Genomic DNA, 115,343 nt, shown 5'->3' with positions numbered 1-115,343 from the left:
ATATCCCGGCGGGCAAACCCGGCACCGAAATGGTCGGGCTCAGCGAAGTCATGCGACAGTTGAAGAGAGAGATCGAAATGGTGGCAGGTTCCGACCTGAACGTCTTGATCACTGGAGAAACCGGAGTCGGCAAAGAACTGGTCGCCAAGGCCATACATGAAGGTTCATCGCGCGCCGGTCAGTCTGTGGTTTATCTGAACTGCGCTGCGCTACCGGAATCAGTGGCTGAAAGTGAGTTGTTCGGCCATGTCAAAGGGGCTTTTACCGGTGCAATCCATCATCGCACCGGCAAGTTCGAAATGGCTGATAACGGCACACTGTTTCTCGACGAAATCGGTGAACTGTCATTGAATCTGCAAGCAAAACTGTTGCGGGTACTGCAATACGGCGACCTGCAACGGGTTGGTGACGATAACGTCTTGCGGGTCAACGTACGGGTGCTTGCCGCGACCAATCGTGATCTGAAGCAGGAGGTGTTGAACAATCGGTTCCGTGCAGACCTGTTCCACCGTTTAAGCGTATTCCCTGTGCATGTACCACCACTGCGTGAGCGTGATCAGGACATCACGTTGCTAGCGGGTTTTTTCTGCGAGCAGAGCCGGGAACGCATGGGATTGAAACGGGTGGCTTTGGCTGCCAACTGTCTGTCGTTGCTCAAGCAGTACACGTGGCCAGGAAACGTTCGCGAACTGGAGCACGCTGTTTATCGGGCGACGATCATTGCTCGCGCGACCCAGCAAAGTGACGAGCTGCTGCTTGAAGCACAGCATTTCAATCAAGTACCCGAGCAGATGGTAGCGCCGCCTGTTGCTCTGGATGTATCTTTCCTCGGCGTTGAACAGGGCCTGCGGGATGCGACGGATGACTTCCAGCGTCAGCTGATTGATAACACGCTGAATAATTGCGCAAGGAAATGGTCTGCCTGTGCTCGAATGCTGGATATGGACGTAGCTAACCTGCACCGACTGGCGAAGCGGCTTGGTTTGAAATAACACTCACGGCCGATCAGGGCTCAATTCAACCAGAACCAAGCATTGATCGACTGGCCGATTGCAGTCAGTCAAGGCCGTCGGTCCCGCCGCCAAGCCATCCAGCATTAAAGGACTGTCTGGAGATCATGGGATCTCGGGGGGCAGGCAGGCTCCCAAAGCTTGGGAAGACGGTTTTTGAATCCGCAGGGGTAGAGAAGAAAACCCGCTAGCAGGGAAAAACGCGTTCACTGGTTCCTTATCCATCGCTAGTGCAATCCGACTGGTGCGGCCCAGCAGCTCTTCCATCACGATCCGTAGTTCCAGTCTTGCAAGCGGTGCACCGGGGCAGACATGAATGCCGGCACCATAGAGCAGGTTCAGCTCGGGATCGCGATCGAGGCGCATTTCATCGGGATCTCCAAAAACCGCTTCGTCCCGATTGGCCGACGCCCAGTTGAGGGCGATACGCGCCCCCTTTGCCTGCGTGCGCCCGCCCAGCATGACCTGTTTCGTAGTCACCCGACGGTTCATAATCAGCGGTGCATGAATACGCAGTATTTCATCGATGGCGGCAGGTAGCAGAGCGGGTTGTTCGCGTAATTGCTGCTGCCATTCGGAGTTGATGGCCAAATAATGCGCGAGAATGCCGACTGAAGCGGAAATGGTTCCGAGTTCGCCGACCGTCCAGTTGCGTAAAATGCTGACGATTTCATCGTCTGTCAGAGTCCTTCCCAAGGACTGATCGCGTAGCAAGATGGTCGTGATGTCATTCGGCGCAGCAGCGCCGGCCGTACGGCGCACCTCCAGCAAATCCTTGATATAACCGTCAAACTCGAGGGCCACGGCGGCCAGGTCAGCGTCGTCTCTGGCCAGCGTGGCCGCGTGATTCTTCAGTGTCCACAGGCGCAGCGGTTCATGAAGATCAGCCGGCCAGCCCAGCCAGGCACACTGGATCCGCAACGCAAAGATTTGAGCAAATTCCCCTATCAGTTCCGAAGGGCCTTCATCCGGTAACGCCCGCACCAAACGAACAGCTATATCCCGGCACACCGGGGCAAAAGCATCCATATGCTCCGGGCTGAAATAAGGCTCGATGAGGTTCCGGTACACCGTATGCTCGGGCGGATCCATGCCATTGGGAACAGAGGGAAAACGCGAGACCGCATTACTGAAGGATTCATGATCCTTAAGTACGCGCAGCACATCCTCATGCCTGAACAAGGACGTATAGCCATATTGACTGTATGCGACCGGGCAACGGCGGCGCATGTCGTCGTAGGCTGTCGTCTGATCCTTTAACACAGCTTCTGACCTCGGATCCCAATCAGGTAGTGATTTCTCGTCCATCGTTTACTCCATAAACCCGTCCAAGTGAATCTGGAAAAGGTAGCAAGGTTAGTCGAGCTAGCCGCACTCGGTCGGGACATGTCCGAAAAGCCCGCTAGACTGAAACCATGCACGACGTCCATTACGTCGGCATCATCCGGGTGAAGTCTGCACGGGCTTGTAGGGAAAATCGGGTCACTAGCTGGCCAGGGAGACGTGATGAGTAAGCTTCAGCACAGGTTAAACTCGCAGGGTAGCACTGCGTTGTGGGTGGTGTTCTGGCTCTACGGCGTAGTGCTCAGCAATGTACTATTTGGCCTGATCCTGGTCGCCTTCAACAAGGTTGCCCCCTCCCTGTTTGGTCTGATGCTGCTGGGTTTCGTGGCCTACGCCGCTTGCATGCTCAATGCTGTATGGCGCAATGCGGATAATGTCCGTGACCCCCTCTACGGTCAGATCGCTCGTTTCCTCACAGTGGCGTGGTCGATCAACGCGGTATTGGTTTCGGGTTTTCTCTTCCTAGGTCATCTTAATGCCATTGCCTACCCCCTGCTGCTCCCTTTTTAACCCCAAATGACCAGGGCCCTCAATCCTACGGGAGGAATAGGGTGGCAGGTGGGTGGTGATACGATTGACTCCGAGCTCCTCATCGTCAGAACATCAATCATTTCAGCAAAGCCATACCTCAATGATGTTTTCTTTCTTTCGAGAAGCTATTTTAATTCAATCACCGCGGATATAGTGCCGAGCGTACACAGGGCTTTGCTGACGTCCAGCATACCCTCCACGCCCTATTTTAATTCAATATATTTTAGCGACTTACACAACACAACTTAAAGGAAGAGCCATGAAGATAAATAATCAGCGCTCAACCCCGGGAGTTGCGAACACGACACACTTAGCAAGCATCAGTTAATTATCCACGGGCGGCAATTAACCACACGGGACCGGCCAACGACCACCCTTCGGTCGGCCTTGACCCCTTTGTATTTGGCATCGAAGGCATGAAGCTTTTCCACGGGAATGCCGATCAGCAAAATCGGCTCATGGTGCTCCAGCACGTAGGCATCCTGGATGACGCCGTGGGTATCGAGGATGACCTGCATGTTGATCGGTTGCCCGAGTAAGCCGGAATATCTACCACGTTCTGACTCTGAAACACGTAACCGAGCACCTCTTTGCCGGTGCGCATGGTGCGAACCTTAAACTCGCCGTCAGGCTCGGAAAGTCCATCGCTACCGGGAAATATGGTTTCTACACGCTGCTGCTCGAACCCGCCATAGTCCTTCGCCTGTAATCCGAAAAAACCATCGAACACCAAGCACAACAAAATAATCAGCCCATAGTGAAATGGCCGCCGGACACCGGGCATTGGGAGTTTGGAAGCACGCATGGGTTCGCTGAGCGATCGACCTCTGAAAAAACACCCGTCGAGTAACGGTTATGCTCAATCGCTCTTAACTGAATTATGTGATCAACACTCCCCCTTACTCACGAAAATAGCAATCATATTCTATAAACGGGTCAAGCCAATTATCAGCACCCGTGGTTCAATATTTATTTAAGAGATTATCCAGTAGATAAATAGTCATCTTCCAACAGGTCGATATATTTTTCGTCATTGCACGAAAACCTCTCCTGACAGGTATTCATGCCTGATTTTATCGCCTTTCGTCTAAAATACAGATTTGAATAAATTATTTATTGACCATGACCGAAATTTCCGCGCCAACCCCCCGATGTTCATTGTCATAGTTAGCACTTTTGGTATTGTTGGACCGAGGCAATATTCAAGTTGCAGCAACTTACATATCCGAACCGCGCCCACACTAATGGACTCTGGATCAGATAACGTTTTCATAACTATGGCGACCATGCATCGTCCGAAGAATTTGAACAGGCTTTTTTGCGTTTGCAAGAACTCAGTCAGGACCAGCGATGCGATCCTATGTGGGAGGCCGTCTGGTGGCGTTGTCATCGCAGAATCGTAGCGGACTACCCTCTCTTTGATTACTAGCTTTTTCCAAGGCAAGAGCTCGGCTTTGAAGGCAGACTGATTCGGCACCCGACAACTCTGGAATCTCGGTAGCCGCCATGATTGCAGTTCTACTGCTGCTCCCTTGTTGCCCGCGCCGATGCGTCGCACCTTCTCAGGAGGTGGATTGTCTATTAGCGGCGCTTCACCGTCTGTCCCGTAAGCTGGCGCCGAATAAGCCACCAGTCGAGAAGTCATATTGACTATTGTTTTGTCATTATGACCCTTTCCGGACTAGGTCGTAATGACCATTCAAATACTTAACTAATTGATATTGTTGAATAAAATTCTTGGCCCGTTTTGTGTATTGAGTATTGAACTTAACGCAAACCCCAAAGGGACAATGTCATGACTCGTTCAATCGCGCTCAGTTTTACCCTGTGTACTCTACTGTCTCCGCTATGCCTGGCAGACCAGATAATCCGTGAAGTCCCCGACACAACTGCCGGCAAGGGTTTCGGCGCCTTGACCGGAATGATGGTTGGCGCGGTAGGGGGGCCGATTGGTGCATTAGTCGGCGCAGCTGGCGGTTTTTTCGCAGGCAGTGCGGTGCAAACAGGGATTGGTAAATCTGAAACCGCTTATCAAGTAAAAAACACACAAGGTGAGACTAGTACAGTGCGCTCACCCAATGCCAGATTTGAAGTCGGGCAGCAGGTCACGCGTAAAGGTGCGCGACTGGTGGCAGTTGAGGAGTAAGAAGCCGGAACAGTTTCATGCGACTAATAGCCCCCCCTTTTTAGGCCCGCTTGTGGGCCTTTTTAAGTCGTTTTTGATATCTATCATTAACGATTCGATGTTTGATCAGATTCCTAAATGGATTCCCACCGTTCGGACTTTTTCGAGCTGCGCCGCCCTTGATTACTCGATCGACTCTATCTAGATCGGAAATTTGAATCCCGGATCATGAAAAGAGACGAAATACCGATCTCAAAATATCATGAAGCCATCGAGCTTACGGTTGACCATGACTGAATGCCATGCGCCTCCGCCCTCAATAGAGATATGCTGATCATTTGCTTCACCTGATTATTTCAATTTCTTCTATGTATCCGTCACTACGACTTGTTAAAATTTCATAGAATTTCTTGACAGCCATGCAAAGCCTACTACCCTCAAGATCATTCATTCTCACAACTTGAACCACCACACTCAAATATGCAGCGCTTGGTATCGTTAATAATACCCAACCGGCAGAGCGCTTTTCCAAGAACTTTCCAACTGCACTTTCTACTCGGGATGCAGCCGTGCAAAAAGCTTTGAAGATAGTCAGCTATGCCGTGCTCGTGCTGATGGCCAGCGCGGTCGTTTATGCCAGCGTTATCGGCATCACCTATTGGACGGGTATCGGCGTCTAGGGAGTTCGCAATGAACAAACGCCAGACACGCTCGTTCGCGCTGATATCGACGGCCATCGCCGCCATTGTGTTTCTTGGCATGACGGTTGATAGTCACCGGCAGTTTCCAAAATTGACCAACGCTCAACAGATCACGCCAGAAGTCACTCGCGGCAAGGATGTATGGCATGAATACAATTGCATCAATTGCCATACGTTGTTTGGTGAAGGCGCGTATTACGCTCCGGACCTTACGAAAATCACCCAGCAGCGCGGCACCCCCTATCTCACCGCGTTCCTCAAAGACCCCTCAAAGTTTTATGACGAGCAACGTCATCGCCGGTTGATGCCGAACCTAAAACTCAACGACGAAGAAATCGCGGCGTTGATCGCCTTTATGGATTGGGTGAGCAAGGTCGACAATCAAGGCTGGCCGCCGCGGCCGATCCTGGTGACCGGCACGTCGATTCCCGGCATGGACCTCACCGTTGCGCAACAGAATGTCGCCGGTGGCAACCAGCCACCCGCCGCACGCCCGGTGTCCGACAAGGAAGACCCGATCGCCCTGGGCGAGGCGCTGTTTCGAACCACGGCCACACCGGTGTGCAGCGCTTGTCATTCGATTGCACCGGGAGTCAATCTCGCCGGACCGACACTGGCCGGGTTGGCTGCTCGGGCCAAACAGGTCATTGCCTCGCCTGACTACAAGGGCAAGGCCAAGGACGTCGAAGGCTTCATCCGCGAATCCATCGTCACGCCAAGCGCGTACCTGCATCCGGGCGACATGTATTCCGCCAATGGCATGTCTTTCATGCCGGACACCTTCGCCAAATCGCTAACGCCCGAACAGATCGATCAACTGGTCGCCTATCTGGCGTCGTTCCAGTAATCAAAGGGGATGACCATGCGTTACAGATCTCAATCCGTCGCTTACTGGTACTTCGCCGTCGCCATGGCGCTATTCGGTCTGCAACTGGTATTCGGCTTGCTCTCGGCGGCTAAATACCTCGGACCGGATCCCCTGCTGGACGTGTTGCCCTTTGATGTCACCAAGGCGATACACACCAATCTGTTGATCGTCTGGGTGCTGACCGGGTTCATGGGGGCAACCTACTGGATGGTGCCGGACGAGTCCCGTGGCGAGTTGCACAGCACCAAACTGGCGTATATCCAGCTCGGGTTGTGGACGGCCATGGGCGTCACCGCCGTGCTGGGCTATCTGTTCGGTTATGGCACCGGGAACAAATTGCTCGAACAACCGCTGCCGCACAAGATCGTGATCGTGATCTGCATGCTGATGTTTCTCTACAACATCGGCATGACCATCAAGAAAGCCGGGCGCTTCACTGCCACCGAAGGCGTTCTTTTGTTGGGGCTGGCCAGTGCCGCCGTGCTTTATCTGCCGGCGCTGCTGCACTATGAAAACTACGTGGTATCGATCTACTACCGCTGGTGGACGATTCACCTGTGGGTCGAAGGTGTCTGGGAAATGATCCAGGGCGGCTTTCTGGCCTATCTGCTGATCAGACTGTCCGGTGCTGATCGCGAGGTCATGGAGAAGTGGCTGTACGTGATTGTCGGCCTGGTGTTCATTGCCGGTATCCTTGGCACCGCCCACCATTATTACTGGATCGGCGTCCCCCATTACTGGCTTCCATTGGGCGGTTTCTTCAGTGCACTTGAGCCTATGGCGCTGGTCGGTATGGCGATCTACGCTTACAACGCAATGCGCCGCTCCGGCCTCTCTCATCCCAATAAACTGGCCTTGCACTGGACCATGGGCAGCGCCCTGTTCACCATGTTTGGCGCTGGCCTCCTCGGTCTGGCTCATACCTTCCCCGACGTCAACAAATGGACCCATGGCACCCTGATTACCGCAATGCACGGCCATGCGGCCTTCTATGGGGCCTATGCCATGATAGTCCTGGCGATGATCACCTACGCACTTCCAGGCATGACCCGTCGTCCCGTGGAAGAAAGCAGTATCGGTTATTGGGCATTTTGGCTGCAGTTGGGAGGGATGTTCGGCATGACCCTGTCATTTGCCACTGCGGGCATTGCTCAGGTGTACCTGGAACGCATTCTTGGCATGGGCTATCTGGATGTGCAGTTGAAGATTCAGGTGCATTTCCTGATGCTGGTGGCGACGGCGTCGATGTTCAGCCTGGGTGTCGGGCTGTTTATCTTCGATTTTTTCCGCCATGCGCCGCAATTCAATGTCGATGAATCCGATCCGGTTCTGGTGCCTCGTGCGTCGGGCGCAGCGTTGTGATTGATCGTTCACGAATGCAGCAGAACCTGTCGGCCGCAGAACCCGCATCGCCGCAAGCTGAACCCTATTACCAGCCCAGCGGCGACGAGGTGGCGATCTTCGATCAATGCCATGCACAGCAGCTGGCTGTCATGCTCAAAGGACCCACCGGGTGTGGCAAGACCCGTTTTGTCGAACACATGGCCTGGCGTCTCAAGCGCCCGCTGATCACTATTTCCTGCCATGACGACTTGAGTGCCAGCGACCTGGTCGGGCGTTTCCTGATCGGTCACCAAGGTACCCATTGGACGGAAGGCCCGCTGACCCGGGCGGTGCGCGAAGGCGCTATCTGTTACTTGGATGAGGTGGTCGAAGCGCGGCAAGACACCATTGTCGTCCTGCACCCGCTGACCGACCACCGACGCATTCTGCCCCTGGACAAAATTGGCGAAATCGTTGAAGCCTCGCCACACTTTCAATTGGTGGTGTCCTACAACCCCGGCTACCAACGAATACTCAAGGATTTGAAGCCGAGCACTCGACAGCGCTTTGTGGCGCTGGATTTCGATTTCCCGCCGGCCGAGCGCGAAATCGCCATTGTCATCCATGAAGGTGGAACCGACTACGCCATCGCCCACGCGCTGGTCACCCTCGCCCAGCGACTACGCGCCCTGCAGGACCGGGGCCTGGCGGAAGTCCCCAGTACCCGTCTGTTGATTGCCACTGCGCGACTGATTACCAGCGGCATTGCTGCGCCCATCGCCTGTCGGGTCGCATTGATCTCGCCGCTGTCCGACGACGCGGTACTGGTCGCTGCCATGCGCGACCTCGTCGACCTGACATTTATCTAAATGGCCGAAGCCGAGGACCTCATTACCGATGTTGCACGCCACGCGACGGTGTATGCACAGGCGTTGTGGCGTCGTCACCGCCCCCCCTCGGAAACTGAAAAAATCGTCACCCTCGGGGATGTCGCACAACACCTCGACTTGCTGATCAAGGCAGTGTTCAACACCCACTATTCGCTGCGCGTCGCGCAACCGCCCTCGCCCCCTACGCTGCTGAAGAAGCTTTTTGTGCGTCACGAAAAGCCGTGTCAGCAAAGCGCCGTCCCAGCGACCGATGGCGTGACTATATGGCTACCGCAGGATTTGGGAAGCAGCGAGAATCCGCTCACCCTGGAGTGCTATAGAGCCCTGGCCTTGCAACAGGCGATGCGCGCCCAACGAGGCAGCGCCAATGCCCTGTCAGCCCTCGACAACCCGATGCAGCGCAGCGTCTATCTACTTCTCGAAGCTTGGGCGGCTGATGCGGATTTGATACGCCTGTTGCCGGGATTGGCGCCCTCGATCCATGACTTGCGCCAGCATGCCCTGGCGACCCGCCCACCGCTTCACGCCTTTCCCAGCCAGCGACACCCCCTGGAAAACTTCCTGCGTTTACTGCTGAACAGTGAATGCGGCGCGCCTCTGGAAGAGTTGGCGCCCCCCACCCACACCGCCGATTCGCTGCAACTGTCAGAAGCACTCGCGCAACGTCTCCTCCTCTGCGAAGAATCTCACGGGCTCGGCGCAGACAGGCTTCTCCTTGATGCCTGGACCGGCGACCTGCGCGAACCGTCGGCCGGTGAGGAAGTGTCGCCCTCGCCCGGTGAAATCGACACCGACGATGCCCTGCCACGCAGTGCCCGCCTCACACGTCAGCCCACTGCGCGCGAGGCCTGTGCCGATGAGGACGATCAGGAACAAGGCCTATGGATGGTGCAACCCGCCGAACCGCTGGAAAAAGCCGAAGACCCCATGGGCATGCAGCGCCCGACCGACCGGGATACCGATACCCCTGCGGCTGATTTCGCTGAGTCTTTGTCCGAACTCAACGAAGCCCGGCTGGTGGTGACGGCAGGTCGCCCGAAAGAAGTGCTGCTGTCCCTCGACCCGCCACGGACCCGATTTCAGCACCGTGCACAGGACCTCGCAACCCACACGATCAGCTATCCCGAGTGGGATTATCACCACCAGGTGTACCGTGATCCGGGGGCGACCCTGCAACTGAGTCCTGTTCGGGAAGGTCCGCAGCAATGGGTTGAGCGAACCCTTGATGCTCATCGTCCGGTGCTGGATGCCATCCGTCGGCAATTCGAAAGTCTGCGGGCCCAACGCGTCAGGCTACGCAAACAATGGGACGGCGACGAAATCGATCTGGAAGCGTATATCGACGCTTGCGCCGAGGCCCGCGCTGGCCTGAGCATGCCGCAAGCGGTGTATCTGACCCAGCGTCGTGGCCGTCGCAACATGGCGATCATGTTGCTGATCGACGTCAGCGGCTCCACCGACAGCTGGCTGTCCTGCCATCGTCGGGTCATTGATGTCGAGCGCGAAGCGTTGCTGCTGGTCTGCCTGGCGCTAGAGAGCCTGGGCGAGCCCTATAGTGTGATGGCGTTTTCCGGCGAAGGGCCGCAGCGGGTCACGATCCGAACTCTGAAAACCTTCGATGAGCGTTACAGCCTTGAAGTCGGTCGGCGCATCGCGGCTCTCGAACCGGAACGCTACACCCGGGCCGGCGCCGCCCTGCGCCACGCCAGCACGTTGCTGATGCGCGAAGCTGCCACGCACCGTCTCTTATTGCTGATCTCCGATGGCAAGCCCAACGATGTTGACCAGTATGAAGGCCGCTACGGCGTCGAAGACATGCGTCAGGCCGTAACCGAAGCCAAGCTCCAAGGCATCTATCCCTTCTGTTTGACTATCGATCGCCAGGCGGCGAACTACCTGCCAGCGGTATTCGGCTCGCGGCAATATGCCTTGTTGCACAGACCCGAGTTGCTACCCAGGGTGCTGCTGGACTGGATCAAACGACTGGTATCAGCGTGAACGAGAGACGCCCGCCAAGGTTTTTCATGGCAGGCGGTTTTCGGCTCATGACTGAGTTTCCCGTCAGTGGGGAGATGACTTCATGACTGCGCCTTTCCTGATTCCATTGGTGACGCACACAATAACTTCTAAACCTAATCTTTGAATGCAGGGCAAGCTTTGTCGCGCAGGCCAGGCCGCTCAGTGCTCATATTTCCGACAGCTTTCGAAATCTCACTGCACGGTCGACGCTGTTGACCATTTGGGATGCGGCATGAATCGTCAAAGGGTGCTGGGTAAAACCCGGTCTAGGCCTAATGTAGCCAGCCATTTCCCGGGCGACCGTAAGCTGTTGATCCGTCCCTTGGGCGAGCAACGCGATAACCAGATTTTCCAGAGCAATCACACGAACACGAAGGTGAACCAACTCGGTATTTGATAATTCGGGAAGCTCATGAGTGCCTTGGGTGGGAAAAGCTTTTGATGTGTCTTCAGCGTCCCATCTCGAAAGCGTCATCTGAAGTTGTTGTGCAACAACCGACGATGGGGTCTTGTCTCTAGGCATAAAAGGATTCTCCAAAGAGAAGGCGAATTGTGGAAGCTCAAGCCATCACCAGCCTTTTGATCCACTTCAGCAACACGCCGGGCAACAACTCGGGTCTGGGCAATAAGGCGTATTGACGCGCCAAATACCGCAGGCGGATAGTTTGCTGCTTGCCTGTCGATAGTCAAACAGAAGGAATAGATGCCTTGCAAATCAGCTTCGGTGACTGCCTGGCGCATGTCTTCTACACCATAACGACCCTCATATCGATCGATATCATAGGTTTGCCATCGGAAATCAACAATAGCAGACTATTCCTGCTGGCTTCGCGCATCAGTAAGGTGCTGGCGTGGCGTATGGCGGCCCCTGCCGTCTTCGACCATGATAGTCGGTCCGCCATCCAGCACCCAGGAAAACCAGCGTGGCAATCACCAGATCGGCTTCGAAAAATAACAATAGATCATCTCGGCTAATTGAGCCTAGCGTATACCACCGCCATGCATTTCTCCTTCAGTTAATTCAGATGGCGTGAAAAAAAAAACAGTTGGGTTCAATGGGAGAACTCCTATCAGCAATTGATCACTCCTGTCATTACACCAGCCATTGAATTCAACACCCTGCGCTCGCCTGGATTTTAGCTCCTTAAATAAAAAACAGCTGCAAAATTGGAATTTATACCATACGCCATTGATTACAACCTTTTGAACAACTCCGAACTTTCAGCGCAAAATTCGAAGCGAAATTCGAGTTACGCTAGCATCCAAGCCACTGAATTATAAGCATATTTTTCTGAAAAAGCCCAGATCCTGGATGGTGAATTTGGGCGGCATTTACAATACTAACAAATCGTACCGAACATCGAGTTTCGCTAAAATGTCACATATCTGAACGACCAATTGCAGCGATCACACCATAAATACTTCAGTGAATGCCGCAGTCGATATCTCAGAAAATCCCGACAGAAGTTTTTGAAAATCTCGGAACCTCAACTACACTTTCCACTGCATCCGAAGCTTACCGGCGCGAATGCTGTATTGATTGATAAAAAACGGAACAGATTACTGACAAGCGGTACTAGCAAAGCACACCCAGATGAGGAAATAAAAAATGAAGAAAAAACTTATGCATCTTTTTATCTTCGGCACTTTGCTGAACCTTCAACCAGCCCAAGCCGTTGATGGTGAAGCACTGTTCAAGAGCAAACCCTGCGTAGGCTGCCACATGATCGAAGCGAGACTAGTCGGGCCTAGTTATAAGGAGATCGCAGCTAAATATGCCGGACAAGCTGATGCCTCGGCCACCCTGGTAAAAAGCATCAAGGAAGGTAGCTCCGGAAAATGGGGCGCCGCGCCAATGCCGGCCAACCAAGTAACAGACGAAGAAGCGAAAACGTTGGCGGACTGGATCTTGACGCTCAAATAATTTTTGCTAAAGCAAGGTACCGCAATCCGACCGCCAATAAAATCGCAGAAGTGGGTCCAGCTCTCTTCTGCGAGTCGGTTCGGTAAGTTCCTCAGACAGCCCTACTCAGGGAAGCGGCTCAGTTACAGCGCAGGCGTTTGCTGTAAAAGCGTTAAATCGATGTCTTCAAATCGCAATACTCTGCCGCCCTGCTCGCTGGCCAGCTTGCGCGCGGCGGCCTCCTCGGAAAATGACGCAAGGACCACGCCCATGGAACCTTTGAGCCGGGTCCCGACGACGTAGTAGGCTTGGGTGGCATCAATCAAGTAATGGTCGTCGGGTTTCTCCCAGGCACTTTTACCCATGTCGTGCACATACAGTTTCGCCTCAGTGAGGTGATTCTCTGGCTGAAGCCACCATCCAAGCATTTCTGCGGTGGAACAGAACTTCTTGACTGAACCTTTTGCCACGACTTCACCCTTGGGGCCCGGGAAGTCGGCGATCACCATGCCGCAGACATGACACTCGTCGCTCTGATGGAAAGCCACCGGCGCAAGGGTTTGCTTTTCTTCTGCGCGATCATTACAAGCCGCCAACCCCAAACAGATAATGATGACCAGGGCACGGGTTCCGATCAGGTACAGAGTGTTCATCGCAATAGCCTCGAGCGTAATGAATCAAGTCAGCCGACGGCGAAACATCCAATAAGCCAGCAACAGCAAAGCGCCGACCCAGAGCAACAAGCAGAGCCAGAGCACCGAAATCGACACCGGTAAATCACTGCTCAATGCCATGAGACCGATGGCATTACCGCTGCCCTCGAAACCAGAGAGATTGATCAGGCGATAGATATCGGTGGGGTTGAGCAGCAGAAGCCACGGTAAGAGGTCCGGGTTGAACCGGCCCTTGCTGAGCACGAGCAACGCCAACAGTGCCAGGTCGAATACCAATACGAAGAGAAACCACACGCCCAATGCCATCCCGGCGGCGCTGGATTTCTCGCTGGCCTTGCTGCTCAAGACATAAGCCAGCGCCACGAAGACCCAACCCAGTAGCGTGGAAGACACCATGAAGCGACCGAACGCCCAGAGCAGCAGCCCCAACTCGACGTCATCGACCAGCAAGGCGATGGCCACTGCGGCGCAACCAAATCCAATCAGGGTGGCCAAGGCCAGAATCAGGCCATGACCGACAAACTTGCCCAACAGGATCTGGCCACGACCCAGCGGGTAGGTCAGCAGCAGCATCAGCGTGCCACCCTCCTCCTCCCCGACAATGGCATCGTAGGCCAGCAGCAGCGCAATCAATGGCATCAGGAACGTCGCCAGGCTGGCGAGGCTGGCAATGGTTGCCGGAATCGAGGTAAAGCCCACTTGCCCGGAGGCCGCCGCGCCAAGCCAGGCGATCCCCACCGCCAGAACGGCGAACAACAGACTGATTGCCAGCAGCCAGCGGTTACGCAGGCCGTCGCTGAACTCCTTGGCGGCGATATTCCAAATCTGCGTCATGAATGAGTGCCTTCAGTGGCGGCGCTTGCATGGCTCATGTAATAGCCGTAAAGGTCCTCAAGGGACGGTTGCAGTATCTCGATGTCCTGCGGTTGATCCTCGTGGAACAACTGGCGCAGTAGATCAACTTTGTAGCCATTGACGGCCATCACCTCGATCCCGTTGCCGCCCACCGCTGTGGCGGTGTGCCCGGCGGCATTCCAGCGCTGCAACCATTGCTCGCGTCGGCAAAGACCACTGGCCCGGATTCGCGCCGGCAAGTCGGCGTCTTCTCGCAGTCTGGACAGACTCCCGATCGCCTGTAAGCAGCCATTGGCCAGGATGGCCGCACGGTTGATATGCACTTCGACACCTGCCAACACATGGGAACAGAGGATGATGCTCGCGCCCTGTTGGCGCAGACGGTCGATCAACAGGTAAAGTTCTTGGGTGGCGATAGGGTCAAGACCCACCGTGGGTTCGTCCAACAGCAACAGGCGAGGTTCACCGAGAACCGCCTGGGCCAGCCCTAGACGCTGGCGCATGCCTTTGGAGTAGGTTTTCACCCGACGGTCTGCGGCGCCGGCAAGACCGACCTGCTCCAGTAGCTCGTCCACTTGTGTCAACGCGGCGCCCTTGAGGCGGGCGAAATAGCGCAGGGTCTCGCGACCACTGAGTTGTGGGTAGAACGTCACGTTTTCCGGCAGGTAACCGAGTTGGCGACGCACGTCGGCTTGTGCGGGTCGGCAGCCCAGTACGTGCACCTGGCCGGCGCTGGCCTTGAGCAGGCCAAGGATCAATTTCATCACCGTGGTCTTGCCCGCACCGTTGTGGCCAAACAAGCCCAGCACCTCGCCTTCGCCCAGACTCAGGGTCAGATCGTGCAGCACGGTCATGCTGCCGTAGCGCTGGCTAACCCCTTCAATGTCGACTGCGTTCATAAGTTCGGCTGCTGTGTCTGGGGCATGGTCGGAAGATTCATCAACGGATAGCTGTCCTTGACCCCTGGCGACTTGGTCACCGGGAAACTTTGCTGCACCCAGCGCAGCAGTTGAATGCTCGGGCTATTCATCAGCAGACGGACCTGCGGGTACAACCAGAGCAGGCGGTCCACATTGTCATTGGGCTCATAGATCACGTCGCCAATCGCATCGTTATTGCGATCCCAGCCCAGGTAATCACTCCAGTAATTGCCGTGACCGTCGGCCGACCACTCCTGCAAGCGGGTGGCAACGTATTTGACCTGCTGCTGGTTGTCGACGAAGGCGTTGTCGGCGATACGGTTGTCTTCGGAGCCTGCGGTGAGGTGAATGCCCACGGCACTGCGCTCGAAGTGGTTGTGTTCGATGACATTGAACAGCGAGTTGTAGATGAACAGCGCCTTGCCTTCGGCACCGCTGACCATACCGCCATCGGCGGAACCACTGCGCACGTCGCTGACGAAGTTGTCGCGCAGCTCGGAATAGGTGATGTAGTTCATGAGGATGCCATAGCCTTCGTCCTGCTCGGAGCGATTGCCAATCACCGTCAGCTTGCGGCTCTGCATCAAGGCATAACCGGTGCGTGTGCGGCGGGTGGTATTGCCCAGCAACTGGTTGTCGTTGGCGTACATGTAGTGCACGCCATAGCGCAGGTCTTCCAAAGTATTGCCCTGCAGCAGGTTGCCATTCGAGGTATCGATGTAGATCCCGTCCCGGGTCTGTCGCACGTGATTACCGATAACCTTGGCGCCGTGCACGGCATACAGATGAATCCCATTGCCGCGGTCTTGGGAGCGAATGCTCGGGTCGCCTTCAATATCGTTGTCAATCAGGCTAACGTCATGCGCCCTATCCACCCATATACCAAATCCCGGCCCGTTCATTGTATTGTTGCGTATCATCGCGCCTGTCGCTTGAGGGCCGATGAAAATCGCAGCGTTCATCGCTGTCATATCGCGCCCCCAGTTAAGCAAAGTACAGCCTTCGACGCGCACATCGGGCGCACTGATAAAAAGCGCGTTCCCAGCACCTTCAGCGTCAAAGACCGCACCTTTATCACAAACTATCTGCATAGATTGCTCAATAGTAAATTGGCCTTTGTATTCTCCTAAAGGAAGTCTCCAGCGGTTGGCGCCCTCTGCATGCATTAACAATTCAGTGATGGGCCGAGGCGACGAATATGCGAGGGACGTTAACATCAATGAAAATAGAGTTAACGCCCATCGCATCTTGAACAAGAGATGCCTAGACACTGCATTTTCCTTCTTGGCAGCGCGGGGGGCCGTTAAACTCGCTCGACTTTCATACGCCCAACCATTTCCATGTGCAGTGCATGACAGAACCAACTGCAGTAGTACCAATGCAGACCGGGCTTGTCAGCAATGAAAGTTATCGACGATGTTTGTTGCGGGCTAATCTCCATACTTACACCATGATTAGTCATGACAAAGCCGTGAGAGACATCCTCAATCTTATCGATATTAGTTATCGTCACAGTAACCTCATCGCCTTGTTTTACGGTAAATTCTTGCATTCCATAGGCAGGGGCCATAGAAGTCATATAGACACGAACTTTCGTGCCCTCTCGGACAACCTTGTTATCAGTCTCCAGTTTAATTCCGTCCTTCGCAGCGATAGCCACGGTTTCTGCAAAAAACGGATCGTTGCGGTCCCAGATCTTTTTAGTCTTGATCTGATCTCGACGGGCCATGACGCAGTCATGTGGTTCAGCGAAGGCCGGGCCGTCGTGCACCAGCTTCATCTCGTCACCGGAAATATCGATCAACTGGTCGTTTTCCGGGTGCAGCGGACCGGTCGACAGAAAGCGATCCTTGGAAAACTTGCTGAGTACCACCAGCCACTGGCCGTCGGCCTCACGGGTTTCGGTCAGCGACGCGTGGTTATGTCCGGGTTGGTACTGCACGTCGAGTTTTTGCTTAATGTAGTTGACCTTCTCTCCCTTGTAGGCGCGGATCGCCTCTTCCATGTTCCATTTCACTACCTGGCTATCGATAAACAAGGTGGTATAGGCGTTACCGCGGCCGTCGAAGGTGGTGTGCAACGGCCCCAGTCCCAGTTCAGGCTCACCGACTACCACGTCCCGTGGGTCTTTGAGCTTGTCATCAAATAAATCGTCGAGCTTGGCAGTTGCAATGATTGTGCATGTAGGCGAGAGCTTGCCGTTGGCGATGAAATATTTGCCGTCAGGCGAGGTATTGAGCCCATGAGGATTTTTCGGCACAGGGATATAGCGGGTAAATTCAGAATCCTTGCCGTCGCTTTTGCGCCCATCCACCACAGGGACCTTAGAACCGTCCAGGGTGATGAACTTGCCGGCCTTGATCGCCGCTTCGATGCGAGGGATGTTGAACACCACCACCCAGTCGCGCTCGTTGCGCATCATACCGCCCAGGTCGTAGGCCTTCTCGGAGTTGTAGCAGGTGCTGGCGGCGTATTTGCCGGTGTAGTCAGCGTCGGTGTTGTCCAGGTTGCCGTCGACGATCACCTGGAAGGCCATCTCCATTTTCTCGGCATCGACAGCGTTGAACATTGTGAAGCTGTTCTTATCCTGCAAGTCGAAGGTGCTACCGTCGTTGGGATGCGGAATAACGAACTCAGCGTTGGCGAACACATACTGAGTATGGGGCACCTTTTGCAGCCGTAGGCCATGGATCGCCTGTACGTTGGGCACAGTAAGCATCTTGTCGCACTTCATAATGTCTAGGCGAATGCGCGCGATCCGGGAGTTGGCCTTGTCATTGATGAACAGGTACTTGCCGTCGTACTTACCGTCAGTCATGGACAAGTGTGGATGGTGGCAATCGCCATTCATGAATCTTGCGCTATCACCCAGTATCCGCTTGCTTTCGTTGGTCAGCCCCCAACCGGTGGCAGAGTCGACGTTGAATACCGGTATGCGTAACAACTCGCGCATCGATGGAACCCCCATGATCCGCACTTCGCCCTGATGGCCGCCGCTCCAGAAACCGTAATACTGGTCCAGTTCACCCGGCGCCACGTGAATTTTCGACTGCGCATCCTTAGCCGCAGCCGCCCAGGATTCGCGGGTGAAGACCACGCTGCCAAGTGCCGATGCACCGGCTAGCGAAGCGCTGGCAAGCGCACTGGTACCGAGAAAACCGCGACGGCTAAGGCCGGGCGATTTAAATTCCTGCGTTGCCTCCTTAGGTTCATGATCAGCATTCGTTTTGTTGTCAGTCATGGTTGCTGCTCCATTGGATGCGGGTGAAAAAACAAGAATCGCAATGTTTCGTCCAGCTTAGATATTCATGGCTTGAATACCTGCACCACCGGAATCAACTCAGTGTGTTCTGGCACCGGCGCCGGTTTGTCCCGCGTCTTGCGCTTATTCTTGAGCACCAACGGCGGGCATTTGTTTTCGTTGTGGTAAGTCATCTGGCAATCCAGACAGTAATGACACTCGTTGACGTTGATATGACCGTCCGGGTGAATCGCCTGGATTTCACATTCCTTGGCGCATAGTTGGCAGGGCGAGCCGCATTCCTTGCGTCGTTTAAGCCAGTCGAACAGACGCAGCTTGCTAGGAATGGCCAATGCAGCGCCCAACGGGCAGACGTAGCGGCAATAGATCTTGCGGGTAAAAATGTTGATGATCAGCAGCCCCCCTGCGTAAGCCACAAACCACCATTGGCGGTCGAACTTTAGGGTGATGGCGGTCTTGAACGGCTCCACCTCAGCAAATTGCTCGGCGGTAGTCATCGACTCAAGCGAGATGCCGAACAGCACTAACAAAACGATGTACTTCACCGCCCATAGGCGCTCATGTAATGCAAAAGGCAGCTCATATTGGGGAATCTTCAGCTTGCGGGAGGCTTCGTTGATCAACTCTTGCAACGCGCCGAAGGGACACAACCAACCACAGAAAACTCCTCTTCCCCACAGCAGAATACTGGCGGCGGTGAACGTCCAAAGAATGAACACAATCGGGTCGGTAAGAAACAATTCCCAACGGAAGTTATCGAACAGAGCATGGGCGAAGGTCAGTACATTAACCACAGAAATCTGCCCCAGTGCATACCAGCCGATGAACACGACGGTGAACATCAGGTAAGCCCGACGCAACCAGTGGAGAAAACGCGGGTACTTGGTGAAGGTATCTTGCAGGAACAAGATAATCATCAATACAGCCAGAGCCGTGCAAAGAACCCCGATCTGAAAGGCTTTCTGATACCAGATATTGACCCATGTCGGTCTATTGGCAACCTCGATAGCCTCCAGCTCTTGAGCGGTGGGTGGCGGACGCAAAAGGTATTGTTCTGGCAATTGGTAAGGCAGTTCGAAGCTGCTGAAGGTACCACCGACAGCGCCGGTCTGGCGACGCACCAGCAATTCCAAGGTCCAGGGCGATCCTGGATCGAACCGGACGGGCTCACGAACAATGAAAATGGACATTTCATTGAACTCGGGCATGCCCGTTGCGAACACGTCGGACAAACGTTGATGGTCCATGTCGCGAAAGCTGATGATGTTGCCGAACTGACGCAATTGCACCCTATCGAAAATTCCTCCTCGCACATAACCGGAGCCCTTGTAGGAATAGAGGCCACGACCTAGCACTACGATGGCGTGCTCACCTGGCTTGAGGTCTTGCATCAAGAAGCGATATTGATTATCGCCCAGCAGGTTTCGACCAATGGCGGGTGGGTTCAGATCGGCGGTGTATAGTTCTATGAAAGTATCGTCTTCCTGTCCGGGCGGAGCATTGTCAACCCCCTCGGCCTCAGTACCCTTGAATGCAGCGTCGACTTGACCGCGGGTTAGGCTTAACCGGCGGATTGCGCCGTTGCCGGTCAGTTGCTCCCAGGTGGCAGGCTTAAAAAAATCTTCACGCACGGCAGCAGGTTTCTGCTTAACGCCGCTGTTGTCCTCGATCAGTTGCAACGACACCGCCACTTTATGTGCCGCACGCATGATGATTTCATTCACCACCATGGCGGTTACTGTGGCTCCGGCGATCCCGTCAACTGTCACCGTCTCTGGATCGCTGGAACGACCCACGACTACCCGTCGATCAGCTTTGATGCCCTTGTATTTATCGTCAAATGCGTGGAGCTTCGCCACTGGAATTCCGATTAACAGAATTGGTTCATGGTGCTCCAATACATATGCATCCAGTATTACGCCTTGAGTGTCAAGAATGACCTGCATATTAATGGGTTTACCCGAATATGCGGGTATATCTACGACATCTTGGCTTTGGAATACGTAACCTTTGATTTTTCCTTCAGACTTTACGACGCGCACCTTAAACTCATCCACCGGCGCGGAAATATCTACATTACCTGCAAACACTTCGCTGATGCGCTGCTGCTCCATCCCACCGTAATCCTTAGCTTGCAAGGTAACAAAACTAATGCATAGCAATATGCACATAAGCACGGCAAAACGACTGAAAAGCAAGACGAATTTGGAGACGAATTTTTTATAATTATCCATGCGACAACGGCGCCATCCAATTTGCATTAAGTATAAAACACGCTTTTCCACCGCACTATTCTACTCTAGTTTTTCTTGACCTTAGACTAGAGACATGAACATTTCAAGTTTGTTGCTTAATAAACAACGCATTATCAGCGCTCCCCTAAAAATATAAAAAAAATATTTACAAAACAATAGGTTACCCACGCAAGATGCGTCATCCGTCAAAGAAGCACCTATAGCCCCCGCGACAGTCACTTTCGTACGACAACACGCGAGTACTCAAAAGCACTAATTCGAACATTTTTTATCGCATTTTTGACTAAGGCGGTAAATAAACCCTTCTTGCGGTTCGTTCCTACAAGCTATTAGCCGCTCAATTGCAGTGCGCAAGAAATTCGTAGATGGACACTATGCCGAAAATAGCGAATCAGACCGATATTCAGACGATTAGGAAATAACTCATTGCCAGTCAAAGCTGACGGATCAAAACCGATGATGTTCGTGGCGAAACCAAACCTGCCCCATGCACGCTAAGCATTTTGTGGCATGGAAGCTAACGACACGCTCACATTCCCGGCGTTTTTCAAGGTAGTTGTCGCGTCACCGTCTAATTATGCAGCTCTTTTCTCAGCTGGCTGCTCCCGGTCTGGGTTCAGCAGCACCGTGCCTATCGGCTCCCAGTTGCGTGTCTGGCCAGGCCAGCGCTCCGGATTTTTCTCCCTCGCCTGCTTGTACACTACATGACGCCGCGCCAGGATCTTTCGGTCCAACCCTTGGTGGCGTTCGGCCGGGGTCACGAATCGGATTCGGCTAAGCCGGCGGTTGTGGCTGGCTAACCTGGACGGCAGAATGCACCTCTCCGGCCCTCCACTCATCCCGATGCATAGATAGGGTTAAGGGAGCACGCGGTGCCATCGGTCAGTGCAATGGCGTAGAGGTGTGAGTCTATGGGCACAAAGTTAGCATTCAGATGTGTTACGGGCGATCGTTCTCAAGCCCGGCGACGGTAGACCGACGGTGTTGGCATAACCCGATTCAGCATTGCTTGAACCCCAGCGCACGACGGCAACATCTTCGGGTGGTGCCGCGCCCCTCTCCCAAGGGCCGAGGATCTGCAGCACATCAACGCTATTACGACGCTCAGGAGGTGTTTTGCGGTTCAACAGCTTGGCATTGCGCTCAAGGCACCGCTGATCGCGGGGATCGATACCCTTCGCGACCAGCGCCCTTGCTATATCACGCAGAGCGCGAGCATCGCCTACCGCTCGCTTATTCAACCGCACTTTGTTTCCACCCCTTCCGCTGCTACGCTCTTGAGTCCTCGATTGGAGCCAAAACGATGCCCAGCGAATATTCACTTTCTGATGTTCTTGAGCGGCTATATCAAAATAAGCTAGCCCTGGAGGCTGCGGTGATGGAACTGACCTTGAAGGTAGAAAACCAAAGTACAACAGATATTGGCGCCAACGTCCGAGGGGCACTTCACACGATCGGCGAGAACGCCGGACACATCAAACAGGCTTGGCTAAGCTGAGAGCCCAGGCACTGATTAGCGGACCCAACGCACCGGCGAGCTTGGCGGTTATCCTGCTCAGCAGGAAGGCTGGACTTGCCGAAGTGTCAGACTTCCCGCGTGTTGCACGGCGACATCGTGAAGATACGGGCCCTCTCAATCTTTCGTTATCAAAAGCGGCGCACCTTGATAATCCTGCCCGAAGCTATCTTATGCTTGGGCTTGGCCACTCGAATAACCTTGTGCTGACCATCGGCCGTTGTATCAACGAGCACGCCATTCATGACTTCCATCACACTGAGTCCGGCCGCCAGCGTATTGATATAGGCCGCATTAATCGTGCCTTTCGCCATCGCTGGAATTTTCTCCTCCAGCCGGCTCACCAGTTCATCACACAACGGTTGGTTGTCATTTATAATGAGAACCACATCCAAGGCCAGCAAGGAGCCAGCCATCGTGTCATTTCTGCGTTCCGGGACAAGTGCCGCCCTTCCTTGGGATGCACGCAAGGCGTTTGGCCGTCGACGCCGCATAAACCTTCTACGGAACCACCGACACCCCACAGAAGCCCGCCCTCCTCAGCAAGTCCTAATGAATGGCGATTTAAGCCATAGAGAGCGGATTCCAGGGACCACTGTTCTGGCATCGACTGTACGTCTTTGAAGCAGGCCTGGCGCTGTGCAGTCTCGCCGCCGTCGTCGTTCTCAAACTGCCTCCGGGAGAGCGGATCAAAATCTTTGAATCGCTGGACTTCGTAACCTTCGCGCTACTTGCTCCGGGGCTGGCATTGATAGCTGCGGTGCTGGCCCAGGGCCGCGTGCAATGGTGGAACAGCCAGCTATGGATGGGGTATGCGCTGCTCGCATCGGTCATTTTGCTGACCGCTGCCTTCATCATCGAGTACAACCGCAAGAACCCATTGCTGCAAACTCGCTGGCTGGGATCATTGGAGACTTTGCGTTTCGCCATGGGCGCAATGATGTTGCGCTTCATCCTCTCAGAACAGAACTTCGGCGCCGTCGGACTACTACAGACACTTGGTATGGGCGCAGACCAACTGCATTCGTTGTATGCAGTCATGCTTGCAGGTTTGCTGGGAGGTATGTGCACCAGCGCTCTGACGTTCAGTCAGAAGGCGGTGATTCCGCAGATCCTGACGTCCATCGTCCTGATAGGCCTGGGTAGCTTCATGGACGCCGACGCAACCAATCTGACGCGTCCACACGATATGTTCCTCAGCCAGGGACTGCTCTCGTTTGCAGCCGGGATGTTCATGGGGCCGCTGATGCTGATTGGCGTAATGAGCGCCTTGAAAAACGGGCCGCAGTACATGGTCAGTTTTGCCGTGCTGTTCTCTCTCACCCAAAGCATAGGTGGGTTGGCGGGCCCCGCTGCTTTCGGCTCTTTCCAGGTGATGCGCGAAAAATTCCATTCGAGCCAGATCAATGGCCATCTCGACCCGACCAATCCTGTGGTGGCTCAGCGGTTGCAGATCCAGAACCAGATCTACAGCGCGACCCAGACCGACCCTGTTCTACGTCAGGCCCAGGGCATCTCGCAACTGAGCCAGGCAGCCAGCCGTGAAGCCAATGTGCTGGCATTCAATGACGTCTTTCGTGTTATCGGCTTGCTGACCATCAGCTTCTTGAGTTGGTCGCTATTCCACACCGTGCGTGCCGCACGGGCGGCAAAGAAGGCCGAACAGCCCAAGCCCGACATTACCCATCCTGTGACTGTGTGACCCTCTTATGACCCGAAATGACAAAGCCGGAAACGGACAGCACAACCCGCAGAATCCAGCGACGCAAGACTCCATCTCGGTGGCAGATACTGGCAGTGCGGCCCAGGACCCGCCAAAAATCATAAAGCCCCGACGGGGTACGGTTTTCATAATGATTGGTGTGGCTTTGGCGGGTATTCTGGCGATTCTTTACGCTTGGCAATTCTGGCCTTTCAACAGCGCCATCACCACCACTGAAAACGCCTATGTCCCGGGACAGATAACGGTCATGGCACCTCAGGTCAACGGTTATGTCGCAAAGGTATTGGTGCGCGACTTCGAGGCTGTGCGTCGAGGCCAGACCCTGTTGCAAATCGATGATCGGATTTATCGCCAGCGAGTCGAGCAAGCACAGGCCGACCTTGACGCCCGGAAGGCAGAACTGGACAACTCTGTGCAAACCCAGGCGTCAGACCAGGCGACACTCACCTCTCGAGGGGCGGAACTCTATTCGGCGCAAGCAGAATATGCCCGTGCGCAGGCCGACGAACTGCGGGTCAACGAGTTGGCCTCTCGTGGGTCGGTCTCTGTACGTGAACGCGACCAGATTCGCGCGACCGCTCGGGCCGCCAGTGCGAACGTCAAAAAAGCGCGAGCCGCCATCAACATTGCAGAAGAGACCGTCAAGTCCACCCGTGTTTCACGAGGGGTGCTCCAGGCGCAGGTCAGAACCGCACAAGCGGCTCTTCATCTGGCTGAGATCGATTTGGACAATACACAGATCAGGGCGCCGCGCGACGGCGTTCTCAGCGAGGTATCGGTGCGTCTTGGCCAATATGTATCGGCGGGCTCGCAACTGCTCTACCTGGTGCCGGAACAACTGTGGGTGATCGCCAATTATAAGGAAACCCAGATTCACCATATGCTAGTGGGCCAACCTGTCAGCCTTGATGTGGACGCACTGGACGGCGCACGTCTGACGGGGCGACTCGAACGTTTGGCCCCAGCCACCGGCTCGGAATTCAGCGTCCTGCGTCCGGACAACGCAACAGGCAACTTTACTAAAGTCGCACAACGTATTCCCGTTCGAATAGTCCTGGATCCAGAGCAACCCTTGTTGCACCGGCTGCGTCCAGGCATGTCGGTGATCACCCATGTCGATACCAGCGACACCTCGAAGCGGAGTTCGGCGCCATGAATATCAAAGCGTATGGTGCCCTGCAGTGGATGTCGTTAGGCGCCGCATTCGGCTTGATTGCTTGCGCCCCGGTCAAAACAGCCTCACCCCAGGAGGCCAAAGTATTTGCCCCGGCGGCCTGGCGCGCACCCATCGGAGTCCCCGCACCGATATCCGGCACGTGGTGGCAAACGTTCGATGAACCAGCGATTAATGACCTGGTTGAGGCTGCTCTGGCCCATAACACTGACATTCTAGAGGCCATATCCAGAGTTGAAGAAGCCCGACAGCAGATCAGGCTGTCCCACTCAGCGCTGTTGCCGACTCTGGACGGTTCGGTCGGCGGACAAACCAATCGCAGTTTGGGGACTACCGGCATCACCCATACGCGGTCCATACAACCGGAGCTGCAGGCGTCTTATGAACTGGACCTCTGGGGCCGCCTGCGCACCTTGGAAAACGCGGCGCAGATGAGTTATCAGGCAAGCCAGTCTGACAGGGATAACATTCGCCTGTCTGTGGCCAGTACCACCGTGCGGGCCTACATTTCACTGGTGTCCCTGGACACCCAGCTAAAGGTTACCCGAGATACCGCACAATCACGCCGTGACGCATTGCGTGTCGCTGAGGATCGAGCAAACGAAGGCTACACCTCGCAACTGGAACTTACCCAGGCGCAGTCTGAGTACGAATCTGCCGCACAGATGATCCCCGAACTTGAGCAGGCTATCCGTCAGCAAGAGAACGCCATTCGTTTATTAACCGGCACGCTGCCGGGCGATCTACACCGGGGACGAGAGCTTCAAACCCTTACACCGCCCACGGTGCCAGGACTCTTGCCCGCGCAATTGCTGCGCAGGCGCCCTGATATACAGCAGGCCGAACAGTTGGTCGCCGCTGCTGACCTGAAGCTGGATGCACGGCGTGACGAATTCCTCCCCCAAGTGCAACTGTCGAGTGGCATAGGACGGCTTTATGTAAATGCCTTGGATTTCGATCCAGTCAAAGTTTGGGATCTGGGGGCGAGCGTCTTGGCACCGATCTATAGCGCTGGTCGACTCGAAGCCCAAGTCGGGGTCGCCACCGCCCAACGCAATCAAGCGGCTTATTCGTACAGGGCCACTGCGCTCAAAGCTTTTGGTGAAGTTGAAAATTCATTATCTGGCGTCAAACGCCTCGAGGAGCAGATAACGCGAGTGCATGCTCGCCGGGTTACCTTGGCTCGCTCACTGGAAATCGCCAGGGATCGTTACCAAGGGGGCTACTCTTCGTACCTTGAAGTACTGGACGCTCAGCGCAATCTGTTTAACACCGAATTGTCAGCCATTCAGATTCGGGAGAACCAGCTTAAGAACGTGATTTCTCTGTATCAGGCGCTTGGAGGGGGATGGGTGCCGGAAAAATGAACAGGGTCCCAGCAATGAACCCCGCGGTCGAACAGGTCCCATCACCATGAAGCAAATCCCCCTCACCTCTTGTCTCATTCTGATACTGACACCCTTCGCCCTAGCAGAACTGACAGTTGTTGAGGGTCTGCCCGGCGACTTCGCTCAAGCCGATCTTCGAGTATTCGATGCTCAGATGAATGGAGGGACACCTAACGGACTTTTCCGTGCCGAGGTCTCCCTGCTATCTGATGAGGCCTGGATGCTACCCATCAGCAGTTCTCGGTTGAGCCCAGGCAAGATCACACCTCGAACCCTGGACATGCCTGGCCTGCCGCCCTTCTTTCTGGTGGGGGACGATCCCAAGTCACTGGCTTGGCTTCAGGAGCGGGGCACAGTCCTGCGCGAGCTGGGTACAGTTGGCCTGGCTGTCGAAGTGGCTGATTTAAAAGCTCTGGCTCGGATTCGCGCAGCCGCTCCCGGGATCACCATTCTCCCGCTCAATGGCAACAGCATCGCAACACGCTTGCAGATCAAGCATTACCCAGTCCTGGTCACTGCCACCTCGCTGGAACAGTGAATCGAGGAAATGGCCTTCGAAACAGAACACCCTGCGAAAGTTTAGATTTTACAGGGGTGACTATCTCATCAAGCGCCCTGCTTTTCTATTGCCTCAAGGTATGCAACCAAGGCGCGTGGCGCCTCGTTTAGAATAAGCAAACTTTTAAAATTATCATTTTCAAATGCTGCGCGACAAAGACCAGCAGGTAACGCCAACATTGCAACCGCATACACTTCACACATTTCGGTACTGACATTAGGAATGCGTAACATAACAACATGACTATAAATTTCTTTGAGCTGTACCTGTAAATCAGAAGCCTGAAGCTGGCCAGCAGAGAAATTCGGGCTGATCATATGCAGAAAATCAGGATTTTTCTCAACATACTCCAGCAATGGAAGCACTAAATGTTTAACTGTATCCGCCGTACTAAATCCAATCCAGGTGGCGGGTTCAATAAGAAGAAGCTCACTGGCAATTTTGCCTAGCGCATCAATATGGCGACGGCCCAATGCGCTCAGGACCTCCTCCTTATCCCTAAAAAAATGATAAAGCGACCCAATGGAAGTACCCGCTTCCTTGGCAATACCATGCATGGTCAGACTGAGCACACCTTTCCCCACCATGAGGCGTGCACAAGCATCCAGAATCATCTCGACACGCTCATGGCCACGCATCTGTTGTGGACGACGTTTGTATCTCGGGGAGGCGGGTGCCTGTGAGTCTGTCATGATCTTCAAAATCGAGAGGGCTTTCCATTATGGCATGGCGTCCAGTCGATCACATCGTCGGCCAGGCAGGCCGCGAACAGGAAGCCTGTGGATCGCTGCGCTCTCAGAGCGTCGAAGGGCTTACTTGCGCATCAGTCATGTCAAACAGAGGGACGCCATTAAGCAAGCCGTATCAATCGCGTATGCGGCCCTTCCGCCAACATAGGCAGAGCGCCACTAGAAACCCGCCTGCTGACATCAGTGCAGCACAGAGAAATATCGCAGCATAGCCAAAACCTGAGGCAACCAGGCCCATCACCGGGCCGGCGATCCCCACTGCAATATCAAAAAATATTGAAAGGGCACTGAGCGCCGAGTTACGGTTCGCGGCCGGAGTGCTCGCCAATGTCTCCACGCCTAGCCCCGGATAGACCCATGACACCCCTATCCCGGTCAACGCCCCGCCGGCAATGGCCAGCGCAGGAGACGGCGCGAGCCATATCAGCAGCATGCCCAAGGTCTGTACAAGCAGGCACCCACCCACCACCTTGTACCCTCTGAATCGCTGCAGTATTCCCGGCGACGACAATCGGGCAACGATAAAACCTGCCCCGAAGCCACTTAGACAGTAGGCGGCGTGATCCCAGCCCAGACTGTCGAAGAACAGTGCGACGAACGCCGTCAGCCCGCCAAACCCCACCGAACTGCAAACCAGGACCAGGCCATTTGGCATGACGGCGAACAGGACTCGATAAAATGCCAGACGGGCGCCTGTCACTAATGGAGCTGACCGCTTGCCCAGAGCCAAAAGCAGGAACATCAGGCCAAGCAACACGGTGCTCAACCCCACACTGGCGATACCCAACGAATTGTGCAGCAGCACACCCAGTGGCGCGCCAACAGCCGTGCCGCCGTAAGCCGCTATTCCGTTCCACGACATGACCTGTGCTGCCCGAGGGGCACCGCATAACCCGATGGCCCAGGTGCAGCAGGGCGTGGAAATCATGGCTGTGGACGCCCCCAACACCAACCTCCCCAGCAGTAATAGTGTCAGGGTCAACCAGGGTTGGGTGTGCAGGAAAATGGCGAGCGCAGTCAGGGTGCCGCTCAACATCAAGCCACTGAACCCACACACCACCGCGTATTTGGCACCCAGGCGATCGGCCACGCCACCAGCCAAGGGGCGGGTCAGGAGCGTCGCCAGGTACTGCGAGCTGATCACCACACCCGCGAAAACCGAGGGCAGGCCCAGGTCATTGAGGACGTAGCCCGGCAACACAGCAAGCGGCAAGCCACTGCATACGTACGAGATAAAGTTGAAGCTGATAATGGACAGAATCATCCAATGGCTACGGGTCGCCTTGTCGCTGCCATGGCTCAAAACACCGATATCACCCATCATTGATCACTTGATTGCATAGCAGCCCACGGCGACGATGTACCCGTTCACCCGCTGCAGAAAAGTCCTCTTGTATTCGTTCTGCCCGGTCATAGGGTTGCGCCACAGATAGGCGATCTCCCCTGTTTCATGGGCGCTCATCTGCTTGAGAATATCCTCGCCAATAGGCTTGCCGTCGGTTGAGCGCAATGACTTGAAGTCGGTGCCGATCAACCGGGGCGAAAAACCGTGAGCGACAAACCGCTGGGTTTTCAGGTCCACCACAAAGGCATAAAGATCATCCCGGGTGAGCTGCTTATCGTGCTGATTAATGAGGCTGAAGGTGGTTTTAGCGTCGTTGGCAACTTGCCCCGAGATTTGGCGCAGCAGTTGTTGTGCCTGTTCCGGGCTCGACCGTGGCATGTAGTAACCCACGGAGATCACCCGATCCTGCACACGCTGATAGAACACCCGTTTGCGCTCGACCTTGGCGTGTTGCCAGTTCCACCAGCGGTATTCGGCGCTATGCACAACGCCGTCATCTGGCTGTGAAATGGCTTGCTGGAATACAGCTTTGAGGTCGTCGTCCAGGAAGCTGACCACCGGTTTGCCGACCAGTGAAACTGAAGGCCCGCCGCTCGCAAGCATTACACCGGAGGTATCTACCACGTAGATGTACAGCTCACCATCGACATAGGCCCCCTGCCGGCTGAACTCGGCTAACGCTGTGTCGCCCTTGGCTTTGTACTCGGCGACAGCTTTTGCCAGCAAGGCTTTGGCACGCTGGGTGTCGGCACCATAGGCATCCGCTGGGGCTTGCTGAGCAACGCCGACTAGAGAGACAAAACACAGGCAAAGCGCAGCGAATGCTCGATAAAGGCCCACTGTCGTTTCCTTTGGTGATCTTTCTGTTTTCACGATGGACTGAGGCCCCCCTTGGGACTGTGTGGTGATGCATTCCGTGATGGTTAATTCAGTCACCCAGGCGAAGATCCACCGTCAAATTATCGATGAGTCGCGTTTTACCGATGCGCGCCGCCACCAGGATCACAAAATGAGTATCAGTGCTTGTCACAGGATTTAAATTCTGGGCATTCCTGACCTCAAAGTACTCCAGCTGAAAACCGGCGTCGCTTATACGTCGACGACATTCCATCAACTGGCCCTCAGCCACCCGACCCTCAACCTGGATAGACGCCGCCATTTGTTGCAGGCATGCATAAAGCACTGGAGCAATGGCACGCTCTCTATCGGTCAGATAACCGTTGCGGGAAGATAACGCCAACCCATCCGGGGCTCGAATGGTCGGAGCAGCGACAATGTCGACTGTCATATTGAGATCCCTGGCCATTGAACGAATGACCGCCAACTGCTGATAGTCCTTCTCCCCGAAAACCGCGACGCTCGGCTGAACGATATTCAGCAATTTGACAACGACCGTAGCCATGCCATCGAAGTGTCCTGGGCGCGCTGCACCGCACAAACCTTCGGAGACGTTCGGCACACTAACAATGGCCTGGTTAAGCATTCCTTCGGGATAGATCTGTTCGACAGCCGGGACAAATAGCGCATCACAGCCAGCGTCGACCAGTTTCTCTCGATCCGCCTCCGGCGTCCGAGGATAGCCGGCCAGATCCTCACTCGCCCCGAACTGGAGTGGATTGACGAAGATACTCGCGACCACATAATCAGCCCGCTGCCTGGCCCAATGAACCAGGGCTATATGACCCTCATGTAAATTGCCCATGGTTGCCACCAGAGCGACTTTCTTGTTTTCACTGCGCGCGCGGGTTACCAACGCGCGAAGTGCACTCACTGTGTCGACCGTCTGCACGCCTAAGCCTCTTTGGCCAACTGTGTATTTATCGCGTCAAGCAACCGAGGGTCATCCGCCGTAACGTCCGGAGCGAAACGCGCAACCACCGCGCCGTGGCGGTCGATCAAAAATTTCTCGAAATTCCACAGCACGTCCGTGGTGTTGGCCGACTCGATGCCATATCCCTTCAACCGCTCACGGAACGGACCGTCACCGATGGCTTCAGGTTGCGAGCCAGTCAGTTGAGTGTAGAGAGGGTGCTGATCCGCGCCGACCACCGAGATTTTCGAGAACAACGGAAAGTGGACGTCATAGTTGACCGAACAGAACTCGACGATTTCCGCGTCGCTCCCCGGCTCCTGTTCCCTGAAGTTATTGGCCGGGAAACCCAACACCTCAAACCCCTGGTCTTTTTTACTTTGGTACAGCTTTTCCAACCCCTCGTATTGCGGGGTCAGGCCGCATTTTGAAGCGACGTTGACCACCAGCAGAACTTTGCCCTGGTAGTCGCCCAGGCGGCTGGCACTGCCATCGTTTTTTTTCAAAGGAATGTCATAAAGGGAGTTATTCATCTGATTGCCTCCTGCGGCAGTACTTCAAAGGGTACGGCCGATAATTTCTTTCATGATTTCCGAGGTGCCGCCGTAGATCCGAGCAACGCGAGCATCTACCCAGGCACGGCTGATCTTGTATTCGCTCATGAAGCCATAACCACCGTGCAATTGCAGGAACTCGTCGAGCAGCTTGCCCTGCATTTCCGACCCCAGTAGCTTGGCCATCGCGGCGATTTCAGGCGTCAACTCACCGCGCATCACCTTGGTCAGGCAGTCGTCAACGAACACCCGCAACATGGTGGCCTGGGCCTTGGCTTCAGCGAGTTTGAAACGGGTGTTCTGGAAGTCGAGCACCGGTTTGCCGAAGACCTTGCGCTCACGGGTATAACCAATGGTTTCCTCCAGCAGCGTGTCGATCGATTGCGCGGCACGGATCGCGATAATCAGGCGCTCCCAGGCCAGTTGATGGGTCAGGTATTTGAACCCCATGCCCTCCTCGCCCAAACGATTGCCGACAGGCACCCGGACTTCATCAAAAAACAGTTCGGCGGTGTCTTGCCCTTTCAGGCCGATCTTTTCCAGCAGGCGTCCCTTGGCGAAGCCGGCACGGTCTTCTTCGACGCAGATCAAGGTCAACTCTTTGGCCGCGGGGTCAATCTTGGTGGCAGTGACCACCAGGCCAGCATTCCCACCGTTGGTGATAAAGGTCTTCTGGCCACTGACAATGTAGTCGTCACCGTCGCGCCGCGCCGAGGTGCGCATGGCCCTCAGGTCACTGCCGATCCCCGGTTCGCTCATGGCGATCACGCCAATCAATTCACCACTGACCATACGCGGCAGCCATTGCTGCTTCTGCTCTTCGCTGCCGTAGGCCACGATATAAGGCGTTACGATTTCCGAGTGGGTGGTGAAACCCACGGCAGTGGCGTTGGCTCGCGCCAGCTCTTCGATCATCACCGCCGAATGACCGAAGTCACCTCCGGGGCCGCCATATTCTTCTGGCACCGTGGAGCACAGCAATCCGTTCTCGCCGGCCTTGAGCCAAACCTCCTTGGGAACGATGCCGTTCTTTTCCCACTCATGCAGGTAAGGCACGATTTCGCGGTCGACGAAGCGGCGGGCCTGATCACGGAACATGTTGTGGTCTTCTCGAAATACGCCACGCATTTTGCTTACTCCAGATCGATTCTTGTTGTGGGCAATGGGTGATCAGCGGTCCTGATAATCGGGATCGCGCTTGTCGACAAAAGCCGCCACCGCCTCTTGATGGTCTTCGGTGTGATGCGCCAGCGCCTGATACGCCGCGGACAATTCCAGCAGCGAATCCAGGCGCATATGTTGGCCTTCACGCAGCAGGCGCTTGCACAGGCGCAACGCATGCCCCGGATTACTGGCGATTCGTCGCGCCAGCGCCTGAGCTTCCGTCTGGAGCGTTTCGTGCGTGCAGACTTGCTCCACCAGGCCCCATTCCAGCGCCTTTGCGGCATCGATGGCATCGCCGGTAAACGCCATGAGACTGGCTTTGGGAATGCCGATGATGCGCGGCAACAGCCAGGCACCGCCGTCCCCGGGAACAATGCCCAGGCGCACGAAACTCTCGGCGAAGATCGCCTTGGGCGCCGCCAGGCGGATGTCGCACATGCACGCCAGATCGAGACCCGCGCCAATCGCCGGGCCGTTTACCGCCGCGATGACTGGAATATCCAGCTCGTAAATCGCCAGGGGAATGCGTTGAATGCCATCGCGGTAGGTATTGCGCAACTCATAGGGCGAACCGGCGAAGATACCGCCACGCTCGTGCATATCCTTGACGTTACCGCCGGCACAGAACGCGCTGCCATTGCCCGTGAGCACCATCACCCGCGCCGACTTGTCGCGCCGCAGTTCCGCACACAGGTCGACAAACTCCTGAATCTGCTCGGGCGTCGTCAGCGCATTGCGGGTATCGGGATGGTTCATGCGCACAGTGACGATGCCGTCCTCGCGCTCGATCTGAAGAAAGTTGCTCATGCCGGGTTACTCGCAGGGCAGATTAAGGATTGCTGGCCGTGGCTGGTCAGCAACGGCCAGTATCCATCGCTGCCTCCCTGGCATATTTGAGCGCCGAAACGTTGACTCCAAACGCTGGCCGATCCGAATTCGCTGCGCCACGCCCACAACCGCCGCGTGAGCAAATGCAGGGGGTACTCCTCGGTAAACCCGATAGCCCCATGCACGGAATGCGCAATGCCGGCGCCAACACTGGCCGCTTCTGCCGTGCTGATTTTCGCGGCAGCAATGGTCAGCGCGGCCAGGCCCCAACGGGACTCTGCAAAGGCGGCCTCGGCGGCAATGCCGGCGGCAGCAGCCTGTTCGGCGAATACCGCCAATTGCTGTTGAATGGCCTGGAACGAACCAATGGCCTTCCCGAACTGTTTGCGTTCGCCGGCGTAGTTGGCGGTCATGTCCAATAGCGCGTGCAAAGCCCCGGCGGTCTGCGCCGCACGCAGCATCGCACCGCCCAGTTCCAGGACATCGGCGTCGAGCCCGGCGGGTAGCGGCGCTTGCGCCAGTACCTGGGCACTGGTGAACCCCAGGTCATCCCGTGGCTCGCCCGCCACATTCAAGCTCGGCGTGAGTTCGCTGGCAGCACTGCGCTCAAGCAACACCACATGTGGGACACCGGTTACGCTATTGGCAATCGCTACCAGCGCTTCGACATTGCGCCCCCAAGGGACCGAATAGGCAGCGCCATGAACGCGCTCGCCATCGAGCACCAGATCAGCGCTGGCCGCCATGCTCAGGGCGCCTGCCCTGCCCTCCAGGCCGGCCTTGCTCAGTAGCCAGTTGGCGAGCAGGGCCTCACCCAATGGCGCGGGCACCGAAAAGCGCCCGGCGGCACGGACCAGCACATACATATCGGCCCAACTGGCTTCAGCACCTCCCAGCGCTTCGGTGACACCCGCCTGGGTAAAGCCCGACTCGTCCAGCGCGGCCCATAATTCGGCCGGCCATTCGCCGCCTTCACAACCCATCACATAAGCCGGCGTCGCCACATCGGCAAACAGGCGTTCAATCGTCGTTTCAAATATCTCGCGCATTATCGCAACCCCAACCCGCGGGCAATGATGCCGCGTAGAATTTCGCGCGTGCCCCCGCGCAGTGAGAATGAGGGCGCCATCTGAGTCAGGTAGGCCAGCACCCGTGCATGTTCGCTGCCGCCGTCTTGCCGTGGTTCGGTTTCCAGTAACAGCTGGGCAACCTCGGGAATTTCCTGCTCAAAGGCATTGCCCAAGTCCTTCACGCAGGAAGCCGCCCAGGCCGGATGCTCACCCGCTGCCAGCTGTGCCGTGACCGACAACGACATATTGCGCAGTGTCAGCAACTTGGCCGAAAGCCGCCCGATCTCCCGCGCCTGTAGCGCATTGGGTGTCTTACCCACCGCGTCAATCAGCGTTTTCAACAAGGCCATGCAACTGAGGAACCGCTCAGGGCCGCTGCGCTCGAAGGCCAGTTCAGCGGTGACCTGGTCCCACCCTTTGCCTTCAGTGCCGATCAAGGCGTCGGCGGGCAGCCGCACATTGTCGAAAAACACTTCGTTGAAGTGCTCGCCACCGGCCAGGTCGCGAATCGGTCGGATGGTGATGCCGGGCAGGCTCAGATCGACGATGAATTGCGACATGCCCTCATGCCTGGCGGCCTGTTTCTCACCGGTACGCACCAGGGCAATCATGTAGTGCGAATGGTGGGCGTTGGTGGTCCAGACCTTCTGGCCATTGACCAGCCAATCATCGCCCTCACGCACCGCAGTGCTTTTGATCGACGCCAGGTCCGAACCGGAATTGGGCTCGCTCATGCCAATGCAGAAGTAGCTTTCACCCCGGCAAATGGCCGGCAGGTAATGCTGTTTTTGCTGCTCGGTGCCGAAACGATTGATCAGCGGCCCGCTTTGCCGGTCGGCGATCCAATGAGCCGATACCGGCGCACCGGCAGCCAGCAACTCTTCGATAATCACATAGCGGGCAAACGGGCTCGCCTGTGCACCGCCGTAGGCGTTGGGCAAGGCCATGCCGACCCAGCCCCTGGCGCCGAGTTTCTTGCTGAACTCGGCGTCGAACCCCATCCAGGACCGCGCACTCAGGGTGGGAGGATAATCGGCCAGCGTGTCGTGAATGAACGCTCGCACCTCTGGGCGAAGCGCTTCCGCCTCGGGAGGAATACTGCTGTAGGAAAATTGACTGATGGCCATATGCGCTCTCTCACGCTCAACACAGGCGCAATCGCTTCGAACGAAGCGACCACAGAACGGCAACCGCTCCACAGCCGCCATTGGCCGGCGACTGTGGGAGCAGCGACAACTTACAACGCGGTTTGCGCGTCAGCCTGGGCGAACATCGCATTGATGTCGCCGGAGGTGACCGGCTTGTTGTCATGGCGACCATGATCGGCGCCGCCCAGGCCCAGGGCAGGCTCGATGCTGACGTGCGTGGCCTGAGCCCGTAGCGCGCCGACCGTGCAGTTTTCCCGGCCATGGATGGAGAACGGATCGAAGGAAAACTCACGCATGGCATTCAAGTGAGTGACCTTGTCGATCATCTCCTTGGGCAGGTGCTGCAACCCTTCCCAGGCGGTTTCCGGCGAGTTTGGCCAGGTGCAGTCGGAGTGCGGGTAATCGCTTTCCCAGGTGACCATCTCGGCGTTCAAGTAATCGAGGTTTTTCAGGCCGAAATTATCTTCGATGAAGCACGTGATGAAGTGCTTGTTGAAAATGTCACTGGGCATTTTTCCGTCGAAATTGGAGTTGGTCCAGGCGTTGTGATGACGGTGGGTGAAGTCAGCCCGCTCCAGCAGGTAAGGAATCCAACCGATACCGCCTTCGGAAAGCGCCATGCGCAGGTCCGGGAATTTTTTCCACATGGGCGCCCAGATCCAGTCGGCGGCGGAGTTGGCGATGGAAATCGGCATGGAGGTAATCCAGGCATCGATGGGTGACAAATCCGATGCGTGGTTGGCTTTTACGCCGGTACCGATGTGACAGCAGATCACCACCTTGTTATCGCTGCAGGCCTTCCACAACGGGTCCCAGTAATCGCTGTGAATCGACGGGTAACCGTGAATGGCCGGGTTATCCGACAGCGATAGCGCGTGCACCCCCTGCTTGGCCAGGCGCTCGACCTCGGCGGCAGCGGCCTTCATGTCCCACCACGGCACGATCATCAGCGGGATGAAACGGCCTGGCGCTGCATTGCACCAGTCATGCAAATGCCAGTCGTTGTAAGCCTGGATGGCCGCCATCGACACGTCACGGTCAGCGTGCACCTGGAAACGTTGCCCGGCAAAACCCGGGAAGGTAGGAAAGCACAATGAACCGAGCACGCCGTTGGCGTTCATATCGTCGACGCGGTCCTTGATACTCCAGGTGCCACGACGCATCTGCTCGTAGCCCAGCGGCTCCATGCCGTATTCCTCTTTGGGTCGGCCGACCACGGAGTTGAGGCCCATGTAGCCAGTGGCCTGCTCCTCGAACACCCAAACATCGCGATCGCCTTTCTTGATCACATGCGGCTCGCGCCCCTTGAAACGGGCAGGCATGTGACGAGCAAAGGCATTTGGCGGCTCGATCGCGTGGTCATCGACACTGACGAGAATCAGATCTTCAACTTTCATTGTTTTCCCCTTCGCATTCGGGCTTGTTGTTGTGCCTGAATCATAGTGCACATCTTGATTTAATTAAACACATTTTTTATTTGTGTTCATATTAAATCAGACCCAAGCGCCCATCAGTCCCACTGCACATGCAGGTAGTGCGGGCCGCGCAGCTGCGCGCCGACGATTTGCGGGCCGGGTTTGCTCGGGTCGAGGCGAATGTTGGGCATGAGGTCGAGGATGGCATTCAGCGCACAGTTGATCTCGGTTTTGGCAACGAACTGACCGATACACATGTGCGGACCGAAGCCGAAGCCGAACGAGGGTTTGGGTTTTCGGTCGATGTCGAATTGATCGGCATTTTCGAACGCCTCTTCATCGCGGTTGGCGGAAGTGACAATGCATTGCACCATCGCCCCCTTAGGGATGGGCACGCCACGAATCTCCAGGTCTTTAGCGGCCTGACGCACCTTGAAAGTAGCCACCGGTTCAAAGCGCACCGCTTCATCGATGGCCTTGTTCACGAGGCTGCGGTCATTGCGCACCCGCTCCAGTACGTCCGGATTTTGCAGAAGCAAGGACATCAAGGTGCCGAAGGTTCGGGTTGTGGTTTCACTGGCAGCCGGAAGCAGCGAACGCACAAAGGTGGCAATCTCATGATCGTCCAGGGAGCGACCCTGGTATTCGGCGTTAATCAGCCGGCTGATCAGATCATCGCCCGATGCCCCGCTTGCGCGACGCTCGGCCACGACTACTTTCACCACATCATACAAGGACTGCGCCGCTTGCATGGCGGCGCCCCGGGCAGCCGCGGCTTTTTCCGGGTCGACTTGCGGACCCGCCAGAATGGCCAGGGCCCAGGCAGCGTATTGCTCGATCTGCTCGGGACGGTCCTCGGGGAAGCCGATCAACGAGTAAATTACCCGGATGGGGAAATACAGCGCGAAATCCATCAGGTCCGCGCCTTTGGCCTGCACCATCGGCTTGAGGTATTCCTCGCGAATCACCCGGTCGATCTTGGTTTCTTTCCAGCGATTCACCGTCTCCGGCATGAAGACCGGCTGCAACAGGTTACGGATGTTCTTGTGGGCATCCCCGTCCATTGCCGTGAGGATCAAGCCATCGAAAAACGCACCCAGCCCTTCCGCGATGAAACCACTCGTGAAGGTGCCGGCGTCACGCATGACAGCCATGACATCGTCGTACTTGAACAATGTGAAGGTCGGTCGACTGGCATCCAGCCCGGCAATCGAGGGCACGCCCAGCCGGGCCATGAAATTGTCTTGCAGCACCGGCGAGTTGGCGCGCATGTCGCGGTAGACCGCGTGCAAGTCGATATCGCTGGTGCCGCGATAATTACTGGCTACGTCAGTAAAAACCTTGACCAGGTCACTCTGTGCGGGTGTGGACATGATCGTCTCCGTAATTTTTGTCATTATTTTTCAAGAAAGCTCGCTTAAGGCCATACTTTACGGCCAATCATAGGCCTTGCCCGAACACTATTGGACACTTATTAAAAAATAGATCATATATACCTCGACATCGAAGGTATCAATAGGCCTGCTGCACCAGGGTCATACGACCTCCAGCCAACATCAGCGCGCAATACAGCCCAAGCTCTACCACTTGGGCCGTGGAGAAGAAGTCCCCAAGCTGGAGGAAATCGGTGTCGTCAATTGCCAGGTAGTCGCCGGCAAACAACTCGGCATAACGCAGCGCAGCGCGCTCGGCTGGCGTGAAGGACGCGCTGTCCGTTGCCATGCACGCAATATCTTCCTCAGTGACCGCATCGGACTTACGCGCCAGTTGGCAGGCCTTGCAGGTGGTGATGCTGGCAATCTTCAGCCGCACCAGCTCGCGCAAGCGCTCATCGAGCACACTGTCGTTGTGCAAGCTCTCCATCAAGCCCAGCCAAGCCAGCGCTACCGCCGGTCGATGCGCCCAGACCTGAACCGGCGTCGTGGAACTGAGCATGCGGCTGTACCGACCACGCTCGACTGCGTCCTGCAACGCAACCGGCATGGCCTCCAGCGAAACCAGCGGTAGGCGCGCCATCTCAATCGAGCCGTTCGATGATGGTCGCCGTGCCCATGCCGCCAGCGCAGCAAATGGCTTGCAGGCCAAAACGACCACCACGGCGTTCGAGCTCGTTCAACAAAGTCGTCATCAATCGCGCACCGCTGGCACCCAACGGATGACCGAGGGCGATGGCGCCACCGTTGACGTTCAACTTATCGTGAGGCACACCGGTTTCCCGCATCCACGCCAGCGGCACGGAGGCAAACGCCTCATTGACTTCGAACAGGTCGATGTCGTTGATGCTCAGCCCGGCCTTGCTCAATACCTTCCAGGTGGCATCGATGGGGCCTGTGAGCATCAACGTCGGATCGGAACCGACCGTGGTGAAGGCCACAACCCGCGCGCGCGCCCTGAGCCCGAGTTTTTTCGCGGTTTCGGCACTCATCAACAATAAAGCCGCAGCACCATCGGAGATCTGCGACGAGTTGCCAGCCGTAATGCGTCCAGTGTCCGGACGAAAACTGGTCTTAAGCGTCGACAGCTTTTCCCGCGACGTGTCACGACGAATGGTTTCATCCTGACGCAACACAGCGGCCGGCGCCGCCAGCACCCGCTCAGACAACTCCTCGACCGCAACCGGCACGATTTCATGATCGAAATAACCGGCATCGGACGCCGAGGCGGCGCGCTGATGACTGGCGAACGCAAAATCATCCAGGGCATCACGGCTGAGCCCCCATTTGTCGGCGATACGCTCGGCTGCCTCGCCTTGACCAGTCAGTTCATAACGCTGCGCCACCATCCAGCCAAACGCCTCGCCGTGAATTTCGCGATTGCTGCCCATGGGCACGCGGCTCATGTTTTCCGCGCCCCCCGCCACCACGACATCAGCGGCGCCAGCAGCAATAGCGCCAGCAGCCACATGCACCGCCACTTCACCCGAACCACATTTGCGGTCGATGGTCAGCCCCGGAACAGTCACTGGCCATCCGGCACCGAGCAAGGCTGTGCGGGCGATGTTGGCGGACTGCTCACCGATTTGCGTGACGCAACCGAAGATCACATCATCGACCAGATTCGGCGACACATCGACCCGCTCCAGCAAGCGGTTGAGCACCAGCGACCCAAGATGATCGGCGCGCACGCTGGCAAGGCCGCCACGGAACTTGCCGATTGGCGTACGTACGGCATCAACGATGACGATGTCTTTCATAGCGCGCTCGCCTTGAGCCCCGAACCCGGAACTTGTTTACCCTCTTCATAGCGGTAGACCCCCTGCCCCGACTTGCGACCCAGCCGCCCGGCGGCAACCATTTTGATGATCAGCGGGCAAGGCCGGAATTTTTCGCCCAGGGTCTGGTGCAAATAGCGCAGCACCGACAACCGCGTATCCCAACCAGTCAGGTCACCCAGCTCCAATGGTCCCATCGGATGGTTGAAGCCCAGGCGCAACGCCGTGTCGATGTCTTCGGCGGTCGCCGTACCCTCCTGGAGCATCCACATCGCCTCGTTACCCAAGAGCGCAGACATGCGGCTGGTGGTCAGTCCTGGCGATTCATTGACGACGATAGAGGTTTTGCCGATCTGCTCACACAGGGTGCGCGTACGCGCCACGACTTCATCGCGAGTGGCCAACCCTCGCACCAGCTCCACCAGCTTCATCTTGTGCACGGGGTTGAAGAAGTGCATGCCGATCACGCGATCCGAACAGTCCACCGACGCAGCAATTTCGGTCACGCTGAGGGCCGAAGTATTGGTCGCGATAATCGCGTCCGGTGCCAGCAGTGGCGCCGCCTGAGCGATAACGGTTTTCTTCACCGCCAACTGCTCGGACACCGTCTCCACCAACCAATTTGCGCCACTCGCGGCTTCGCTCAGGTCGCTGCAGGTCAGCAGGTTGGCCAGGGACTGCTGGGCTTTTTCGTCACTGACTTTGCCCAGGCGCACACCATCGGCAAGGATCTTTTCGATGCTCGCCCTGGCATTTGTCAATGAGGCGGCATTGGTATCGACCAGCAACGTGTTGAACCCGGAGCTGGCGAACGCATGTGCAATACCGGTACCCATCAAGCCAGCACCGACGACGACTACTTTTTCTTTATTGGCGTTCATGTTTGGCTCTCGATTAGGCGCAGTTCTTTTTACTGACCACATTGCGCAACGTGCCAATGCCCTCGACGCTGGCTTCGACCACGTCGCCTTCCTTGAGGAACACACCGGTGCCCATCCCCACCCCCGCTGGCGAACCGGTGAATAGCACGTCGCCACCGGCGAAACTCGAACGCTGCTGCACGAAGCGGATCAGTTGACCGACATCCCAGGTCATTTCCGCTGTCGATCCGTCCTGACGTACTTCACCGTTCACCTTCAAGGTCAGGCGCAGCCGCGGCGAACCTTCCGGGAACTCGTCCTTGGTGACGATCCAGGGCCCGAGGCCGGTGGTCTGGTCCTGGCTTTTCGCCGCGAACAGGTCCATGCCAATCCCCGCAGGCCCGCTGCGTTGCAGGTCTCGGGCACTGACGTCGTTGCCGACCGTGTAACCGAGCACGCAAGCCAGCGGGTTTTCCAGGTCGATCTCATCGGTGCCAATGACCGCGACCAACTCGACTTCGTGATCGAGCTCCTCAGTCAACGGAGGAAAGCGGATAGGGTCATTGGCGCCAATCAACGCGCCATAGGCCTTGAGGAATGCAACCGGCTGCGCCGGCGCCTGCAAGCCGAACTCCACCAGATGCTTGGCGTAATTGGCTCCCGCCACCACCACTCGGTTGACAGGCTCAATAGGCGGCAGCAAACGTACTTTGGAGAGCGGCAACGAGGGCCCGGCGAAACGTACCGAACTGATACCGCGCCCGGCCGCCACCGCGGGTGCCCAGTCTTTGAACTCTCCGCAAATGGGTGTCACCTGATTCTGAGCGACATCAACCACCGCCCAAAAAACCCCAGTATCAAAATACTCACAACGCGCCAGTTTCATCAGGCACCTACCTTGCCCAACTTGGCGGGATCCAAGTGCAGCAGGCGGCATGCGTTTTCATAGCGAATCTTGCGCAGGTCCGCGTCGGACAACTTCAAACCATGGGTCAGGTCGTGACGCACGGCATCGCTGCCGCCGAAGTTGCTGCCGTACAGCACGTGGTCTGCCCCAATGATATCGACCAGAGCCTGGCGCATCGGCACTTCATGCAGCTCGACGTCGAAGTAGAAGTTCTTCATGTACTCGAGCAGCGGCTTTTTGTTGTATTTGACGTCGAGGTTTTCGTTGGTCTTGGCCAGGCGACCGAGCTGGTACGGGACATAACCACCTCCATGGGTGATGTACACCTTCAAATCGGGAAAACGATCCAGCACACCGCCGCAAATCAGGTTCCAGAAACAGCGGCTTTCGTCGTACTGCATGCCTACGATGGCAGTGGTTTCGTAACGGTCATCATTGGCGTTCTTACCCCACGTGACCGACTGGTTGTAGCCGTGGATGAACATCGGCAGATCCAGGTCGCAGAGGGTTCTCCATACCACGTCGAGCTCCGGCGAATCGAACTCCAGGCCGCCGAAGTTGGCCCCTCCGGCGACCAAGCCCTTGGCGCCCAGCTCGGTGCAGGCGTAGCGCAATTCAGCCGCCGCCGCTTCGGGAGCATTGAGCGGTACATGGGCCCAGAACATCAGGCGATCAGGGGCGGCGGAGCAGTATTGCGCCAGCGTCTCATTGACGGTGCGGGCGAACGGTACGGCAAATTCGGCTTCGGTCCAGTACATGTAGCAATGGGATGGGACAGAAACCACCTGCAAATTCTGTCCCGCGGCATCCATGCCGGCCAGACGCGTTTTCGGGTCAGCCCAGCGAGCAAAATACTCCTCAAGCTTGGGACCGTTGCCCGAGCGCACGGCCGCCTTACGCTCGGGCGACCCAAGCCCGAGAATCCAATCACCTACACGCAGCTTGATATCGCCGTCGGCATGTTGTTCGAAGAACGGCCCCCAGTGAGGGTGCTGGTTGTAATAGCCAGGGTGTGGTGCGTGGGCGTGTAGATCGATAAGCATGTCTGGTACCTCGAGGTTGGCACTTTTTGTTGGTTTATTAGCGCGGCGCCTTCACATGGACAGGATCGACCCGTCACGAAAAGACTTACTACCAGGACCAGAGCTTAAATTTAAATTGAGCAGAAATCAAAATACTGTTCAATTTATTTTGAAAAATCGCCAGGAAGCCTGACGCAGGGCCTTCGACCTAAGTCTTGAAACGCATCGAGGGATTGGAAAGCACGAGCCAAGCTCGAAAAATGAGGAGTGCAGCGGCGAAAAAACTAGCGCCCGGAAACGCGAAGCCCTCGATATGCGAGGGCTTTAGTCAAGCGATGGGTGATTTGTCGAAGGTCAGCGGCGGGTACGGGATGTGGAACCCATGATCAGCGCACCCAGCAGTTTTTTCATCCGCACCGGGAACAAGCGTCGCCCCGCGGCTTCCGGCACCAGGATTTCGCTCAACACATAACGAATGATCATTTCGCAGATCAACTCACGGTCAAGACGTACCCCCAGGCGCTCGTCCCAATCGTCGAAAACAATGCCCAAGCCATCCTGAAAACGCACGATCGAATCGTGGAAAATCCGCCGGAAAAAACCCAACGCATAATCAGGGGCAACCACCAGAAGGCGCCGCGCCCGACTTTGCTCAAGGTAATTGTCGAGATAAGCGAACAGCGCATTCAGACGCGCTTCCGGATCACTGATATGCCCCAGCTCCTGGGACAGCGAGCTGTGGAAACTTTCGCGTTTGTGCCGCGAAAAAGTGTCCAGCAGATCTTCTTGGGAGGCGAAATAGCGGTAGAAGGTCCCCCGCGAAACACCCGCGACCTGACACACATCCAGGATCGAAATACGATCGGCACCGGACATCAACACCACTTCTTCAGTGGCCTTGAGGATATTGGCGATTGTCTCTTCCGAACGTCGGTTCGGCTTCACCTTGATCCCTGCCCCTCCATTGGCAGCGATACGTCGCTCGACCGGTTTAACCTGGCTCGCCCCTGTATCAGGCAACGCCTTTTTCTTCGTTCTGGAGGCCGGCGTAGGCGCTTCTGTTTTCAGGGATGCGGCTTTTGGCATGGATCGATGCGCTCAAGGAAAGTAAAGATGGCGCAACGTTACCACAGGATCTGGGCATAAATAACAGGATATGTTCAACTTATTGCTAAAGACATTTTCACATTTTCTATTTAGAATCTCATTCTCTCTTCAAAATAAAATCAGGCAACCCTTACCAACGTGGGCGCCTAAAAGGAGAAAACTGATGGGCAGCAGTGGAAATCCAGAGACGTGGGCAGTGGGAGAACGAGACACTGTTATCGATGCGTTAGATCGGGCGGTAGCAAGGCATCCAGACAAGATACTGCTGGATTTCAGCGGAGAGTTATACACATATTCACAGATTGACTCACTCTCAACAAAAATGGCGCATGCCTTGATCTCGCTGGGCGTCAAGACCGGTGACACGGTGCTGACAATGCTCGATAACAACATCGACGCAGTCACCACTTGGCTGGCCATTAACAAGCTCTGCGCCGTGAGCGTGCCAATCAACACCGCCCTCAAAGGGGAGTTCCTGCGCCATCAGATCGCCGATACCGGCACCTCGGTGGTGATCTGCGAAGCAGCCTACCTGCCGCGCATAACGCCACTGGCCGGACAACTGCACGACGTACAGCACATTCTCCATCGCGGCGCACTGGAGACAGTCCCCGATTGCCCGATTCATATTGCGCCATTGGATGCATGGCGCGGACATGACACGACCCCGCTGGTCAAGAAACCACAGCCTTCAGACCTGGCTTGCCTGATCTACACCTCAGGCACCACCGGCCCCTCCAAGGGCTGCATGATCAGCTACAACTTCATGTGCAATCTGGCGCGCCTGCAATTGCGTGCCGGTCCAGCCAGTGCCGATGACGTGACCATCACCCCGCTGCCGCTGTTCCACATGAATGCACTGTGCGTATCGATCATCGCCAGCATTCTGGTGGGCGCGCGCGCCGCCATTCTCCCGCGTTTCTCGGTCTCGAATTTCTGGCCTGAAGTGGAGCGCTCGGGCGCAACCATCGCCTCGATCCTGGGCGGCATGGGCGGCCTTCTCGCTCAAGCGCCTGACAATGAAGCGATGCTGCGCTGCGTCGGGCAGATTCATACCGCACGTGGCAACCCTTACACCGAAGAGACCAAGAAAATCTGGCGCGAGCGTTTCGGCACCCAACGGGTAGGCGGCAACGGCTATGGCCTGACCGAAGCCTGTGTCGTCACCTCGCTGGCGGCCGGGGAATACGCCGCGCCCGGCTCGTCGGGAAAACGCATCGCGGATTTTGACGTACGGATCGTCGATGACCTGGATCAGGAAGTACAACCCAACTGCGTGGGCGAAATCGTCGTACGCCCGCTACGTCCGGACATCATGTTCCAGGGCTACTGGCGTCGTCCGGAGGACACCCTTAAATTGATGCGCAATATGTGGTTCCACACCGGCGACATTGGCCGATTCGATGACGACGGCTTCTTCTACTTCGTCGACCGCAAGAAGGACTACATGCGCCGCCGGGGTGAAAACATTTCCAGCTTTGAAATGGAAGCCGCTTTTGCTGTTCACCCGGCACTGGCAGAAGTGGCGGTACATGCCGTCCCGTCAGAGCGGGGTGAGGACGATGTGAAGGTCACTGCCGTACTGCATGAAGGCGTAACGCTTGAACCGGAGCAATTGTTCCATTGGGCCACCGATTCGGTGCCCTACTACGCCCTGCCGCGCTACATCGAGTTTCGCAGCAGCTTGCCAAAAAACCCGCAGGGTCGGGTGTTGAAGTATCTATTGCGCGATGAAGGAAAAACCGAAACCACTTGGGATCTGGAAACCACATCGATCGTAGTGTCCAAAAATTAGCGGCCTCTTGCTTGGTACGCGCCAACACAGAAAGCCCGCTTTGAAGCGGGCTTTCGCGTTTTTTGGGTCTGGCGCCGTATCCGGTCACAGGAGCGAGCAAGCTCGCCCCCACATTTACGGGCTCAATCAGTACTCCCGCACGGGAACACCTTTCGGGCGGGAGTTGTAGCCGGGAAGGTGCAAGCCACCATCGACGTGAATAGTCTCGCCCGTGATAAACCGCGACATCTCCGACGCGAGGAACACCACCACCGGACCAATGTCGGCCTCAGGCTCGCCACAACGACCCAACGGCCGCATCGAAGCGGACATTTCGGCAAAGCCGGGGTTTTCCGCGGCGAGTTTGTGGAAGGTGGCCCCCATCGCGGTAGGGGCAATGGCATTGGTGCGGATGTTGAAGCGCCCCCACTCAGAGGCCGCGCTGCGGGTCAGTCCGACGATCGCTGACTTCGCTGTGTTGTAGTCGCCGTGCAGCCAGGCGCCGATCTCGATATCGATGGAATAGAAGTTGATGATTTTGCCGCCGCCCCGCGCCTTCATATGGGGCAGCGCGGCTTTCATTGCCCACCAGGCAGCCCATACCGTAGAGCCGAGGGTCTGCTCGAGCATGGCATCGGTTTTTTCTTCCAGAAGGACATTGGGCGTGGGAGCGAAGGCGTTATTGACCAGGATGTCCAGGCCACCAAACTGATCGACGGCCAATTGCACGGCGGCTTCGATATCGGTCTTGCTGCACACATCGGTCTTGATGAATACCGCCTGGGCGCCCAGCGCTTTCAACTCGGCGACTACAGCCTCGCCACTGGAAACATCCAGCTCGGCGACCACCACGGCAGCACCTTCTTTGGCAAAACTCAGTGCAATGCCGCGACCGATTCCGCCACCTGCACCGGTAATCAGCGCAACCTGTTCGTTTAGCAATGCCATAGCCACTCCAATTCTTGTTATTCAGTGAACATTTTTGTTTATAGTGTTCAACTATAGCTGATTTCTTCTGACCGAACAGTAGCGGAACAAGGATATCGAGAATGGCTGTATTTCGTCGCCGCGTGGACATCGTTGCTCATCATGCCCAGGCCACGGGGGAAGTCCGTGCCGCTCTGGAAGACGACTTCCACCACTTCCGCGTCTGGGTTCGTCACCATGAAGGTGAAGTCACCGCCATAGGCGGTGAAGCGTTGCGCTACCCCTATTCTCTGTGCCCACAGGCTTGCGATCAGTTACAGCAGTTGCTGGGCATGACATTGAATCGGATTGCCCACTCCGTCACCCGGCAGACCGACGCCAGCCATCAATGCACCCATTTGTTCGACCTGGCGGGCCTGGCCATTGCCGCCGCCGCGCGCGGTACTCACCAACGTCGCTACGAAATCAATATCGGCCGGCGCATCGACAACCGTACCCGCGCCATCTTGATACGCGATGGTAATCAAGACCTGACCTGGGACGTGAACGGCACCCTGATCGAAGGACCTGCGCCCTATGCCGGCATCAACCTTCGCGAAGGCATGGCCCGCTGGGCCCTCAACACCCTCAGTGAGGAAGCCGCCGAGGCAGCCCTGCTACTTCGCCGCTGCACGCTAATTTCGATGGGACGGGCCTACAACCTCGACGAACAGATTCACGCCTCGAGCACCGCCCGGTGCTACAGCCAACAACCCGAGCGCGCCGAACGGGCACTGCGAATGAAGGGCTCGACCCTGGACTTCAGCTATCAAGCATCAGCGCTGTGTGACCAGGACCAGGCGTGGCTCAGGCAGAAACGCTAGCCGCGCGACACTGGCGTAAAGACCGGTGCGGCCGATACCTCCAAGGGTTGGCGATCCGGACGCGAGCCGGATCGCCGATACCACCCTAGAGGAAAACAGCCAGGTTGGGCGTCCCGAGCACCGCCTGATCGATAATGACTTCGCGCCGTGCCAGCTTGAAGCCCGCCCCGCCGAGACGCAGCACGTCACGCCGTTCACCACTGATGATATCGACGTGGTGGTCTTTGAAACGGCTGCGGGTCAGCAGCAGGTAACTGGTCACCACGAACTCATCGGGCTTGTCGGTTTCTTCGACAAACACGTTGGTCACCAGACGCCGGGTACGCGAGGGAGGGTCTTCCGCCCAGGCGCTTTTGCCGGACAGGCGCAAAATGCGGCCCATGATCGAGCGGTAATCGTCGTGGTAATGCTGAACGCTGCGCACGATGGTGGTTTTCAGTTCCGCCGCCAGGCGCGTCTGGCGCAGCGGCACGGTGTACACCAGGTCGGTGTCCAGGCGCTCGGCCCATTCCTGTAGGCGGATCTGGTCGAGCAGCGTGGCTTCCTCGTACAAAAAGGTCACCACGTCGTTGTATATCGGCGACCCCACCGGCACCCGCTTGGTACCGACTGGGGAACCCGGCTGGATATCTTCCACGCCGCGCTGTTGAACCTGAGCCATGAGTCATTCCCTCACTGTTATTCTTGTTAATGCTGTTACCGCCGACGGCGGCCCGAGGACCGCAGTCGAACCTGGCCTGACAGCGGGCGTTACTGGTCATCCGATGCCGTCATCAGCTCATGCCAGTACAACCACCAGTGCCACTGGGTATCGTCCTTGGTGAAGCCTTCATTGACGATGCCGGGGCCAGGCCAGCCTTCAGGTGCGCCGGTTTCAAAGCAGGCCTGGTATTTCAGCGTGCTCTTGCGGCCCATTGCCCCTTTGGCGGCCAGGGTCATGTGCGGCCAGGTGTCGGAGTCATCCTGCTCAACCATGCCAGAGGTGCCGAACAGCTGGATGGTTTGCTTGAGCATCTTGTCGCGCAGTTCCGGGGAGGCGTCTTTCTCGGCAAACACCCAGTTGACGAACTCGAGCTTGTCCGGGCCTTGCGGTACGTAAGCATGCAGGGTCATCGAGCCAACGACAGAGCCATCTGGCTGCGGAATGTAGACAAAGCCGAAAAGAATGTTCGGGAACATCCCACCGACCTGGGGCGGCATGCTGGTGAGCACGTTCAATTGATCTTCGGTCAGATTGCGTGCCAACTGCTCGACCATGTCGGCCGTCATGCCGGCCGGCGGCAATGCTTCAAGTTTCTGCTGCACAGTCAACTCCGCCGGATCGAGGCCGGTCAGGCGCTTGATCTTGCGCGCCAGGTCGATGCAGCGCAGTGCATGACCGTGCGGCGAGCTGATTTCCACGCCAATCATTTCCGGGCTGAGGTCGGCTGTCTCGCCCTCGCCTTTCTTGGCGTAATTACCCACCTCACCCAACCAACGGTGCAGGGTCAGCGTGTGGAAACCGTCCGCCGCCGATTGCTCGCCCGCCGTTTTCCAGTTGGCGTTGACGATAAAGCGCTGCGGTGGGCCGAGGACTTCCATGCCCTTGTCGGAGCGACAGAACAGCATGTCGTAATACCACTTGGCATCGCCCAGGAACTCGTCGAACGAGGGCCCATCGATATTCCAGGTGGCAAATACCAGGCCGCCATACAGCGTGACCCGCGCCTTCTTCAGGCCCAGTTCTTCCTTGGGCAACATCTTGCCGTGCATGCATTCACGTTCGACGGGCGAGCCGATGAAATCGCCATTGGGGCGGAACGCCCAGCCGTGATAGATGCATTTATGAATTTGCGTATTGCCGCAGTCGGCGGTGCTGATGCGCATCCCGCGGTGCGGGCACACATTAAGGGTCACGAACACCTCGCCCTGCTTGCCACGGGCCACAATGACGGAATCGGACCCCAGGTCTCGGACCATGAAGTCTCCGGAGTTGGGAATTTCCGACTCGTGCCCCAGGAGTACCCAGATCTTGCCGAAGATCTTTTCCATCTCCAGTTCGTAAATTTCGCGGTCAGACAACACGCGCATTTGCACTTCACGGCTAGAGGGGTAGATGAGGTCCGAGACCTTGGTTCCATCGGACAATACGGGGCTTGTTTTTGTTAGCATGATTGCCTCCTGATCAGAGCGTTACACGGTTGGTCGCCACAAAATATAAGACACTTTCTATATTTCTGTACATTTAATTCGCGAGCGGTGAATGTCTCCGTCCTCGCATCATAGTCATTCCCTGTCGGGCGCCTTGCCCACTTGAGTCCGCAGCACGCCAATGCCATCGATCTCCAGCTCAACCACGTCGCCGGGTTTCAAATAACGCAATTGCTCCAGGCCACAGCCGTTGCCGACCGTGCCGGAACCAAGAAACTCACCGGGGTACAAGGTTTCCGAACGGGACACGTGGGCAATCACGTCTTCAAAACTCCAGCGCATATCACGGGTATTGCCGCGCCCCCACTCCTCCCCATTGACCCGGGCAACCATATTCAGATCGTGGGGATCACCCAGTTCATCGGCGGTCACCAGGCATGGCCCCATGATGTTGGCGGTGTCGAAATCCTTGCTCTTGGCCGGACCGAGCATGCCGGGCATTTCCAGGGCCTGCGCGTCGCGCGCACTCATGTCGTTGAAGATGGTGTAACCGACGATATGCCCACGGGCTGCTTCACGGCTGATGTCCTTGCCGCGCTTGCCGATGTAGCAACCGAACTCCAGTTCGAAATCCATCGCCCGGCTAAAGCTCGGCCATTGGAATTCATCGTCGATGCCAATCACCGCGAAACGGTTGCCCTTGTAGTAGATGGGCTGCTGGTTGAAGGTCTCGATCACCCGGTCGTCGGCACGAGTGTTCATCGCTTTCAAAGTAGCTTCCGGATCTTCGGTACTTAGCGCACGGGCGCGACGGGCCGCAGCGAAGCTCTGGCGCAGATGCAATTCGAAGCACGAACAGTCGCGCATCTGTGGGGGTGGCTGAATCGGTGCGCGCAGTTTCACATTGGCACGTTCCAGCACCGCCGCCGAGGGTGCCTTGGCCACCAGCGAACGGGCCAATTCCAGCGCCGGCTCACCGCCCTCCACCAAGGCCAGAATGCTGCTCAGTGCCACACTGTCGCGACTTTCCAGCAAGCGGTAAGCCCTTTGCAGGTCGAGCACCTGCTGGTCCTGGTTGAGCAAGGCTCCTGCGCGGTCAAAGCCTTCGGCGTCGGTATAGGTCACCAGTCTCATACGCGACCACTCACGGGCAACAGCGCACCGGTTACAGCGGCAGCATCATCCGACAGCAGAAAGGCCACCACCGCCGACAACGCTTCTGGCGTCACCCAGCGGCTGCTGTCGGCATCCGGCATGTCGGCACGGTTGGCTGGGGTATCGATGATGCTTGGCAGCACGGCGTTCACCGTCACGCCACGCTCCTTCAACTCTTCGGCCAGGGCTTCGGTCAACCGGGCCACACCAGCCTTGGAGGCCGCATAAGCCCCCATCCCCGTTTCGGCCTTGACCGACGCCAGCGCACCGATATTGACGATGCGTCCCGCGTTGGAGACCAACAGGTGCGTCAGCGCCGATTGAGAACTGATGACCGCGGTACGCACGTTTATCTGATAGAGGCGATCCCAAGTCTCCAGGCTGCCGCCTTCGACGGTCTCCCAGGCAAAACCGCCCGCGACATTGACTAAACCATCGATGCCGCCCCACTGCGCCGCGACCTGCTCGAACGCCGCGCTGGCCGACTCGGTCGAGGTCAGGTCGACACCGCCCAGGCACAGCAGATTCTTTGTATCCAGCAAGGCGGCTGGCGCCTGGCTACGGTCCAGCAAAGCGACCCGGGCGCCGCGCGCCAGCAGGCATTTGCCAAGTGTGCTGCCAAGGGCACCAAACCCGCCGGTAACGACTACCCTCTTGTCCAGTAATGACTGGGACATCGCAAAATCCTCTTGTTGTTGTTTTACGGCGCGAACGGTCGATTCGTGCCTTCGTCGGAACAAATATATGACACTTTTAGAAAATATGTACAAATGATACCGTATGACTTCCAGTCAAATACTCACCTGCGGAGCGCTGATGCCCAGAAAACTACCTGCACTCAACGCCGACAACCGCGCCTTCTGGCAAGGTGGCGAACGGGGCGAACTGCTCGTTCATCGTTGCGCGGCCTGCAGCCGGTACTTCCATCCACCGGCCCCGCTCTGCCCGCATTGTGCAAGCTTTGACGTGGCACCGCAGGCGGTGTCAGGCAAGGGAAAAGTGCTCAGTTACACCATCAACCACCAGCCTTGGGCTCCTGACCTGGAGGTGCCCTATGTGGTGGCAATCATCGAGCTGGTCGAACAGTCCGGATTGCAGTTCGTAAGCAACATCGTGGGCATGCCGGTCACGGATGTGCATATCGACATGCCGGTACGGGTCAGCTTCCTCAATGTCGAGGATGTGTGGTTACCTCTGTTCGAGAAGGATCAGTGATGTTCGATCATCGTTATGAAAAAGACGTCGCCATCACCGGCGTCGGCCAATCGGAAGTCGGGCGCCCCTCGAACAAGTCGGCGATGCGCCTGACGCTGGATGCCTGCCTGGAAGCGATTGCCGACGCTGGCCTGCAACGCAGCGATATCGACGGCGTGGCCTGCTGGCCGGGCGACAACAATAACGGTGACCCGTTCTCCCCGGTCGGCCCCAGCGCACTGAAAAGTGCCCTTGGGCTCAACGTCAACTGGTTCGGCGGCGGTTATGAAGGACCTGGCCCACTCACTGGCGTGATCAATGGCGCCATGGCGATTGCGGCGGGCCTGTGTAATCACGTACTGGTGTTTCGTACTATCACCGAAGCGTCGGCTCGCAGGGTCAACAAACAAGCGGGCGCTCTCACCAACAAGACTCAAGGTCGCGACAGCAGCTACGCCTGGCAGTGGTTTACCCCTTTCAATGTGCAATCGGGCATCAACCTGATGGCGCTGTATGCCCAACGTCACTTCCATGAGTACGGCACCCGGCCAGAGCAACTGGCGCAAATCGCCCTGACGTGTCGCCAGAACGCCATGCGCAACCCCAAAGCGCTGTACCGAACGCCCATGAGCATGGACGACTACATGGCGTCGCGGATGATTTCCTCTCCTCTGCGCATGTTCGACTGCGACGTGCATTGCGATGCATCCACCGCCATCATCCTGTCGCGTCGCGATATCGCGCGGGATCTGCCGAACGCACCGATCCGCATCGAGGCCATGGGCGCGGCGTTGAACCAGCCATGGTCGTGGGACCAGATTTCCCTGACCAGGATGGCCGCCTTCGATGTCGGCCAGATGATGTGGGCACGCACCGACTACACTCCGCAGGACGTTGGCTCTGCGCAGTTGTATGACGGTTTTTCGATTTTGACCCTTATCTGGCTGGAAGCCCTGGGGTTGTGCCCGACCGGGGAAAGTGGCGGGTTTGTCGAGGGTGGCACGCGCATTGCGCTGGAGGGCAGCTTGCCCATCAACACCAATGGCGGGCAACTGTCTGGCGGGCGCACCCACGGCCTGGGTTATGTGCACGAAGCCTGCCTGCAATTGTGGGGGCGTGCCGAAGGCCGACAAACCCGCGAACACCGCGTCAGTGCGGTGGCCGCCGGCGGCGGTCCGCTGGGAGGCAGTCTGCTGTTGGTGCGCGAGTGACCGCGCGCCTCAGTAGAGAACGCCAGCCACTTCGTTACAGAACTCGATCAGCGCCTTGCCCAGTTCGGCAAGGCCCGCTTCATCCCGTTGTCCACGGAACATCACCGCTGAAACGGTGAAGTCGATGCTGTTGGTCGGTGAGTAGACCGGCGCCGCAATGGCAAGAATCCCCCCCGAGAAATGGCCATCATCCACCGCCCAACCACGCTCGGCAGCTTGTCTCACTTCCTTGCGGTAAACCTCCAGCGACAGCGGTTGAGCCCAGCGGATGGTCTCGAAACTGCTTTGTACCTCGGGGTCGTCAAGGTCGATCTGCGTGGCGAACAGACGGCCACTGGCACCCATCAGAATCGGCAGGCGCTGACCTTCGGCCATGTCGATGCGCACATCGGTCGGGCTGGCCGCGGAGCTGACAATGACGATGCGATCAGGGCTCATCTTGCGCCACAGGGTGATGGTCACTCGCAGGCGTGCAGCCAGGTTCTGCAACAGGGGTTTGGCCATCTGTACGCGGTGGCCCTGGGTGACCAATTGCTCGACTAAACGCGCCAGCCCCAGGCCCACGGAGTAACGCTTGGACATGGGACTGAAATCAACCACTTCCTCCTGGACCAGGGTGCGCAGGATATTGAAGCAGGTGCTGGGATTGATCTTCAGTTGCCGGGCGATATCCACCGAACGTTCCGGTGTGCCCACCTGACTGAGGTAGCGCAGGATGCGAATGGCGTTGGAAACGGGCTTGACGAGGGTTACGCCGGCCGATTTGGTGCTGTCATTGACGTCAGTGAATTCCATGCCCGATCCCGTCACTTTAAAGTGCCGGCATTCTAGCCTGAGAATGAACGACAACGTGAAAGTTTTATCTGGGAATTAGTCGAACACTTGAGACGGAGTATTTCTCTAACGGCTGGTAAATCAGCCGGCGGGTTTGCAGGTTCTCTCGACGAAAACGCTCAATGAGACACTCCTGGGCATGGTCAGCCTGGGTCACCCGCATCTGCTGGCGCAGATACTCCAGCCAGGACTCGACAATAAAGCGCTCACTGTAGAGTTGCGGGTCCGCCATGTCGCGGTAAAGGCACCAGTTTTGCGCACCGTTGCGCCGTCGCGCCTTACCTACAGCGTACACGGCGATCAAATTCATCGCGCTCTGGCGCCGTCACTTGGTACAGGATCTTTCACTTATCCAGCGGCAGGCCCAGTCGCCCGACCGCACGGGCGGGGCTGAGCGGGCGTGGCGCAGCAATGGTATTGCGCAGTCGGCCGATGCCTTCGATTTCGGCCTCGACGCGGTCACCCGGGCGCAAAAAGCGCCCGCTTTCCAGCCCCACGCCGTGGGTGGAACCGGTAAACACCAGGTCACCCGGGCGCAGGCTGATGCGCGCATCCAAATAATTGAGCAACTCGTCCAAGGGAAAAATCATCTGCCGGGTATTGTCCTGCTGGCGCAACTCATCGTTGACGCTCAGGCGCATCTCCAGAGCCGGTTGCCCCCTGACGGCCACTTCGTCCGTGGTCACGATCCAGGGACCTACCGGCGTGGTGCGATCCATGGCTTTCTGCGTCAACAGGTCCAGGCGACCAATCTGCTTGCCGGCATCCCGAGCACTGATGTCATTGCCCACCGTGTACCCCAGCAGGCAATCGCTGGCATGGGGTTCATCCAGCAACGGTCGGCCCACCACGGCGACCAGTTCGACCTCATAGTCAAGTTGGGCGGTTAAGGGTGAGTAGTCGATATCGTCATCGGCACCGACCAGCGCCGACCCAGGCTTCATGTAGGCCAGCGGGTGCGCCGGCGCATCACTGCCCAGGCGCTTGAGATGACTGAGGTAGTTGAGGCCCACACCAAAGACGCGGCTGCCCGGCTCCAAGGGCGCGAGCAGGCGCGCGGCTGACAACGGCAACCATTGGCCTGCCAGGTCCAGGGCGTCTATCGCAAGATCCGCGCACAGCCCGACCCAGTGGGAAAACGGCGCGTTAATCCGCCGCAAATGCTCGGTTTGCCCATCCAACAGTGCCCAGAACGCCTGCCCAGCGACTTCGACCCGCGCCAGACGCATATCAGCGCTTGGCCAGGTACGTCGTCAGGTACTCGGCATCGAGCACTTCTTCCGGCGTCTTGACGCTGGGACCGAGAATCGGGCCAACCATTTCGTGGCCCCACAGGCTGAGTTTTTCCGGGTTCAACTCATAGGGATCGCCTTGCCATGGCTCGATTTCAGCAATGGTCTCGAAGGCAAAACCGGACGGATTGAAATGGTAGAACGACAGGTGCGGGTCCTGGGCATGTTGGCCGAGGGTCATCATCATCGGCAGCCCACGCTGGCGCACGATGTCGTAGGTTTCCCCGACATCCCGCACATTGCGCACGAACAGCCCGACATGCTGCACCCCCATGCGTCCCGGCCCATGGCCATAGGCAATATCATGGCTGGTGTGATGGTTGAGTTTGGAGCGGAAGAAACCGGTTCGCCCTTTGCCCGCACCCGCGCCATACCAACTGAAGCCCATCACGTTGAGCAGAAAGTCTTCCAGTTCCGGGGTGTAGTCCGGGGTGATCAGCACCACATGGCCCGCGCCCCGTTCGTCAGCCAGGAAACCACTGTGGGGACGCCCTGGCTGGAACGAGCGCGGCAGCCATTTCTGCCCGTAAAACAGTTCGTGCTGATACCCCACGGGGTCGCGGAAGCGCACCAATTCGCGCACACCGCGCTTTTCACACAATTGGGCGTCGCCACGGCTGTAGTCGACATTCGCCGCCGCCAGCTTCCTGATGCCCTCTTCGAACGCCATGCGCCCCACCGCTTCCCAGCCGATGTAGGCAATTCGGTCTACCTTGCCTGGATGAAAAGCGAAGCGATGGCGTCGATCGTCGATTTTGAAGTACAGCGACTCCGGGTCACTCTCGGGATTCTTGCCGATACCAAAGCCCATTACCTGCGGGCCGTACTCACGCCACGCCTCGAGATTGGGGGTTTCGAAGCCCATGTAACCGATACCGATGATGTCCACGTTATTCACCTTTTTATTGTTCGAGATGAAAGGTGCCTGCGGCACCCGCCCTGACGCCGCGCTAGACAGCCAGCAACCCACCGTCGATGACGAAGTCTGAACCGGTGATGAATGAGGCCTCATCCGAAGCGACAAATACCGCCATGGCCACCACTTCCTCAGGCTCGCCGGGGCGATCCATCAATACGCCGTCCAGCAGCATGGCGCGAATCTTCGGGTCTTCCAGAAACGGCCGGGTACCCGGGGTGGCGACAAATCCCGGACTCAAGCTGACCGCACGGATGCCGAACGGGGCGCCCTCCACCGCCAGCTGGCGAGTGAACGACACCACGGCCCCCTTTGCTGCCGAGTGGGCGCTGATGCCGGCGACTTTCGAGCCGCCCCAGGCTGCGGTGGACGATACGTTGATGATCACCCCGCGCTGCTCGGCCAGGTGGGGCCAGGCATACTTTGTGGTATAGAACAGCAGGTCGATTTCATTGCGCATGGTGTACTGCCAATCCTCGATCGACAGTTCGCTGACCAGTCCGAAACGAGCGGCGGAAGCATTGTTGTAGAGAATGTCGATGCGCCCATGTTCGGCGACGGCGGCATCGATCCAGGCCTGGGCCTGTTCATGATCGCCCAGGTCCACAGGCGCCGAGCCATACAGGGTATGGCCCTCGGCCCGCAGCAAGGCCGCCGTCTCCTCATGACCTTCGGCAACCACGTCGCAACCAACCACGATTGCGCCTTCGCGGGCAAAACGCAGCGCCGCCGCCCGGCCCTGGCCACCACCGGTACCGGTGATCAACGCCACTTTGTCTTGTAAACGTCCCATCAGCACACCCTCACCTCTGTGGTTATCACATTGCGGCAAACGTTCATGCCGTCAAACGGCTTCGTTTTCCGAGGTGATGGGTTCAAGCCAGATCGCCTCGGCGGGACAGGCGGCAGCGCCCTCACGGGCCTCCTCCTCCAACTCCGGGGGGATATGGGCGTCGTCGAAATACACCAGGCCATCGGCATCGAGCTTGTACAGGCTGGGGCAAATCGCGGCACATAAACCATAACCACAGCAGCGGCTACGGTCTACCACGGCTTTGAATTGCGCTTTTTCTGAACTCATTTTTTTCTCCTTATCAGGTTCAGCCTCGGCAAATTATGAACACTATTTTATTTTATGTGCAATTAATATTTGGCACGGCTATGCTGGCAGTCACCTGGGACGATCGCCGTGCCAGACAAAGATCCATGTGGGCGAACTTGCTCGCTCCCAGAGGCCCAGATTGGTCCGAAGGAGGCCCCCACGCAGGGAATTCGTTTGTCTATAAGTCAGATGGTTGGGCTGGACAAAGCGGAATTTTTGATTTTATTCTGAATAAAAAACCAGATTCTGTTCAAAGAATCTGCTGAGGGTGGATTCATTTCCCCCTTGTAGCAATGCTTGGCTCAACAAAACCTATAAGGAAGCCAACCCCATGCACCCGTCTACAAACCAAGCCGCAATCGATCCGCGCGAATTTCGACAGAGCTGGAAAATTCTCATTTTGTCCGTCGCCGGTGTTGCCATCAGCATCAATGCCGCCCTGCTCTATGGCTTCGGCACATTGGTCGTGCCGCTCGGCGATGCCTTTGGCTGGAGCAGAAGCGAGCTGCAGGCCTGCATCACCTTTCTGTTTGGCGGCGCCGTGGTGTCACTGCAACTGGTGGGTTGGTTCAACCTGCGCTATGGCATGAAGCGCGTCACGGTCATTTCCCTGCTGTTGTTGTCACTCGGCTACCTGGCGACAACCCAACTGACCCAATCGATCTGGTCGATGTACATCGCCTTTGCAGTGCTGCCGATCGTGGGCATGGGCGCACTGGCGGTGACCTGGACACAACTGTTGAGCCTTTGGTTTGACCGCAATCGCGGCCTGGCATTGGCCATCGGCCTGTCCGGCACCGGTCTCACCGCCGCCACTATTCCCCGGTTGATGGCATGGGGGATCGAACAATGGGACTGGCGCGCGGCCTTCGTGATTCTCGCCCTGCTCAACCTGCTGGTTTTGTTGCCTCTGATTCTGCTGTGGTTCAAGCTGCCCGCTGCGGCGGGTAGCCAAGACGACGGCCATGCACTGGAGCGATTGCCCGGCATGGGCTTTCGTGAGGGTATGGGCTCGCTGAAGTTCTGGACCTGCAACCTGGCGCTCAGCCTGGTGATTTCTTCGATCGTTGGCATGGTCACGAGCACCGTGCCCATGCTGCAATCCAGGGGGTTGTCCGCTGCGGATGCCGCCACCATTTTCAGCGGTTTTGGTATTTCGCTGATCTTCGGCCGGATGTTGATCGGCTATCTGCTCGATCGCCTGTGGCCACCGGCGGTGTCCGCGCTCAGCCTGGTGTTGCCCGCCGTCGGTTGTTTTATCTACCTGAGCCCCACCGCTGAATTTGCGCCGCTGATGCTGGCTGCCGTACTGATCGGCTTTGGCGCCGGGGCAGAATTCGATATTGCCGCCTTTTTGATTGCCCGCTACTTCGGCCTGCGCGAGTACGGTCGTCTGTTTGGCGTCCATCAGGGCTTGAATACCGTGGCTTCGGCGCTGGCGCCATTGCTTTTCGCCTACCTGCTGGCACGTACTGGTTCGTACACGGCAATGCTGGTGTACAGCGCCGCCTGTTGCCTGGTCGGTCCGCTGCTTTTACTGACCCTGGGACGCGTACCACGCTTCAATGCGCAACCACTTCCCAGCCAATCCTGAGCCCTCCCCCCACAACAAGAACCGGAGCAGAACATGCCCACATTGACGTTTATCGAACACAACGGCACCACCCATCAGGTCAAGGGCGACATCGGCCAATCGGTGATGCAAGCCGCGACCTTCGCCTCGGTGCCCGGTATTTCCGCCGACTGCGGTGGCGCCTGCAGTTGCGCTACTTGCCATACCTACGTGGACGAGGCCTGGCTGGGCAAGGTGCAAGCACCGCAAGGCATGGAAAGCGACATGCTCGAGTACGCCTTCGAACGCCGCGACAACAGCCGCTTGAGCTGCCAGTTGATCATCAGCCAAGAAATGGACGGCATGGTGCTGCACCTGCCGTCGTCGCAATTCTGAATGCACTTGAAGGAGCTCTCATGACCCTCGCCTCAGTCGTTATCGTCGGTGCCGGCCAGGCCGGCTTTCAGGTCGCTGCCTCCCTGCGTCAGGAAGGCTATGACGGGCGCATTACCCTGATCGGCGATGAACCAGGCCTGCCCTATCAGCGACCGCCGCTGTCCAAGGCCTATCTGCTCGGCAAAATCCAGGCGACCAATCTGCTGTTTCGCCCGGCGGACTTTTACGCCACCCAGCGTATTGAACTGCTACATGACCAGGTCAGCGCCATTGACCGCCAGAACCAACGGGTGATCCTGGCCTCGGGTGCGGCTGTCAGTTATGACCATCTGGTGTTGGCCACCGGTGCGCACAACCGTCCCCTGCCGGTTCCCGGCGCAGAGTTGGCGCAAGTGTTCGGTATCAAGACCAAAGCCGATGCCGATGCCCTGGCGCCGCTCGCGAAAGCAGCGCGCAACGTGGTGGTGATTGGGGCCGGGTTTATCGGCCTGGAGTTCGCGGCAGTGGCCGCTGCCTTGGGCGCCAGCGTGCACGTGTTGGAGCTGGGTGAGCGCCCCATGGCCCGTGCCGTGTCGCGGGAGATGTCTGCAGTGTTTCGCCAGGCCCATGAAGCCTGGGGCGTGCATTTTGACTTCCGCCAGGGCTTGAGCCGCATCGATGGCGACAACGGCAAGGTGTGCGCGGTGCAAACCGGTGACGGACGTGTCCTGCCCGCTGACCTGGTGGTCTTTGGTATCGGCGTGATCCCCAACGCGCAACTGGCGACCGAAGCAGGCCTGGACATCGAGAACGGCATCAAGGTAGACGCCAGCCTCCTGACTTCTGACCCGCGAATCTCCGCGGTGGGCGACGTCGCCAGTTTCCCTTGCCAGCAGAACGATGAACAACATACCCGCCTCGAGTCGGTGCAGAACGCCGTCGACCAGGCCCGCGCGGTCGTCGCGCGCTTGATGGGCAAGCCGGCGCCTTACAGCGCCCTGCCCTGGTTCTGGACCGATCAGGGGGACTTGAAGCTGCAGATTGCCGGGCTCTCCAATGGCTACGACAGCACCGTTGTCCTCGGCTCCGTCGACGAGAAACAAGTCTCTGTGCTGTGTTTCCGCAATGACCGCCTGGTGGCCGTGGAGTCTTGCAACCGCATGGGTGATCACATGGCCGCGCGCAAGATCCTCGCCCGCGCGCCCAAGCTGACGGCTGTCGAAGCCGCCGCTGACGGTTTCGACCTGAAGGCCTGGGAAGTGGCCAATCGCGACTGAGCACTGCGGACCTGTAAACCCGCAGCCGCGCCCGCCCCAAAGCTGACGCGGCTTTTTTTTGCACAATGCCTGGAGCGATGCGATGAACAAAGTCTGGTTTATTACCGGTGCGGCCCGAGGCCTGGGTGCCGCCATTGCCAAGGCCGCGCTGACCGACGGCGACCGTGTGGTGGTCAGCGGCAGGCGCACCGACGCGCTGGAAAATGTCTTCGCCGAGTATGGCGAGCGCGTGCTGGCAGTGGCCCTGGATGTGACCGATGAAGCCCAGGCGCTTGCCGCCGCAGAGAAGGCCGTTGCGCGTTTTGGCCGAATTGATGTGCTGGTCAACAATGCCGGCTACGGGCAACTGGGGCCCTTTGAAGACAATTTCGCCAGCGACGCCGACAAGCAGTTCGCGACCAACGTGTTTGGTGTGTTCAACGTCTGCCGTGCCGTCTTACCCATCATGCGCCAGCAACGCAGCGGCCATATATTCAATCTGTCCTCGATGGGCGGCCTGGTGGGCATGGGCGGTGCGGCGCTGTATTGCGCGTCGAAATTTGCCGTGGAAGGTTTTTCCGAATCACTGGCCCTGGAGGTGGCGCCGTTCGGTATCAAGGTCACGCTGGTGGAACCCGGCGTTTTCCGTACCGACTTTCTCGACGCCAGTTCAGCGGTCTTCGGTGCAGGTGGGCTAGAGGATTACGCAACATTCACCGCCAAGGTCAAAAGCGCTTCGGCCGCCTACAACCACCGGCAAACCGGCAGCCCGACGAAACTGGGCAGCGCGCTGGTACAGCTGGCCAACAGTGCGCAGCCACCGTTGCGTTACCTGGCAGGCTCCGACGCTTATCAGCAAGTCCGCGACAAGCTCGACAAGATGCTCGCGCAAATCGAGCAGTGGCGGCCGCTGACCTGCTCCACCGATGGCGAATAACCGCAGGTGCGCATAGCCTTTCTTGACAAAAGCTGCACGCACCAGGGCGTCCACGGTTACTGGTTGATGAAATAACGCACAGACAACTTGCCGTCTTCGAATCGGTACAACTCGATCGTCTCGATGCCACCTTGCTGCTCGCGAAAGGCGTTCAGGTGATGACAGGCCGCCTCATTGCCATTGACGATGCACTGGCGCACCTCCACGCGAATCTTCGGCTGCTGTAGCGCCCACATGCCTTCCAACACCTGCCAGGCATCATGCAGGGGTTTGCCGACATATTCGATACTCAAGCCATTGGCCGAGACGCTGCGGTAATGGGCGAAAAAACCCTCTTTGTCGCCTTTATTCCAGCAGTCGATCTGGCCGTGCAGGAAGTGCTCGATTGCTTGTTTGTCCATGCTCATATCAGGTTCATCCTCAGGTGGGGTCAGGCGTGTTGTCCTTGCTGCGGGTTTTGTTGACGGGCCAGGAATGCCGGCTCCATCTTCAACCACAACAGAATGATCGGACCGATGATGGCGCAACAGAAACAGCACACCAGCACCGCCGAATAACTGCCGTACACGTCATAAAGATGACCGAACAGCATGGGCACCAGCCCGGAGACGATGGTAATCAGGCACAGGTGCAAACCAAAGATTCGCGCGTAGTCCTTCAGGCCGAAATAGCGGGCCATCAGGAAGGCCGCCAGATCGAATTCAGCCCCGGCACTGGCGCCAATGCACAGGGTGGCAAGGACCAGCAACGAGGTGTTCTGCGCCCCGCCCAAGAGGAAGATCGCACAACCCAGCGCCGGTAGCGCCAGGCTCACGGCCGCGACCACCGAAGGTGAATAGCGATCCAGCAGATAGCCCACCAACAAACGTCCGCCGATGATGGAAATACCAAAGCTGCTGAAAATCTGACTGGCCTGCTGGGGGCTCAAGCCCTTGCTTTGCAGCATCGGCACGAGGTTGGTGACCATGCCGACGGTCAACGACACCGACAATATCAACGCGACGTTGAAGCCCCAGTACATCCCTGAGCGCAAGGCTTGTCTGAACGACATGCCAGTCAGTTGCGCAAGCGCTTTCTGAGGCGTGGCATCAGCACTGGCGAGCGGTGCCGGCATGCGTAACCACATCAATGACAAAGGCAGGGTAAACAGCATCGGCATCGCCGCCAACGCAATGAACCCGGCCTGCCAGCCGTAGGCGGCAATCAACCGCGACAACAGCGGCGGCAGAATCATCGCCATCAAGCCGGTGCCACACAGGATCACGGCCAGCGCCAACCCACGATTACGCTCGAACCACAGGTTGACCAGTTGTGTCCAGGTAATCGCAATGGTGCCGGCGCAGATGATCGGCATGATGAAGAATGCCAGGTACAACCAGCCAATCGAGCCCTGGATCCGGGTGATGGCCAGGTAACCGACGATCTGCAGCACCATCGAAACAATCGCCACTCGGCGCAATCCGTAACGGCGATACAACCCACCCACCAACTGCGTGGAAATCGCCACACCAGCAAACAGAAAGGTGATCGAGGCCTGCAAGTCGCCACGACTCCAGCCGAACGCCTGCTCCAGCGGAATCACCAGGGTGCCGAAGGAATACAGCAACGCAGCGGAAATGCTCGTGCAGATGCCAAACAACCCCAGCAGGACAATGTGCCAGCCACGCTTGAACTCGGAGAAATCATTGCCGGCGTGGGCCGAGGTGGTGCTGTTGCGTGTATTTGTAGTCATGACCTGACTCCCAGCGCGGCCCGCCATTGCGGACGCGCGACATGATTAGTGGCCCTTGAGGATTTCTTCGACTTTGGGCAGCGCGACCATGGTGGCGCCTCCATCCACCAGCAGCGAGGTGCCAGTGATGTAGGAGGCCTCGTTGGAGGTCAGAAACAGTACGGCATTGGCAATGTCGGCGGACTCACCCAAACGCCCCACGGGAAAATGTGCCGCGAGTTTATGCGGCAGTTCATTGCCCAGGGTTTCCAGCATATGGTCAGTGCCGATCAGCCCGGGCTCGACAACATTGACCAGAATATTCATGGCGCCGAACTCCACCGCCAAGCCACGAGCGAAGGCGTTCATAAAGGCTTTGCTGGAGCTATAGGCAATCAGTCGAGGCGTATATTTGCGGTTGGCTTCGCCGGAGGAGATGAATATCAACCGGCCTTTATCGACCGCCCGGGACAGGTAAAAGGCGCTGTCCTTGGCCAGCCAGAACAACGACTGGATGTTGCTGCGCACGATGTGATCGAAGGTGTCATCGGCCATGTCGGCGATCAATCCGTGGCTCGTATCGGCCGCGCAATGCACCACGATATCCAGGCCGCCAAAACGCTCCACGCCACCTTCCACCATCGACTTGATCGCCTCGCGGTCGGCGATGTCGCCACCGACCAGACAGGCCTCACCGCCCAGGGCCTTGATCTGGCTGATCGTTTCTTCGCCGTATCGAGCGGTGCGTGCCGATACGACCACCTTGGCGCCCTCGCGGGCATAGGCCAGGGCAATGGCACGGCCCATGCCTCGACCGGCACCGGTGACCAGCACGACTTTGTCACGGAATTTCATTGCGGTTCCTCATTGTTGTTATTAGAAGAGGCTTTTGACGCAGCGCGCGCGCCGGGTAACCCATCGCAACCCGGCGCACCCGACCGACTACAGGTCCTTGCCTGGAACGTTACGGGCCGAGCCGTTACGTCGGTCCGATTCGCCCCAGCCCAGCCAGTGCGAAGGCTCACGGGTATCGCCCACCCGACGCCAGCGTCCTTCCTGCTGCGCCGTGATCGGGAAGCCACCGACGAAGTCGATCATCTCCCCCTTCTCGTCGGGCAGGAACTCCCACTCTTCCTGGCCTTCCAGGACAATTTTGGCCGACTTCAGGAAGTAACTGCCGTCCTTGTGCACGGTTTGCCCTTCGATATCGGTGGTGACCCGTACCTCGCCCTTTTCATTGTTGAAAATGGCGTAGCCCAAGTGGTCGTGACCGACCATGAAGGAACCGGTGTCCCAGCTGCCGTCTTTGTAAACGGTGACAAAGGACCACCAGATCACGTGCTTGTTGTTGTTCACCACCAGGTCTTTCTTGAAGTGAATAGCGCCGCCTTCGGCCATGTAGAACTGGTCCAGCGCCATGGCACCTTTCACCGCCCGCCCCTCGCAGACACCGGCGATGTCCCACAACTGCGAAACGTAGAAGGTGCCCCAGTCCACACCCGGCAAGTACCACTGCAGTCCCGGGCCGAGCAGACGCCCTTCCAGGTGAAACAGGCCTTCTTCCTTCCAGGTCAGGCGCTCGCTGCTGGCCGTGATTTCCCAACCATTACCGGGCTCACCCGGTTGGCTGGCCCAGCGTGCGACATCGCCTTCCAGGCTGTGCACGGGCAACGGCGTCAGGGCCTGCCGGGCCATTTTTTCGTGGTCCATGCGCAGGTTGACGTTGTCGACGTGGTTGTTCAGGTAGAAGAACTTGGTCGGGTTCGGGGTGCCATTGGGCGCCATCAGCGAACGCACGAATGAATAGATGTTGCCTTGTTCATCGCGCACCGACCCGAACGGGGAACTCTTGCTCAGGTGCAGCCCGAAGAAACCGCGTTCGGCGGACATCGAAGCCCCCGTGACCTTGTGCGGCCCGACCAGTTGTTGAAAGCCAAAATCACCGCGTTCCGGAATGGTCTTGAACGTTCTCATAATGCCCTCTGTTGTTTTTGTTGAGGCCTGGAGATGGCTCTTAGGCGTGGTTAGTCCCAGATCACCGGAAGCTTGGACACGCCGCGCAGTTGCGCCCCGCCGATCTGCGGGACAGGCTCGCTCGGGTCGAGGCGCAAATTGGGGAATAGATCGAGGATCGCGTTGACCGCGCAGCTGATTTCCACCTTGGCTACGAATTGACCGATGCACATGTGCGGGCCAAAGCCAAAACCAAAGGAGGGTTTTGGCTTGCGATCGATGTCGAATACATCGGGGTTTTCAAAAGCGTCTTCGTCGCGGTTGGCGGACACCACCATGCACTGGACAAACGAACCCTTGGGAATCTTCACGCCGTGAAACTCCACTTCTTTGGCGGTTTCACGCACCTTGAAGGTGGCGACCGGCTCGAAGCGGGTGGTTTCGTCCATCAGTTTACCGATCAGCGAGCGGTCGGCCTTGACGCGCTCCAGCAGGCCGGGCGTGGTCAGTAGCAAGGTCATCACCGAGCCGAACATGCGCGTGGTGGTTTCGCCAGCGGCCGGCAACAACGAGCGGGTGAAGGTGATCACTTCATGGTCATCCAGCGTGCGCCCTTCGTATTCGGCACGCAGCAAACGCCCGATCACATCATCGCCCTGGCTACCCTCGGCACGGCGTTGCACCACGACCTCGGCCAGCGCGTCGTACAGCCCTTTGACGGCGATGCCGGCCTGGCGGCGCGCTTCAGCCATTTTGCTCGGGTCAATCTGGTTGCCGCCGACAATGGCCAAGGCCCAGGCGGCGTATTGCTTGTACTTGGAGGGGTCATCCGAAGGGAAGCCCATCAAGGCGTACATGATGCGAATCGGCAGTTCGAGGCCGAACTTCATCAAGTCGGCCTTCTTCGCTGGCAGCATCGGCCGGATGTATTCTTCGCGAATCACTTGATCGATCTGCGGGCGCCATTTGTTCACGGTCTCCGGCATGAATGCCGGTTGCAGCAAGGCGCGGACCTTGCGGTGTTCGTCACCGTCCATGGCAAGAATGATCAGGCCATCGAAGAACGCGCCCAGACCTTCGGCAATGAATCCACTGGTGTAGGTCGCACCGTCGCGCAGGACGGTCATCACATCCTGGTACTTGAACAAGGCGAAGGTCGGGCGAGTGCCCTGCTGGGTCCCGGCATTGGTCGGAACGCCGAACTGGGTGATGAAGTCGCCTTCATAGATGGGCGATTTCAGCCGTTGCTCGCGGCACACCGCGTGAATATCCAGGTCGGTGCCGCGGTACATTTGCGATACGGCAGAATAAGCGGTTGCCAGGTCCAGTGCCGCGCTGTCGTTGTTCATCAGGGTCTCCCGTCTTGTTTTTATGGCTCTTGCACACCAAGATTGCCCGGCTGCTAACCTATGGTATGCGCTTGCATCCATACCGGTGGCCGGCTTCGTTTGACTTAGGGTCAAACGAAGGCCCACGGGAAAATGCTTCAAAGTATCAATAGCCTGCCCCATGCAGGCATGAGGAGTACGAGGTGGCGGTGAAGGCAGGAGAAGGTGGCGAACAGGGCAAGCGCAATACGATGAATCGCCTGCTCGCTGCTGCGCGCATGGAGTTCGCCAAAAAGGGCCTGGCCGGTGCGCGAGTGGAAGAAATTGCCCGGGATGCGGGCGTCACCAAGCAGTTGGTCTACCACTACTACAAGTCCAAGGAAGGGCTGTTTGTAGCGGTACTGGATGAGTCTTCGGACAACATCATGTCCGAGCTGGTCAACCTCAATGTCGAAGCGCTTCCACCACCGGAAGCGATGCGCGTCGTGCTCAACCATTTCTTCGATCAGTACCGCCTGGACCCCTTCCTTGGCAGCCTGGCGCTGGAGGGCATCCGCTACCACGATACCCACGAAACACCCCGTAACCATTTCCTGGAAATGGCGCCGAAACTGATCGCCAAACTCGACGCGATTCTGCTGCGCGGCGCTGCCAATGGTGATTTCCGTGGGGGTATCAACCCGCGCCTTTTGCTGGCCAGTGCATCTTTGGTGACCACTGGCTGGTTCACCAACCGCTATTCGATGTCGGCACTCGCCGGGTTGGACACCGACTCGGCCCAAGGCATGGCCATCTGGCGTCAGTACTCGGCGGACTTTGTCCTGGCGAGTATTTCACTGGGGGCAGAAAAGAACGCCGACAGCGTTTAAGGCTGTCGGCGCGTTTTCGCGAGCAGGCTCGCTCCCACAGGTTTACCCGCGTTACCTGAACATGATCTCTTTGTGGGAGCCGCGCCTGCCCGCGAAGGGGCAAGCACTTGCACCATCATCGCCGCCTGACACACCACCTTCGCGAGCAGGCTCGCTCCCACAGGTTTATCTGTCGACGGTTCAGTTGCCTTTTTTACTCAGGTACTTGCTCACCCGCCTGGCCGCCAGCCGGCCGGCCATGCCATTGACTCCGCCGCCCGGGTGAATGCCGGCACTGCCCAAATACAATCCCGCCACCGGCAAGGTATCGCCTCCCAAGCCGTATGCCGGGCGCATGGTACTCGAGCGCATCGAGGTGGTGTCGATATGCACCACGCAGCCATTCACGGTGTTCAGGCGTTCGGTAAAGTCCGGGGCGGCCTCGATGCGTCGGCCAATCACTTGCCCTTCGATACCCTCGATATAGTCGTACAACTGTTCCTGCACCTGGTCGGCCACTCGCTCACGCAACGCGTCCCAGCCTTCGTTGGGGTTCACCGGCATCACGGGCGGGTAGATGTACAACACATCCTGGCCGGCTGGCGCCTGGGAGGGATCCGCGGCGCTTGGTGCGGCCACGGTGATATAGGGCAATTTGGGGACCTCGCCACGGGCGCAGGCGGCGAAGTTTTCCAGCACGGCCTCTTCGGTGCCGATCAACATCACGGTCTTGCGCAGATCCACACCGTCGCCGCGCGCGGCAGCGAAACGTGGCAGGGAAATCTGCCCACGCAAGGCGACATCCACTTTGAGCGGTCCCGAGCCCTTGCCGTTGGCCGGCGCCATGGCGATGCGGGTCAGCAGGTGTTGCGGGATCTCGCCGCGGGTGACCATGTCCAGCGCTGGCTTGGGATGACAACCGGCAATGACTGCACGGGCCGTGAACTCGCGACCGTCGGCCAGCTTCACGCCTTTGACCTGACCTTGCCTGGCGACGATTTCACTGACGCTGGCCGATACCAGCACCTGGCCGCCCAACTCTTCCAATCGAGCCTGCATGGCATTGCTCAACTGCTGCATACCCCCCATCACCCGGCCCACGCCAAAACGATGGAGGAAACCGAGCAAGGCGTAATAGATGCCACCGCCATCGGCGCTGATATCGCCCGCCAGGCCGGTGAGTGCGCACATCGCAGAAAGGGTCACCGGATGCTCGAAGCGCTCACGGGCCGCCTGCAACGCAGAGCCCGTCATCAGCGCCATCAGCTCGGGTTTCAAGGCTTTGTGCTTAAGCGCGGTGCCGAGCATTTTCAGCTTCACGCCCAGGTTGGTTTTCGCCGGGTCGACCCGCATCATCGGCAGCGCGATATCGAGGAACATGTCGATGACCTTCATGAACTGAAGAAACGCCTCGGCGTCCTTGCTGCTGAAGCGGCGTATCTCGGCAGCGGTTTTCTCACGGTCACGCCAGAAAATCAGCGACTGCCCATCCGGGTGGAGGTAGACATACCCCGGCGCGAGCTCCACCGATTTGAAGCCGTGGCGCTCCAGTCCCAATTCCAGCGGCACATGGGAATGCACACGCATCGACATCATGTCCAAGGCACAGGGGTGTACCAGATGCTGCGGCGCTTCGGGTATCAGGTAGCCAGACGAGGCCATCCCGCCAACCTTGTCCAACGCCTCAAGGACCAACACTTTTTTGCCTTCCATGCCCAAGTAACAGCCCGCTGACAGGCCGTTGGTACCCCCACCGACCACGATTACATCGAAATCAGTGTTTCTCTCAATTTGGTTCTGGTTCATTTCAGGCTTCCAATGTCGAAATACAAGCACGGCGGCTGTAGCGGCGAAGATCAGCCTCGGCGCACTGCGTAGAGGGCGCCGAGGCAAGCGTTACATGCCGGTGCGGCCCATCTGCGCAAAGAGCGCGCGCATCGCCACCAGGGATGGCGTGTGGCTGCTGAAACCACCGTCGGCGACCAGTGTGGTGCCGGTGACAAAGGCGGATTCATCACTGGCCAGGAATGCCACGACATCGGCGATCTGCCGGGGTGTGCCCAGCTCGGCGGTGCAGTGGTTGTCGCGCAGAATGTCGAGCACCGGTTCAGGCATGGCGTGCTCCGAAGGCGCCAGGCCGATCTGCACGGCGTTACCACGAATACCTTGCTTGCCGTACTGCGAAGCCACCATGCGCGGCAGCATCATCAGCCCCGCCTTGGAGGTGGCGTAGCCGGTCAGGGACATATCGCCCTGCATGCCCAGGCCTGAAGTGGCAAAGATAATCGAGCCCTTGCCGTTCTCCAGCATGACCGGGATCACATGCTTGGTGCACAGCACCGCGCCCCGCAAGTTGACGGCGATGGCGCGATCCCAGGCCTGCATATCGAGGTTGACGAAGTCACGGTCCAACTGACGTTGCTCGGCATTCAGGATCGCCGCGTTGTTGTGCAGGATGTCGACACGGCCAAAACGCTGTTTCACCTGGGCGACCATCGCCCGCACGTCGTCTTCCGAGGACACGTCCGTAGCGATCGCCAAGGCTTGATGACCCGCAGCCAGCAGCGACTCGGCAACGGCCGTCGCGCCCTCGAAGTTGATATCGACCACTGCGATACTTGCACCATGCGACGCCAGTACCCGGGCGCACTCAGCGCCCAGGCCGCCACCGGAACCGGTAATAATGGCCACTCGCCCTGCCAGTTTTCCTGTGCTCATGTCCTGTTCCTTATTGTTTTTTGGGTGACGCTTTACTCGCCGGTAAAGCGCGGTTCGCGCCGCTCGCTGAACGCCTGGGCCGCTTCGCGGGCATCCTTGGTCGGGGCCAGCAAGGCGAACAGATCGAGCTCCAAGTCCAGGCCGCGCTTGAGATCCATGTCCAGCGCCGCCCGGGCCGCCTGTTTGACAAAGGCCGACGCGGTGGGTGGTTTGCTGGCGATGCGCTGAGCAAAGGCCCGTACTTCGTCCAGCAGGCTGGCGTTGTCACTGGCCAGGCGGCTGACCAGGCCAATGCGCTGCGCGTGTTCGGCACCCACCCGGTCACCGGTAAGCAACATGTCCAATGCCTGACCCGGCGCCACCACACGGGAAAGTCGTTGCGTGCCGCCGCCACCGGGAATCAGGCCCAGGCCGGTTTCCGGCAGGGCGAACACGGCATCGGGCGCGGCGAAACGGATGTCACACGCCAATACCAGCTCCAGCCCACCGCCCATGCAGTAGCCATGGATGGCGGCAATCACGGGTTTGCCGATGCCATCCAGCGCTTCGATCCAGCGCACCTTTTCCATGCGCTGGCGCACTTGCAGGCTCGACTCCGGACCGCGACGTTCCTTGATATCGGCGCCCGCACAAAAGCCTCGCTCGCCTTCCCCGCGAATCACGATCACACGAATTTCCGGGTCTTGTTGCAACAACGCCAATGCTTGCGGCACGCCCTGGCGAATGTCGTCGTTGATGGCGTTGATCTGCCGGGGCCGGGTCAGTACCACCCAGCCCACCATGGCCTCCCGCTCCAGGCGCACGGCATCGTTGATCAGCACGCAAGACGGCTGGTTCTGCGCCGGGCTCATGCAGAGCACTCCTCGAACTCGAAGACTTGGCCATCGAGTTCCTGCGGATCGACCTTGATCAACGCACGGCCACCCACGGCCGCCGAGGATTCGATCCACTGGAACCGAGTGCCGCGCGCTCGCAAGTCCTCGGCTTTGGCGGCCAGGTCGTTGACACCGATGCGGATGTAGTACGGACCCGGGCCCCAATTATTGACGTAGTGGCCGGCGTCGGTGTTCCAGTAGGTAGCCTCGAGCACATCGAGGGTGGCGCTGTTGGGCACTGTGAAGCCCATCCGCGCACGGCGGTAACCTTCACTACCGATGGTCTCTACCGGGCCGCTCGGCTCCCAGTCGAGGTTGGTCGATACCTTGCGCAGGGTTTCATCGAGGTCGCGTATCAGGAAGCCACGGGCGGTGACGCGCACCATGTCGCCGGGCTTGAGATCGCGCGGTTGCATCGGTGGCAGCTGGTAGGTTTCCGGCGGCATCTGCAAAGGCTCGGTCGGCATGATTTCAATGCACAAGCCGCCGTCCACGGAGGGTTGGTAATACGGTTGCTCGGGGGTCGCCCCCAGCCATAGGCGATCGAACGGCATTTCCGGGGTGCGCTGCGCCATGCGGAATGGCAAGCGACGACGCATCAGTTTGTCCACCAGCGCGTCGAACTTGTCCCCATGCAGCGCCAGCACGATGGAGTGGGTAAGCATGGGCCGGTGGTGGCCCTGGAAATCCTTGAGGCTTTCCAGGAAATCATGAAACAGCGGGTCACCGGGGTTCGGCCGATCCAGGTGCCACTGCGGTTCGATGCGCGTCGGCGACACCGCCAGGGATTTGTGTACCCGCAGAAAATGCGCGATGTACGGGTGATTATCGAACGCCTGGCGCCAGCGCTCGTGTTTGTAGATCCCGAGCTTGTCGACCAACATTTGCGTCATGCCGTCCGGGTCTGGAACCATCATGTCGGCACTCATCAATAACTCGAACATCTTTATCTCCTTGCAATTGCCAGCCAGGGCCTGGGCCCGGCCATTAGTCAGCGGGCACGCCGGGGTAAGGCGAGCTCAGTCAATGAGTGTGTTGGTGCACTGGTCGCGGCCTTACGCGGTTCCTGCTGCGCGCGGGCGTCTTCAAGGTCAAGCGTCACTCCGGCCTTGGAGTTGCCCTTGGGGTTGAGCAGGTAATGTGACAGGGCCGGGATCAACACCAGCGCACCGAGCATGTTCCACAGGAACATGAAGGTCAGCAGAATGCCCATGTCCGCCTGGAACTTGATCGGCGACCAGGCCCAGGTAATCACCCCCGCGGCCATGGTCAGGCCCACCAGGGCGACGACACGGCCAGTGAAATCCAGCGAGCGGCGATAAGCGACAGCCAGGCTGCCACCTCGCGCCTGCACCGCCAGTTGCACGCTCAGCAGGTACAACGCGTAATCGACACCGACCCCGACACCCACGGCGATGACCGGCAAGGTGGCCACTTTCAGGCCGATGCCCAACCAGACCATTAGCGCCTTGCAGATGATCGTGGTCATCAGCAGCGGAATCAGCGCCACCAGCGTTGCACGCCAACTGCGGAACGTCAGCAGGCAGAGCAAGGCCGTGGCGCCATACACAGCCAGGTACATCGTGATGATGCCCTTCTCAACCTCGATGTTGGTGGCGGCCTCGATGCCGGCGTTACCCGCGGCCAGCAGGAATTCCACCGGCTGCTCGGCGCCGGCGGCGGTGTTGTTTTCCTTGGCGAACGCCTCGGAGACCTTCAATACCCGGCTCAGGGTATCGGCCTTGTGGTCTGCCAGGTAGGCAATCAATGGCGTCACCGAGCATTGCTGGTTGGTGATGCCGGGGGCGGAAATCATCGCCGCGTCCACCGCCGAGTTGGTGATCGCCTGGTCACGGCTGATGCTCAACCATTTCGGGCTGCCTTCGGCCATGCCGGAGCTGATCATCCGCACGGTTTCGGCCAGCGATTGGGTGGTTTGCACGCCCGGCGTCTGGCGCAGGCGCCAGGCCAGTTTGTCCATGCTTTGCAGCGACTGGTACAGACGGCAGCTGTCTTCGTTGGTCTTCATGATGACCACGAACTGGTCACTGGAAAGTCCGTAATGGCTGGTGATGTAGGCGTTGTCACGGTTATAGCGTGAGTCCGCGCGCAACTCGGGTGCACCGGGGTCCAGGTCGCCCACCTTGAGATGCATCATCACCACGCTGCCCAGCAGGGTCACCAACAGCGACAAGGCAATGACTGCCGTGGCCGCCGGCCGTTCGGTGAAGCGGTCGAGACCACGCCAGATATGCCCAAGCAAACCTCGGCTGGCTTCATCGGCCTGGTCTTTGGCGATGGCGATACGCGCGGCTTTTTCACTCACACCCAGGTATGACAGCGCCACCGGAATCAGCAGCAGCTTGGTGAAAATCAACACCGCCACACCGATGCTGGTGGTCAGGGCCAGGTCGCGGATCACCGGGATATCAATGATCACCAGCACGGCAAAACCGACGATATTGGTCAGTAGCGCGGTAAGGCCGGTGAGGAACAAACGGCGGAAGGTGTATCGCGCGGCCACATACTTATGAGTGCCCCGGCCAATATCCTGGAGGATGCCGTTCATCTTCTGCGTGCCATGGGAAATGCCGATGGCAAAAATCAGGAACGGCACCAGAATCGAATACGGATCCAGCTCGTAGCCGAGGATCTGCATCAAACCCAACAGCCACACCACACCGGCCACCGCCACGCTCACCAGCAACAGGGTGCTGCGCAGGCAGCGGGTATAGCAGTAGACGAACAGGCCGGCGATCACCACCGAGGTGCCAAAGAACAGCATCACCGAATACAGGCCGTCGATCAGGTCACCGACCAGCTTGCTGAAACCGACAATGTGAATGCCCACCTTGTCGCTTTCCAGCGAGCGAATCTGTGCTTCCAGTTGCTTGGAAAAATCACCGTAGTCCAGGGGTTTCCCGGTCTGCGGATGAGTATCGAGCAGTGGCGCGACAATCATGCTCGACCGGCCGTCGTTGGCCACCAGGTTGCCGATAATGCCGGCGCGCATGATGTTGCGGCGCAGCGCCTTTATCGACTTGTCGCTGCCGTCGTAATCGGCTGGCATCACCGCACCGCCATCGATGCCCTCCTCCGTCACTTCTTTCCAGCGAACGATGGGCATCCACAGCGACTTCATCCAGGAACGGTCGATACCCGGAATCAGGTACAGGGTGTCGTTGACCTTCTGCAGGGCCAGCAAGTAGTCAGCGTCGTAGATGTCACCGGTCTTGTTTTCCACCACCACGCGAATGCTGTTGCCCAGGCCTGGTAACTGGTTTTTATAGGCCAGGTAATTCTTGATGTACGGGCTGGAGCTGGGAATCATTTTCTCGAAGCTGGCATTCACCTGCAGCTGGGTAGCAAAGAAGCCCAGCACGACCGTGGCGAGCAAGCAGGCAACGATGACGACCATGCGATGACGGAAAATGACCCGTTCAAACCAGCCACCGGAGTGCTTGTCAAAGTCCTCCAGGTTGGCAATCACTGGCATCCCGCTGTTGAATTTTTGCTCGACCATTTTTTCTTTCTCGTAGGGGAATCGTGCCGGCGGCGTTAGTTGGCCGGGGCGATATCGATGACCTTCGCGCCGCTGAAGCGCGTGACGACCAGGCTCCCAGCCTGTTTGGTGGCGGTGGCTGCATACACCTCGCCTACCCGCGCATCGGTCAACGGGCTGACCTGCAAACTCTGCCGATCGACACTGACCAATTGCCCCCCCTGGCTTACGACGATCAAGGCGTTGCCCTGCTCGACGATACTGACCAGGCTGCTATTGAGCCGGGTCTCCACGGGCTGCCACTGCTGGCCGTCATCACGGCTGGCCAACAGATTGCCGCGCAGTCCGTAAGCCAGCAGTAGATGATCGAAGGCACGAACGCCAAAGTAGGTACCGGTATAGGGCGTATCGATTTTCACGAAACGCTGTTGCTGACCGTCCAGGCGCAACAACAGGCCCTGTTCACCCGCGATATAAAAAGCGCCAGCGTGCTGCGCCAGGCCATACAGGTGCATGCGTCGATCGTTGTCGCTGCGCTCGATCCATGGTTCCCAGCTCTGGCCGTTATCAGCGCTGTGCAACAACATGCCGAAGGCCCCCACGACAAACCCGCTGCCGTGTTCATTGAACATCACATCCAGAAACGGTGCGGCCAACACGTCCGGCGTCGCCGAAGTGCTGGCGGCCATGGCAACCTCCCTGAGCACCAGGGCTGCGGCTTCATCGCCTTTTTCGGCCCGCGGGCCGTAGTAGGCGTTGAGCAACGTCAACAGGCGGCGCCCGTCAAGTTGCACCTGCCAGCTGTCGCCGCCATCGGTGGTGCGCATGACCAAGGCATCGTGACCGACGACCCAGCCATTGCGCTCATCGCGAAAGCGTACTTGCACCAGATCGCTGGAAACCGGGCTGTCGACCTGCCGCCAGGTCCGGCCGTCATCGGTGGAACGCTGGATCAGCCCGTGCAGACCGACGCCGATCATCGCGTTGCCAGCCCTGGCGACCGACAGCAAGGGTGCGGGCAGACGTTCATCCACCCGCTGCGCCGGCACGTCCAGCGAGTCGGCGGAGGACGCGACCGCGCTATAGGCAGGCGTCGTCACCCACGGACTCGCACCGACGATCAGCGCGACAGCCAGCAGCAGGCGCGTCGTGGAGCGGAAAAAAGAAGCAGGGCAAGGGCCAGTCATTATTTTTATTCCTTAACCATCCCACGTGGCGAACCCACCCGCTCTGCCTGCCAGGCTTGATGCGCAAACCGGCACGCAGAACAGGCGAGATCACGTCAGCGCTGAGTCACCCGGGCCACAATGGCTTCAGGGTTCATGTCACGCTCGGAAAGTGGTTTGTCGACGAATTTGTAGCCGCCCTTCAAACCATCGTTGAGCAACGCATACATGCCTTTGTTGAAGTCATAAACGACGTTCTTCACGTTGTAGGGGATGTTCTTGTCGTAGAGCTGGACACCGCTGAGGAAGATCGAGCGATACAAGGCGCCGCTCTTGTCCCAGGCGTCATACAGGCCTACGCCGAAGGTATCTTCATCCAGATAGTAGGTGCGCTTGCTGTAGACGTGACGCATGCCCGGCTTCAACGTCGCCTCGACGACCCAGACCCGATGCAGTTCCCAACGCTCGTTCGCCGGATTGGCGTGGTGCGGCATGAACTGATCTTCCTGCTTGCCAACGCCGAAATAGAACTTGTAGGCGTTGTAAGGGATGTACATCTCCTTGCGGCCGACCAGTTTGTAGTCGAACCGGTCCTGGCTGCCGGAGAACATTTGCAGCTCGTCGAACAGCGTCACACCGCCCTGGCTGGCGACCGGCGTGTCGAAGGCGAATTCCGGCGCCAGTTTTACCCGGCGCTGGCCTGGGGAATAACTGAACGAACGACGCGCCTTGGCCAACGGATCGAGGAAGTCGGTCAGTACCACCACTTCACCAGAACGTCGCGCCGGATAGTCATTGCGCGAGAACACCCGGGCATACATCAATGGGTCGCGATCCTGCTGAGTCACCTGGTAATAAGGGGTTTCCTCGAAGGTCGCCTGTTCAGCGGTCTTGGTAATCGAGCCGTTCGCATCGACTACCCAGCTATTGGAAGAAGACGTGGTCGAGTAGCCGGTGCCGATCTTGTAACGCACCTGCTGGTTCCACATCACTTCGTTGCCGGTTTTCGGAATCGGGAACGGCAAGCCGCCACGGCAGGCCGGATCGACTGCCAACCCGTCCTTTTGGATCTGACAGCTGGTGGCGTTGCGCATGGTGGCGTCAAGTACCGCCTGAGGATAGGCCGCCGTACGGTGGCTTGGGTAAACGTCGATGTAGTAGGTCGGGTATTTCTTGATCAGGGCCTTTTGCCCTTCACTGAGCTTGTCCCCGTACTGGTCAACGTTTTTGGCATCAATGCGAAACAGTGGTTTCTCGTCCTTGAACGGGTCGACCCAGAACCCGCTATCCGCTACGAAGCCGGCCGGTGCCTTGGTCAAGCCGCCATCATAGGCAGGAATCGTACCTTCGGCGTTACCTGCCTTGATCGCCCCGAACGGGGTAAGGCTTTTGCCCAGTTCCGAGGCGTCACCGCCTGCCGCCAGGGTGTAGGTCGCCATGCTCATCAGGGCAATGGATAGGGCAAGTTGTCGTTTCATGAACACATTCTCCGATTCTTGTTGTATTTGTCAGAAGGAGGTCTTGAAGGTAAACGCCAGCCAGCCGCGGTCGGTGCCGCCCACGGGCCCGTTACCCGCCACGGTCCCGTTCGCCAGGTGCTTGGGTTGAGCCCGGGTGTCGGCATAGCGCAACCCGAACTCATAGAGTTGCGCGTAAGTTGCCTTCAGCCCGATCGAATAGGACAGCGCTCCCTCGTTCCCACCACCGGCAGTCGGTGCGTTGCCATGCAGACCGTAGTTGACGGTCAATGGAACATCCAGATCCCAGGACGGAAAGATGGAAATGTACTGTGGCGTATAGTTGACGGCGACGGCGTAGTAGTTCTTCGACGAACAGCCATCGGCTTCGCTGCCCGAATCAGGAATGCCGGGAGTCCTGGCATTGGTACAGGCCGCCGTACCGACGCCCTTGTACAGTTCTTCGTGTTCGGTCACCCGTTGCAAATGACTGTAGGCGAACTCACCGACCAGCGTGGCGTTGTCCGAAATGAAGTTACGCGGTACGCCGTAGACAGCGTTGGCGATGAAGTGGATCGTATCGCCGCGAGGGCCTTCATCATCCAGGGCACTGACACCGGTGGCATTCAACGCGCCGCCCATGCGATAGGACAACTCGGTCCCTACCGCCACGGTGTTGAAGACCCGGGCAAAACTGACACCAGCGAGTTTCACGCCGCGTGGGTAGACCACCCGATAGGAGCCCGATGCCGCTTTGACCTGCGGTGCCAGCCAAGGCTGGTAGTCATCGAACTGACGATAGTAGGCGCCAAAGGTCGATTCGATTTCTTCGACGTTGAGCTTACCCATCACGCCCCAGTTCTTGCCGTCACGCCCGAAGCGCGAATCCTGACGCTGCAACGTTGCCCCATTGGCAGCCACCGGCAATTGGTCCGGACCTTCGAACAGAGGGTCGGCGCCACCGAAATAGGTGCCGCCGAATGGAATCCGGGTCGGTTCCCATTCATAGAAGTACTGAGCGGCAAGGGAGAGTCGGTCGGTGACCTGCGCTTTGGCCGACACTTGTCCGACGGGCAGGAACACTTCCTTGGTTTCGATACCTGGGCTGGTTGACGCCTTCACGCCATCGCTCGGGGCTTGCGAGTAAGACACGGAGTGGGCGCCGAAGAGCAGGCCCTCGCCCCAATAGTTGGTATGGCGACCGACTTTCACGTTGACTGGCGTGTCGCCGATGTTGAAGTTGCGCCAGACGAACGCATCGAGGATCTCGCCCGACGGTCCGTTCATGTAGCGATCCACTTCATCGCTGTACTTATTGTTGTGATAGCTGGTCGCGTAGCCGGGAATGTTACTGGTCACCGAGTCGTCGTGATAAGCCTGGTCAAACCAGGCGGCGGCACTGAGTCGCCCTCCCCATTCGTTGAGGTAGGAAAGGTCGAACTCACTCAACAGATCGAGGCGATTTGTCACGATATCGCCTTTATCGAACTTGCCGTCCGACTCGTCGTAGTTCGGCGTGTTCATGATGTGGCTGTCTTGACTGTCGGTGCGCATCCCGAGGTTGTAACGGACCGTATTGTCCCAACGCACACGGTAGTCCGGGTTCGACATGTCGAACGAGGCCGCCATCGAAACCTGTGCGCCGCCAACCATCAACAGTGTCAGCGCACCTTGAGTCAGCACCCGCCGACCCTGTTTGGTCTTCTCTTTCATACACACTACCTTTTATTTTTATTTTCAGTCGTTTAGTGCGTTCAAACAGTCCTTCCAACAATCTGCGAAACCTCACAGGATCGTTGCAAGTCCCGCCTGGACAGTCCGCTCACGGAGGCCTGGCACGCTCCAGGACCGCTTCCCTCCTCAGCTGAAGTTACCGTAACGGATAAGAACCAAAAATTCCACATAAAGATTTCAATTCTATATACAGAATTATCGATCGACTTCCTTGGGATACCGATTTCAGCCACAGGCGATGCCAGGAATAATACTGCACACAAAATCTATAAACGTTCAAATAGTCTTTGACGCTTTTCCTCTTTCAGCTTTCAATAGCTCCGGAAAACCCAGTGAATTTGGGATGTTCCCCAGCAAAAAACGGCCATCGCAGCGGCAGATAAAAACAAGAGGAGCCACCATGAACATTGATTTGAGTGCCAAACGCGTGATCATCACGGGCGCTTCGCGGGGCATTGGCCTGGCCATTGCCCGGGCTTTCGCGGCCGAAGGCGCACGGGTAGCGATTTGTGCCCGCAGCGAGACTGCCGTCCACGAAGCCGCAAAGGAGCTCTCGCAACACGCCCAAGCGGTCATTGCCCGGGCTGTCGACGTGACCGACAGCGAGGGGGTCAAAGCATTCGTGGCTGAAGTTGCACAGGCCTGGGGCGGTGTCGATGTGCTGGTGAACAACGCCGGTCAAGGGCGTGGCGGCAATCTAGAGACCCTGACGCCGGAAGCCATCCTCGAACATGCCAACATTCTGCAGATGGGGCATTTCCGGTTCGTTCAGGCCGTGGTGCCGTTCATGCGTGAACAGCGCTGGGGGCGGATCATTGAGATCAATGCCCTGGCCGGCGCGATTCCGACGCCCGACGGAATTCCCTCGGTGATCAACCGCGCCTCGTGCATCGCCCTCTCCCGCTCCTTGGGCATGTCCCTGCCCAAGGACAATATCCTGGTCAACAGCCTGAACATGGGCTGGATCGATACCGGTCAGTGGGATCGCCACTACAAGGAAATGGGCCCGGGCGTCAGTCGCGAGGAATTCGACGCCATGGTGATGAAAGTCGTACCGCTCGGGCGTTACGGCAAACCTGAAGACGTGGCCGGCATGGCGCTGTTCCTGGCCAGTGAATATGCCAGCTTCATCAGCGCCGCCTCGATCGACATTGCCGGTGGCATGGGCGGACAGATTGCCTACTTCCCAACCCTCAAGCGCGATTTTGCCGCTGCCATCGCGGCGCGTAACGCTGCCAGCGAATAACACAGGCATGGCCGCCTGGCGGCCATGCCTGGCAGGCTATTCCATCACGGCGTCAATATCCGGTCAGTGCTGGCCGGCACCGTCAGCTTGAGCAGTTCAATCGCGTTACCACTGCGAATCCGCTCGCGGTCCTCAGTGGATAAGCCGATGCCTTCGGTCAGATCGCCATGGTCGTAGGCACCGCCGAAGTTGGTGCCGTACAACAGACGCTGCGCGCCCACCACTTCGGCGACACCACGACGCAAGCCCGGAGCATGAACGTCGAGATCGAAGTAAAAGTTCGGCAGGTAATCCATCAATGGCCGCTGGTTGCGCGAGTCCGGCGCCATGGCCCGGTTCAGTTCGCTCAGGCGCCCCAACTGGAACACCGCCATACCGCCGGCATGGGTGATGTAGGTTTTCAGGGTCGGAAACACATCCAGCGCGCCGCCGCAGATCAGGTACCAGAAAAACAGTGTTTCATCGACACAGTCGCCCACGATCGACGTCGTTTCGAATTTGTCTTGCGTATGTTTCTCGCCCCAATAGATCGACTGGTTGAAGCCGTGCACCATAATCGGCACATCCAGCTGGGTCAGCTTTTCCCAGACAGGAAACAAGCGCTCATCGTGAGCCTCCAAACCATTGAAATTAGCCCCACCCACGCAGACACCCTTGGCGCCTAGCTGAGTCACGGCGCGCTCGATCTCCTTGGCCGCGTTTTGCGGGTCCGCCAGGTTGGCATGGCACCAGAAATCGAAATGGTCGGGGTCGGCCCGGCAAAACGCGGATAATTCATCGTTGCAGATGCTTGCGTACTCATTGGCGAAGTCCCCCGCCCAGTACATGAAGCAGTGGGACGGCGTGGACATCACCAGTTTGTCGACACCCCGCTCGTCCATCAGCTTTCGACGGCTGGCGTGGGTCATGCGCGCCAGGAGATTGGCCTGCGCTTCGGCATCCGTAGCCGCTTTGGCCGGTTGTTTGGTACCGAGGGAAAAATGCCCCACGGTCAGCCCCTGGACCTTCATGAACGGCCCCCAGAACTCATGGCGGTTCAACATGCCCTCGGTCAGCAAGTGGGCGTGGACATCAATCAGCATGGCGTTCTCCTTGTTGTAATGAGCCAGCAGACCGAACGCCCCATTGGCAGGGGCTCCGGATCGATTTGAGGGTATAAATGCATCGCCAACTATATAGACACATTTTAATTAAGTGTTCATTTAATTATTGAGTGAACGACTAGAACAGCCACCTGCCGGTAGCGGCTACGAGGCGCAGGCCATGATCAGGAACTGCCGGAACGCCTGGGCCGGCGCCGACAACCGGTTATCCGGCAGCCAGATCAGCCCCAGTTCCATGGGTGGAATCACATCCACCAGCGGCCGGATCTCAATTTTCTTGCCTTCCAGTGACCAGGCCCGGTAGAGCATGTCCGAGAGAATGGTCACACCGAAGCCATGCGCCACCAACCCGCGCAACGCCTCCATGGAAGAGGTGCGAAAAGCTACCTTGGGGGCCAGCCCACGGGATTCCCAATAGCGCAAGGTCGACGCCTCTCCCTCATCCACCGTGGGGAGGATATAGGCATGCCCGGCGACGTCCTCGAGATTGATCGAGGTGGCAGCCATCAACGGGTGCTGGCTGGCCAACCAGAGTTGGCGGCGGGAACGGACCAGCACATGGTGAGCAAATCCGTCGAGGTTCGGTGTGTTGGAGACGATCGTCAGGCCGAGATCGAGGTCGCCATTGCCCAGGGCCTCCTCAATGCTCTGGCGGTTCATATCGATCAGGTCGATCTCGACCTGAGGGTAGCTACGCTTGAAGCGTGCCAGCAGCGCAGGCAGAAAGTAACCCAGCACCGTGTAGGAGGCGCCGATGCGCACGGTCCCCTGCATGGTGTGGCCGAGAAACAGCGGTTCACTGAGGGCATCCTGCAAGGTGTCGAGGATGTGCCGCGCATGCTGGGCAAACTTGTTGCCCTCAGCGGTCAGTGTCACGCCATGAGGTAAACGGTCGAACAGGCTGACGCCCATGGACTGCTCCAGGTGCAGCACCGCCGCAGTAATCGCCGACTGCGAGACATGCGCCTTGAGCGCCGCTTGGGAAAACTGGCCCGCGTCGGCGGCGGCAACGAAATAGCGCAGTTGACGCATGGAAATATCTTTGCCTTTCGTCATCGGATTTTCTGATACCTGTCACCTGAATATGTGAAACAGCTCGGCTCACGCGCTGGGTACACTCAAAGCCGGGTAACTCCCTGACGTATCGTTATCTTTCGAATTTCAGCGCCAATAATAAAAATGGCTGAAGGTTGAACCATGAACGCGATCCACTACAGCGAGTACGACTGCGAAGCGTCGGGTAATTTCCTGACTGAAGCTTCATTGGCCAGACAAGGCTTCGACATCCGGGTTGAACACGCGCAGTGGTCCAACACGGGCACCGCCTTGATCGAAACCGGCGACAGTTGCCTGTTACGCCTGATGCTGCCGACCAGTGCCCAGACCAAGCCTAACTTCGGCAGTTTCCCCAGCCACGGCGCGCATCGATTCCACCCCCTGGGTAATCTATTATTCATTCCCCGCGGCACCGAATTTCACCTGCGTCACGCGGCCAGCGAGCAAAAAGCGCTGGTCTGCCTGTTCGATCCCTCCTCCCTCGGCGTCCTGGGCAGCTATCGCTGGAATTGGCAAGACGGCGTCAGCGAAGCCATGCTCAACCTGCAAAGCGGTTACCTGCACGCCTCCCTGCAGCGTCTGGCCGAAGAGGTGGCCCACCCCGGTTTTGCCAGCGAACTGCAAACCGAGTGCCTGCTCACCAGCATCGCCCTGGACCTGCGTCGCGAGTTCATCGACGCGGACGACGATGCCGTCCACTCCTCGCACAGCGCGGAAAAACTCAGCCCTCGTCAACTCAACATTCTGCGCGAGCTGCTCGACAGCGCCAGCGATGAGGGCCGCTCCCTCGGCCACCTGGCGCAGGCCTGCCAACTGCCGCTGCGAACGCTGTCCAGTCGCTGCAAAAACACCACCGGCATGACCTTGCGTCAGTACGCCGCGCAAAGTCGCCTGCAAAAAGCCGTGGCGCTATTGGCCGACTCACGACTGCTGATCAAACAGGTTGCCTATCAGGCCGGCTTCAACAATGCCGCCGCCTTCAGTGCCGCATTCCGTAAAGAACTCGGTGTCACACCCGAGGAGTTTCGCCACCAGCGCCAGCGCTGACAGGCGCCCTGACAAGGACGCCCTTTTCGCGCTCATGGCTTCAGCGATGAATCTTGGCGGTGATTTTGGCGTGTGGCCCATTGACCTGCGCGGCCCAGGCTTCAGCCGCCTGGTCGAGGGTGTAATCAAGGTAATCCACCTGGATCTGCTGCTCTTTGGCGATCTTCAGCAGTCGGAGCCAGATCTGCTCACGGTCTGCGGGCGGGCGTTGACCCGTGCCAATGCACGACAAGTTGCGAAACAACAGATCGGCAATATCCAGATTGAGCTGGCGACCGGCTCCCGTGCCAATGGTCATGATCCGCGCCCCCCAATTGGTGGCTTTCAGGGAGGTCAACATGGGTTGACCGCACACGAGGTCAAGCACCACATCAAATCCGCCATCGGCCGCATCCTTCAGTGCAGCCACATCATCGCTGCCACCCAGCGTCACCACAGCGTCGGCCAGGCCCCGCGACTTCAAACGGCCCAGCGCTTCGCCCGACCGTGCAGCACCGACCACTTTGCCAGCCCCCATGCCACGCGCCAATTGCAGGGCAATCTGGCCGAGGGTGCCGGTGGCGCCCAGTATCAGGACCTTTTCACCTTTCTGGATCGCGGCTTTTTCCAGCGGCACGATGGCACCGGTAGCGGCGATGCCCATGCTGATCGCGGTTTTATCGTCGACGTCGTCCGGCACATTCCATACCTCGGCTTGCGGCACCAGGGTGCGCTCTGCCCAGGCACCAAACGGCAACACCGAGCGCTCGCCGAAATACACCCGGCGACCATCCGGTGCCCGGCCCACGCCTTCGCCGCGAATGACACAGGGGTATTCAACCCCGAGTCGGTACGCGCCGAGGACATCCCAGCCGCCCAGGCCGGCGGTATCGACATCGATCAGGACTGCGCCGTCTTGCGATTGCGGCTCACGAAACTCACCGACGACTGGCGGTGCATTGCGCTCGGAAATGATTGCGGCACGCATGGCATTCTCCTTGTCTGTTTTATTGTCAGGCTGCACCCGAGCAATAATTGAACATTTTTCTATTATCTGTCCATATTTACTTAAGCGCCGCGTTTAACTGCTCCTCAATGGCTCGACCTGATAACGCGGGTACCCACCCAGCGTCAGGAGTAGCAAGGGCCCGACGACAAAGCAGATGGAACTCAACAGCAGCATGGCCGAGTAGCCACCGGTGAGCTTGAACAACCCCGCGAACAGTAACGGTGAGATCGCGGCACCGGCGGTAATCAGGCCCAGGTGGGCACCAAACAAGCGGCCGTAGTCACGCATACCGAAATAGCGGGCGATCAGGAATGCCGCGATATCGAACTCGGCACCCGCCCCCACGCCCACCAGCAACGTGGCGAGGATGTACAGCGCAATACTGGAATCCCCATAGGCGAAAATGCCGCAGGCAAATGCCGGCATCAGCAGCGCCAAAGAGGCGACGCCGGGCGCCCACAACCGGTCAATCAGGTAGCCCACCAGCAGCCGGCCAAGAATCAGCGACACGCCAAAACTGCTGAAAACCTGGCTGGCCTGCAAGGCGCTCAGGCCTCTGTCCTGCAGCAACGGCACGATATTGGTGACCATGCCCACCACGCAGGAAACCACCAAGGTCATCGACAGGTTGCAAACCCAGAACCGCCATGAACGCAGCGCCTCCCGCAGTAACAGCCCTCCAGCTTGTCCGTTGGCGGCTGGGAGTTGTGTGGTGTTGTGGCTGACATTGGCCGTCGGTAATAACCACCGCAGTGCCAAGGGCAACGCCAGCAGCACCGGCAATACGCCCAGCGCCAGGAAACCGGCCTGCCAATTCCAGCGGCCGATCGCCCAGGCGGTAACCAGCGGCAGCATGATGGCGGCCAGCCCGGAGCCGCTGAGGATGATCGCCAGCGCCAGGCCACGGTTTTCCTCGAACCACAAGTTGACCAGGTGCGACCAGGTCACCTGCAATGTACCCAGCCCGGCTAGCGGCACCAGGAAAAACCCCAGGTAGAGGGTCCAGATCGAACCGTTGATACAGGTCAGGGTGAAGACACTCAGGGACAGCGCCAGCAGCGACAGCAACGTGACCCGGCGCAGGCCATATCGCAAGTTCAGCCAGCCCGCCAACTGCGACGCGACAATGGTGCCCAGCGACAGCGCGGTGATCGCTGCCTGCAACTCTGCCCTGCCCCAGCCCATGGCCTGTTCCAGAGGAATGACCATGGAACTGAAGCTGTACAGCAGCAACGAACTGGAACTGGTCGCGACGCCGATCAGGGCCAGGATCAGCACTTGCCACCCGCGTTTGAATTCTGCGTTATCAAAACCTTTCATGGGGGTGACCTCAGTCGTTGCCGATAAACACAGCCGCTTGCGCGCTCTTGCCCAGCACATGGGCACGACGTGCCGCACCGGGTGTATCCGCGCCCTGGGCGAGGATGTCTTCGGGATGGATCAGCGTCGGGCCATTGCCCAGTTCCTCAAGCGCCAGGAGCGCCAGGTCTTCAGCCTGGGGCAAGGTCATGGTCAGAGCGTCGGGAATGTTCAACTTGACCATGGCATCACGCATGGTCGGTGTGTCGACGGTGCCGATGAGCAGGTTGAGCACATCCACGCCACGGTCTTTCCACTCGGCCCATAACGACTCGCCGAGATTCAATGCGAACCCCTTGGTGGCGGCGTACATCGCCAGTTTGCGAATACCGCCCAATGCAGCCTGGGAACCCACCAGCAGCAATCCGCCCTGTCCGCGCGCCAGCATGGCGGCACCAAAGGCATGGCTGCATTGCATCACGGTCGAGCAATTGAGGCGCAGCAAGGCGCCCCAGTCCTCAACCGAGGTGTCGAGGAAGCGTGTGATGTAAGGGTCACCGCCAGCGTTGTAAATGAACAGACCGACTTGCCGTTCACCCACAGCCGCCATCAATTGCTCGCAGGCATTCGGATGAGCAAGGTCTTGGGTCACCACCAGCACATCGATGGCGTACCGTTGCTCCAATTCGCTTTTCAATTGCGCCAGCGCGTTACCACGGCGCGCCACCAGCACGCAGTTGAGGCCACGCTCGGCCAGTGAACGGGCGAACGCGGCGCCCAAGCCATGGGAGGCGCCGGCAATCACGGCCCATGGGCCATACCGATGCGCGAAGGCATTATTAGGAACAGGCATAGGGACTCCCAAAACGAGGGTCCGGTGACCGATCACCGGACGAGGAAGGTTTCAGCGCGTCAGATGACAGGCGGCAGGTCGATGTGGCTGGCGGAGGCGCCAATGGCGGTGCTGCCATAGACCAGGACGCGGCGCTCGATTTGCGCCATGAACAGGCGCAGCAAGGGCTCGTCGTATTCGGGCCCGGCGCTTTTGACAAAGGCCTCCAGCGCTGCATCGATCTCGTTGTAGCCACTGAAGGTGCGGTCCAGCAGGTCTTGCGCTTCTTGTTGTTCCAGCTCGCGCAAGTGCAACTCCATGGCATCACCACGACCCAGGTATTCCACCAATTTGCTCACTGCGCGCAGTTTAGTCTTCTGGAAGTCACTGCTCACTTCCACCTGTGCCAGGGCATCGGCGAGCATGGTCAGCAACGCTGCATTCGGGCCACTGCTGACAATGTCCAGTGTCGGCGTTTGCAGAGCGACCCCCATGGCTTCGGCCAGCGCATGCACCACCACCCGGCGCAGGGCGAGGTCAAACTCGGCGTAGGTGTCATGGGGGTCACCCGGTTGTGGCGTAGCCACCGACGCCGAGAACTGCATCGTGCTGACGGTGGCAAACAGGGCGGTGTGATAACGCACGACATCGGGGTCCGCCGGTTCACCGGTCACTTGCTGGTAGTAGCGATACAGGGCCGCGAAACTGTCCCCGAGCGGCTCATAATTGTCGCGCATGCGCGCCGAAGCCAGGTCGGCCAGGGGATCGCCGATCATGGCGAATTCAAAATCATAGAGGCCAAGCACCTGGCCGTTCTCGAACAGGAATTGCCCCGAGTCATACTGAACGAAAGCAGGCCGGGTGCGGTGCCGTGGCACGTTGCGGCGCAGCCAACCGAGGGCGAATTCGGCCAGCGGTTGCGGCTTGGTTTTATTACGCGCGTACAGCGGGTAATAGGCCTCCAGGCCTGCCAAGGTCATGTCCTCGGCACCTGTTGGGAGATCAATACCCTGCTCGACAAAGGGTTGCAGCGGCAATTGATGCATGCGTGCCATGGCGTCGACCCACTGGCGTGCGACCCCATGGCGTTCGGCATCGCTCTGCGCGGTGCTGACATCACGACTCCCCGGCACCCACTGCATCACGATGGCCTGCGGATCTTCGCAGAAACCGTAGATACGCGGTACCGGCACGCCTTGCTGATCGAGCACAGTGAGAATATCCGCTTCCCGGCGTAGCTCCGGAAATGGACTGACATCCCCCCCGCGCTCGCCACGAATGTGCAGTTGAAGGGTTTCGCCCTCGCGTTGCAGTTCAAGGTTCCAGGCCGGGCGCCAGCGCGGCAGGCGTTGCATGGCAGTGACTTTCCCACCCAGCAGCCCTTCGACAAAGGTACGCAGCTTTTCTTCGAGCGGATCACAGGTCGCATTTATTGTTGTTGACATACAAGGTCCTCATCAGGCGCTGATGACCAGCGCCGTTTTCAATGGGTGTCGGTCACTCCAGCGCCAGGCCCGCCCACCTGTTCCAGCGGCACGCCTTTTTTCCTGGCAAGGTCGGCGGTGTCCAGGTACTCGCGCCAGGCACAGATGAGCCCGTTTTCATCCAGCTCATACACCGCCACCATCGAGTGCGGCATGGGGATGCCATTGCTGACGCAGTAATCGTCGCGCTCGGTCATCACCACGCGCTCGGAAGAGACAATGTGGCGCGTGGTGCAGCGGTTATGCGTGACATAACTCATCTGCCGCTCGATCTCGCGACGCAACGCAGCATGCCCGCGGATCACCGGGCCACCCGGCACCCACAGTTGCCAGACGGCGTTGTCGGCGAAGGTGGCCATGATGCGGTCGATATCGGGGCGGCTGCCGTCGCTGCCATCGCCCCAGGCGGCCAGCATGTCGAGGATGAAGCGTTCCTGTTCGAGTGCCATGAAACGGGCTCCAGTGCAGTGAATGGATCGGCATCAGACCGAGGCTTTGGGCAGCAGGAAATTACGCACCACCGGCACCATCGGCGTGCCGCAGCTCATGCCGCCGTCCACGCGCATCAGCGTGCCGTTGACATAGGCCGCGTCGTCGCTGGCGAGGAAAGCAGCCATGGCGGCGATATCTTCCGGCTCGCCCAGTTGCGGTACGTTTTGCAGATCGAGAAAGGCGGCCTTCATGGCCTCGTTGGCCCAGCTTTCCATGGCAGGCGTGCGAATCACCCCCGGTAAAATGCCATTGCAACGAATGCCGCGCTTACCGAAGGTGGCGGCAATGCTTTGCACGTACCAGTTGAGCGCGGCCTTGGAGGCGCCGTAGCTGAACTGGGATATCTCACCGGCAATCGAGCTGGTGGACGAGGTGAACAAAATCGAGCCACTGCCCTGGGCGAGCATGTGCGGCAAGGCGTATTTGCACGCCAGCACACCGCCCAGCACGTTGACACGCATGCAGTTGTGGAACAGCTCGGTGTTGAAGTTGATGAAGTCGATATCGCGCGTGGTGGCCGGGTTTCGGTACACGGCGTTGTTGAACAGCACGTCGATCCAACCGAAGGTCTGGACGGTCTGCTCAATCATCTGCCGCAAGGCGTCTTCATCACCGACGTCCACCTGCAAGGCCAGGGCGTTGGCACCGATTTCCGCTGCCACGGCCTGCGCCGATTCAGCGTAAAGATCGGTGACCACCACCGTGGCGCCTTCCCTGGCAAAACGCAGTGCCGAGGCACGGCCAATGCCGCTGCCTGCGCCGGTGATCACACAGATTTTGCCGGCTAGACGTTTCAGGATCTCGCTCATAAAGGAATCTCGGGACGGATAAAAAAAATCGGCGCCCGTGGCGAACGCCGAAAAGGAGCATGACGTCAGCGGGTCTGCCCCCCGGCGATGGTCTGCGGGTTGGCTTCACGCTCAGCCACCGGTGCCTTTCGGTAGCGCGTCGGGCCATTGCCGAACATGCCGTATTGGTCACGGGTGAAGTCGTACAGCGAGTAGGAATCCTGTTGCGGATTGTTGGGAATGCCGTAGGCCTCGATGTTGTACTGAGAGCCGGTGCGGAACAGCGCACCGCTGTCGTCCCAGGCGTCGTAGACCGCAGCGCCGTAGGTGTCCTCGTCGATGTAGTAGCGACGTTTCTTTTGCGCGTGGCGCACCCCGTCCTTGCGGGTCGCTTCCACCACCCAGACGCGGTGCAGCTCCCAACGCTCACAAGCGGGGTTGATGTGTTTGGGCATGAGCTTCTTGTCCATGTCGCAACCCCATTTCAGCGTGTAGTTGCTGTAGGGAATGAACATTTCCTTCTTGCCCACCAGCTTCCAGTCGAAGCGGTCCATCTTCCCGGAGAACAGGAAGATTTCGTCGTAGAACGCCACCCCGCCGAACGCCGAGTTGGGGGTGTCGTAATTGAACTCCGGGGCCTTGCGCACACGGCGCTGGCCGGTGCTGTAGCTCCAGGCGTATCGGGCGTCGGCGACCGGGTCGAGGTAATCCCAATACCCGGATGCCTGCCCGGCGGTGCGAGCCGGCGCGACAATGCGCGACCAGATACGCTGGGCGATTTTCGGATCGCGCCCTGGCACCTCCAATTGGTAGAAAGGTTTTTCGCCGGTGGACTGGTTGGTGTTGGTCAGCGTCGCATGGCCTTCGTTGACCACGTAGGCACTGTGGTTCCAGTCCCAGCCATTCACGCCCTGGTAGTTGAGGATGTAATTCCACATCAACTCCCGACCGTCACGCGGCAACGGGAATGGCAGGCCGCCACGGCAGCCTTCGCTGATCGACAGACCGTCGTTTTCGGTTTTGCATTCCTTGCGGCTGGCGTTGCGCTGGGTGGCGGCCAGAAAGTCAGCCGGAAAGGCCGCCGTCCGGTGCGTGGGGTACACCTCGAGATAATAGGTGTCGGGGTTCTGCTTGAGCAGTTGCAATTGCCCGGCCGCCAATTGGTCGGCGTACTGATCGGCGTTGGCCGCCGTGATGCGCAAGCGTGGTTTTTCATTGGCGAACGGGTTGGGCCAGTTCCCATCGCCGGGCACCAGGCCTGCAGGCACTTTCAAACCACCGTCGTACGCCGGGATCGTGCCCGCGGCGTTGCCCGCGACTATCGCGCCAAACGGCGTGAGCTTGCCGCCCAGGTCGGCCGGGGTGAAGCTGTCATCGGCCAACGCCGAACCCGCCAACGCGATGACCACCAGGCCTATCGCATGAAAATCAACCATCATGACATTCTCCGATCAGAGGGGGGTGATCACCGAACCCGGCGATCACTGCATTGCATTCAGAGGCTGTTCAGAACGCGGTGCTGAGGGTCAAGGACACCCAGTTACGGTCGGTCAGACCAACATCGCCGGAACCGCCAACCACCGTTTTGCCGACACCGGCGACGTCCGCGTAGTGGCGCTCACTGCCGTAGCCGATGTACGACAGGGTCACGTCAACGCGCTCGTCGTAAGTGCCCTTGATGCCAGCCTTCCAGGTGTATTTCCCTTCGTTGCCACCGCCCGTTGCGGCATTGCCGTTGACGCCGTAATCCACACTCATGGGCGTGGAAATATTCCAGCCGGGGAACACCCCAAGCCATTGCGGCGCAAAGCTGACGGCGAGGCCGACATAGTTCTTGGTGGCGCAGCCGTAGTGCTTGTCCTGGCCCGCCGGGCAGCCGCCATAGCCTTCGCCCTTGAACAGTTCTTCATGCTGGGTCACCCGTGCCACATGGCTGAAAGCCATTTCGGCAATCAGGCTGCCGGTGTCGAAATAATCGGTGCGCGGCAGCAACCACAAGCCGTTGACCACCATGTGCCACGTATCACCCCGGGCACCTTGGTTGTCGACGGTGCTGATATTGCTGGAGACCAGCGAGGTGTTCTGGCGATACGACAGGTCTACTCCCAGGGAGCCACCACCCAGTACCGGGCCAGCGGAATAACCCAGGCCATAGAGCTTGACGTTCTCGGCGTACACATACCGGGCGAAGGTGGGCGCCACCTGCAGGCCCCACGGGTTGTAATCGTCGAACTGGCGATAGAACAGGCTGACCTCCGAGTGCAGGAAGTCGAAGCTGTAAGTGCCCATCACCCCCCAGTTGCCCCGGTCCTTGGGCTTGACCGGATCGATCAACGGCCGTGATACACCACTGAACAGCGGCAAGCGGTCCGGCCCCTCCAGGGCGACGTCGGCAGACGCCAGATAAGTGCCGCCTTCCGGTGCCCGAGTGGTGTCCCATTCGAAGAAATACTGCGCCGCCACCGATAACTTGTCGGTGACCTGTGCCTGGGTGGAAAGCTGCGTCAATGGCAGGAAAATTTCGCGAGTCTCGGTACCGGGGTTGCTCACGGCCTTGCGCCCATCCAGCGGTGCTTGCGAATAGGAGACCGCATGCCCGGCAATCAGCAGGCCATTGCCCCAGTACACGGTGTGTCGACCGGCACGTACGCTGACCGGAATGTCACCGAGTTCGAAGCGGGTAAAGGCGAAGGCGTCCAGCAACTCACCGCTGGGGCCGCGGTGGTAGCGCTTGGTAAAGCCCGAGTAATGGCCGTTGGTGTAGCTCGACGTGCTGGTACCGGGAAACGCGCCGGGGTAGTAGACATTGCCAGGGCTGGTTTCGACATCGGTGTCCGCATATGCCTGGTCGTACCAGGCGGCGCCGCTGATGCGAAAGCCGTTGTACTGCTTGTAAGCCACCTCCATTTCACTCATCCAATCGATGCGATTGGTCACCACATCGCCTCGATCGAACTTGGAATCGGACTCGTCGTAGCTGGCATTGTTGGCCAACGCGGAGTCGCGTCCCTCGGCCCGTATCCCGAGGTTGTAACGTACGGTGTTGTCCCAGCGCGCGGTCAGGTCGGGATTGCCGGTATCAAACTCGGCAGCCTGACCAGGGCTGACGATGAAGGCACACCCGGTCACGCTGAACCAGACGGCCAGGCTTAACGGCTTTAACTTTGCATCGATCATCAACACTCCCCCTACATTCTTGTTGTTATTGGCAGCCGAGGCCTTGGGCCGTTTGGGCCGCGCGATAAGCGCCGGCCCGACGGCATTCGGTATGGCCTGAAGTAGACGGGAGGGGGAGGTTCGGGCACAACGGTTGGGAGCATTGCTCAAATGCATTTTGGTATTGATCAAATGCTCAGGCCCACGGAGGGCGTGCAACACGCAAGCTGTGTCAGCAAGGACCGCTGGACGACTGAGCGGTATTTGAATAACCAATACCGACCCGTCGTTTTTGTGATTTTACGATGACAGAAGCACTCCCTAGACTCCGGCCAATAACTAGGCAACGCCGCTCTCCTGGCGCCGCCATGACAATAAAGCCTGGAGGATGAACATGAGTGCGCCCCCGTCCCTGGATGACAAATACGTCCAGCACAGTGGAAACGTTTTGCTCAGCGGGATTCAGGCGCTGGTGCGCCTGCCGCTGATGCAGCGCCAACGCGACCTGGCCAATGGCCTGAACACCGCCGGGTTTATTTCCGGGTATCGGGGCTCGCCGCTGGGTGGTTTCGACCAGGCATTGTGGAAGGCGCGCGACTATCTCAAGGCGCACCACACAGTGTTCCATCCAGGCATGAACGAAGACCTCGCCGCCACCTCGATCTGGGGTACGCAGCAGGTCAACCTCTTCGAAGGCGCCACCTACGATGGCGTGTTTGGCATGTGGTACGGCAAGGGTCCGGGCGTCGACCGCTGCGGCGATGTGTTCCGTCACGCCAACGCCGCCGGCACCTCGCCGTTCGGCGGTGTACTGGCCATTGCCGGTGATGACCATGGCGCGCGTTCCTCCTCGCTGCCTCACCAGACCGAGCACATCTTCAAAGCAGTCATGATGCCGGTACTGGCACCATCGGGCGTGCAGGAATACCTCGACTACGGCATGCACGGCTGGGCCATGTCACGTTATTCCGGGTGCTGGGTTGCGCTCAAGGCAGTGGCCGATACCGTGGAGAGCGCGGCCATTGTCGATATCGACATTCATCGCGTGCAGCCGATCATTCCCGATATCCCGCTGCCCGAAGGCGGCTTGAATATTCGCTGGCCAGACCCGCCCCTGGCGCAGGAACAACGCCTGCTGGAACACAAGCTGTATGCCGCCCTCGCCTACGCCCGCGCCAATCGCCTCGACCGGATCGTGATGGACTCGCCGAAGGCGCGGATCGGTATCATCACGTCCGGCAAATCCTACCTCGACGTGTGCCAGGCACTGAAAATCCTCGGTATCGATGAAGCCCTGGCGCAGCAGATCGGCTTGCGCGTGTACAAGGTCGGCATGGTCTGGCCGCTGGAGGCTGAAGGCGTGCGGCAGTTCGCCGAGGGCCTGGAAGAAATCGTGGTGGTCGAAGAAAAACGCCACATGATCGAATACCAGTTGAAGGAAGAACTCTACAACTGGCGCGAAGATGTCCGCCCGCGCATCGTCGGCAAGTTTGACGACAAAGGTGAATGGAGCCTGCCGCACACCGATTGGTTGCTGCCCGCCATCAACGACCTGACCCCGGCGATGATCGCCCGTGCGCTGGCCAAGCGTATGTTGCGGGTACATCAAAGTGGCCCGCTGCAAGTGCGCCTGGCCGTGCTGGATGCGCAGCTGGCCAGCAAAGGCCAGTTCAGCAACCTGATGGACCGCGTCCCCCATTACTGCTCCGGTTGCCCGCACAACACCTCGACCAAAGTGCCCCAGGGCAGCCGGGCACTGGCCGGCATCGGTTGCCATTACATGGCCGCGTGGATCTACCCCCAGACCCAGACTTTCAGCCAGATGGGTGGCGAAGGCGTGGCGTGGATCGGCCAGGCGCCCTTCACCACCACCCAACATGTTTTCGCCAATCTGGGTGACGGTACCTATTTCCACTCCGGCATTCTCGCGATCCGGGCTGCCGTCGCGGCAAATGTGCAGATCACCTACAAGATTCTCTACAACGATGCCGTAGCCATGACCGGTGGGCAACCGGTGGACGGCAGCCTCAGCGTGGCGCAGATCAGCCGACAGCTCGCCGCCGAAGGCGTACAGCGCGTGGTGGTGGTCAGCGACGATGTCGAGAAATACCAGCATATCCATGATCTGGCTGATGGCGTGCCGGTGCTGCGTCGCGACAAGATGGACGAGGTGCAGGAACAGCTGCGTCAATTCCAGGGTGTGTCTGCAATCATTTATGACCAGACCTGCGCCGCGGAAAAACGTCGGCGTCGCAAGCGCGGCAAGTTCCCCGATCCGGCCCGCCGGGTAGTGATCAACGAAGCGGTGTGTGAAGGCTGCGGTGATTGCAGCAGCAAATCCAACTGCATGTCGGTGGTGACAGTGGAAACCGAGTACGGCCACAAGCGGGAAATCGACCAGTCCTCGTGCAACAAAGACTTCACCTGCCTCAACGGCTTCTGCCCGAGTTTCGTCACGGTCGAAGGTGGCGCTTTGCGCAAACCCAAGGCGCTGGCGGCTACGGCGGATGACGTCTGGGAACTGCCAACCCCTGCGACCGTTACCCTGGATGAGCCCTACAGCATTCTGGTGACCGGCGTAGGAGGCACCGGCGTGGTGACCATCGGCGCACTGCTGGGAATGGCAGCGTTTATCGAAGGTAAAGGCACACTCAACCTGGACATGGCGGGCATGGCGCAAAAAGGCGGCGCGGTGTGGTCGCATATCCGCATCGCCGCGCATCAGGATCAGTTGTTCGCGCCCCGGATTGCCGAAGGTGAAGCAGCGCTGCTGCTGGGCTGCGACCTGGTGGTCAGCGCCAACACCGAAACCCTGTCCAAGCTGCGCCAGGGCGTTACCCATGCGTTGATCAACAGTGAAGAAAGTATTACCAGCGCCTTTGTGCGCACCTTTGCCCAACAGGCCGAAAGCGGCGATTTGCAGAAACACCCGGACCCGACATTCCAGACCCAAAGCATGTCGGCACAAATCGCCGAAGCGGTTGGCCAGGCCCAGGCCGACTTCGTCGACGCGAGCAAAATCGCCACGGCATTGATGGGCGATTCGATTGCCACCAATACCTTCATGCTCGGCTATGCCTACCAGAAAGGCTGGTTGCCCGTGGGCGAAGCGGCGCTGCTACAGGCCATCGAATTGAATGGCACTGCGGTCCCCTTCAACCTTTCAGCCTTTGCATGGGGCCGGCGCAGTGCCGAAGATTTGCCACGGGTCTTGCGCAAGCTGGAAGCCGGCAACGTGCAGAACGCAGATCGCCGGCTGTCGCAAAGCCTGGAGGAAACGCTGGAACGCCGCGTGGCATTTCTCACGGCGTACCAGAACAAGGCGTATGCCCAACGTTACCGACAACGGGTCGAGCAAGTCATGGCAGCGGAAACGGCACTGCTCGGGCAGCCGGGCAAGCTGTCGGCAAGCGTCGCCCGTTACTACTTCAAAGTGCTGGCGATCAAGGATGAATACGAAGTGGCACGTCTGTTTACCGATGGTCAATTCCTGGAAAAAATCCAGGCGGGCTTCGAGGGCGACTACCGCCTGCGCTTCCACCTGGCGCCACCGCTGCTCAATGATAACGGTACCGGTCGTGAGCCGAAAAAGCGCAGCTTCGGCCCGTGGATGCTGCAAGGCTTCAAGCTGCTGGCCAAGCTCAGGTTCCTGCGCAACACCTGGCTCGATCCATTCGGTCGCACCCACGAGCGCAAGGTGGAACGTAACTGGCTGGCCAACTATGAAAGCATCCTCGACGAAGTGTTGAGTGATTTGACTGCGGACAAGCTGGGCCTGGCTCAGGATCTGGCGCAGTTGCCAGACAGCGTCCGCGGTTATGGTCCGGTTAAAGAACGCTTCCTCGCCCACGCCCGAGAGCGCCAGGCACTTTTGCTTGAGCAGTGGCGCAACGGCACGGGGGCAGCGTTTCACGATGCCAGTCGAACCACAGGAAAAATCACCGTCACCCAACTTTAAGTTCGACACCCCGGCGCTGCGGCGTCGGGGTGTACGTTTTTTTGCCACGTGGCAGGGTATGACGTTCTCTTCTTTTTCAACCTGACAACAAGGTCGACTAATGGACGAAAAGCTGGCGAAAAACTACCGGGAAATACTCCAAGGCGTGGGCGAGGATCCGCAGCGAGAAGGCTTGCTGAATACGCCAGAACGCGCGGCCAAGGCCATGCATTACCTCTGCCATGGCTATCGGCAAACGCTCGAAGAGATCGTCAACGGTGCACTGTTCGAGTCGGACAACGATGAGATGGTCATCGTCCGGAATATCGAACTTTACTCGCTGTGTGAACATCACATGCTGCCGTTTATTGGTAAGGCGCATGTTGCTTACATGCCGACGGGCAAAGTGCTTGGTCTGTCAAAGGTGGCGCGTATTGTCGATATGTTTGCCCGCCGCCTGCAAATTCAGGAAAACCTCACCCGTCAAATTGCCGAAGCTATTGCCCAGATCACCCGTGCCGCCGGCGTGGCGGTGGTAATCGAGGCGAAACACATGTGCATGATGATGCGCGGCGTTGAAAAGCAGAACTCTGTAATGAGCACTTCGGTAATGCTCGGTACTTTTCGCGAGTCGTACAACACGCGCCAGGAGTTCTTGCAGTTGATCCGCAGCCGCTAGGCGATGCACCTGATTCGCCCAGGCATGGCGGCATTCAGTTCAAACATTGACTTGAGGTGCCTAATGACAACTGAATCTACCCTCAGCTTAGTTCTCCATGACGTTGCCCGTTTGATGCGAAAACGTTTCGAGCGATTGACTCGTGCAGCCGGCCTAACGCGCGCTCAATGGCAAGTTCTATCCAAACTGTCCATGCATGAGGGCATTTACCAAAAAGGTCTGGCCGATCTGCTGGAAGTCGAGCCTGTCACTCTGGTACGCCTGCTGGACAAAATGCAGGCGCGCGGTTTGATTGAGCGTCGCAACCACCCCACTGACCGTCGTTTTTTCTTGTTGTTCCTAACCCCGAGTGCCCACCCGCTGCTGCAGTTCATGCGCTCCATTGGCGAGCAGACGCGACTGGAGGCCATGGCAGACTTCTCCCCTCAGGAGTATGACCAATTGCAGCAGTACCTAGAGCGTATGCGTGAACATTTGCTGACGGCTTGCAGCCTGCCCCCGGACGAAGCCACAGCAGGCTAGGTGCAACGGGAATCCACCAAGCACCCATCCGTAGGCGCCCTGGATCGGTCGGTCATATTTCAAAGCGAAAACGTCCTACCGCCAGATTCAGCTCATCGGACAGCTCCCGCAAAGAAACCACGGCTCCGGAGACTTGATGAGTGATCGCATCGCCCTCGCCGGCCATGCGCGCGATGTGCTCGACGTTCGCAGTGATGCCCCGCCCACCCTCGCTCTGCACACTCGCCGCGTCCGCAATCTGGTCCACCCCGCGCGTGGAATCACCGACCAGTTCCGCTGCCTGTTGTAGCGTACTTTCCAACTCAGTCAACAATCGGCCGCTATCATCCAACGCCACCGTGCCGGCGCGCAGGGCTTCGTCGACAACCTCAGACTGACTCTCCAGCTTCACGGTCAGTTCGTTGATCGAATTAGCGGCCGTCGCAGAGCGTTGTGCCAAGTTGCGCACCTCGTCGGCCACCACACTGAAACCGCGTCCGCTCTCTCCTGCCCGCGCCGCCTCGATCGCCGCATTGAGGGCCAACATACTGGTCTGTGCGGAAAGATCCTTGACCTGAGCGATGCTCGTAGTGATCGCCGTCGTGCTCTCGACGAAGTCGCCCACCGAGCCGCGGATCGCTGAGAACGCAAGGCGCACGCTGTCGATCTTCTGAAGCAGTCGTGCCAGTGCCAGGTGTCCATCTTGCGCACCACGCAAACTGGCTTCGGCACAACTGCGCAGGCTCTCTGCATGACGGGAGATTGCTGCAATCCCGTCGCTCATCTGCTCGATGGTCATCGAAACCGCACCCACCGCACCGGCCTGTGCGGTAGAGCTTTCGGCCACCCGAGCAGAGGTTTCCACAAGTTCCTCCGCCGACGCGCCAACCGATGCCGCAACGCCGGCTACCTTGCGCATGGCCTGCTGGAAGCTATCAATGAGCTCGTTGAATGCCTGGGCGGTATGGGCAACCTCATCTCGCCCCATGACCCGCACACGTCGGGTCAGGTCGCCGTCGCGCAAGTCGATCGACGCCTGCTCGATTTCCCGGATGGGCCGGATGATCTGTGAACGCAATAACAGACTGACCACCACAGCCAGTATGCTGGCGACCAGCAATACCACGACCAGCATCTGCGATACCTGTCGTTGCGTGGCACCGGCCTCGGCAAAGGCGCCAGAGGTCAGCTCCGCCTGCAGCCCCAGAAGGCGGCTGAATTGGCCTTGTAGCCCATTGTTATCGGCGCGCGCCCTTCCGAGCAGCGAAGCAGCCTGTATCTGATCGCTCAGGGCGGTGCGCTTGAAATCGGCAAGGCCCTCGCCAACGACCGCGGCCTGTTCCTGCACGGCCTGGTAGAGGGCTTTCTCCTCGTCACCCAGGCGCGTCTCACGGGCTACCTTGTCCAGCCCCACGCGCATATCGTCGACACTGGCCTGCATGTCTTCCAGATAGGACTCAAGGTCTTCAGCAGAAGCTTGCCCGTTGGATTCGAGAATTCGCGCGCCTGCCGCATAAGCGCCGACCATCGCCGCCTGCGAGGCGGCCGAGGTTTCCAATACCTGGCGATACTGCTGAAAGCGCAACTGGTCTATTTCCTCAATCACCGCTTGCTGCTTGGCAAGCCCCCGGTAGGCCAGACCGGAGACAACCAGGAGAGCGAGCATGAATAACCCGGGCAACACGAGGAGTTTGCCGCCGATAGAAAGGCCTTTGAGAAGTGACATGATGGGTACCGTTTTTGTTTTTATAGGGACATGACTGGGCAGGCAACTCTCCCGCCTAATTCTTTATACAGTATTTAATTCTTCTTTCAGAATAAAAATAACTATTTGCCCCCCATCAATGACCGGTTCCAGCGAGCGCGCACGCGCATCGACGCCTCATCACCTCACATGCCGGCCAAGGCGCATGGCTCATTCAGAACGAACCCGAAACCGCGCCCGATATCGCCCCGGACTCTCCCCCGTCCACTTCTTGAACGCCCGATGAAACGCACTCGACTCCTGAAATCCCAACTGCTCGGCAATCTCGCTGATGTTCGCCTTGCTCTGGCGCAACCATTCAAACGCCAGCGCGCGCCGCACTTCATCTTTGATTTCCTGATACGAACAACCTTCACGTCCTAACTTCCGGCGAAACGTGCTGGGACTCAGGTGCTGCTCCAGGGCGAAGGCCTGCAAGGTCGGCCATTCGCTGTAATGGCTGTGGCGCAGGCGTTGATGAACCTGCGACGCCAGCCCATGTTGGTTGCGAAAGCGGATCACCAGCCATTGCGGTGCGGTGCGCAAAAAAACTTTCAGCGAGGCAAGGTCTTGGACTACGGGCAAGCGCAGGTAATGACTGGCGAACTCGATTTCGGTGCGCTCGGCACCAAAGGTCAAGTTGGCTCCCCAAAGCAACGCATCATCACGCAACGACAAGCGCTGATGACGAAAGTCTGCCCGATCGATAGGAATGCGTCGCCCGCCCAGCCAGCACAGCAGACTGATCATCAACACCAGGAACGTTTCTTCTCCCAACCGGCTGACCTCACTGTCCTGCGAACCGCTCTGCAAGCTGATCACCGCACGTTTGCCACGCACAGTTAGCGTGCCGCGATAATCACCTAGGAACAGGGCAAAATTGGCCAGGCACTGACGCATGGCTTTCTCCAACGTCGGCTCCTGAATCAATGCCCTACATATCAAGGCAAAACTGCCCGGCGGCATGCCATGGGCGTCCAATTGAAAAAACTCGTCGTTCAGCTCACGAATCTGCACCAGCCACAACGCGGCGAAGGCCTTGGCCGGTACCCGTGCTGTCGGTTGACCCAGCAATGCCGGATCGATGCCCACCTGTTCCAGTATTGAACGCAGACGCTGCGGTTTCTCACGCAGCGCATGGATCATGGGGAACATGAAGTAAGCCGCCACCGAATCCGTTTCCCGCATTTGAATGCCTCTCTCACATCTGAATATGGCAAAAAACGCCATCACCCTTGAACAGTTCTGGCATAGGCCAGTGGCGCTGCTGATTCTAAACTCGTGTCCAACATAAAAGACCTGCTTAGAGGGCAACATTGCGGATTCCACGGGCATCCGGCCACCCATTCCATGAACATCCGGCCACTGATTCCACGATGATCCGGCCACCCATTCCACGGCCATCCGGCCACCCACAAGGCAGGCAGCAACGCAGGATTAATTCACTACCATCGACCTCTTTTATCGAAGCAGAGAGGTCGTCGTGGAGCGGTTATCCATGCGTAAAATTAAGGAAGTGCTACGTCTCAAGTTTGAGGTCGGCCTATCTGCTCGCCAGATCGCTGTCAGCTTGCAGGTGGGTCGCGCAACTATCGGTGAGTACCTCAATCGCTTTGCTGCCAGCGGGCTGACTTGGCCGTGTGCGGCGAGCGAGGCGCAGTTGCAGCAGCGTCTTTTTCCGCCACCACCCGACGTCCCCAGCGATCAACGTCCGATGCCGGACTGGACTCATGTCCACGCAGAGTTGCGCCGCCCCGGCGTAACCCTGGCCCTGCTTTGGCAAGAATATCGACTGGCGCACCCGCAAGGCTTCCAGTACAGCTGGTTCTGCGAGCACTACCGGCTCTGGGCCGCCAAGGTCGACGTGGTCATGCGCCAGGAACATCGCGCCGGCGAAAAGCTGTTCGTCGATTACGCGGGTCAGACCGTGCCGATCATCGACCGGCGAACCGGAGAGATCCGCCAGGCCCAGATATTCGTCGCCGTCCTCGGCGCCTCCAGCTACACCTTCGCCGAGGCGACCTGGTCGCAGAAACTGCCCGACTGGCTGGGCTCGCACGCCCGCTGTTTTGCTTTTTTCGGCGGCACCGCACAGATCCTGGTGCCCGACAATCTGCGCAGTGGCGTGACCAAGGCGCATCGCTACGAGCCGGATATCAACCCCAGTTACCGCGATCTCGCCGAGCATTACGGCGTAGCCGTGCTGCCCGCGCGCTCGCGTAAACCCAGGGACAAAGCCAAGGTTGAAGTCGGCGTACAGGTCGTCGAGCGGTGGATACTGGCGGTGCTGCGCAACCGCCAGTTCTTCTCCTTGGGCGAACTCAACACAGCCATCGCGTTGCTGCTGGATCGCCTCAATCAGAAGCCCTTCAAGAAACTGCCCGGCTCACGCCGCTCGGCCTTCGAGACCATCGACCAACCCGCGCTGCAACCGCTACCAGAACATCCATATGTCTACGCCGAATGGAAAAAGGTGCGAGTCCACATCGACTACCACGTCGAAGTCGACGGCCATTTTTACTCCGTGCCGTACCAACTGGTGAAACACCAACTCGAAGTACGCCTGACCGCGCAGACCGTCGAGTGCTTCCACGCCAACCAGCGCGTGGCCAGCCATCTGCGCTCGCCGCACAAAGGCCGCCACACTACCCACACCGAGCACATGCCCAAAAGTCACCGCGAACACGCCGAGTGGACGCCCCAGCGGCTGATCCGCTGGGCTGAGCAGACGGGCCCGAATACGGCCGGTGTCATCGCCTACATCCTCGAACGCCGAATCCATCCGCAGCATGGCTTCCGCGCCTGCCTGGGCATCCTGCGCTTGAGCAAACAGCACGGCGAAGAGCGGCTGGAAGCCGCTTGCCAACGTGCGCTGGCCCTAGGCGCATGCAGTTACAAGAGCCTCGAATCGATCCTGCGCCAAGGCCTGGAACGGCTACCTCTTGCCCAGCAAAACCTGCCGTTACTGCCCGATGAACATATCAATCTGCGCGGCCCTGGCTACTACCACTGACTGAAAAAGGAGCACGAACATGCTGCCTAACCCGACCCTCGACAAGCTGCAAATCCTACGCCTGCACGGCATGATCAAGGCGCTTGGCGAACAACACGCAACGCCCGACATCAACGATCTCAGCTTCGACGAACGCCTCGGCCTGATGGTCGACCGCGAGCTGACCGAGCGCGAAGACGCCCGCCTGACGACTCGCCTCAAAGCCGCACGACTGCGCCATAACGCCTGCCTGGAAGACATCGATTACCGCAGCCCTCGTGGCCTGGACAAGGCGCTGATCCTGCAACTGGGTAGCGGTCAGTGGCTGCGCGATGGCCTGAACCTGATCATCGGCGGGCCGACGGGCGTAGGCAAAACCTGGCTCGCCTGCGCGCTGGCTCATAAAGCTTGCCGCGACGGTTACAGCGTGCGCTATCTGCGCCTGCCGCGCTTGATGGAAGAACTGGGCCTGGCACACGGCGACGGCCGCTTCGCCAAGCTAATGGCCGGCTACGCCAAGACCGACCTGCTGATCCTGGATGACTGGGGCTTGGCGCCGTTTACCGCTGCTCAGCGGCGCGACATGCTTGAACTGCTGGACGACCGCTACGGCAACCGCTCGACGCTGGTGACTAGCCAGATGCCGGTGGACAAATGGCACGCACTGATCGGCGATCCGACCTTGGGCGATGCGATCCTCGACCGGCTGGTACATAACGCTTATCGGATCGAACTGAAGGGCGAATCGATGCGCAGGCGCGCAACGAAATTGACGGCGACAGAGACTTCAGACTAACAATGCAAACCTGCGTCGCTGCGCTCCGACTGCCCGGCCGGATGAGCGTGGAATAGGTGGCCGGATGTTGGTGGGCTGGGTGGCCGGATGGCGTGGAATGCGCAGGCAACATGAAGCATTCCGATATTTTTGTCGTGAGCGCCGTCCGTTCTGCCATTGGCAGCTTTGGCGGCTCGCTCAAGGACGTGCCGCCTATTGACTTGGCAACCGAGGTTTCCCGCGCCGCTATCGAACGGTCAGGCCTGGCGCCCGAACACATCGGCCATGCGGTGATGGGACATGTGATCCCGACCGAGGCACGTGATGCCTACATCTCTCGGGCTGTCGCAATGAATGCCGGCCTGACGAAAGAAACCCCCGCCTTCAACGTCAACCGCCTTTGCGGTTCGGGTCTCCAGGCCATTGTCAGTGCCGCGCAAAGCTTGATGCTCGGAGACGCGGGTGCTGCGCTGGCCGGTGGCGTCGAGTCCATGAGCCGGGGGGCGTATTTGTTGCCGCAGGCGCGCTGGGGGGCACGAATGGGCAACGTGCTGGCCATCGACTATATGCTTGGGGTATTACAGGACCCATTTGCCGGTTTCCATATGGGTATCACTGCTGAAAATATCGCCGAGCACTATGGCATCACGCGTCAGACCCAGGATGAACTGGCGCTTCTGAGCCAGCAGCGGGCTGCCCGGGCGATTGCCGAAGGGCGTTTTTCCGGGCAAATCGTGCCGATCGAAGTCGCGACCCGCAAAGGGCCTGTTTCGTTTGCGACGGATGAGCACGTACGGGCCGAGGTCGACGCCGAGCAATTGAGTCGCATGAAGCCGGCCTTCAAGAAGGATGGCAGCGTCACCGCTGGCAACGCGTCTGGCCTCAATGATGGTGCCGGCGCACTGATCCTGGCCACGGGCCAGACTGTTCACGAACAAGGCCTCAAGCCCCTGGCGCGACTGGTAGGTTATGCCCACGCCGGCGTTGAACCTTCGATGATGGGGTTGGGACCGATTCCCGCCACCCGCCTGGTGCTCGAACGTGCCGGCCTGAGCGTCGCCGACCTCGATGTAATCGAGGCCAACGAAGCCTTTGCCGCCCAGGCCTGTGCCGTAGCGCAAGAACTGGGCTTCGATCCGCAGAAGGTCAACCCCAACGGGTCGGGCATCTCGCTGGGCCATCCTGTGGGCGCCACTGGCGCGATCATTGCCACCAAAGCCATTCACGAACTGCATCGCTGTCAAGGCCGTTATGCCCTGGCGACCATGTGTATTGGCGGCGGCCAAGGCATCGCCGTGTTGTTCGAACGGGTTTGATAAGGAAATACGCATGACTCTTCAGAATATAGGCGTCATCGGCGCCGGCACCATGGGCAATGGCATCGCGCAGGTCTGCGCCCTGGCTGGTTTCAATGTGACCTTGATTGACATATCCGAGGGTGCCTTGCAAAAGGCAGTCGCAACCGTCAATAAAAACCTTGATCGACAGGTTTCCAAAAACACCCTGACACATGAGCAAAAGCTCGCGGCTCTCGACAGGATACGCACCAGTACTGAATACCACAGCCTGCAAAACGCGCAACTGGTGATCGAGGCCGCCACCGAAAACCTCGACCTGAAACTGCGCGTGCTACAACAAATCGCCGCGCAGGTCAGCGCCGAATGTGTAATCGCCTCCAATACCTCATCGCTGTCCATTACCCAATTAGCTGCCAGTGTGAGCCGGCCTGAACGCTTCATCGGCCTGCACTTTTTTAACCCAGTGCCGGTAATGGGCCTGATCGAAGTGATACGCGGTCTGCAAACCAGCGATGCTACCCGTGCCCTGGCGCTGGAAATGGCATCCACGCTCGGCAAGACCGCGATCACCGCTGCCAACCGTCCGGGTTTCGTGGTCAACCGGATCCTGGTGCCAATGATCAATGAAGCAATCCTGGTGCTTCAGGAAGGCTTGGCCAGCGCCGAAGATATCGACGTGGGCATGCGCCTGGGCTGCAACCAGCCAATCGGCCCGCTGGCGCTGGCGGACCTGATCGGCCTGGATACCCTACTCGCTATCCTTGAAGCGTTCTACGATGGTTTCAACGACAGCAAATACCGCCCCGCGCCACTGCTCAAGGAGATGGTTGCCGCCGGTTACCTGGGACGCAAAACAGGGCGTGGCTTCCATGCCTATGCCTGAGCGTTGCTCGCGCTTCGCCGAGTATCGGGACAAGGTGCTGGAGCTTTTTGCCAGCAAAGGGTTCGGTCAGGTCGGCATGCGAGAGCTTGCCACGTGCCTGGGGCTGTCCCCAGGCTCGCTGTATCACCACTACCCCAGCAAACAACACTTGCTGCTCGACCTGATCGAAGAATTTTACGAAGAGCTGCTGGCAACCCTGGCGCGCATCAAGCAAACGGCTACGACAAAACGCGACAGGCTCAAGCCATTGATCCGCGCCCACCAGGATCTACATCGGGAGATGCCTTGGCATTTTCGCCTGGTGGAGCGTGACAGCGGTTGTTTGAATGAAGAACAGCAAGAACGGGTCCGACAACTTCGCGAACAGTACGAACGCCAACTGCTAATGATGCTCGGTGTCCGCTCCCGACTCAGTGAACAGGGCCGAGCCGTCGGTCATGCCATTGCCACGCTGCTTAACAGCGCGCCCGGTTGGCTGACGCACTATTCGCTGGAGGAACGAGAGCACGATAGTCTGATAGAAAACCTGGTGAGTGGCGCCATCGAGAGGTCGCTGGCATCTGGCAATAAGCCTGGCCTTGGTTTCAAAAAACACCCCCAGGAAACTCATACCCCCGCCGCAGTCCAGAAAACTTATTCGGAGCTCCACTGCAGGAAGACATCGTAGCAGAGGGCAGTTGTTGGGAGCAGGCGCGGCTCCTGTGAACACTGCCCTAGTCTGCACTCGTTTCAAAAACTCCCCTCGATACTAGCAGGCGCAGATCCCCGATGCCCCCTCTCCCAAACATGTGAATCAATTGATCGGCGTAACGAACCGATATTTGAATCCGAACGGCTCGCGCCGCGGAAACGCCTAGCGAAACACTTTTGCTACTTACAGTGGGGTGGTTATGCCCGCAAATCTGCTAAAAGAACAACCGAACGTTGCGTACCGAGCTATGGGCGAAGACTATATTCATCGAACGTATGTAGCTCAACGCTGCAAGAAAGCCAACTGGCTATGATCAGGTAACAAACGCATCAATCGTTACCAACATCAATAGTTGAAATTCTTACTATTTTTTTCTCATGCCCCCATGATGGTCCGAACACTACAATAGTGGCCAGGAACGGACCGTACGTACCTGGGGATAGTATAAAGTTTTTAATCTATTGACACCGGGGCTGGACGAAAGAAAAATGATGGATTCGACGTATAATTTATTCTAGGAGTCCATGATTTACAGGAATAGGAGGTTCCTTCGGTGTACATATCTCAAAGCTGTAACCCACTGGCACAGGTATTCTATCGCCCCATCGATGCAGCAATACGTTGGTGCAACTTAATGGCCTACGAGACGCAGATTCTCGAGGTAGCCTGGCGATCACCTACCATGCTCAGGTCTGCCTTCCCACAATGGCCATGTCTGTACGCAAACACTGAGAAAATTTTCGATGCTATTCGTCATGGAGAACTTCCCTACGGCTGCCTCGGCATACAGGTAGCCATTGGGACTCGCGTCGAGTGCACTCAAGTAACCATCCGCCACACTGATCTTAAACTTTGGATGTCTCGCTTTCACCCTGAACAAAAGCCAGCTTTCCTTTTCGATCAACCATTGAACCAGAACGGAACAATCAGCATTGGTACCTACTTGGCTCTACAAGCCGATCGTGATGCTTTGCAACTACAGGTGAGGAGTACAGAAACAGCTTATCAACAACTGTTGAGTGAACTTGAAGCTGTCGGTTTGGAAAAGGAGAACATCGAGCATCTCATCAAAATTAACGGCAAAGTAAGCGACCGAAGTGAGGCCACTTACCTCCACATCATCGGAGCGATGCTCAGTCTACTGCTCGGTCACTCTCCCTCAGGAAAACCTCATTCAGTTTTCCGTTCCCAAGCCGCCATTGTCGACGCACTGACCGCCCATTATGACAAGCTGCCAGGCATATCCAAGCGAAATCTGGATGAGAAATTTGCTGCTGCCAAACGCAGCCTCTCGGAGCGCTAGGGCAGATTGCGCTGCAATCGCTGTAGTTGCAGCGCAATGACGCCAACCCGTTTCAACGATTCAATTCAGGTCACGTCTTATCACGCGCCAATCGACGCCAGGAGTGACCATTATGTCCAGCCAGTCCTTCCCCATCGCTAAGCATCAACCACAAGTCGAACGCCATATTATGCGGCGTGAAGAGGTGGAGTAAAAAACCGGCTTCAAGCGCGCGCACATTTACAGCTTGATGAAGGAGGGCAAATTCCCACAAGCCAAGCGCATTGGATTGCGTGCTGTGGGATGGGACTCAATGGAGATCGAGCGATGGGTCACCGATCGCTTGGCGCAGCAGCGCTGATGTTACGCGCGAGGTGTCGGTGGCTTCCACTAAAGGTGGAACAGGTAAACCCACGGTTGCCGTCAACCTCGATAGCCACGTGTGAGGAGGCTCAATGAAACGAATTACCAAGCGGGTGTTTCTCGCCCGGCCATATTGTTTGACCGGCCTCGACGCCAATAGCATTGGCAAGGATCTCTTCGATGTTAGATAAACTACCCATCGTCGTTCAGCCATCCGATTGGCTGCCCCCTCCGCCGTCCGAAGAGTATTGCACCGTGGTATTTCACCTGCAGGGCGGACGCTCTACCATGGGATCGTTCCTAACAGAACTTTCCAGTCACTTCGAAGATGCGCGGACTCTCAAGATCGTCAAATTCGAGGTCGGTGACCATTTGCGCAACCGGCGCTAACTGAGACTATTCAAATGAAGAAGCTCAGTCAGGAGGAGGTCGCCGACAAACTGCACCAGAACCATTTTCCTCGAGGTCCAGAACTGGAGCGACTCTCCGATCCGGTCGTCGACACTCCCATGCTGGTCACACTGGAGCAGTTACGACCCTACGAACACAACCCACGCTTCATCCGTAATCCGCTTTTTGACGATATTAAAGCCTCCATCCGTGAACGCGGGCTGGATCAACCACCGCCGATTACCCGCCGCCCGGGTGGGACCTATTTCATTATCCGCAACGGCGGTAATACGCGGTTGGCAATTCTCGGCGAGCTGTGGCAGCCTGAAAGGTCGTCTGCTGTACATCGACTGGATCAAGGTCAACGGCACGTTCGAGTACAAAGCGCCTGCCAGGCAGGAAGCAACAGCACCCGCTGAGCAAACGCCAAACAGTGAGCCATCCCCAACGTCGGCTGATGCCGATGCCGAGGATACCGACACCCCAGCGAAGTCCAGGGCTGAACCTGAATCTGCACCCACTCCCCGCACGGCCCGCCGTGTCGCTACACGTACTGTTCAGTCCGCCTGAACAATTCACGATGTTTACATCAAGGCGCTCAATCGAGCGCCTTTCTTCAATCTGCACAGGAGAACCCATATGGAATCCTTCTGGCTTTGCGACGATTGCCTGTTCGCTGCGGCTTACGAGGACTACAGCACGTTATCGCTCTACTACACGACAGATGAGATCGCAAAACGCATTGCTGACCTCCATCTTGGGCTGGTTCGGCTAATGCCCATCAGTGCCGACTTCGACCCCGAAACTGGCCAGGGTATAAGAACTGCCTCTCCATTGCCCTGCGACGGTTGTGATTCACACCTGCACGGACAACGCCACCGATTCACTCGGCTGTAAACAGCGCGTCATCGGGCAATGCCCGTCACTCTATATCCACCTCGGGGACAACACTCCCCTCAGGTGTGTACCCCCGGATTGTTCCCTTCGGAGGTACGCCATGAGCACCCCACTCACCCTGATTGAAACCTCGGATGTCGAGGCTGATCGTATCGCCCAGGAAAACCAGCTAATCGACGAAGCGCTGCACATTCTGGATCGTCGGCTGTTCACCCGCGGCCCCAACCTGACGTCACCTGACGCCGTGGCCTCATATCTGAAACTTCATCTTGCGCAACAAGAGCATGAAGTTTTTGGTGTGATTTTTCTCGATGCCCGCCATCGCGTTCTGGCATTCGAGATCCTCTTTCACGGCAGCATCGATGGCGCCAGTGTTTATCCCCGCCAAGTTGTCAAGCGCTCCCTCGCACATAACGCAGCAGCGGCCATTGTCTGCCACAACCACCCCTCCGGTTGCACGGAACCCAGCCTGGCGGATCGCGCCTTGACCGCACGGTTGAAAGCGGCGTTGGATTTGATCGAAGTGCGCGTACTGGATCACTTCATCGTGGGTGAAGGTCGCCCACTTTCTCTTGCCGAATACGGCTGGCTTTAACCCTTACAGGCGCCTTCGGGCGCCTTGTTCATTTTCATCCTGGAGAAATACTCATGAACTCCACTACCCAAGCCCCAGCCATGCTGGGGGCCTCAAACCCATTCGTTCGCGGCTATGACAATCTATTTATTGAACGGCTGCTGCAAATCACCTACGCGAACGACTGCCCTCCCTGCTTTCGCTCCATACACGACTCACAAGCTCATCTACCCAACGATGCGCTGGAACTGTTCGCCTGCCTGTTCAACGACGACTTCGCTCTGATCAGCGAGGGTCAGGCCATTCCGGATGAATTGGATGAACACTTCCAGTCCACCGGGCTGGTGCGGGAAGTGATCTATGCCGTGACTGGCGAGATGCTCAACGAACGACATCATGTCGGTGACCTTTACTCCCAGGAAGAAGCCCAAGCCATGGTCCACCGTTTGAGCTTCGACACAGGACACTACAGTCGAGCCTGGGAGATCAGTACCGCACACCTCACTGAAGAGGCGTTGCGCTACTTGGAACGCCGGGCTAGCAATTTCAACTCCGGACCAACCGGTCTGCTGTTTGAACCCTTCGCCCTGCCAGACGGCAATGGCCTCGGGTGTAAGCTGGTCGGCACGCCCTGGACCGACGAAAATCTGATGAAGATTGAGGGCAGTCCTTACACATCGCTGAGGCAGGAGCAGCTCGACGCTGGCACACCGGAAGCCCTGGTCAACGTACTGTATCTGGCGGCATTGGCGGATGTGAGGTTGTTGATTTTCGACCCCGACGCTGCCGTCTTGGATGGGCTCGCCATTTATGACGAATAGCAACGCGTTCAACTTAAACACGACCCGTCTTGAATCAACTTACTCACTGAATCGCTCCTTCACCTCATGTCAGGTTCTGCACTGAATCTGACATGAGGTTTTTTCCATGGAGCGTTTTTTCACGCCTGTCTGCCTGCTGGGTTTATTGAGCGCCTGCACGGCGCAGATCCCCACCCATTTGCCGACTAGTCCAGAGAATGCCGGTGGTTCCAATCGGGCCCAGCTTTCGAGGAGTACAGCCGAAGAGAGTCATCCGACAGAGCTCCGCTATGGCCGCTATACGCTGGTCAGCACCGAGCCCACCCCGGAACAACGTGATCTTCTCGCTCAAATTGTTGACGTGAGCATTCCGTCCAACCTGAATCCTTCGGTACAGGAAGCGATGCACTACGTGCTGCAGCGCTCAGGTTATTCGCTCTGCCCTGCTGCCGAACCAGTAAAAATACTGTTTACCCGGCCTCTGCCTGCCGCCCATTACCGGCTCGGCCCGATCTCACTACGCAACGCGCTACAAGTACTGGCTGGCCCCGCCTGGCAACTCACGATCGATGAGGTTAGCCGTTCGGTCTGCTTCGAACGGCAAAAAAATGATGCTGCCGTCGTGCGGCTCGCACCCAGCGCGGCCCATCAGCCGGAGGCACGCCCATGAAAGCCACGACGTTTCAAACCCTCATTGTCGGCTCACTTTGCCTGGCGGTCTCCGGGCTGAGTGGTGGTTTGTATAACCAGTATCAACGCGTGACCGAGCTGGAAAATGCGAACGCCCAACGCCTATCCCATTAACGCCATCACGCAGCGTCCCTATTCAGGCATTAATTTACCGTTGCTCTGGGCCGAGGCCAGGTTGCAGGGGTTCGCGATGCATGAAAGATGGAGCTTGATCGTCACCTCACCGCTGCAAACGCTTCATAGGGTCCAACACGAGTTGGACCCTTTTTCTATGCCCAGAAAAATCCCCACAGTGCGGAGTTCTGACGCAAAGAACATGAGGTAATCCCGTAACCCCAGTTCGCCGTTACGTATCCAGATTCTCAGCCAGGTAATCCACCAGCTCAAGTGGACTTCGGCTATCGATCACCTTGTAGATCAGATCACGTTTGCTGCGCGGTAGCTTCTTGACCACGCTCTTCGCCGAGGCCCTGACGGCTTCGTCTGTTCCATGGATACGTGCCGCGAGCAGCAGTATGAGCGTTGCGTCCGTGAGGTTCATGGCAAGACCCGATAAAATTCGCACCGCAGTGTACCGACACTTTCCTTTTTCGTACCAGCATGCGCATCCAACAAAACGGCACCAGGACAAATCAATATTCCGATTGCCGCACAAAGGGAAACGCGTCAAAAGGGCCGGTAAGGATTGGAAGGGAATGGGGAGTCAAGGGTAAGAGCCCTATCCGAAAAGGCTAAAAGGCCACTGACTCTGCCAGTTCCCGGGAGGACCATGATGCTCAGTCTGTTTCGGCACAAAAGGCAAAAGCCTCCTCCGCCACCAACCGTAAACGTCGCCGATGGGTACCGGTTCATCGAATCGTCCCAGAGCTTGTTAGCAGCCGAGCATCGCCGCCAATTGCTTGATCGCATTTGGCAGTACACCGCCCTCTCCCATCCGCAATTCAGCCAGCTCTATTTAAATCCGATCCATCGATACGCCGAGCTGGTCCAGCAGCTTCCAGCCAGCGAGACGCACCACCATGCTTATCTTGGCGGCATGCTAGACCATGGGTTGGAACTGGTCGCTTGTAGTTTGAAATTACGTCAGTCGTATCTGCTTCCCACCGGCGCCGCACCTGAAGACCAAGCCGCCCAGACTGACGCTTGGTCCGCTGGCATCGCCTATGGCGCGTTGCTCCATGACATCGGCAAGATCGCCGTGGACCTGCTGGTTGAGCGCCAAGATGGCCGTGTCTGGCATCCTTGGCAGGGATCCCTGGATCAGCCCTACCGTTTCCGTTATATCAAGGGTCGTGACTACCACCTGCACGGCGCGGCTGCAGGATTGCTCTACACCCGAATTCTCGACCGCACAATCCTCGATTGGCTCAGTGGATTTCCATCGCTCTGGGCCAGTCTGCTTTATGTCCTGGCGGGCCAGTACGAACGTGCCGGCGTGCTCGGTGAGTTGGTGATGCAGGCCGACCGCGTTTCTACTGCGCAGAATATCGGTGGTAATCCGAGCAAGGCACTGCAGGCACCGACTCATTCGCTGCAACATCACTTAATCAGCGGACTGCGTCATCTGGTTCAGCACGAACTGAAACTCAACCAGCCAGGTGCCGCGGGATGGCTGACCCAGGACGCACTCTGGCTCGTCAGTAAGACGGTCACGGACAGGCTACGAGCCTATCTGCTGTCGCAATCGATTGAGGGCATTCCCTCGTCCAATCTCGCGGTGTTTGACGAGCTGCAATCGCATGGATTGGTGGAGTCCACACCGGAAGGCAAAGCCATCTGGACCGCGCTTGTGGCACAGGGAAATTGGCAGCAGAGTTTCACCTTTCTGCGCCTTCAACCGGCGCTGATTTGGGGGAACGAAGACCGGCCCGAGGCTTTCAGCGGAACGGTGAGCATTGCAGCCCATGACCACTCAACTGACACCCAGATACCAACACCAGCGCCTGAGACAGCCAGTGCAGGATCAGCTCAAAGCCAACCGCAGCCGGATCCCATGGTACTAAAGGATGGCGATTACCTCGGCACGCTGCTGGACATGTTCGAGTTGGAAAAGCCTGAGGCCAGTGACGCACTGCCAGAAAGTGCTATCGAAATTTCAACGCTTCAATCGGATAACCCAGGCCAGGCATTCCTGAATTGGGTCAAGGAAGGCATTCTGAGCCACAAACTGATCATCAACGACAGCAAGGCCAAAATCCACACGGTGGATGGCAGCGTATTTCTGGTCACGCCTGGTCTCTTCCAACGCTATGCGCAGGAGTTTCCAGGCGTTTCGCAGGGTTCAGATCAGGAGATTGAGGCATGGCGCTGGGTGCAAAAGCAGTTCGAGAAGCTGAGGGTTCATAGGAAGCGAGACAATGGTCTAAACATCTGGACATGCCACGTGCAAGGTCCAAGGAAGAAAACCGTCCTCAAGGGATATCTGATTGAGGAACCGAAGCTACTTTTTGAATTAATTCCGCCCGACAATCCCTTCCTTAAAATCGAAAAAAACTGAACATCCTGCCCATTGATGGGTTCGAAACGCAGAGTTGGCCCCTGGAGAACCCTCGCTGCTTGATCGCCCCATTATCCGTCCTAGCGGGCTTTGCGTCCAATGATGGATTGGAACTGCTAACTCTACAGGCCTTGTAATACGAGCCCTGTAGAGCATCATAAAAAACCCCGTACCACTTTCGTACCATCATCTTTCACCACATTTAGGCCCTGCCCTTTTCGCCGGCTGTAGCGGCTCCACGACGGAGTTCGATTTTTTTGCCTTTTGATCCTATCTAAACATTCGTCTACCGGATTTAATCGGGCTACGCTTCTGACTGCTCCATAGCAGATTTTAAGCTATCGCTTTGTGGTTTCTCTTACCGGCACTGCCGTTGCTATGCTTGAGTTTTCTGAAAAAGGGGGTGATCAATGTCAGGGAGCTACTCGCTGCCGGATGTGCTGGATAGGATCTATCACAATCAGCTAGCCTTGGAGGCTGCCGTAATGGACCTTACGTTGTGGGTGGAGCAGCAAGGCTGCTCGGTTGTAGGCAATAATGTTCGTGGGGCACTCGAGGAGATTGGCGAAAATGCAGGCCATATCAAACAAGGCTTGGCACGGCTTAAGAGTAAAGGTCTTGGCTAGGTTTCAGTGAACAGGGCGGGAACTGACTATCGCCTCTCCTACCGATAGGGGCCCTTATGCTTGATATTCTGGCTTGGGGGCATTGGCCTTGACTCGGCCAAGCTTTGTGAATGATATTCAGGTATCGTCTGGCTTCGAATAGGCTGGACATTTCTAACCGTTCAAAGGATTGAATATTGAAAATGTATAGACCGAAATTTTATAGAGACTCGATAGGTTATACATCTCGAAAGAGTTCGAAAGCCATGTATGACTAGTTAAATATACAACTAAGTCAAAACCTTAATATAATCGTTATTCATCTGTCAATACAGGTCATAAACCTTGAGCCACGTCAACTCCTTCGGCGTTCGAAATCTTAGAAGCTTCGGCGCAGAAACCCAACTGATCCCGATAAAAAAAATCAATATTTTTGTTGGTCGAAACAGTTGTGGAAAAAGTACGTTTTTACGAACATATCCTCTACTCCGCCAATCTGTAGAATCAAACACTAGATCACCGATATTGTGGTATGGATCTTATGTAGACTTTGGAGATTTAACTACGGCAGTCCACGACGGCTCCACCAAGATCTATTTTGATTTCAACTGCGAGCTTGACATTGAAACAAATTATTCTGACAAATACTTGTATGAATCACAATTCTTCAACGCACTTACATCACTCACAAAAGAGACCTTACAAGTTAATACGGACATCTCGATAGGACTCGATCTTAGAACAGACAAACAGGTTCAATCTAACTCTGTAATAACAATCAACAATACTGAGATCGTTGTAAACTATTGCGCGGGACAGGTTCAGGACATGGTATGTACACAATACAGCCAAGACTCTGAAAAAAAACAACTTAACCAGCTGGCATTTTCTAATTTATATATAACATCAAAAGGCAGTATTCTCCCAACAAACATATACGGAATAAAAGATTCCACCGATGCACAAGGCAATATGGTGAAACAGCTGGACGAAGAAACCATTAAAAAAGGTGCCCAACAAGCGCTTTTAAGCTATCTAAAAAAATACACTTCTACAACAAAATCTCTCTCGCAAAAGCTCGAACAAATTAAGCTAGTAGAAATAAGAAAACTTGGAAGGGAACTGACTAAAATATTCCCCGCCGATAAAAAATTTCACATGCATTTGAAAGAACTACCTAACGAAATCCCAGAAACAGTTTTCTTCTATCTAAT

102 protein-coding genes and 11 pseudogenes (1 of these 113 running past the window's edge) are annotated in these 115,343 nt (G+C 57.9%); 46 read left to right on the top strand and 67 right to left on the bottom strand.

Features of this window, described 5'->3' with window-relative positions; all coding sequences use genetic code 11:
• Positions 1-992, top strand: the 3' portion of a protein-coding gene (norR, locus tag AC07W0_RS10370) for a nitric oxide reductase transcriptional regulator NorR (RefSeq protein WP_102617426.1). Its footprint begins 532 nt before the window's first position; 992 of the gene's 1,524 nt are visible here — the last part of the coding sequence; its start codon lies off the left edge, out of view; its stop codon occupies positions 990-992.
• A 123-nt stretch (positions 993-1,115) separates the two neighbouring features.
• On the opposite strand, the gene AC07W0_RS10365 is transcribed toward norR, so the two are convergent.
• Entirely contained in the window at positions 1,116-2,318 is a 1,203-nt protein-coding gene (locus AC07W0_RS10365; RefSeq protein WP_014338858.1) for a cytochrome P450, read from the bottom strand.
• Between the two features lie 198 nt (positions 2,319-2,516).
• On the opposite strand from AC07W0_RS10365, the gene AC07W0_RS10360 reads away from it, so the two are divergent.
• Positions 2,517-2,864: a hypothetical protein gene (locus AC07W0_RS10360; protein WP_102617427.1), complete on the top strand. Its 348-nt coding sequence runs from the start codon at positions 2,517-2,519 to the stop codon at positions 2,862-2,864.
• A 377-nt stretch (positions 2,865-3,241) separates the two neighbouring features.
• Here AC07W0_RS10360 and AC07W0_RS10355 read toward each other — a convergent pair.
• A pseudogene (locus AC07W0_RS10355) lies at positions 3,242-3,669 on the bottom strand (regulatory protein NosR); the annotation flags it as partial.
• Positions 3,670-4,164: 495 nt separating this feature from the next.
• On the opposite strand from AC07W0_RS10355, the pseudogene AC07W0_RS10350 reads away from it, so the two are divergent.
• From AC07W0_RS10350 to AC07W0_RS10325, 6 genes and pseudogenes are all read left to right on the top strand, one after another.
• Positions 4,165-4,314: pseudogene (locus tag AC07W0_RS10350) on the top strand (DUF488 family protein); the annotation flags it as partial.
• 366 nt (positions 4,315-4,680) lie between these two features.
• Positions 4,681-5,031, top strand: a complete 351-nt coding sequence (locus AC07W0_RS10345; protein WP_034114485.1) for a hypothetical protein — start codon at positions 4,681-4,683, stop codon at positions 5,029-5,031.
• Positions 5,032-5,700: 669 nt separating this feature from the next.
• The gene (locus AC07W0_RS10340) at positions 5,701-6,558 is read left to right on the top strand and encodes a c-type cytochrome (RefSeq protein ID WP_025214367.1); all 858 of its coding nucleotides are present in this window, start codon (positions 5,701-5,703) and stop codon (positions 6,556-6,558) included.
• Between the two features lie 15 nt (positions 6,559-6,573).
• A complete protein-coding gene (locus AC07W0_RS10335) occupies positions 6,574-7,941 on the top strand; it encodes a cbb3-type cytochrome c oxidase subunit I (RefSeq protein ID WP_102617428.1) in 1,368 nt (455 codons plus the stop codon).
• Between the two features lie 14 nt (positions 7,942-7,955).
• Complete coding sequence (locus AC07W0_RS10330) at positions 7,956-8,771, top strand: CbbQ/NirQ/NorQ/GpvN family protein (RefSeq protein WP_094989999.1); 816 nt, start codon at positions 7,956-7,958, stop codon at positions 8,769-8,771.
• A complete protein-coding gene (locus AC07W0_RS10325; protein WP_102617429.1) occupies positions 8,772-10,790 on the top strand; it encodes a nitric oxide reductase activation protein NorD in 2,019 nt (672 codons plus the stop codon).
• Between the two features lie 187 nt (positions 10,791-10,977).
• Here AC07W0_RS10325 and AC07W0_RS10320 read toward each other — a convergent pair whose 3' ends face one another.
• Entirely contained in the window at positions 10,978-11,334 is a 357-nt protein-coding gene (locus AC07W0_RS10320) for a hypothetical protein (protein WP_047296634.1), read from the bottom strand.
• A gap of 37 nt (positions 11,335-11,371) precedes the next feature.
• Positions 11,372-11,683 (bottom strand): annotated as a pseudogene (locus AC07W0_RS10315) (nitric oxide reductase activation protein NorD); the annotation flags it as partial.
• Positions 11,684-12,420: 737 nt separating this feature from the next.
• Between AC07W0_RS10315 and AC07W0_RS10310 the strand changes: the two are divergent.
• Positions 12,421-12,735 (top strand): c-type cytochrome, encoded by a 315-nt coding sequence (locus tag AC07W0_RS10310; protein WP_041475993.1) that lies wholly within the window; start codon positions 12,421-12,423, stop codon positions 12,733-12,735.
• Positions 12,736-12,857: 122 nt separating this feature from the next.
• On the opposite strand, the gene AC07W0_RS10305 is transcribed toward AC07W0_RS10310, so the two are convergent.
• The 7 genes and pseudogenes from AC07W0_RS10305 to AC07W0_RS10275 all read right to left on the bottom strand — a co-directional run.
• Positions 12,858-13,367 carry a nitrous oxide reductase accessory protein NosL gene (locus tag AC07W0_RS10305; RefSeq protein WP_014338851.1) on the bottom strand — a complete coding sequence of 170 codons (510 nt, stop codon included), beginning with the start codon at positions 13,365-13,367 and terminating at the stop codon, positions 12,858-12,860.
• Between the two features lie 24 nt (positions 13,368-13,391).
• Entirely contained in the window at positions 13,392-14,222 is an 831-nt protein-coding gene (locus tag AC07W0_RS10300; RefSeq protein ID WP_014338850.1) for an ABC transporter permease, read from the bottom strand.
• Positions 14,219-15,142 carry an ABC transporter ATP-binding protein gene (locus AC07W0_RS10295; RefSeq protein WP_014338849.1) on the bottom strand — a complete coding sequence of 308 codons (924 nt, stop codon included), beginning with the start codon at positions 15,140-15,142 and terminating at the stop codon, positions 14,219-14,221. The genes AC07W0_RS10300 and AC07W0_RS10295 overlap by 4 nt, the downstream gene beginning before the upstream one ends.
• Positions 15,139-16,410 carry a nitrous oxide reductase family maturation protein NosD gene (locus AC07W0_RS10290; protein ID WP_102617442.1) on the bottom strand — a complete coding sequence of 424 codons (1,272 nt, stop codon included), beginning with the start codon at positions 16,408-16,410 and terminating at the stop codon, positions 15,139-15,141. The genes AC07W0_RS10295 and AC07W0_RS10290 overlap by 4 nt, the downstream gene beginning before the upstream one ends.
• Before the next feature lie 56 nt (positions 16,411-16,466).
• Positions 16,467-18,404, bottom strand: a complete 1,938-nt coding sequence (nosZ, locus tag AC07W0_RS10285; RefSeq protein WP_013692874.1) for a TAT-dependent nitrous-oxide reductase — start codon at positions 18,402-18,404, stop codon at positions 16,467-16,469.
• 65 nt (positions 18,405-18,469) lie between these two features.
• Positions 18,470-20,596 (bottom strand): transcriptional regulator NosR, encoded by a 2,127-nt coding sequence (nosR, locus tag AC07W0_RS10280; RefSeq protein ID WP_371918414.1) that lies wholly within the window; start codon positions 20,594-20,596, stop codon positions 18,470-18,472.
• Positions 20,597-21,255: 659 nt separating this feature from the next.
• Positions 21,256-21,462 (bottom strand): annotated as a pseudogene (locus AC07W0_RS10275) (IS3 family transposase); the annotation flags it as partial.
• Positions 21,463-21,983: 521 nt separating this feature from the next.
• On the opposite strand from AC07W0_RS10275, the gene AC07W0_RS10270 reads away from it, so the two are divergent.
• On the top strand, positions 21,984-22,178 hold the full coding sequence (locus AC07W0_RS10270) for a hypothetical protein (protein WP_013692859.1): 195 nt from the start codon (positions 21,984-21,986) through the stop codon (positions 22,176-22,178).
• Between the two features lie 149 nt (positions 22,179-22,327).
• Here the strand turns inward: AC07W0_RS10270 and AC07W0_RS10265 are convergent, their stop codons facing one another.
• The gene (locus tag AC07W0_RS10265) at positions 22,328-22,612 is read right to left on the bottom strand and encodes a hypothetical protein (protein WP_013692858.1); all 285 of its coding nucleotides are present in this window, start codon (positions 22,610-22,612) and stop codon (positions 22,328-22,330) included.
• Between the two features lie 332 nt (positions 22,613-22,944).
• On the opposite strand from AC07W0_RS10265, the gene AC07W0_RS10260 reads away from it, so the two are divergent.
• Genes AC07W0_RS10260 through AC07W0_RS10245 form a run of 4 tightly spaced genes read left to right on the top strand, consistent with a single transcriptional unit; the run spans position 22,945 to position 27,019 of the window.
• A complete protein-coding gene (locus AC07W0_RS10260) occupies positions 22,945-23,898 on the top strand; it encodes an MFS transporter (RefSeq protein WP_177429286.1) in 954 nt (317 codons plus the stop codon).
• A 7-nt stretch (positions 23,899-23,905) separates the two neighbouring features.
• Positions 23,906-25,075, top strand: coding sequence for an HlyD family secretion protein (locus AC07W0_RS10255; protein ID WP_256580820.1), 1,170 nt, complete (start codon positions 23,906-23,908; stop codon positions 25,073-25,075).
• On the top strand, positions 25,072-26,460 hold the full coding sequence (locus tag AC07W0_RS10250; RefSeq protein ID WP_102617430.1) for an efflux transporter outer membrane subunit: 1,389 nt from the start codon (positions 25,072-25,074) through the stop codon (positions 26,458-26,460). Before AC07W0_RS10255 ends, AC07W0_RS10250 begins: the two co-directional genes overlap by 4 nt.
• Positions 26,461-26,506: 46 nt before the next feature.
• The gene (locus tag AC07W0_RS10245) at positions 26,507-27,019 is read left to right on the top strand and encodes an integrating conjugative element protein (protein ID WP_102617431.1); all 513 of its coding nucleotides are present in this window, start codon (positions 26,507-26,509) and stop codon (positions 27,017-27,019) included.
• Positions 27,020-27,087: 68 nt separating this feature from the next.
• On the opposite strand, the gene AC07W0_RS10240 is transcribed toward AC07W0_RS10245, so the two are convergent.
• From AC07W0_RS10240 to AC07W0_RS10160, 17 genes are all read right to left on the bottom strand, one after another.
• Complete coding sequence (locus tag AC07W0_RS10240) at positions 27,088-27,654, bottom strand: TetR/AcrR family transcriptional regulator (protein ID WP_232925609.1); 567 nt, start codon at positions 27,652-27,654, stop codon at positions 27,088-27,090.
• Positions 27,655-27,904: 250 nt separating this feature from the next.
• Positions 27,905-29,110: an MFS transporter gene (locus AC07W0_RS10235; RefSeq protein ID WP_014338839.1), complete on the bottom strand. Its 1,206-nt coding sequence runs from the start codon at positions 29,108-29,110 to the stop codon at positions 27,905-27,907.
• A 6-nt stretch (positions 29,111-29,116) separates the two neighbouring features.
• Positions 29,117-29,974, bottom strand: coding sequence for a cache domain-containing protein (locus AC07W0_RS10230; RefSeq protein ID WP_014338838.1), 858 nt, complete (start codon positions 29,972-29,974; stop codon positions 29,117-29,119).
• Between the two features lie 88 nt (positions 29,975-30,062).
• A complete protein-coding gene (gene panC, locus AC07W0_RS10225; protein ID WP_102617432.1) occupies positions 30,063-30,923 on the bottom strand; it encodes a pantoate--beta-alanine ligase in 861 nt (286 codons plus the stop codon).
• 2 nt (positions 30,924-30,925) lie between these two features.
• Positions 30,926-31,477, bottom strand: coding sequence for a glutathione peroxidase (locus tag AC07W0_RS10220; protein ID WP_014338836.1), 552 nt, complete (start codon positions 31,475-31,477; stop codon positions 30,926-30,928).
• Positions 31,478-31,501: 24 nt separating this feature from the next.
• Positions 31,502-32,626 (bottom strand): acyl-CoA dehydrogenase family protein, encoded by a 1,125-nt coding sequence (locus tag AC07W0_RS10215; RefSeq protein ID WP_014338835.1) that lies wholly within the window; start codon positions 32,624-32,626, stop codon positions 31,502-31,504.
• 42 nt (positions 32,627-32,668) lie between these two features.
• Positions 32,669-33,469, bottom strand: a complete 801-nt coding sequence (locus tag AC07W0_RS10210; protein ID WP_014338834.1) for a crotonase/enoyl-CoA hydratase family protein — start codon at positions 33,467-33,469, stop codon at positions 32,669-32,671.
• The gene (locus tag AC07W0_RS10205) at positions 33,466-34,539 is read right to left on the bottom strand and encodes an acyl-CoA dehydrogenase family protein (RefSeq protein WP_014338833.1); all 1,074 of its coding nucleotides are present in this window, start codon (positions 34,537-34,539) and stop codon (positions 33,466-33,468) included. Before AC07W0_RS10205 ends, AC07W0_RS10210 begins: the two co-directional genes overlap by 4 nt.
• Positions 34,539-35,687, bottom strand: a complete 1,149-nt coding sequence (locus tag AC07W0_RS10200; protein ID WP_034114487.1) for an acyl-CoA dehydrogenase family protein — start codon at positions 35,685-35,687, stop codon at positions 34,539-34,541. The genes AC07W0_RS10205 and AC07W0_RS10200 overlap by 1 nt, the downstream gene beginning before the upstream one ends.
• A 110-nt stretch (positions 35,688-35,797) precedes the next feature.
• Positions 35,798-37,105: an amidohydrolase family protein gene (locus AC07W0_RS10195; protein ID WP_014338831.1), complete on the bottom strand. Its 1,308-nt coding sequence runs from the start codon at positions 37,103-37,105 to the stop codon at positions 35,798-35,800.
• A gap of 113 nt (positions 37,106-37,218) precedes the next feature.
• Positions 37,219-38,496, bottom strand: coding sequence for a cytochrome P450 (locus tag AC07W0_RS10190; protein ID WP_014338830.1), 1,278 nt, complete (start codon positions 38,494-38,496; stop codon positions 37,219-37,221).
• Positions 38,497-38,635: 139 nt separating this feature from the next.
• On the bottom strand, positions 38,636-39,139 hold the full coding sequence (locus AC07W0_RS10185; RefSeq protein ID WP_014338829.1) for a carboxymuconolactone decarboxylase family protein: 504 nt from the start codon (positions 39,137-39,139) through the stop codon (positions 38,636-38,638).
• A 1-nt stretch (position 39,140) separates the two neighbouring features.
• Positions 39,141-40,316, bottom strand: a complete 1,176-nt coding sequence (locus AC07W0_RS10180; protein ID WP_014338828.1) for a thiolase family protein — start codon at positions 40,314-40,316, stop codon at positions 39,141-39,143.
• The gene (locus AC07W0_RS10175; RefSeq protein ID WP_014338827.1) at positions 40,313-41,215 is read right to left on the bottom strand and encodes a 3-hydroxyacyl-CoA dehydrogenase; all 903 of its coding nucleotides are present in this window, start codon (positions 41,213-41,215) and stop codon (positions 40,313-40,315) included. Before AC07W0_RS10175 ends, AC07W0_RS10180 begins: the two co-directional genes overlap by 4 nt.
• A gap of 13 nt (positions 41,216-41,228) precedes the next feature.
• A complete protein-coding gene (locus tag AC07W0_RS10170) occupies positions 41,229-42,080 on the bottom strand; it encodes a fumarylacetoacetate hydrolase family protein (RefSeq protein ID WP_034114489.1) in 852 nt (283 codons plus the stop codon).
• Positions 42,080-43,144, bottom strand: coding sequence for an amidohydrolase family protein (locus AC07W0_RS10165; protein ID WP_034114491.1), 1,065 nt, complete (start codon positions 43,142-43,144; stop codon positions 42,080-42,082). The genes AC07W0_RS10170 and AC07W0_RS10165 overlap by 1 nt, the downstream gene beginning before the upstream one ends.
• A gap of 333 nt (positions 43,145-43,477) precedes the next feature.
• Positions 43,478-44,209 carry a TetR/AcrR family transcriptional regulator gene (locus AC07W0_RS10160; RefSeq protein WP_014338824.1) on the bottom strand — a complete coding sequence of 244 codons (732 nt, stop codon included), beginning with the start codon at positions 44,207-44,209 and terminating at the stop codon, positions 43,478-43,480.
• Between the two features lie 184 nt (positions 44,210-44,393).
• On the opposite strand from AC07W0_RS10160, the gene AC07W0_RS10155 reads away from it, so the two are divergent.
• The gene (locus AC07W0_RS10155; protein ID WP_102617433.1) at positions 44,394-46,025 is read left to right on the top strand and encodes an ATP-dependent acyl-CoA ligase; all 1,632 of its coding nucleotides are present in this window, start codon (positions 44,394-44,396) and stop codon (positions 46,023-46,025) included.
• Positions 46,026-46,151: 126 nt separating this feature from the next.
• Here AC07W0_RS10155 and AC07W0_RS10150 read toward each other — a convergent pair whose 3' ends face one another.
• Positions 46,152-46,952 carry an SDR family NAD(P)-dependent oxidoreductase gene (locus AC07W0_RS10150; protein ID WP_014338822.1) on the bottom strand — a complete coding sequence of 267 codons (801 nt, stop codon included), beginning with the start codon at positions 46,950-46,952 and terminating at the stop codon, positions 46,152-46,154.
• Between the two features lie 101 nt (positions 46,953-47,053).
• On the opposite strand from AC07W0_RS10150, the gene AC07W0_RS10145 reads away from it, so the two are divergent.
• Complete coding sequence (locus AC07W0_RS10145) at positions 47,054-47,794, top strand: DUF2889 domain-containing protein (protein ID WP_014338821.1); 741 nt, start codon at positions 47,054-47,056, stop codon at positions 47,792-47,794.
• An 85-nt stretch (positions 47,795-47,879) separates the two neighbouring features.
• On the opposite strand, the gene AC07W0_RS10140 is transcribed toward AC07W0_RS10145, so the two are convergent.
• From AC07W0_RS10140 to AC07W0_RS10125, 4 genes are all read right to left on the bottom strand, one after another.
• On the bottom strand, positions 47,880-48,455 hold the full coding sequence (locus AC07W0_RS10140) for an aromatic-ring-hydroxylating dioxygenase subunit beta (RefSeq protein WP_014338820.1): 576 nt from the start codon (positions 48,453-48,455) through the stop codon (positions 47,880-47,882).
• 89 nt (positions 48,456-48,544) lie between these two features.
• A complete protein-coding gene (locus AC07W0_RS10135; RefSeq protein ID WP_014338819.1) occupies positions 48,545-49,945 on the bottom strand; it encodes a Rieske 2Fe-2S domain-containing protein in 1,401 nt (466 codons plus the stop codon).
• Between the two features lie 114 nt (positions 49,946-50,059).
• Positions 50,060-51,058, bottom strand: a complete 999-nt coding sequence (locus AC07W0_RS10130) for a fumarylacetoacetate hydrolase family protein (protein WP_102617434.1) — start codon at positions 51,056-51,058, stop codon at positions 50,060-50,062.
• Positions 51,055-51,756 carry an SDR family NAD(P)-dependent oxidoreductase gene (locus AC07W0_RS10125; protein WP_014338817.1) on the bottom strand — a complete coding sequence of 234 codons (702 nt, stop codon included), beginning with the start codon at positions 51,754-51,756 and terminating at the stop codon, positions 51,055-51,057. Before AC07W0_RS10125 ends, AC07W0_RS10130 begins: the two co-directional genes overlap by 4 nt.
• A gap of 139 nt (positions 51,757-51,895) precedes the next feature.
• Between AC07W0_RS10125 and AC07W0_RS10120 the strand changes: the two genes are divergently transcribed.
• Positions 51,896-52,294, top strand: coding sequence for a Zn-ribbon domain-containing OB-fold protein (locus AC07W0_RS10120; protein WP_014338816.1), 399 nt, complete (start codon positions 51,896-51,898; stop codon positions 52,292-52,294).
• Positions 52,294-53,484, top strand: a complete 1,191-nt coding sequence (locus AC07W0_RS10115; RefSeq protein ID WP_014338815.1) for a thiolase family protein — start codon at positions 52,294-52,296, stop codon at positions 53,482-53,484. Before AC07W0_RS10120 ends, AC07W0_RS10115 begins: the two co-directional genes overlap by 1 nt.
• A gap of 9 nt (positions 53,485-53,493) precedes the next feature.
• Here AC07W0_RS10115 and AC07W0_RS10110 read toward each other — a convergent pair whose 3' ends face one another.
• The 6 genes from AC07W0_RS10110 to AC07W0_RS10085 form a co-directional block, all read right to left on the bottom strand.
• Positions 53,494-54,279, bottom strand: a complete 786-nt coding sequence (locus tag AC07W0_RS10110) for an IclR family transcriptional regulator (protein ID WP_014338814.1) — start codon at positions 54,277-54,279, stop codon at positions 53,494-53,496.
• Between the two features lie 64 nt (positions 54,280-54,343).
• Entirely contained in the window at positions 54,344-54,628 is a 285-nt protein-coding gene (locus AC07W0_RS10105) for an MFS transporter (RefSeq protein ID WP_014338813.1), read from the bottom strand.
• Positions 54,629-54,662: 34 nt separating this feature from the next.
• Complete coding sequence (locus AC07W0_RS10100) at positions 54,663-55,547, bottom strand: fumarylacetoacetate hydrolase family protein (protein WP_014338812.1); 885 nt, start codon at positions 55,545-55,547, stop codon at positions 54,663-54,665.
• Position 55,548: 1 nt separating this feature from the next.
• Positions 55,549-56,499, bottom strand: coding sequence for a VOC family protein (locus AC07W0_RS10095; RefSeq protein WP_102617435.1), 951 nt, complete (start codon positions 56,497-56,499; stop codon positions 55,549-55,551).
• Positions 56,500-56,560: 61 nt separating this feature from the next.
• Positions 56,561-57,319: an SDR family NAD(P)-dependent oxidoreductase gene (locus AC07W0_RS10090; protein ID WP_034114552.1), complete on the bottom strand. Its 759-nt coding sequence runs from the start codon at positions 57,317-57,319 to the stop codon at positions 56,561-56,563.
• Positions 57,320-57,370: 51 nt separating this feature from the next.
• Positions 57,371-57,607, bottom strand: coding sequence for a ferredoxin (locus AC07W0_RS10085; RefSeq protein ID WP_014338809.1), 237 nt, complete (start codon positions 57,605-57,607; stop codon positions 57,371-57,373).
• Between the two features lie 352 nt (positions 57,608-57,959).
• Here AC07W0_RS10085 and AC07W0_RS10080 point away from each other — a divergent pair, with 352 nt between their 5' ends.
• The 4 genes from AC07W0_RS10080 to AC07W0_RS10065 all read left to right on the top strand — a co-directional run bounded on the left by AC07W0_RS10080 (position 57,960) and on the right by AC07W0_RS10065 (position 61,748).
• Positions 57,960-59,222: an MFS transporter gene (locus tag AC07W0_RS10080; RefSeq protein WP_014338808.1), complete on the top strand. Its 1,263-nt coding sequence runs from the start codon at positions 57,960-57,962 to the stop codon at positions 59,220-59,222.
• Between the two features lie 33 nt (positions 59,223-59,255).
• Entirely contained in the window at positions 59,256-59,576 is a 321-nt protein-coding gene (locus tag AC07W0_RS10075; RefSeq protein ID WP_014338807.1) for a 2Fe-2S iron-sulfur cluster-binding protein, read from the top strand.
• Between the two features lie 20 nt (positions 59,577-59,596).
• Complete coding sequence (locus tag AC07W0_RS10070) at positions 59,597-60,832, top strand: NAD(P)/FAD-dependent oxidoreductase (RefSeq protein ID WP_014338806.1); 1,236 nt, start codon at positions 59,597-59,599, stop codon at positions 60,830-60,832.
• Positions 60,833-60,914: 82 nt separating this feature from the next.
• The gene (locus AC07W0_RS10065) at positions 60,915-61,748 is read left to right on the top strand and encodes an oxidoreductase (RefSeq protein ID WP_014338805.1); all 834 of its coding nucleotides are present in this window, start codon (positions 60,915-60,917) and stop codon (positions 61,746-61,748) included.
• A 56-nt stretch (positions 61,749-61,804) separates the two neighbouring features.
• Here the strand turns inward: AC07W0_RS10065 and AC07W0_RS10060 are convergent, their stop codons facing one another.
• The 5 genes from AC07W0_RS10060 to AC07W0_RS10040 all read right to left on the bottom strand — a co-directional run bounded on the left by AC07W0_RS10060 (position 61,805) and on the right by AC07W0_RS10040 (position 66,761).
• On the bottom strand, positions 61,805-62,155 hold the full coding sequence (locus tag AC07W0_RS10060; RefSeq protein WP_014338804.1) for a nuclear transport factor 2 family protein: 351 nt from the start codon (positions 62,153-62,155) through the stop codon (positions 61,805-61,807).
• A gap of 23 nt (positions 62,156-62,178) precedes the next feature.
• Positions 62,179-63,480 (bottom strand): MFS transporter, encoded by a 1,302-nt coding sequence (locus tag AC07W0_RS10055; protein WP_014338803.1) that lies wholly within the window; start codon positions 63,478-63,480, stop codon positions 62,179-62,181.
• A 45-nt stretch (positions 63,481-63,525) separates the two neighbouring features.
• Positions 63,526-64,314: an SDR family NAD(P)-dependent oxidoreductase gene (locus AC07W0_RS10050; RefSeq protein ID WP_014338802.1), complete on the bottom strand. Its 789-nt coding sequence runs from the start codon at positions 64,312-64,314 to the stop codon at positions 63,526-63,528.
• An 87-nt stretch (positions 64,315-64,401) separates the two neighbouring features.
• Positions 64,402-65,433, bottom strand: a complete 1,032-nt coding sequence (locus AC07W0_RS10045) for a hypothetical protein (protein WP_014338801.1) — start codon at positions 65,431-65,433, stop codon at positions 64,402-64,404.
• A gap of 50 nt (positions 65,434-65,483) precedes the next feature.
• Positions 65,484-66,761 carry a cytochrome P450 gene (locus tag AC07W0_RS10040; RefSeq protein WP_014338800.1) on the bottom strand — a complete coding sequence of 426 codons (1,278 nt, stop codon included), beginning with the start codon at positions 66,759-66,761 and terminating at the stop codon, positions 65,484-65,486.
• A 182-nt stretch (positions 66,762-66,943) separates the two neighbouring features.
• Here AC07W0_RS10040 and AC07W0_RS10035 point away from each other — a divergent pair, with 182 nt between their 5' ends.
• Positions 66,944-67,609: a TetR/AcrR family transcriptional regulator gene (locus AC07W0_RS10035; RefSeq protein WP_014338799.1), complete on the top strand. Its 666-nt coding sequence runs from the start codon at positions 66,944-66,946 to the stop codon at positions 67,607-67,609.
• Between the two features lie 180 nt (positions 67,610-67,789).
• On the opposite strand, the gene AC07W0_RS10030 is transcribed toward AC07W0_RS10035, so the two are convergent.
• The 8 genes from AC07W0_RS10030 to AC07W0_RS09995 all read right to left on the bottom strand — a co-directional run bounded on the left by AC07W0_RS10030 (position 67,790) and on the right by AC07W0_RS09995 (position 79,019).
• Positions 67,790-69,394 carry a phytoene desaturase family protein gene (locus AC07W0_RS10030; RefSeq protein WP_014338798.1) on the bottom strand — a complete coding sequence of 535 codons (1,605 nt, stop codon included), beginning with the start codon at positions 69,392-69,394 and terminating at the stop codon, positions 67,790-67,792.
• A gap of 90 nt (positions 69,395-69,484) precedes the next feature.
• Positions 69,485-70,306: an SDR family NAD(P)-dependent oxidoreductase gene (locus AC07W0_RS10025; RefSeq protein ID WP_014338797.1), complete on the bottom strand. Its 822-nt coding sequence runs from the start codon at positions 70,304-70,306 to the stop codon at positions 69,485-69,487.
• A 32-nt stretch (positions 70,307-70,338) separates the two neighbouring features.
• On the bottom strand, positions 70,339-71,157 hold the full coding sequence (locus tag AC07W0_RS10020) for an enoyl-CoA hydratase/isomerase family protein (RefSeq protein WP_014338796.1): 819 nt from the start codon (positions 71,155-71,157) through the stop codon (positions 70,339-70,341).
• The gene (locus AC07W0_RS10015; protein ID WP_102617436.1) at positions 71,154-72,125 is read right to left on the bottom strand and encodes a VOC family protein; all 972 of its coding nucleotides are present in this window, start codon (positions 72,123-72,125) and stop codon (positions 71,154-71,156) included. Before AC07W0_RS10015 ends, AC07W0_RS10020 begins: the two co-directional genes overlap by 4 nt.
• Positions 72,126-72,172: 47 nt before the next feature.
• A complete protein-coding gene (locus tag AC07W0_RS10010) occupies positions 72,173-74,704 on the bottom strand; it encodes an efflux RND transporter permease subunit (protein ID WP_014338794.1) in 2,532 nt (843 codons plus the stop codon).
• Positions 74,705-74,739: 35 nt separating this feature from the next.
• On the bottom strand, positions 74,740-75,870 hold the full coding sequence (locus tag AC07W0_RS10005) for a YCF48-related protein (protein WP_014338793.1): 1,131 nt from the start codon (positions 75,868-75,870) through the stop codon (positions 74,740-74,742).
• 95 nt (positions 75,871-75,965) lie between these two features.
• Positions 75,966-77,327, bottom strand: a complete 1,362-nt coding sequence (locus tag AC07W0_RS10000) for a DUF1329 domain-containing protein (protein ID WP_034114512.1) — start codon at positions 77,325-77,327, stop codon at positions 75,966-75,968.
• Between the two features lie 30 nt (positions 77,328-77,357).
• Positions 77,358-79,019, bottom strand: a complete 1,662-nt coding sequence (locus AC07W0_RS09995) for a DUF1302 domain-containing protein (RefSeq protein WP_014338791.1) — start codon at positions 79,017-79,019, stop codon at positions 77,358-77,360.
• A 421-nt stretch (positions 79,020-79,440) separates the two neighbouring features.
• On the opposite strand from AC07W0_RS09995, the gene AC07W0_RS09990 reads away from it, so the two are divergent.
• Positions 79,441-80,286, top strand: coding sequence for an SDR family oxidoreductase (locus AC07W0_RS09990; protein ID WP_014338790.1), 846 nt, complete (start codon positions 79,441-79,443; stop codon positions 80,284-80,286).
• A 44-nt stretch (positions 80,287-80,330) separates the two neighbouring features.
• Here AC07W0_RS09990 and AC07W0_RS09985 read toward each other — a convergent pair whose 3' ends face one another.
• Both AC07W0_RS09985 and AC07W0_RS09980 read right to left on the bottom strand, forming a co-directional pair.
• Complete coding sequence (locus tag AC07W0_RS09985; RefSeq protein ID WP_014338789.1) at positions 80,331-81,368, bottom strand: amidohydrolase family protein; 1,038 nt, start codon at positions 81,366-81,368, stop codon at positions 80,331-80,333.
• A 165-nt stretch (positions 81,369-81,533) separates the two neighbouring features.
• Positions 81,534-82,445: a LysR family transcriptional regulator gene (locus AC07W0_RS09980; protein WP_034114514.1), complete on the bottom strand. Its 912-nt coding sequence runs from the start codon at positions 82,443-82,445 to the stop codon at positions 81,534-81,536.
• 141 nt (positions 82,446-82,586) lie between these two features.
• On the opposite strand from AC07W0_RS09980, the gene AC07W0_RS09975 reads away from it, so the two are divergent.
• Positions 82,587-83,492, top strand: coding sequence for a helix-turn-helix transcriptional regulator (locus tag AC07W0_RS09975; RefSeq protein ID WP_034114517.1), 906 nt, complete (start codon positions 82,587-82,589; stop codon positions 83,490-83,492).
• Between the two features lie 40 nt (positions 83,493-83,532).
• On the opposite strand, the gene AC07W0_RS09970 is transcribed toward AC07W0_RS09975, so the two are convergent.
• From AC07W0_RS09970 to AC07W0_RS09935, 8 genes are all read right to left on the bottom strand, one after another.
• Positions 83,533-84,459: a quinone oxidoreductase family protein gene (locus AC07W0_RS09970; RefSeq protein ID WP_014338786.1), complete on the bottom strand. Its 927-nt coding sequence runs from the start codon at positions 84,457-84,459 to the stop codon at positions 83,533-83,535.
• Positions 84,460-84,552: 93 nt separating this feature from the next.
• Positions 84,553-85,800: an MFS transporter gene (locus AC07W0_RS09965; RefSeq protein WP_102617437.1), complete on the bottom strand. Its 1,248-nt coding sequence runs from the start codon at positions 85,798-85,800 to the stop codon at positions 84,553-84,555.
• Between the two features lie 10 nt (positions 85,801-85,810).
• Positions 85,811-86,632, bottom strand: coding sequence for an SDR family NAD(P)-dependent oxidoreductase (locus tag AC07W0_RS09960; RefSeq protein ID WP_034114521.1), 822 nt, complete (start codon positions 86,630-86,632; stop codon positions 85,811-85,813).
• Positions 86,633-86,691: 59 nt separating this feature from the next.
• Positions 86,692-88,056, bottom strand: coding sequence for a phosphotransferase family protein (locus tag AC07W0_RS09955; protein WP_014338783.1), 1,365 nt, complete (start codon positions 88,054-88,056; stop codon positions 86,692-86,694).
• Between the two features lie 38 nt (positions 88,057-88,094).
• Complete coding sequence (locus AC07W0_RS09950; RefSeq protein WP_014338782.1) at positions 88,095-88,544, bottom strand: nuclear transport factor 2 family protein; 450 nt, start codon at positions 88,542-88,544, stop codon at positions 88,095-88,097.
• A gap of 33 nt (positions 88,545-88,577) precedes the next feature.
• The gene (locus AC07W0_RS09945) at positions 88,578-89,396 is read right to left on the bottom strand and encodes an SDR family NAD(P)-dependent oxidoreductase (RefSeq protein ID WP_014338781.1); all 819 of its coding nucleotides are present in this window, start codon (positions 89,394-89,396) and stop codon (positions 88,578-88,580) included.
• Positions 89,397-89,461: 65 nt separating this feature from the next.
• Positions 89,462-90,814, bottom strand: a complete 1,353-nt coding sequence (locus tag AC07W0_RS09940) for a DUF1329 domain-containing protein (RefSeq protein ID WP_014338780.1) — start codon at positions 90,812-90,814, stop codon at positions 89,462-89,464.
• A gap of 67 nt (positions 90,815-90,881) precedes the next feature.
• Entirely contained in the window at positions 90,882-92,552 is a 1,671-nt protein-coding gene (locus AC07W0_RS09935) for a DUF1302 domain-containing protein (RefSeq protein ID WP_014338779.1), read from the bottom strand.
• Positions 92,553-92,925: 373 nt separating this feature from the next.
• On the opposite strand from AC07W0_RS09935, the gene AC07W0_RS09930 reads away from it, so the two are divergent.
• From AC07W0_RS09930 to AC07W0_RS09920, 3 genes are all read left to right on the top strand, one after another.
• A complete protein-coding gene (locus AC07W0_RS09930; RefSeq protein ID WP_014338778.1) occupies positions 92,926-96,489 on the top strand; it encodes an indolepyruvate ferredoxin oxidoreductase family protein in 3,564 nt (1,187 codons plus the stop codon).
• A gap of 100 nt (positions 96,490-96,589) precedes the next feature.
• Positions 96,590-97,147: a GTP cyclohydrolase I FolE gene (folE, locus tag AC07W0_RS09925; protein ID WP_014338777.1), complete on the top strand. Its 558-nt coding sequence runs from the start codon at positions 96,590-96,592 to the stop codon at positions 97,145-97,147.
• A gap of 63 nt (positions 97,148-97,210) precedes the next feature.
• Complete coding sequence (locus AC07W0_RS09920) at positions 97,211-97,669, top strand: MarR family winged helix-turn-helix transcriptional regulator (protein WP_034114523.1); 459 nt, start codon at positions 97,211-97,213, stop codon at positions 97,667-97,669.
• A 52-nt stretch (positions 97,670-97,721) separates the two neighbouring features.
• Here the strand turns inward: AC07W0_RS09920 and AC07W0_RS09915 are convergent, their stop codons facing one another.
• The 3 genes and pseudogenes from AC07W0_RS09915 to AC07W0_RS09905 form a co-directional block, all read right to left on the bottom strand.
• Positions 97,722-98,447, bottom strand: a complete 726-nt coding sequence (locus AC07W0_RS09915; RefSeq protein ID WP_404940916.1) for a methyl-accepting chemotaxis protein — start codon at positions 98,445-98,447, stop codon at positions 97,722-97,724.
• A gap of 138 nt (positions 98,448-98,585) precedes the next feature.
• Positions 98,586-98,783 (bottom strand): annotated as a pseudogene (locus AC07W0_RS09910) (HAMP domain-containing protein); the annotation flags it as partial.
• A 780-nt stretch (positions 98,784-99,563) separates the two neighbouring features.
• The gene (locus tag AC07W0_RS09905) at positions 99,564-100,580 is read right to left on the bottom strand and encodes an AraC family transcriptional regulator (protein WP_014338774.1); all 1,017 of its coding nucleotides are present in this window, start codon (positions 100,578-100,580) and stop codon (positions 99,564-99,566) included.
• Positions 100,581-100,890: 310 nt separating this feature from the next.
• Between AC07W0_RS09905 and istA the strand changes: the two genes are divergently transcribed.
• The 15 genes and pseudogenes from istA to AC07W0_RS09830 form a co-directional block, all read left to right on the top strand.
• Positions 100,891-102,405, top strand: a complete 1,515-nt coding sequence (gene istA / locus AC07W0_RS09900) for an IS21 family transposase (protein ID WP_102617438.1) — start codon at positions 100,891-100,893, stop codon at positions 102,403-102,405.
• A 19-nt stretch (positions 102,406-102,424) separates the two neighbouring features.
• Positions 102,425-103,180, top strand: coding sequence for an IS21-like element ISPsy14 family helper ATPase IstB (istB, locus tag AC07W0_RS09895; RefSeq protein WP_057711072.1), 756 nt, complete (start codon positions 102,425-102,427; stop codon positions 103,178-103,180).
• 110 nt (positions 103,181-103,290) lie between these two features.
• Entirely contained in the window at positions 103,291-104,475 is a 1,185-nt protein-coding gene (locus tag AC07W0_RS09890) for an acetyl-CoA C-acyltransferase family protein (RefSeq protein ID WP_014338773.1), read from the top strand.
• Positions 104,476-104,488: 13 nt separating this feature from the next.
• Positions 104,489-105,340, top strand: coding sequence for a 3-hydroxybutyryl-CoA dehydrogenase (locus AC07W0_RS09885; protein WP_014338772.1), 852 nt, complete (start codon positions 104,489-104,491; stop codon positions 105,338-105,340).
• On the top strand, positions 105,327-106,007 hold the full coding sequence (locus AC07W0_RS09880; protein WP_080569988.1) for a TetR/AcrR family transcriptional regulator: 681 nt from the start codon (positions 105,327-105,329) through the stop codon (positions 106,005-106,007). The genes AC07W0_RS09885 and AC07W0_RS09880 overlap by 14 nt, the downstream gene beginning before the upstream one ends.
• A 577-nt stretch (positions 106,008-106,584) precedes the next feature.
• Entirely contained in the window at positions 106,585-107,334 is a 750-nt protein-coding gene (locus AC07W0_RS09875; RefSeq protein ID WP_034113394.1) for a hypothetical protein, read from the top strand.
• A 112-nt stretch (positions 107,335-107,446) separates the two neighbouring features.
• Positions 107,447-107,674: pseudogene (locus AC07W0_RS09870) on the top strand (AlpA family phage regulatory protein).
• Positions 107,675-108,080: 406 nt separating this feature from the next.
• Positions 108,081-108,419: pseudogene (locus tag AC07W0_RS09865) on the top strand (ParB family protein); the annotation flags it as partial.
• A pseudogene (locus tag AC07W0_RS09860) lies at positions 108,385-108,636 on the top strand (STY4534 family ICE replication protein); the annotation flags it as partial. The pseudogenes AC07W0_RS09865 and AC07W0_RS09860, both read left to right, overlap by 35 nt.
• Before the next feature lie 69 nt (positions 108,637-108,705).
• Positions 108,706-108,963: a hypothetical protein gene (locus AC07W0_RS09855; RefSeq protein ID WP_041475988.1), complete on the top strand. Its 258-nt coding sequence runs from the start codon at positions 108,706-108,708 to the stop codon at positions 108,961-108,963.
• 100 nt (positions 108,964-109,063) lie between these two features.
• Entirely contained in the window at positions 109,064-109,558 is a 495-nt protein-coding gene (radC, locus tag AC07W0_RS09850; protein WP_014338758.1) for a RadC family protein, read from the top strand.
• A 53-nt stretch (positions 109,559-109,611) separates the two neighbouring features.
• Positions 109,612-110,358: a DUF5983 family protein gene (locus tag AC07W0_RS09845; RefSeq protein ID WP_102617439.1), complete on the top strand. Its 747-nt coding sequence runs from the start codon at positions 109,612-109,614 to the stop codon at positions 110,356-110,358.
• 106 nt (positions 110,359-110,464) lie between these two features.
• A complete protein-coding gene (gene pilL2, locus AC07W0_RS09840; RefSeq protein WP_014338756.1) occupies positions 110,465-111,007 on the top strand; it encodes a PFGI-1 class ICE element type IV pilus protein PilL2 in 543 nt (180 codons plus the stop codon).
• A pseudogene (locus AC07W0_RS09835) lies at positions 111,004-111,132 on the top strand (chemotaxis protein); the annotation flags it as partial. The gene pilL2 and the pseudogene AC07W0_RS09835, both read left to right, overlap by 4 nt.
• Positions 111,131-111,232: pseudogene (locus AC07W0_RS09830) on the top strand (ArdC-like ssDNA-binding domain-containing protein); the annotation flags it as partial. The pseudogenes AC07W0_RS09835 and AC07W0_RS09830, both read left to right, overlap by 2 nt.
• Before the next feature lie 141 nt (positions 111,233-111,373).
• Here the strand turns inward: AC07W0_RS09830 and AC07W0_RS09825 are convergent.
• Positions 111,374-111,568: a DUF7740 domain-containing protein gene (locus AC07W0_RS09825; RefSeq protein WP_027912535.1), complete on the bottom strand. Its 195-nt coding sequence runs from the start codon at positions 111,566-111,568 to the stop codon at positions 111,374-111,376.
• Between the two features lie 231 nt (positions 111,569-111,799).
• Between AC07W0_RS09825 and mobH the strand changes: the two genes are divergently transcribed.
• From mobH to AC07W0_RS09810, 3 genes and pseudogenes are all read left to right on the top strand, one after another.
• Positions 111,800-113,524 (top strand): MobH family relaxase, encoded by a 1,725-nt coding sequence (mobH, locus tag AC07W0_RS09820; protein WP_102617440.1) that lies wholly within the window; start codon positions 111,800-111,802, stop codon positions 113,522-113,524.
• A gap of 410 nt (positions 113,525-113,934) precedes the next feature.
• On the top strand, positions 113,935-114,150 hold the full coding sequence (locus AC07W0_RS09815) for a hypothetical protein (RefSeq protein ID WP_102617441.1): 216 nt from the start codon (positions 113,935-113,937) through the stop codon (positions 114,148-114,150).
• Positions 114,151-114,474: 324 nt separating this feature from the next.
• A pseudogene (locus AC07W0_RS09810) lies at positions 114,475-115,343 on the top strand (hypothetical protein); the annotation flags it as partial.

This window comes from Pseudomonas sp. GW704-F2 (assembly GCF_059423025.1).
The sequence above is the reverse complement of the archived record's forward strand: the minus strand, read 5'-3'. Positions and strand labels throughout refer to the sequence as shown.

Coding starts and splice junctions, on each gene's coding strand:
- AC07W0_RS10295 (WP_014338849.1), bottom strand. CDS start 15,142: ATGAACGCAGTCGACATTGAAGGGGTTAGCCAGCGCTACGGCAGCATG.
- AC07W0_RS10025 (WP_014338797.1), bottom strand. CDS start 70,306: ATGAGCACAGGAAAACTGGCAGGGCGAGTGGCCATTATTACCGGTTCC.
- AC07W0_RS10185 (WP_014338829.1), bottom strand. CDS start 39,139: ATGGCGCGCCTACCGCTGGTTTCGCTGGAGGCCATGCCGGTTGCGTTG.
- AC07W0_RS10250 (WP_102617430.1), top strand. CDS start 25,072: ATGAATATCAAAGCGTATGGTGCCCTGCAGTGGATGTCGTTAGGCGCC.
- AC07W0_RS09980 (WP_034114514.1), bottom strand. CDS start 82,445: ATGACGAAAGGCAAAGATATTTCCATGCGTCAACTGCGCTATTTCGTT.
- AC07W0_RS10340 (WP_025214367.1), top strand. CDS start 5,701: ATGAACAAACGCCAGACACGCTCGTTCGCGCTGATATCGACGGCCATC.
- AC07W0_RS10125 (WP_014338817.1), bottom strand. CDS start 51,756: ATGTCCCAGTCATTACTGGACAAGAGGGTAGTCGTTACCGGCGGGTTT.
- AC07W0_RS09825 (WP_027912535.1), bottom strand. CDS start 111,568: ATGAACCTCACGGACGCAACGCTCATACTGCTGCTCGCGGCACGTATC.
- AC07W0_RS10055 (WP_014338803.1), bottom strand. CDS start 63,480: ATGACTACAAATACACGCAACAGCACCACCTCGGCCCACGCCGGCAAT.
- AC07W0_RS10105 (WP_014338813.1), bottom strand. CDS start 54,628: ATGAATTTGATCGCCGTGTACGCTGTAGGTAAGGCGCGACGGCGCAAC.
- AC07W0_RS10190 (WP_014338830.1), bottom strand. CDS start 38,496: ATGTCCACACCCGCACAGAGTGACCTGGTCAAGGTTTTTACTGACGTA.
- AC07W0_RS09815 (WP_102617441.1), top strand. CDS start 113,935: ATGTCAGGGAGCTACTCGCTGCCGGATGTGCTGGATAGGATCTATCAC.
- AC07W0_RS10010 (WP_014338794.1), bottom strand. CDS start 74,704: ATGGTCGAGCAAAAATTCAACAGCGGGATGCCAGTGATTGCCAACCTG.
- AC07W0_RS10245 (WP_102617431.1), top strand. CDS start 26,507: ATGAAGCAAATCCCCCTCACCTCTTGTCTCATTCTGATACTGACACCC.
- AC07W0_RS10165 (WP_034114491.1), bottom strand. CDS start 43,144: ATGCTTATCGATCTACACGCCCACGCACCACACCCTGGCTATTACAAC.
- AC07W0_RS09920 (WP_034114523.1), top strand. CDS start 97,211: ATGACAACTGAATCTACCCTCAGCTTAGTTCTCCATGACGTTGCCCGT.
- AC07W0_RS10330 (WP_094989999.1), top strand. CDS start 7,956: ATGCAGCAGAACCTGTCGGCCGCAGAACCCGCATCGCCGCAAGCTGAA.
- pilL2 (WP_014338756.1), top strand. CDS start 110,465: ATGGAGCGTTTTTTCACGCCTGTCTGCCTGCTGGGTTTATTGAGCGCC.
- AC07W0_RS10310 (WP_041475993.1), top strand. CDS start 12,421: ATGAAGAAAAAACTTATGCATCTTTTTATCTTCGGCACTTTGCTGAAC.
- AC07W0_RS10000 (WP_034114512.1), bottom strand. CDS start 77,327: ATGAAACGACAACTTGCCCTATCCATTGCCCTGATGAGCATGGCGACC.
- AC07W0_RS10175 (WP_014338827.1), bottom strand. CDS start 41,215: ATGAACGCCAATAAAGAAAAAGTAGTCGTCGTCGGTGCTGGCTTGATG.
- AC07W0_RS10195 (WP_014338831.1), bottom strand. CDS start 37,105: ATGAAAGTTGAAGATCTGATTCTCGTCAGTGTCGATGACCACGCGATC.
- AC07W0_RS10135 (WP_014338819.1), bottom strand. CDS start 49,945: ATGCTAACAAAAACAAGCCCCGTATTGTCCGATGGAACCAAGGTCTCG.
- nosZ (WP_013692874.1), bottom strand. CDS start 18,404: ATGACTGACAACAAAACGAATGCTGATCATGAACCTAAGGAGGCAACG.
- AC07W0_RS10235 (WP_014338839.1), bottom strand. CDS start 29,110: ATGGGTGATATCGGTGTTTTGAGCCATGGCAGCGACAAGGCGACCCGT.
- AC07W0_RS10085 (WP_014338809.1), bottom strand. CDS start 57,607: ATGAGTTCAGAAAAAGCGCAATTCAAAGCCGTGGTAGACCGTAGCCGC.
- AC07W0_RS10240 (WP_232925609.1), bottom strand. CDS start 27,654: ATGATTCTGGATGCTTGTGCACGCCTCATGGTGGGGAAAGGTGTGCTC.
- AC07W0_RS10145 (WP_014338821.1), top strand. CDS start 47,054: ATGGCTGTATTTCGTCGCCGCGTGGACATCGTTGCTCATCATGCCCAG.
- AC07W0_RS10360 (WP_102617427.1), top strand. CDS start 2,517: ATGAGTAAGCTTCAGCACAGGTTAAACTCGCAGGGTAGCACTGCGTTG.
- AC07W0_RS10030 (WP_014338798.1), bottom strand. CDS start 69,394: ATGAACCAGAACCAAATTGAGAGAAACACTGATTTCGATGTAATCGTG.
- AC07W0_RS10020 (WP_014338796.1), bottom strand. CDS start 71,157: ATGAGCCCGGCGCAGAACCAGCCGTCTTGCGTGCTGATCAACGATGCC.
- AC07W0_RS10100 (WP_014338812.1), bottom strand. CDS start 55,547: ATGCGTCTGGCGCGGGTCGAAGTCGCTGGGCAGGCGTTCTGGGCACTG.
- AC07W0_RS09995 (WP_014338791.1), bottom strand. CDS start 79,019: ATGAAAGAGAAGACCAAACAGGGTCGGCGGGTGCTGACTCAAGGTGCG.
- AC07W0_RS09940 (WP_014338780.1), bottom strand. CDS start 90,814: ATGATGGTTGATTTTCATGCGATAGGCCTGGTGGTCATCGCGTTGGCG.
- AC07W0_RS09960 (WP_034114521.1), bottom strand. CDS start 86,632: ATGCCTGTTCCTAATAATGCCTTCGCGCATCGGTATGGCCCATGGGCC.
- AC07W0_RS10270 (WP_013692859.1), top strand. CDS start 21,984: ATGCCCAGCGAATATTCACTTTCTGATGTTCTTGAGCGGCTATATCAA.
- AC07W0_RS09890 (WP_014338773.1), top strand. CDS start 103,291: ATGAAGCATTCCGATATTTTTGTCGTGAGCGCCGTCCGTTCTGCCATT.
- mobH (WP_102617440.1), top strand. CDS start 111,800: ATGCTCAGTCTGTTTCGGCACAAAAGGCAAAAGCCTCCTCCGCCACCA.
- nosR (WP_371918414.1), bottom strand. CDS start 20,596: ATGTGCATATTGCTATGCATTAGTTTTGTTACCTTGCAAGCTAAGGAT.
- AC07W0_RS10045 (WP_014338801.1), bottom strand. CDS start 65,433: ATGAGAACGTTCAAGACCATTCCGGAACGCGGTGATTTTGGCTTTCAA.
- AC07W0_RS09965 (WP_102617437.1), bottom strand. CDS start 85,800: ATGAAAGGTTTTGATAACGCAGAATTCAAACGCGGGTGGCAAGTGCTG.
- AC07W0_RS10365 (WP_014338858.1), bottom strand. CDS start 2,318: ATGGACGAGAAATCACTACCTGATTGGGATCCGAGGTCAGAAGCTGTG.
- AC07W0_RS10060 (WP_014338804.1), bottom strand. CDS start 62,155: ATGAGCATGGACAAACAAGCAATCGAGCACTTCCTGCACGGCCAGATC.
- AC07W0_RS10265 (WP_013692858.1), bottom strand. CDS start 22,612: ATGGCTGGCTCCTTGCTGGCCTTGGATGTGGTTCTCATTATAAATGAC.
- AC07W0_RS10150 (WP_014338822.1), bottom strand. CDS start 46,952: ATGGCATTGCTAAACGAACAGGTTGCGCTGATTACCGGTGCAGGTGGC.
- AC07W0_RS09985 (WP_014338789.1), bottom strand. CDS start 81,368: ATGCTGATTGATGTCCACGCCCACTTGCTGACCGAGGGCATGTTGAAC.
- AC07W0_RS10015 (WP_102617436.1), bottom strand. CDS start 72,125: ATGTTCGAGTTATTGATGAGTGCCGACATGATGGTTCCAGACCCGGAC.
- AC07W0_RS09950 (WP_014338782.1), bottom strand. CDS start 88,544: ATGGCACTCGAACAGGAACGCTTCATCCTCGACATGCTGGCCGCCTGG.
- AC07W0_RS10210 (WP_014338834.1), bottom strand. CDS start 33,469: ATGAGCAACTTTCTTCAGATCGAGCGCGAGGACGGCATCGTCACTGTG.
- AC07W0_RS10080 (WP_014338808.1), top strand. CDS start 57,960: ATGCACCCGTCTACAAACCAAGCCGCAATCGATCCGCGCGAATTTCGA.
- AC07W0_RS09955 (WP_014338783.1), bottom strand. CDS start 88,056: ATGTCAACAACAATAAATGCGACCTGTGATCCGCTCGAAGAAAAGCTG.
- AC07W0_RS09935 (WP_014338779.1), bottom strand. CDS start 92,552: ATGATCGATGCAAAGTTAAAGCCGTTAAGCCTGGCCGTCTGGTTCAGC.
- AC07W0_RS10005 (WP_014338793.1), bottom strand. CDS start 75,870: ATGACTGGCCCTTGCCCTGCTTCTTTTTTCCGCTCCACGACGCGCCTG.
- AC07W0_RS10155 (WP_102617433.1), top strand. CDS start 44,394: ATGGGCAGCAGTGGAAATCCAGAGACGTGGGCAGTGGGAGAACGAGAC.
- AC07W0_RS10115 (WP_014338815.1), top strand. CDS start 52,294: ATGTTCGATCATCGTTATGAAAAAGACGTCGCCATCACCGGCGTCGGC.
- AC07W0_RS10065 (WP_014338805.1), top strand. CDS start 60,915: ATGAACAAAGTCTGGTTTATTACCGGTGCGGCCCGAGGCCTGGGTGCC.
- radC (WP_014338758.1), top strand. CDS start 109,064: ATGAGCACCCCACTCACCCTGATTGAAACCTCGGATGTCGAGGCTGAT.
- AC07W0_RS10040 (WP_014338800.1), bottom strand. CDS start 66,761: ATGAACAACGACAGCGCGGCACTGGACCTGGCAACCGCTTATTCTGCC.
- AC07W0_RS10255 (WP_256580820.1), top strand. CDS start 23,906: ATGACCCGAAATGACAAAGCCGGAAACGGACAGCACAACCCGCAGAAT.
- AC07W0_RS10075 (WP_014338807.1), top strand. CDS start 59,256: ATGCCCACATTGACGTTTATCGAACACAACGGCACCACCCATCAGGTC.
- AC07W0_RS10205 (WP_014338833.1), bottom strand. CDS start 34,539: ATGCGCGAGATATTTGAAACGACGATTGAACGCCTGTTTGCCGATGTG.
- AC07W0_RS09945 (WP_014338781.1), bottom strand. CDS start 89,396: ATGAGCGAGATCCTGAAACGTCTAGCCGGCAAAATCTGTGTGATCACC.
- AC07W0_RS10110 (WP_014338814.1), bottom strand. CDS start 54,279: ATGGAATTCACTGACGTCAATGACAGCACCAAATCGGCCGGCGTAACC.
- AC07W0_RS10070 (WP_014338806.1), top strand. CDS start 59,597: ATGACCCTCGCCTCAGTCGTTATCGTCGGTGCCGGCCAGGCCGGCTTT.
- AC07W0_RS10290 (WP_102617442.1), bottom strand. CDS start 16,410: ATGCGATGGGCGTTAACTCTATTTTCATTGATGTTAACGTCCCTCGCA.
- folE (WP_014338777.1), top strand. CDS start 96,590: ATGGACGAAAAGCTGGCGAAAAACTACCGGGAAATACTCCAAGGCGTG.
- AC07W0_RS09990 (WP_014338790.1), top strand. CDS start 79,441: ATGAACATTGATTTGAGTGCCAAACGCGTGATCATCACGGGCGCTTCG.
- AC07W0_RS09885 (WP_014338772.1), top strand. CDS start 104,489: ATGACTCTTCAGAATATAGGCGTCATCGGCGCCGGCACCATGGGCAAT.
- AC07W0_RS10335 (WP_102617428.1), top strand. CDS start 6,574: ATGCGTTACAGATCTCAATCCGTCGCTTACTGGTACTTCGCCGTCGCC.
- AC07W0_RS10325 (WP_102617429.1), top strand. CDS start 8,772: ATGGCCGAAGCCGAGGACCTCATTACCGATGTTGCACGCCACGCGACG.
- AC07W0_RS10320 (WP_047296634.1), bottom strand. CDS start 11,334: ATGCCTAGAGACAAGACCCCATCGTCGGTTGTTGCACAACAACTTCAG.
- AC07W0_RS10160 (WP_014338824.1), bottom strand. CDS start 44,209: ATGCCAAAAGCCGCATCCCTGAAAACAGAAGCGCCTACGCCGGCCTCC.
- AC07W0_RS10050 (WP_014338802.1), bottom strand. CDS start 64,314: ATGAAATTCCGTGACAAAGTCGTGCTGGTCACCGGTGCCGGTCGAGGC.
- AC07W0_RS10345 (WP_034114485.1), top strand. CDS start 4,681: ATGACTCGTTCAATCGCGCTCAGTTTTACCCTGTGTACTCTACTGTCT.
- AC07W0_RS10215 (WP_014338835.1), bottom strand. CDS start 32,626: ATGCGTGGCGTATTTCGAGAAGACCACAACATGTTCCGTGATCAGGCC.
- AC07W0_RS09905 (WP_014338774.1), bottom strand. CDS start 100,580: ATGCGGGAAACGGATTCGGTGGCGGCTTACTTCATGTTCCCCATGATC.
- AC07W0_RS10305 (WP_014338851.1), bottom strand. CDS start 13,367: ATGAACACTCTGTACCTGATCGGAACCCGTGCCCTGGTCATCATTATC.
- AC07W0_RS10300 (WP_014338850.1), bottom strand. CDS start 14,222: ATGACGCAGATTTGGAATATCGCCGCCAAGGAGTTCAGCGACGGCCTG.
- AC07W0_RS09880 (WP_080569988.1), top strand. CDS start 105,327: ATGCCTATGCCTGAGCGTTGCTCGCGCTTCGCCGAGTATCGGGACAAG.
- AC07W0_RS10090 (WP_034114552.1), bottom strand. CDS start 57,319: ATGGGACGTTTACAAGACAAAGTGGCGTTGATCACCGGTACCGGTGGT.
- AC07W0_RS10170 (WP_034114489.1), bottom strand. CDS start 42,080: ATGAAACTGGCGCGTTGTGAGTATTTTGATACTGGGGTTTTTTGGGCG.
- AC07W0_RS09915 (WP_404940916.1), bottom strand. CDS start 98,447: ATGACCATCGAGCAGATGAGCGACGGGATTGCAGCAATCTCCCGTCAT.
- AC07W0_RS09845 (WP_102617439.1), top strand. CDS start 109,612: ATGAACTCCACTACCCAAGCCCCAGCCATGCTGGGGGCCTCAAACCCA.
- AC07W0_RS10180 (WP_014338828.1), bottom strand. CDS start 40,316: ATGAAAGACATCGTCATCGTTGATGCCGTACGTACGCCAATCGGCAAG.
- AC07W0_RS10220 (WP_014338836.1), bottom strand. CDS start 31,477: ATGAATAACTCCCTTTATGACATTCCTTTGAAAAAAAACGATGGCAGT.
- istA (WP_102617438.1), top strand. CDS start 100,891: ATGCGTAAAATTAAGGAAGTGCTACGTCTCAAGTTTGAGGTCGGCCTA.
- AC07W0_RS10200 (WP_034114487.1), bottom strand. CDS start 35,687: ATGGCCATCAGTCAATTTTCCTACAGCAGTATTCCTCCCGAGGCGGAA.
- AC07W0_RS10120 (WP_014338816.1), top strand. CDS start 51,896: ATGCCCAGAAAACTACCTGCACTCAACGCCGACAACCGCGCCTTCTGG.
- AC07W0_RS09930 (WP_014338778.1), top strand. CDS start 92,926: ATGAGTGCGCCCCCGTCCCTGGATGACAAATACGTCCAGCACAGTGGA.
- AC07W0_RS09975 (WP_034114517.1), top strand. CDS start 82,587: ATGAACGCGATCCACTACAGCGAGTACGACTGCGAAGCGTCGGGTAAT.
- AC07W0_RS10140 (WP_014338820.1), bottom strand. CDS start 48,455: ATGGCTCAGGTTCAACAGCGCGGCGTGGAAGATATCCAGCCGGGTTCC.
- AC07W0_RS09855 (WP_041475988.1), top strand. CDS start 108,706: ATGGAATCCTTCTGGCTTTGCGACGATTGCCTGTTCGCTGCGGCTTAC.
- AC07W0_RS09970 (WP_014338786.1), bottom strand. CDS start 84,459: ATGCGTGCCGCAATCATTTCCGAGCGCAATGCACCGCCAGTCGTCGGT.
- istB (WP_057711072.1), top strand. CDS start 102,425: ATGCTGCCTAACCCGACCCTCGACAAGCTGCAAATCCTACGCCTGCAC.
- AC07W0_RS10130 (WP_102617434.1), bottom strand. CDS start 51,058: ATGAGACTGGTGACCTATACCGACGCCGAAGGCTTTGACCGCGCAGGA.